Below are 113,834 nucleotides of genomic sequence, written 5' to 3'. Positions count from 1 at the left end.
TGCTGTCGGGCTGCTGGGGCGATCGGCGGACCTGGAGTTCTTCGCGGAGCTGCGTCGGCGGCCGGCGAACGGGGGCGCGGGGACGGCTGTCCTGCTGGAGGGCCCGGCTGGCGTGGGCAAGACCGCGCTGCTGGAGGCCGCCGCGGACGGCGCACGTGCCGCGGGGTTCCAGGTGCTGCGTTTCGCCGGCGTGGAATCCGAGGTCACGCTGGCCTACTCCGGCCTGCACCAGCTGCTCTTCGGCATGCGTGACGGCTTCGACCGGCTGCCGCCGGGGCAACGTGCGGTACTGGAGGGGGTCCTCGGCAGCCCGGTGGCCCAGGCGCCGCCGGAGCGTTTCGCGGCCTCCGTCGCTGTACTCGAAGCCCTGCGGCGCACGGCGGAGGACGGTCCGGTCCTCGTCGTGATCGACGACGTCCAATGGCTCGACCGGACGAGCGGCGACGTCCTGGAGTTCGTGGCGCGCAGACTGTCCGGGCTTCCGGTGGACCTGCTGGTCGCGGGCCGGACGGGCCATGCGCACGCGCTCGACCGGCACGGACTGCTGCGCCGGCGGGTCGAGCCTCTGGAACGGCGGTCCGCCGCCGCCCTGCTGCGGGCGGCCCACCCCGGGCTGGCCCCGCACGCCTGCGAACGGCTGCTCCAGGAGGCCGCGGGCAACCCCTTGGCGCTGCTGGAGCTGCCGGCCCTGCTGACCCGGGAGCAGTTCACCGGTGCCGCCCCGCTGCCGCTCTCCCTGCCCGTGGACGACCGGCTGGAGGCGCTCTTCGCTCCGCGGCTCCGTGAACTTCCCGCGACCACCTTGGAGTTGCTGCTGGTCGCCGCGCTGGAGGGGACCGGCGGGCTACGCACGATCTGGGCGGCGTATCCGGGCGGGATGGAAGAGGCCGACGCCGCGCTCCCGGCCGCCGAGGAGGCGGGCCTGGTGCGGGTGGACGCACGGGCCGGCCGACTGGTGTTCCGGCATCCGCTGGTCCGCTCGGCCGTCGTCCGCACCTGCCGGCCCGGTCGGCGGCGGGCGGCGCACCGAGCTCTGGCCGAGGCACTGGAACGGGACCCGGAACGCCGGATCGGGCACCTGGTCGCCGCCTCCCTGGGGCCCGAGGAGCACCTCGCGGCCGATCTGGAGCAGGCGGGGCACGCGGCCCTGGGGCGCGGCAGCGCCGCTCTCGCGGTGACCGCGCTGCGCCGGGCCGCGGAGCTCAGCCCGGAGCCGGCCGAGCGCAGCCGACGGCTGGCCCACGCGGCGTACGCCGCCGCCCAGTCCGGCGCCCTCGACGTCACCGCGATCCTGGTCGACGACGGCTACTGGGAGCGGGCCTCGCCCCAGGACACCGCGCATGCCACCCTCGCCCGGGTGTACGCGCTGCTGGAGACGGACGGGGACGCGACGGCCGCCCACCGGCTGCTGACCGGCGTGATCGACAAACTGCTCGCCGCCGGGACGGGTGGTGCCCGGACGGGTGGTGCCGAGCAGGAGCCGTCGCCCGCCGCGGTCCGCGAGGTCGTCGGCGAACTGCAGTTCCTGCTCACGCTGGTGGCGTTCTACGCCCAGCGGGCCGATCTGTGGCCGGAGGTGCTGGAACGCTGCCAGGACGCCCCCGACCAGGTGCGGCTCTACTGCCTGGCCTTCGACGCCCCGCAGGAGCGGGCCCCGGAGGTCCGGCAGCGGATCCGGCGGGCGTTCGCCGCCCTCCCGCCCGACGCGGGCCCCCGGCCGGTCACCCAGCTCTCCATGCTCAGCGTCTACTTCGACGAGGCCTCCGAGTACCGCGAGCACTGGATGCGGGCCGCCCGACGCGCCCGGGAGGGCGGCACCTTCGTGCAGTGGTCGTACGGCACCATCCTTCTCGGTCACGAGGCCTTCTTCGCCGGCCGTTTCACCGAGGCCGAGGCGCTGGCCCGGGAGGGCCTGGCGACGGCGGAGGAGCTGGGGCACCGCCTCGCGGGATTCCGACTGGCCTCCCAGCTCGCCCTGGTGGCGGCCGTCCGGGGCGACGCCGAGACCGTCGGCACGCTCACCCGCACCATCCTCGCCTGGAGCGAACCGCGTCGGCTGGGCCTGCTCCAGGTGTCCGCCCGGCAGGCCCGCGCGCTGCTCGCCCTGGGGCAGGGGGACTATGAGACGGCGTACCGCGACTGCGCGCTGGTCAGCCCGCCCGGAACCCTCCCCCCGCTCAACCCGCGCGCGATCTGGTCGGTGTACGACCTGGTGGAGGCGTCCGTGTACACGGGCAGGACCGCCGAGGCACGCGCCCACGTCACGATGGCGCGGAGCGCAGGCCTCGGTGAACTCTCGCCCCGGCTGGCGCTGTTGACACACGCGGCGGCGGCCCTCGCCGGTCCGGTGGAGACGGCTGAGGCCGGGTTCCGGCGGGCGCTGGCGGTCGCCGACGTCCACGCCCCCTTCGACCGGGCCCGGGTCCAGCTCGCCTTCGGCCGCTGGCTGCGCGCCCACGGCCGCGACCCGGAGGCCGCCCGCGAGCACCTGACGGCCGCACTGCACACGCTGGAGGAGCTGGGCGCCGCGCCCTGGGCCGCCGCGGCCGGTACGGAGCTCGCCGCCCTGACACCGCCGGCGGAGCCGGGACCGCTCGATACGGAAGGCCTGCTGACGCCCCAGGAACTCCAGATCGCCGACCTGGCGGCCACCGGGCTCAGCAACAAGGAGATAGGCGCCCGGCTGTACATCTCCCCGCGCACGGTCAGCACCCACCTGTACAACATCTTCCCCAAGCTGGGCATCCGCTCCCGTGCGGCGCTGCGCGACGCCCTCGGGGCACAGGCCCGGGCGGAGTACGGCGGAGAGTACGTCGAATACGTCGACAGACCCGTCATCTGACGGTCGCGACCCGCGTCCCGCGCTTCCTAGCCTGCCGCCATGTCCGCACACGATGAACAGCAGATCCAGGCCGCCAACGACTCCGGCAGGACACCCGTGGTCTTCGTCCACGGGCTGTGGCTGCTGCCCAGCAGCTGGGACCGCTGGGTGAGCCACTTCGACCAGGCGGGATACGCCGCCGTCTCGCTCTCCTGGCCCGACGACCCGGACACCGTGGCGGAGGCCAACAGCCACCCCGAGGTGTTCGCCGGCAAGACCGTCGGGCAGGTCGCCGACCACCTCGGGGGCCTGATCGGCCGTCTCGACCGGAAGCCGGCCGTCATCGGCCACTCCTTCGGCGGACTGCTGGCCCAGATCCTCGCCGGCCGCGGCCTGTCCGTCGCGTCGGTCGCCATCGACCCGGCCCCCTTCCGCGGCGTCCTGCCCCTGCCCGTCTCCGCGCTCCGCTCGTCCGCGCCGGTGCTGAGCAACCCGGCCAACCGGCACCGCGCGGTCCCGCTCACCTTCGAACAGTTCCGCTACGCCTTCGCCAACGCGGTCAGCGAGGAGGAGGCGAAGGAACTCTTCGAGACGTTCGCCGTCCCGGCACCCGGCGCCCCGATCTTCCAGGCCGCCACCGCCAACCTCAACCCCTGGACGGAGGCCCGGGTCGACACCGAGAACCCCGACCGCGGCCCGCTCCTGATCATCTCCGGCGAGAAGGACCACACCGTCCCGTGGGCCATCGCCAACGCGTCCTACAAGCAGCAGCTGCGCAACCCCGGCGTCACCGAGATCACCGAGATACCGAACCGGGGCCACGCCCTCACCATCGACAGCGGCTGGCAGGAAGTCGCCGAAAGGGCCCTGACGTTCGTCCGCCGCTTCGCCTGAACAGATCCGGGCCGCCGCAACCGCCCCGGAGGGTGTGAGCGGCGGCCCGGCCCCACAGCCTCCAGAGACAGGAACGCCACACCACCGTGTCCAAGTCCAACGTCCCGGCCCCGACGCCGATGCCGGCCTGGCTGCCCAGAGCGATCGTCGTCGCTCTCGTCCTCACGGCGGTGTTCGAGATGACGGTCTGGGCCGCCCGGCAGCTCCTCGGTCTGGGAGTGCTGCTGCTGGTCTCCTTCTTCCTGTCGATGGTGATGGAGCCGGCTGTGTCCCGTCTCCAGGCCCGCGGTATGGGCCGGGCCGCCGCGACCCTGCTCGTGTTCGCGGTGACCGTCGCCTCGCTCGCCGGTTTCGCCGCCGCCGTGCTCACCCTGCTGGTCGACCAGACGGCCGAGGTCTCGCACCGGCTGCCGACGCTGCTCACCACCTTGGTCGAACGGATCAACGACGCCTTCGGGACGACCCTCACCACGAGCCGCCTGACCGACGGCACGGGCACCGTCGAGACGTACGCCCGGCAGGCCGCCGACCACCTCTGGGGGCTGTCCACCACCGTCGTCGGCGGCGTCTTCGACCTGCTCACCGTCGCGCTCTTCGCGTACTACTTCACGGCCGACGGCCCCCGTCTGCGCCGCGCCGTCCTGTCGCTGCTGCCTCCGCAACGCCGGCCCGCGGTACACCGCGCCTGGACGGTCGCCCTGGCCAAGACCGGCGGCTACATGTACTCAAGGGCTCTGCTCGCCCTGTTCTCCACGCTCGCCCACACGGTGGCCTTCCTGGTCCTCGGCGTCCCGTACCCGGTGGCCCTGGGGATATGGGTGGGCGTCGTCTCGCAGTTCGTGCCCACGGTCGGAACGTACGTGGCCGCGGCCCTGCCGACCCTGGTGGCGCTGACGGTCGAGCCCATGGACGCCCTGTGGGTGATCGTCTTCGCGACGGCGTACCAGCAGGTGGAGAACTACGCCCTGCAGCCTCGCATCACCGCTCGCACGGTCGACGTCCATCCCGCCGTGGCCTTCGGCTCCGTACTCGCCGGAGCGGCCCTGCTCGGCGCAGTCGGTGCGATCATCGCCATCCCCACCGCCGCGACCCTCCAGGCCCTCGCGACGGCGCACCTGCCCCGCTACGCGGTCGCCCCCGCCCTGGATTCGACGGGCAACCGGCCCGAGGACCGCCCGATGTGACGGGGCGCCGACGCCGTTCAGCAGCGGCGGGGAAGACGTCGGTCCCCAGTGTCCCCTCGCACGACGACTCGCGTCGCCACCAGGGGCCGGGGTCGCCCCGTCGCCACGGCGCCGGATCTCGTGGTGCCGGATCCTGGACGCTCCGCGGCCGGGTCCGGCCGACGATGTCGCCGAGGTCCTCGTGGCCCAGGTCCGCCGGATGGTCGAGGACCTCGTCGAAATGGGCCGTCGGCGCACGACCCGGCACTCGACCGGCCGCGCCGCGGAAGGCAGTCCATGCCGCGCGGCCGACAGATGCGACAACGAATCGGCCCGTCGACACCGTCAGCCCGGGCACAGCTGCGCCGCCCCGGCCCCTGTACGGCCCCTGGATCTTGGCATCGGCCCTGGAGTCAGTCGCCAGGACAGCGAGCGAAAACCTCACTCACTGGCTCCACCGCAGGTCAGAGAGGTTCGGACTCGCCCGAGACCCGCCGGGCCCAAACCCCCGCGCAGCGGATTCAGTCCGTTCAGACGAAGTTGACGATCCAACACCCAGAAATGAACGTTTCCGCAGGTCACGGACCTGCACAGGTGGGGCGGGTGGGACTCGAACCCACGGCCGACGGATTATGAGTCCGCTGCTCTAACCGGCTGAGCTACCGCCCCATAGCGGCGTGTCGCGTACATGTGTGCGCGCCGTCTGCCGCAGCATAGCCGCTCATACGATCTCCTGCTTCGGATGGTCGGCGAACCGCGACGTTCACGACCTTCAGGACATCGGTGCAGGCCCGGCGGTTCCCCGGGACATGAAAAAGGACCCCACCAGGGGTCCTCGTTCAGCATGCTCCCCCGACTGGACTCGAACCAGTAACCTGCCGGTTAACAGCCGGCTGCTCTGCCAATTGAGCTACGGAGGACCGAGCTCCCCCGACTGGACTCGAACCAGTAACCTGCCGGTTAACAGCCGGCTGCTCTGCCAATTGAGCTACGGAGGAATGCCTCGTCGCATCGAACGCACCTACCTGGGTATTCGCCAGGGGGCGGGCGCTCGCTGCGACACATACATTAGCGCAAGCAGGGGGGTGCTCCGCCAATCGGTTCCCCCCACGAGACTCCCCCACGAGGGAAGGGCGGTCACCATGCGCTACAAGCTCACGTTCGTCGTCGGGCTCGCTCTCGGTTACGTGCTCGGTACCAGGGCCGGACGCGAGCGCTACGAGCAGCTGAAGAAGTCGGCCCGCCAGGTCGCCCAGAACCCCGCGGTCCGCAACACCGCCGAGACCGCCGCCCAGCAGGGCCGCGTCTACGCGGGCAAGGCCTTCCACTCGGTCAGCGCAAAGGTCGGCGACCACATGCCCGACTCCGTCGCCGCCCGCGTCCGCTCCCTGCGCGAGCGCAGCCAGGCCGACGGCAGCGACGACTGGGGCACCAGCAACACCTAGGTCCGCTTTTCGACACGCCCGGCCGCAACCTCCTGGGGGGCGCGGGGAACCGCGCGACCAGCCCCCACGCACCCGCACCCGAAACACCGCGCCCGCCCGAACGGCGCCCGTCGGCCGAACCACAGCGGAGCGTGCGGCAGAATTTCGGTCATGGGGATAGTCGCCGGGTTGGACAGCTCACCGGATTTCACTCGCATCGTGGTCTGCGACACGGACACGGGTGCGGTGCTCCGCCAGGGATACGCACCGCACCCGGTCGACACGCCGGAAGGCGCGGGCACGGGCGCGGGGCGCGCCAGTGACGTGGACCCGCAGGCCTGGCTGCTCTCGCTGGGGGAGGCCGCCGGCGGCGGTCTCCTCGAGGGCGTGCAGGCCATCGGCGTGTCGGCGCAGCAGAACGCGGTGGTCCCGCTGGACGCCCAGGGCAACACCGTCCGCCCGGCGATGGTCGGCGGCGACAAGCGCGCCCAGGTCGCGGCGGCCGATCTGCTCGACGCGCTCGGCGGGCGCGAGGCCTGGGCGCAGGCCGTGGGGTGCGTCCCCCAGGCGGCCCAGCCGGTGACCAAGCTGCGCTGGCTGGCGAAGACCGAACCGGAGAACGCCCGGCGCACCGCCGTACTGCTGCAGGCGCACGACTGGCTGGTGTGGCAGCTGCTGGGGCGGCCGGTGCGGCGGACCACCGATCGCGGGGGTGCCTCCGGGACCGGGTACTGGTCGGCGGCGACCGGCGGGTACCGGCCCGACCTCGTCGAACTCGCCCTGGGGCACCAGGTGATGCTGCCCGAGGTGATCGGGCCGTCCGACGCGGCCGGTACGACCCCGGAGGGGCTGCTGATCTCCGCGGGGACCGGCGAGACGATGGCCGCCGCGTTCGGGCTGGGGCTCGGGTTCGGGGACGCCGTCGTGTCACTGGGCGCCTCGGGGTCGGTCATGGCCGTGCATCCGGAGGCGCTCGCCGACCCCTCCGGGATGATCACCTCGCTCGCCGACGCCACCGGGATGCATCTGCCGGTCGTCACCACGCTCAACGCCGTACGGACCCTGCGCGGGACCGCTGAGCTGCTGGGCCTGGGTGATCTGGAGAGCCTGTCCGACCTGGCGATGAAGTCGACGCCCGGCTCGCACGGGCTGGTCATGCTGCCGTACCTGGAGGGCGAGCGGACGCCGAACCTGCCGCACACCGCCGGGACGCTGGCCGGGCTGCGCCGGGAGTCGATGAGGGCGGAGCATCTGGCGCGGGCCTCCTTCGAGGGGATGCTGTGCGGGCTCGCCGACGCGCTCGACGTGCTGCGCGGCCGGGGTGTGGAGGTGCGGCGGGTCTTCCTGCTCGGCGGGGCCGCCGAGCTGCCGGCCGTGCAGGCGGCGGCGCCGATGCTGTTCGGCGCGCAGGTCGTCGTACCGCAGCCTGCGGACTACGCGGCGATCGGGGCGGCCCGGCAGGCGGCCTGGGCGCTCGGGGTCTCGCAGGGGACGCTGGACCCGCGCACCCCGCCGGTGTGGCAGGGGGCGGCGGCCCAGGTGCTGGAGCCCGGGGACGAACTGGCCGTGGGGCAGGCCGTGCGGCAGCAGTACGTGTCGGTGCGCGAACAGACCCATCCGGGGGCGTTTCGGGCGTAATCGTGCGCCCCCGGTGCCGCAAGGCATCCGCTCTCGGGTTAATCGGTTGAGGTAACGCGGGTGGAGTGTCGGACGATAGGGGCCTAGGGCAAGCGACCCGCCCACCGCGGCGGGCACGCGAACCCACCCCACCGCCGACTCCGAGAGACGTAGCGTGCTCATACGACTTCTGCGGACCTATCTCAGGCCCTACAGGAAACCCATCTCGATCCTGGTGCTGCTGCAGTTCCTGCAGACCTGCGCCACTCTCTACCTGCCCACGCTCAACGCGCACATCATCGACAACGGCGTCGTGAAGGGTGACACGGATTACATCCTGTCCTTCGGCGCCCTGATGATCGGCATCTCGCTCGCCCAGGTGGTGTGCAACGTCGGTGCCGTCTACTACGGCGCCAGAACCGCGTCGGCGCTCGGCCGGGACGTGCGGGCCGCCGTCTTCGACCGGGTGCAGTCCTTCTCCTCACGTGAGGTGGGTCACTTCGGGGCGCCCTCGCTCATCACCCGTACGACGAACGACGTACAGCAGGTCCAGATGCTGGTCCTGATGGCGTTCACCCTGATGGCGTCGGCGCCCATCATGTGTGTCGGCGGCATCGTGCTCGCCCTCGGCCTGGACGTTCCGCTGTCCGGGGTGCTGGTCGCCGTCGTCCCCGTGCTGGGGATCAGCGTGACCCTGATCGTGCGGCGGCTGCGGCCGCTGTTCCGGGCCATGCAGGTGCGCCTGGACACGGTGAACCGGGTGCTGCGCGAGCAGATCACCGGCAACCGGGTGATCCGCGCGTTCGTCCGCGACGAGTACGAGCAGGGGCGGTTCGGGAAGTCCAACCGCGATCTCACCGAGATGCAGCTGGCCACCGGCAACATGCTCGCGCTGATGTTCCCGATCGTCATGACCACGGTGAACGTGTCGTCGATCGCGGTGGTGTGGTTCGGCGCGCACCGGATCGACAGCGGCCAGATGGCGATCGGCGATCTGACCGCGTTCCTCGCCTACCTCATGCAGATCGTGATGTCCGTGATGATGGCCACCTTCATGTTCATGATGGTGCCGCGCGCGGAGGTCTGCGCCGAGCGCATCGAGGAGGTCCTGGACACCGAGTCCAGCGTCGTCCCGCCGAGCGCGCCGGTGATCGAGCTGCGGCGCCACGGGCACCTGGAGATCCGGGGCGCGGGCTTCTGCTATCCGGGTGCCGAGGAGCCGGTGCTCAAGGCCGTCGACCTGGTGGCCCGGCCCGGCGAGGTGACCGCCGTGATCGGTTCCACCGGCAGCGGCAAGTCCACCCTGCTCGGCCTGGTGGCCCGCCTCTTCGACGCCACGGACGGCTCCGTCCTCGTGGACGGCGAGGACGTCTCGGGGCTGGAGCCGAAGCTGCTCGCCAGGACGGTGGGCCTGGTGCCGCAGAAGCCGTACCTGTTCGCGGGGACCGTGGCGACCAACCTGCGCTACGGCAACCCGGACGCCTCCGACGAGGAGCTGTGGCACGCGCTGGAGGTGGCGCAGGCCAAGGGCTTCGTGGAGAAGCTGGAGGGCGGCCTGAACGCGCCCATCGCCCAGGGCGGCACCAACGTCTCGGGCGGCCAGCGGCAGCGGCTCGCCATCGCCCGCACCCTCGTGCAGCGCCCGGAGATCTACCTCTTCGACGACTCCTTCTCCGCCCTCGACTACGCGACCGACGCGGCCCTGCGCGCCGCGCTCGGCCGGGAGACCGCCGAGGCGACCGTCGTCATCGTCGCCCAGCGGGTGGCGACCATCAGGGACGCCGACCGGATCGTCGTCCTGGACGAGGGACGGGTCGTCGGCACCGGCCGGCACCACGACCTCATGGCCGACAACGAGACCTACCGGGAGATCGTGCTCTCCCAGCTGACGGAAGCGGAGGCCGCCTGATGGCCGGGCCCATGGGACGCATGATGGCCGGGGGCGGCCCCGACACGCGCTCGATGGACTTCAAGAACTCGGGCAAACGGCTGATCGCCCGGTTCAAACCCGAACAGCTCACGATCTACGTGCTGCTGTTCTGCGTGGTCGCGAGCGTCGCCCTCAACGTGATCGGCCCCAAGATCCTCGGCCGCGCCACCGACCTGGTGTTCGCCGGTGTCATCGGCAAGCAGATGCCGGCCGGCACCACCAAGGACCAGGTCCTGCGGTCCATGCACGAGCGCGGCCAGGACACGGTCGCCGACATGCTCAGGTCCACCGACTTCACCCCGGGCAAGGGCATCGACTTCGGCCAGGTCGGCAACGTCCTGCTCTTCGCGCTCTGTACGTACCTCGTCGCCGGCCTCCTGATGGCGGTGGCGACGCGCCTGGTCAACCGGGCGGTCAACCGCACGATGTACCGGATGCGCGAGGACGTGCAGGGGAAGCTGGCGCGCCTGCCGCTGTCGTACTTCGACAAGCGGCAGCGCGGCGAGGTCCTCTCCCGCGCCACCAACGACATCGACAACATCGGCCAGACCCTGCAGCAGTCGATGGGCCAGCTCATCAACTCGCTGCTCACCATCATCGGCGTGCTCGCGGTGATGTTCTGGGTGTCCTGGATCCTCGCCCTGGTCGCCCTGGTCACCGTGCCGCTGTCCTTCCTGGTCGCGACCCGCATCGGCAAGCGCTCGCAGCCGCACTTCGTGCAGCAGTGGCGCTCCACCGGCAAGCTGAACGCCCACGTCGAGGAGATGTACACCGGGCACACCCTGGTGAAGGTGTTCGGCCGCCAGGAGGAGTCGGCGAAGCAGTTCGCCGAGCAGAACGACGCGCTGTACGAGGCCGGGTTCAAGGCGCAGTTCAACAGCGGTGTCATGCAGCCGCTGATGATGTTCGTGTCGAACCTGAACTACGTGCTGGTGGCCGTGGTCGGCGGCCTCAGGGTCGCGTCGGGCGCGCTCTCCATCGGTGACGTGCAGGCCTTCATCCAGTACTCCCGGCAGTTCTCGATGCCGCTGACCCAGGTCGCCTCCATGGCCAACCTGGTGCAGTCCGGTGTCGCCTCCGCCGAGCGGATCTTCGAACTCCTCGACGCGGAGGAGCAGCAGGCCGACCCGGTGCCGGGCGAGCGCCCCGCCGAGCTGCGCGGGCGGGTCGCGCTGGAGCACGTCTCCTTCCGCTACGACCCGGAGAAGCCGCTCATCGAGGACCTCTCCCTGACGGTCGAGCCCGGTCACACGGTCGCGATCGTCGGCCCGACCGGCGCCGGCAAGACCACGCTCGTGAACCTGCTCATGCGGTTCTACGACGTCTCCGGCGGCCGCATCACCCTCGACGGCGTCGACGTCACCCGGATGTCCCGGGACGACCTCCGCGCCGGGATCGGCATGGTGCTCCAGGACACCTGGCTGTTCGGCGGCACCATCGCGGAGAACATCGCGTACGGCGCCTCCCGCGAGGTCACCCGCGGCGAGATCGAGGAGGCGGCCCGGGCGGCCCACGCCGACCGGTTCGTGCGGACCCTCCCCGACGGCTACGACACGGTCATCGACGACGAGGGCACGGGCGTCAGCGCCGGTGAGAAGCAGCTCATCACCATCGCGCGGGCGTTCCTGTCCGACCCGACGATCCTCGTCCTCGACGAGGCGACCTCCTCGGTCGACACCCGCACCGAGGTCCTCATCCAGAAGGCGATGGCCAAACTGGCGCACGGGCGGACCTCGTTCGTCATCGCCCACCGGCTGTCGACCATCCGCGACGCCGACACCATCCTCGTGATGGAGAACGGCTCCATCGTGGAACAGGGCGCACACGCGGAACTCCTGGCCGCGGACGGCGCCTACGCACGGCTGTACAAGGCACAGTTCGCACAGGCGGTGGCCGAGGTGGACTGAGGTGGCTGGGCGCGGGTGGGTGAGCTTCTCACTCACCCGCACCCGGCGTCAGTCCAGATAACCCCTCAGCTGGTCCGCGAAGGCGTGGTCGCGGAGCTTGTTGAGCGTCTTCGACTCGATCTGCCGGATCCGCTCCCGTGTCACGCCGAAGATCCGCCCTATCTCCTCCAGCGTCCGAGGACGGCCGTCGGCCAAGCCGTACCGCAGCTGGACCACCTTCCGCTCCCGCTCCCCCAGCGTCGACAGCACCGCCTCCAGGTGCTCCCGCAGCAGCAGGAACGCCGCCGACTCGACCGGGCTCGTCGCGTCGCCGTCCTCGATCAGGTCGCCGAGGGCCACGTCGTCCTCCTCGCCCACGGGGGCGTGCAGGGACACCGGCTCCTGCGCCAGCCGCAGCACCTCGCCCACCCGCTCCGGTGCGAGGTCGAGATGCGCGGCGACCTCCTCGGGCGTCGGCTCGTAGCCCCGCTCCTGCAGCATCCGGCGCTGGACGCGGACCACCCGGTTGATGAGTTCCACGACGTGCACCGGGACGCGGATGGTGCGGGCCTGGTCGGCCAGGGCGCGGGACATGGCCTGGCGGATCCACCAGGTCGCGTACGTCGAGAACTTGTAGCCGCGGGCGTAGTCGAACTTCTCGACGGCGCGGATCAGCCCGAGGTTGCCCTCCTGGACCAGGTCGAGCATGGTCAGGCCGCGGCCGACGTACCGCTTCGCCACCGAGACCACCAGCCGCAGGTTCGCCTCGATCAGCCGGCGCTTGGCCATCCGGCCCATCACGACCAGCCGGTCCAGGTCCAGCGCCAGCTCGCTGTCGAGGTCGGACGCGCCGCTCAGCCTCTCCTCGGCGAACAGGCCGGCCTCGACCCGGCGGGCGAGTTCGACCTCCTCGGCGGCGGTGAGCAGCGGGATACGGCCGATCTCGCGGAGGTACTGGCGGAACAGGTCCGAGGAGGGGCTGCCGGTGTCGGCACGGGCGGCGGCGGGCCGTTCGGCGGGCTCGGGTTCCGTCTCGGGCGCGTCGGCCGTGAGCTCCTCCGGCGGCGGGCCCTCCGGCTCGGCCCCGGCGTCCGCCTCCGGCTCCGTCTCGGGATGCACCGCCACCCTGCTCTGCGGCGGCACACCGGCATAGACGTCGGTGTCGGCTTCCGGCTCGTCCGTGAGCGTGCTGCTGTCTGTCTGGGTCAGGGTCTGGGTCTGCACGGGGGCGACCTCCAGGATGATCGCTGCCAGGGGGTACGGCAGCGGTACTTCGGGAGCGGAGACGACGGCCTCGCCGCTGTCCGTCCCGTACGCGATGAGTGGAACGGCGGGGGTGTGGGACCCGTCGGTGACGGGCCGGCCGCGCTCCGAGGACTCAGGCACCGCACCCCAGTGTGGGGTAAGACACATCGCCGCCACGAGGGGCGTGCGGTGACTTTTTGCGTCCGGTCCGTGACCGCGCGGTTACCCTGCCCGGCCGCACCTTCCTCAGAGCGCGGCGGCGCCCTGCTCGCGCAACGCCTGACCGTACTGCTGGAGCACCCACAACTCGTTCTGCACGGCCGCGAGTTGGGCCGGGTCGCCGCCGCTGCCGAGGCGGGTGAGGGTGATCTGGATCTCGTGGATCCGGCGGTCGACGGCCCGGCGGCGGACGGTCACGAGTTGCTCGCCCGCGTAGTTCTCGTCGACCGTGCGCCGCATGATCGCCTCGACGGCGAGCTCCGTGACCATGGCGCGGACGGTGTCGTCGGGGGCCGTCTCACGGACGCGGACCAGGTACTCCTGGGGGTCCTGGACGCCGTACTCGGCGCCGCCCGCCTCCATGATGGCCAGGCGTACGGCCACGTAGGGCTCGGCGGTGAACTCGTCGAGCCCGTACGCGTCGAACGCCGGGGAGACCAGCTCCGGGCGCTGCAGGGCGAGCTTCAGCAGCTCGCGTTCGGTGGCGAAGACGGCGTTGCGGAGGTTGAGGGCGGGGCCGGAGACGGCGGGGCGCGAGGCGCCGGTGTCGTACGACGACTGCTGCGGACCACGTGCGGGGCCGGGGCCCTTGCCGCCCTTGTCGCGGGCCCAGCGGGCCAGCTGGGCCACCCGCTTGACCACGAACTGGGTGTCGAGGATGCCGAGCATGCCGGCCAGCTGGACGGCGACCTCGTGCTGGGCGCCGCTGTTCTTGATCCGGGCGACGATCGGCGCGGCCTCGTCGAGCGCGGCGGCGCGGCCCGCCGGGGTGTCCAGGTCGTAGCGGGCGACGATCTGGCGGAGCGCGAACTCGAAGAGCGGGGTACGGGGTTCGGTCAGGTCGGCGACCGCCTCGTCGCCCTTGGCGAGGCGCAGCTCGCAGGGGTCCATGCCGTCCGGGGCGATGGCGATGTACGTCTCGGCGGCGAACTTCTGGTCGTCCTCGAAGGCGCGCAGGGCGGCCTTCTGGCCGGCCGCGTCGCCGTCGAAGGTGAAGATGACGCGGGCCGAGCCGTTGTCCATCAGCAGGCGGCGGAGGATCTTGATGTGGTCGCCGCCGAAGGCCGTGCCGCAGGTGGCGATGGCGGTGGTCACCCCGGCGAGGTGGCAGGCCATGACGTCGGTGTAGCCCTCGACCACGACCGCGCGGCTGGACTTGGCGATGTGCTGCTTGGCGAGGTCGATGCCGTACAGGACCTGGGACTTCTTGTAGATCGCGGTCTCGGGCGTGTTGAGGTACTTGGGCCCGTTGTCGGCCTCGTACAGCTTGCGGGCGCCGAAGCCGACGACCTCGCCGCCGATGTCCCGGATCGGCCACATCAGGCGGCCGCGGAAGCGGTCGATCGGGCCGCGCCGCCCCTCCTGCGACAGCCCGGACAGCAGCAGCTCCTTGTCCGTGAACCCCTGCCCCCGCAGGTAGCGGGTGAGGTGGTCCCAGCCCTGGGGGCTGTAGCCGACGCCGAAGTGGACGGCGGCGGCCTGGTCGAAGCCGCGCTCGGCGAGGAAGAGGCGGCCGGTCTCGGCCTCGGGGCTGGTGGCGAGCTGCTCCGCGTACCAGCCGGCGGCGATCTTGTGCGCCTCGACCAGCCGGATCCGCTCGCCGCGCTGGTGGGCCGGGTTGTACCCGCCCTCCTCGTAGCGCAGGGTGATGCCGGCCTGGGCGGCCAGCCGCTCCACCGCCTCCGAGAAGGAGAGGTGGTCCACCTTCATCACGAAGGTGAGGGTGTCGCCGCCCTCCTGGCAGCCGAAGCAGTGGAAGAGTCCCTTGCTGGGGCTGACCTGGAAGGACGGCGACTTCTCGTCGTGGAACGGGCAGAGTCCCTTGAGGTTCCCGCCGCCCGCGTTGCGCAGCTGGAGGTACTCGGACACGACGGCGTCGATCGGGACCGCGTCCCGTACCGCCTTCACGTCCTCGTCATTGATCCGTCCTGCCACGCGTGAATTCTACGGGGGCGGACCGACAGTCCCGTCGCCCGGAGAGACCACGGAGGGGTCAGGGCAGGAGGCTGCCGAGGGGGGTCTTGGGGTCGGCGAGGGCCTCGGTGTCCACCGGTTCCCCGCTGCGGACGAGCTTCTGGATGTCCTCTGTGACATCCCACACGTTCACGTTCATCCCGGCGAGCACCCGGCCCTCCTTCACCCAGAAGGCGATGAACTCCCGCTTGCCCGCGTCCCCGCGGATCACCACCTGGTCGTACGACCCGGCCGGCGCCCATCCGCTGTACTCCATGCCCAGGTCGTACTGGTCGGTGAAGAAGTACGGCACCCGGTCGTACGGCGCCTCCTGCCCGAGCATCGAGCGGGCCGCCGCCGGGCCGCCGTTGAGGGCGTTGGCCCAGTGCTCCACGCGGAGCCTCGTGCCGAACAGGGTGTGCGGGAAGGACGCCACGTCACCGGCGGCGTAGATGTCCGGGTCGGAGGTCCGCAGCCGTTCGTCGACGACGATGCCGCCGCCGTGCTCCCGGTCGGCGATCTCCAGCCCGGCCGCCTCGGCGAGACCGACGCGCGGTGCCGCGCCGATGGCGGCGAGGACGTCGTGCGCCGGGTGCTCCTCGCCGTCGTCGGTGCGGGCGGCCAGGACCATGCCGTCCTGACCGACGATCTCGGTGAGCCGCACCCCGAAGCGGAAGCGGACCCCGTGCTCCTGGTGGAGCTGGGCGAAGACGTTGCCCAGTTCGGGCCCGAGCACACCGTGCAGCGGGGTCGGTCCGTGCTCGACGACGGTGACCTCGGCGCCGTACGTCCGCGCCGCCGCCGCGACCTCCAGGCCGATCCAGCCGCCGCCCGCGATGACGAGGTGCCCGTTGTCCCGGCCGAGGGCGGCGAGGACGCCCTTGAGGCGTTCGGCGTGCGCGAGGCGGCGCAGGTGGTGGACGCCGGCCAGGTCGGTGCCGGGGATGTCGAGGCGGCGGGGCTCGGCACCGGTGACCAGGAGCAGCTTGTCGTAACGGACGATCGTGCCGTCGTCGCCGAAGCGGACGGTCCGGGCGGCGCGGTCGATGCGGTCGACGGTCTGGCCGAGGTGCAGTTCGATGTCGTGCTGCGCGTACCAGGCGGGCTCGTGCACGAAGACGCTGTCGCGTTCCGCCTTGCCGAGCAGGAAGCCCTTGGAGAGCGGCGGCCGCTCGTAGGGGTGGTCGCGTTCGTCGCAGATCAGTATCACCCGGCCGCTGAAGCCCTCGGCTCGGAGCGTCTCGGCCGCCTTCGCGCCGGCGAGTCCGCCTCCGACGATGACGAATGTCTGGTCCGCGTCGACCACTTGATGCCTCCTCGTAAGGGTGCCGCCACATATGCCGCCCACATGCGCCGCACTGTGAGCCTCCCGCACGCAGCGTGATGCGGGAAGAGGGAGTGCCCCCCGCTGACGCGATCATGACCTGATCGGGTCAGACAAGGTCACAGATCGTTCACATACGCCCCGTCAGTCTCGCGTGCAACGAGCGCGCGGAGGCGTCGGTGAGCGAGGCGATCTGATCGACGATCACCCGCTTACGGGCGAGGTCGTCACCCGCCGTGTCGAACAGCGCCCGGAACTGCGGATCCAGGCCGTCGGGGGCGCGGGCGGTGAGCGCCTCGGCGAGTTCGGCCACCACGACCCGCTGATCGGCGCGGATCCGCTCCTGTTCGGCGCGCTGCATGACATACCGGTGGGCGATCGCCTTCAGCACCGCGCACTCCATCCGCGCCTCGCGCGGTACGACGAGTTCGGCGCCGTAGCGGGTCAGCCGTCCCCCGCCGTACGTCTCGCGCGTCGCGCCCTCCGCGGCCAGGCAGAACCGGCCGATGAGCTGGCTGGTGGCGTCCTTGAGACGGGCCTGGGCGACCGCGGTGCCGTCGTAGCCGTGCGGCCACCACTCCTCGTCCTGGAGCCGGTCCAGGGCGGCGGCGAGCTCGGCCGGGTCGGTGCCGGCGGGCACGTACCGGCCGACGGCGACGGCGTACACCTCCTGCCGTTCGGCTTCCGCGTGCAGGCAGTTGGGGTCGATGTGGCCCGCGTGCAGGCCGTCCTCCACGTCGTGCACGGAGTAGGCGACGTCGTCGGACCAGTCCATCACCTGCGCCTCGAAGCAGGTGCGGGTGCCGGGGGCCTCTTTTCGGACCCAGTCGAAGACCGGCCGGTCGTCCTCGTACACCCCGAACTTCGGGGACGCCGGGTCGGTGGGGTGCGCGCCGCGCGGCCACGGGTACTTGGTGGCCGCGTCCAGGGCGGCGCGGGTGAGGTTGAGGCCGACGGAGCCCTCCGGGGTGAACCGCTTGGGCTCGATCCGGGTGAGGAGCCTGAGCGACTGGGCGTTGCCCTCGAAGCCGCCGCAGTCGTCGGCGAACTCGTTCAGCGCCTGTTCGCCGTTGTGGCCGAACGGGGGGTGACCGAGGTCGTGGGAGAGGCACGCGGCCTCCACCAGGTCCGGGTCGCAGCCGAGGGCGGCGCCCAGTTCGCGGCCGACCTGGGCGCATTCGAGGGAGTGGGTCAGGCGGGTACGGGGACTGGCGTCCCAGACCTGGGTGGCGGTGCCCGGAGTGACGACCTGGGTCTTGCCGGCGAGCCTTCTGAGGGCGGCGGAGTGCAGGATGCGGGCGCGGTCGCGCTGGAAGGCGGTGCGGCCGGGGCGTTTGTCGGGTTCGGGGGCCCAGCGGTCGGCTGACGCCGGGTCGTAGGCCGAAGGTGCGGGTGCGGGGACTGCCATGGTTCGACAGTAAGCGGCGGGGGTGACAAATGGGGGTTTGGTGCGCCTACTGATCCGCCAAGTTGCGTTGTCGGGCGGGTGCGGGTGCGCCTTCTCGGGGGCGCGGGGAACTGAACTGCGCGACAAGCCCCCACGCACCCGCGGCGATCCACGCGCCCCTAGGCGGCCGCGGTCACCGGCGTTCCCAGGGCCCGCTGGTACCGGTGGAGGATCAGCTCGGCCATCGCGTCGTGGACTCCGAGGGGGGCCGAGGCGATCCAGGGAGCGTGTGCCGCGCACTCGGTGGCGAAGCGGCCCGGGGCCGTGAAGTAGGAGGCGAGGGCGATGTGGCGGCGCCCCCTCGCCCGCAGGGCGGTGATCGCTTCCGGGACGGTCGGGGTCGCCGCCGAGGCGTAGGCCGGGAGGACCGGGACGCCCAGGCGGGCCGCGAGGAGGTCGGCCGTGCGGGCGGTGTCGACCCTGGCGTCGGGGTCGCGGGAGCCCGCCGCCGCCAGGATCACGGCGCTCGCGGGCCGGGGGCGCCAGCCGGCCTCCCGCAGCCGGTCGTGCAGGGCGTCGACCAGGAGGGGGTGCGGGCCCAGCGGCTCCGCGACGCGCGTCCGGGCCGCCGAGGCCGCCGCCATCGCCGGGATGTCCTGCTTGACGTGGTAGCCGCGGCTGAGCAGGAGCGGGACGAGGACGGCCCGCGCGTCGCCGAGGGCGGCGAGGGTGTCCGGGAGCAGCGGCTCGTTCAGCTCTATGTGACCGAGGTGCACGGGCAGGCCGGGGCGCAGTTCGCGCACCCGCTCCATGAGCGCCCGCACGGTGGCCAGCGCCCGGGGGTCGCGGCTGCCGTGGGCCACCAGGACCAGGGCGGGCGGGCCGGGGCGCGGGGAAAGGTCGGTCACGGTCATGCGAGGATCCTCGCCGGGCGAGGTTGCACCGCCGTTGCCTGACCATCACGAGTGTTTTCCGGCACTTCACGCCACGCGTCCGCACGGTGTGAGCGAACCGGAACGTCCCGCGCTGCGTCCTCCAAGGTCGAAGCCGACTGGGGGGAACGACCGTATGAAGATCCGCCGACCGCGGCTGCCGCGCACCCGTACCGGCCGACGGCGGCTGGTGCAGGGCGTGATGGCCGGATGCGTGCTGGCGCTGCTGCCCTCCACCTGGCTGTACGTGTCGACGGCCGGCCGGCTGCACTCGGTGGCGGACGTGCCGCGCACCGATGTCGCCGTCGTCTTCGGCGCGGGCCTGTGGGACGGCGAACCGTCGCCGTACCTCGCGAACCGCCTGACCGCGGCGGCGGAGCTGTACAAGGAGGGCCGGATCAAGGTCGTCCTCGTCACCGGCGACAACAGCCGCAAGGACTACGACGAGCCCGACGCCATGCGCACCTACCTCACCCGGCACGGCGTCCCCGCCCAGCGCATCGTCAGCGACTACGCCGGCTTCGACACCTGGGACTCCTGCGTCCGCGCCAAGAAGATCTTCGGCGTGAACCGCGCGGTCCTGATCAGCCAGGGCTTCCACATCCGGCGCGCGGTGGCGCTCTGCGAGGCCGCGGGCGTGACGTCGTACGGCATCGGCGTCGACGCCAAGCACGACGTCACCTGGTACTACGGAGGGACGCGCGAGGTCTTCGCGGCGGCCAAGGCGGCCCTGGACGTCGTCTTCGAGCCGAACCCCCAGTTCCTGGGAAAGAAGGAACCAGGGGTCGCCAACGCCCTGGCTGCAGCGCGCCCCTAGGGGCGCGGCTCTGTATCAATGCGCGGCTCCGCCTCCCGCTCCTCCGGAAACGCCCCCATCCCCTGGACAGGTGGACGTCCCGGCGATACGGCGTGCGCCCCGTGAGGGGGAGCGTGTGTTCGTCCGTCGAATGCGTGCCCTTTGCGCGCGGGGGTCGTTGTACGTGCTGGAAGGATCTGCGGGCCGGCCCCTTGAGGACTCGACGGTGCGTGACCGGCCGACGGCGGTACGGAATGAGCCACAGGGGGTGCCGTCCGTCACAGGGTCATCGGCAGCCCCGGCCGTATCGGTGCTCACGTGGGCCGGGGCCCGGCGGGGAGGCCGTCGTCCCGGTCGCGTAACACGCGACTGTCACGTGCCGTAACACGCCGGAAGCACGCTGGCCGCATGGAGACCGCCTCGACGCCCACCCACTGCCCGTACTGCGCCCTGCAGTGCGGCATGGCCCTGTCGCCCCTGCCCACGGGGGGCGTCGAGGTCTCCGAGCGCGCGGACTTCCCCGTCAACCGGGGCGCGCTGTGCGGCAAGGGGCGTACGGCACCCGAGGTGCTGTCGCCCGCGGTGCGGCTGAACTCGCCGTTGGTGCGGAAGGACGGCGCGCTGGTGCCGGCCTCCTGGGAGGAGGCGCTGGACCGGGTCGCCGCCGGGCTGACGGCGGTGCGCACGGCGCACGGCCCGGACGCGGTCGGGGTGTTCGGGGGCGGCGGGCTGACGAACGAGAAGGCGTACGCGCTCGGCAAGTTCGCCCGGGTGGTGCTGGGCACCTCGCAGATCGACTACAACGGCCGCTTCTGCATGTCGTCCGCGGCGGCCGCCGGCACGAAGGCCTTCGGCCTGGACCGGGGTCTGCCCTTCCCGCTGGAGGACATCCCGAGGACCGGGTGCGTGATCCTGGTCGGCTCCAACCTCGCCGAGACCATGCCGCCGGCGCTCCGCTACCTCACCGAACTGCGCGAGAACGGCGGCAAGCTGATCGTCGTCGACCCGCGCCGGACGAAGACCGCCGAGCAGGCCGATCTGCATCTCGCCCCGCGCCCCGGCACCGATCTCGCCCTCGCGCTCGGCCTGTTGCACCTGGTGGTGGCCGAGGGGCGGACCGACGAGGCGTACATCGCCGGGCGCACGACCGGCTGGGAGGAGGCGCGGGCGGCGGCGATGGCGCACTGGCCGGAGTACGTGGAACGGATCACGGGGGTGTCCGTTCCGCGACTCCGGGAGGCGGTAGGGCTGTTCTGCGCGCCCGAGGCCGCGATGGTGCTCACCGCGCGCGGGCCCGAGCAGCAGTCCAAGGGCACCGACACGGTCGGCGCGTGGATCAACCTGTGCCTGGCGACCGGCCGGGCGGGCCGTCCGCTGTCCGGCTACGGCTGCCTCACCGGGCAGGGCAACGGGCAGGGCGGCCGCGAACACGGCCAGAAGGCCGACCAGTTGCCCGGCTACCGCAAGCTGGCCGATCCCGAGGCGCGCCGCCATGTGGCCGGGGTGTGGGGCGTGGACCCGGACAGCCTGCCGGGGCCGGGGCGCAGCGCGTACGAACTGCTCGACGCGCTGGGGACCGAGGTGCGGGCGCTGCTGCTGATGGGGTCGAACCCGGTGGTGTCGGCGCCGCGGGCGGGGCATGTGGAGGAGCGGCTGGGGGCGCTGGACCTGCTGGTGGTATGTGACGTAGTACTGTCCGAGACCGCGGCCCTCGCCGACATCGTCCTCCCGGTCACCCAGTGGGCCGAGGAGACCGGCACCACCACCAACCTCGAAGGCCGCGTGCTGCTGCGCCGCCGGGCCGTCACCCCGCCCGCCGGGGTCCGCAGCGACCTGGAGGTGCTGCACGGCCTCGCCGCCCGCCTCGGCGTGGAGAAGGGCTTCCCGGCCGACCCCGAGGAGGTCTTCGAGGAACTCCGCCGGGCCAGCGCGGGCGGCCCCGCCGACTACGCGGGCATCAGCTACCGCCGACTCGCCGAGGAACAGGGCGTGTTCTGGCCCTGCCCCGCCGAAGGACCCGCGTCCGCCGGCACCCCCCGCCTCTTCCTCGACCGCTTCGCCACCGACGACGGCCGGGCCCGCTTCGCCCCCGTCACCCACCGCCCGCTCGCCGAGGAACCGGACGACGAGTACCCGCTGCTCCTGACCACCGGCCGGGTGGTCTCCCAGTACCAGTCCGGCGCCCAGACCCGCCGCGTCGCGGAACTCAACGCGGCCGCGCCCGGCCCCTTCGTCGAACTGCACCCGCGCCTCGCGGCACGCCTGGGCGCGGCCGACGGCGACCCGCTGGCCGTGGTCTCCCGCCGCGGCCGGGCCGTGGCCCCCGCCCGGATCACCGCCACGATCCGCCCGGACACCGTCTTCATGCCCTTCCACTGGCCGGGCGAGGGCCGCGCCAACACCCTCACCAACCCGGCCCTCGACCCGACGTCGCGCATGCCGGAGTTCAAGGCGTGCGCGGTGCGGGTGGAGACGGTGCGGGTGGAGACGGTGCGGCCTTAAGGCCTGTCGCGGCTCCCGGCCCGTTCCGGTTCAGCGCGCCAGCCAGTCGCCCCCGCCGATCCGCCGCCCCTCGACACGCAGCTTCTCGGCCACGGCGGGCCCGGCGACGTACACCCAGGCCCGGACGGCGGCCCCGTCCCGCAGCCGTACGACATCCCGCTCCACACGCATGTAGAGGCTCGCCGGGTCGCCCGGCACGCACTCCTCCAACTCGTCGAGTTCCAGCAGCAGTCGGCCGTACGACTCCGGGCGCGCGGCGACGAGTTCGCCGCGCACCTCTCCCTCCGGTTCCTCGACCGCGTAGGGATAGCCGGGCCCGTCGTAGAGCACCGCGCCCGCCAGCCGGCCGGGTTCCTCCGTTTCCGTGCGCCCGCGCAGCAACGCGTCGTGGTTGATCTCGCCGGGGCGGAGCGTGCCGTAGACGAAGAACGGGAGGTGGCGAGGGGTGCGAGTGGTCACAGAACGGATTCTCCACCCACCCCACCTCCACACACATCTCCATGGAGGCGCTATGGACATGACATGTCGGGGGCCCTTAAATCTCTCTCACATCAGCGCCACCCCCACGCCTTCGAGGCGCATCTCCAAGGAGACCGATGAGCCGGACCCGGAACACCCGAGCCTCCCGTCTCGCCACGGCGGGCGTCGCCGTCACCAGCGCGACCCTGCTGGCCGCCGCGCTGTCCCCCGCCGCCCACGCCGACACCAGACCGACCAGGGCCGCCGCGATCGAGAACGCGGCGCAGGCGCTCGTGCAGTACGCGGGCACCCTGGGACTCACGTCCACCGAGGGCACCTCGGTCCGGGACGTGGTCGTGGACAAGAACGGCACCCAGCACGTGCGTTACGACCGTACGTACCGGCAACTCCCCGTCCTGGGCGGCGACTTCGTCGTCCACCTCAAGCCGAACGGCAGCTACCGCGGCGCCGACCGCGCGACCCGGGGCAAGATATCCCTCGCCTCGGTCGTGCCGAACATATCCGCGCCGAAGGCCGCCGACCTCGCGGTGAACGCGCTGCGGGCGGCGAACCTCGGCGACGCGCTGAAGCAGGTGCAGGCCAAGCCGCAGCTGGTCGTCGACGCCCTGCACGGCACCCCGAAGCTGGCCTGGCGCACCAACGCGGTCGGCAAGGACTCGCTCGGCAACCCGGTCGCCCGCACGGTGCTGACGGACGCCCGCACCGGCGCCCAGATCGACGCCTGGGACAGCATCGAGACGGCGACCGGCGACGGCCAGTCGCTGTACAGCGGCACGGTCCCGCTGCAGACCACGCAGTCCGGATCGTCGTACAACCTCACGGACCCCACCCGCGGCAACACGTTCACCGGGGACGCGGCGAACAAGACCGACCTGTGCATCTTCGGCATCTGCATCAGCCGGGCACCCAACACGGTGTTCACCGACGCCGACAACCACTGGGGCACGGGGGCCACTTCGGACCGCGCCTCGGCGGCCGTGGACGCCCAGTACGGCACCAACGAGACCTGGGACTACTACAAGAACGTCCACGGCCGCAACGGCATCGCCGGGGACGGCAAGGGCTCGTACAACCGCGTCCACTACGGCAACAGCTACAACAACGCCTTCTGGGACGACAGTTGCTTCTGCATGACGTACGGCGACGGTGACGGGACCACCTTCGGCCCGCTGGTGGCGCTCGACGTGGCCGGCCACGAGATGACCCACGGGGTCACCTCCAAGACGGCGGCGCTGACGTACTCGGGCGAGTCCGGCGGCCTGAACGAGGCCACCTCCGACATCCTCGGCACGCTGGTGGAGTGGTACGCCAACAACTCCTCCGACCCGGGCGACTACCTGATCGGCGAGAAGATCGTCCGCTCCGGCTTCGGCAAGACGGCGCTGCGCTACATGGACCAGCCCTCGAAGGACGGCAGCTCGGCGGACTACTGGAGCTCCTCGGTCGGGAACCTGGACGTCCACTACTCCTCCGGCGTCGCGAACCACTTCGCGTACCTCCTCGCGGAGGGCAGCGGCGCGAAGACCATCAACGGCGTGAGCTACAACTCGCCGACCTACAACGGCTCGACGGTCACCGGCATCGGCCGCGACAAGCTGGGCGCGATCTGGTACCGCGCGCTGACGGTCTACATGACGTCCTCGACGAACTACGCGGGCGCCCGGACGGCGACGCTCAACGCGGCCAGGGACCTGTACGGGGCGGGGAGCGCGGAGTACAACGCCGTGGCGGCCGCCTGGAGTGCGGTGAACGTGAACTGAGTCATGGCGGCGGCCGTCCCGGTGAGCGAACCGGGGCGGCCGCCGCATACACCCCGGACCGCACCGAATAGCACAATTCAAGGAATGGAACCCGCGAAGTTGAGGAATTCCGGAATACCTCCTGAGCGGAACCCATGGTGAAGATGTGCGGTTTCCGTGACGGCCCGCCGAATTCCCCAACGACCATGTCCGTACATGTACTTGCGGCAATTCCCCACGTGCACTAACTAGATAAAACATGAACTTGTTCAGCCGCCCCCACACCGCGCGCCGCACCCCCACGGCCCCGCCGCGCGCCACCAAGGCACCGGCCTCCCCCACTTCCGCGCCCGTCCTGCTCGACCCCGCCCTCGCCGCCCTCACCGGCGAATGGATCGTCGACCCGGCCCACAGCAGAATCGGTTTCTCGGTCCGGCACGCGATGGTGACGACGGTCCGCGGCGCGTTCACCGAATACAAGAGCCGCCTCTACTTCGACGGCCGCGACCCGTCCCGTTCCCAGGCGGAAATCATCCTCTCCACGGGCAGCGTCGACACGGGTGTGGAGCAGCGCGACGCCCACCTGGTCGGCCGCGACTTCCTCGACGCCGCCACCTTCCCCCGCATGCGCTTCCAGAGCACGGCCGTCCGCCTCAAATCCCCCGACGTGTACGTCATGACCGGCGACCTGACCATCAAGAACACGACGCGTCCGGTGGACCTGGAGCTGACCTACATCGGCCATGTCACCGACCCCTTCGGCTACCAGCGCGTCGGCTTCGACGGCACCACCACCATCAACCGCATGGACTGGGGCCTGGCCTACAACTCCCGGCTGGCGGAGGGCGGCGCGATGGTGAGCGAAACGGTCCGGCTGCAGTTCGACATCGCGGCGATCCGGACGGTGCCGGAGGGCGCGGGGTAGCGGGATCCCACGGCGAAGGCGTGGGCGCCGCCCGTCCTCGCGAAACCCGGACGACCGGCGGCTCGGAACGCCCCAGCCGCCTCCGGAGCGCTCGTGATCGCGGTCGGCTCTCGTCCGTCAGGCTGTGCGCACCGCCATCAGCAGTCCGCTCGCCCATGCCAGGCGGACGCATCGGAAGTCCTCGCGTTCGTCCAACTCGGCCAACAGGCGTCCGACGGAGGCCTCGTGGCCCTCCGGCAAGCCGGGCTGGGGAATGAGGTCGTCGATGAGGTAGGTCCCGCCGGGAGCCACCAGGTCCAGGGCACGGTCGAGGTGGGTGAACTTGCCCGGCCAGGTGTCCGCGAAGACGAGGTCGAAGGGGGCGCCGTCGAACTCCTCCAGCCATGCGCCGCCGTCCCCGGAGACGAAGGTGACCCGCCGGTCGGTGCCCAGTTGCTCCCGGGCGATGGCCTGGATGTCGGGGTCGAGTTCGACGGTGGTCAGGCTGGAGGCGGGGTCCATGCCGCTGAGGAGCCAGGCGGTACCTTCCCCGGCTCCGGTGCCGAGTTCGAGGATCCGGCCCGCGGGCCGGGCGGCGGCGAGTGCTGCCAGGAGGCTTCCCGTGCGGTCCTCGCTGGACATGACGAACCCCGCGTCGCGCGCCTTGGAGCGCAACGCGGGCAGTGCGGCGGGGAGACGGCTCGGCATATCGTCCATCCGCAGATGATGCGAGGACCACGTCCTCGCGGACAAGGTCGCAGGCTTCCGGAAGAGCGGTGCCGCCCTCCGGCTCCCGTCCGGGCGTACACAGTCCTTCCGCAGATTCAACCAGCTGGCCCATGGTGCTCGTTGGGCTATCACCGAAGGGAAGGTGTGACCGGGCTCGGGTGTCCATCATGAAGTCATGGCGGGGATGCAGAGGGTAGTCGTGATGGTTTCCGGGCTGGCGTTGGGCGTACTTGCGGGAGTCATCTGTTTTCTGAGCTGGGACCGCGCCAATCAGGTCGCCGGAACGGTGTCCGCGTTCGTCGGCATCGCCTCGCTCGGGGTTGCCCTCTGGGCCACGGTGTCCGCCACCCCACCCGCCTCTGGAATCAGCGTCGTCGTCTCCGATACCGGCAAGGCCTCCGCTCGTGACGGCGGGAGCGCGAACACGGGTGCGGTCATCCCCTCCAGCCTCGACGGTCCGACAAGGCTGGAGGTCAGAGATACAGCGGAGGCGGACGCCGAGGGCGGCCAGTCCAATACGGGGATCGCCCCTCAATAGAGGGCGGTGCCAGGAATGTTTGGGCGGGATGCGTATGGTCTGGAAAGGACGCGGGGCCGGCGCCGTGGGCGGACTGGCACAGGCACTCTGGCGGATCGTGGTCACGAAGACCGGCTCCGCGACGGCGACGGGCGGTGGATTCGCCTCCACCGGATACACAAAGCTGACGTTCAATACCACCGTCAATACCACCGTCGTCCGCGATGGTGCCGAGCCTCGGGGGCCTGCCGACCGGCCGTGCGTCGTGGGAACCGTGCCGACACCCGCCGGCAGGCTCCAAGCCCGGTCAGAGGCCGCCCGGTTGCGTTCCCACCTGGACGGCGGAAGTGACACCGGGGCGACCGGGCTGGTGTTGAGCGGGTTGGGCGGGGTGGGGAAGACGCACCTGGCGGCGGACTACGCCCGCACAGCATTGACCAAAGGAAAGATCGACGTCCTGGTGTGGGTGGACGCCACCGACCGCGCCGCGGTTCTGGAAGCCTACGCCAAGGCGGGTGAGGTGCTGTGCGGGGCTGACAGGCGGGAGCGCGACCGCGCCGCGGAGATGTTCCTCGGGCGGCTGGAGGCGGCTCCGGGACGCCCCCGGTGCCGCTGGCTGGTGGTGCTGGACGACGTGGCTGATCCCGGCGACCTGGACCGGCTGTGGCCACCGCCCCACCCGCACGGGCGGACGCTGGTGACCACGCGCCGCCGTGACGCCGCACTGATCGGTGCGGGGCGCCCCCGCATCGACGTGGGCACGTTCACCCACGACGAGGCGACCGCGTACCTGGTCGCCGTTCTGGGCGACTCCGGCGCTCCCGCAGAACCGGCACGGTGCGCCGCGCTCGCCCGTGACCTGGGGTGCCTGCCGCTCGCCCTGTCCCAGGCCGCTGCCTACCTCGTCGACGCGGGGCAGGGCATCGACGATTACCGGGCGCTGCTCGCGGACCGCACGCGGACCCTGGTCGACGCCGCCCCCGACAGCCTGCCCGACGGGCAGAAGGCAGTGGCCGCCGCCTGGTCCCTGTCGCTCGAACGTGCCGACCGCCTGCGCCCGGTCGGTCTCGCGCGCCCCATGCTGTGCGTGGCCGGCATGCTCGACCCCAACGGGATCCCTCAGAAGGTTCTCACCAGTGGCCCGGCCCTGGAGTACCTGGCGCGGACGCGGGCGCGCACCCAGCCCGACGGTGCGCCCGACACGCACGCGCCCGCCGGTGGTTTCGCGGCTCCGACAGCACGGGACGCCGCACTGGCCCTGCGTGCCGCGCACCGTCTCAGCCTGCTCGACCACATGCCGGACGACCACGTCAAGACCGTACGGGTGCACCAGCTCGTGCAGCGTACGACGCGGGACAGCCTCCCCGCCGAGGCCCGCGGACACCTGGCCCGCGTGGCCGCCGACGCGCTGATGGACGCTTGGCCCGAGTCGGAACTCGACACCCCCTTCGCGCAGGCACTGCGCGCCAACACCGCCGTTCTGTCGAGCGTGGCCGACGGTGCGGATCTGTACACCGACGGCGTTCACCGCGTGCTCTACCGCGCGGGCAGAAGCCTGGGCGAGTCCGGGCAGTTCGTGGCTGCCGCCGACCACTTCCGCGCCCTGCACGAGAAGGCCGTCCGGCATCTTGGCGTCGACCACCCCGACACCTTGGCCGCCCGGAACAATCTCGCGTCGTGGCAGGGGGAGGCGGGGGACGCGGCCGGGGCCGCCGAAGCCTTCGCGGCTCTGGTGTCCGACCGACGGCGTGTACAGGGCCCCGACCACCCCGACACCCTGGCCGCCCGCCACAACCTGGCCCACTGCAAAGGAGAGGCGGGAGATGCCGCGGGGGCCGCGGACGCCTTCGCGGCCCTGGTCTCCGACCGACGGCGTGTACAGGGCCCCGACCACCCCGACACCCTGGCCGCCCGCCACAACCTGGCACGGTGGCGGGGAGAAGCCGGCCACACCGCCCGGGCCGCTGCCGCGCTCGCCGAGCTCGTGCAGGTTCAGTTGCGTGTGCAGGGCGCCGATCACCCGAACACGCTGGCCGTTCGGCACAGCCTGGCCCGCTGGCGGGGGGAACTGGGCAATCCGGTGGGGGCGGCCGAGGCCTTGGCGACCTTGCGGGTGGATCAGTTGCGCGTGCAGGGTGCCGATCATCCGAACACCTTGTCCGTTCGGCACAGTCTGGCCCGCTGGCGAGGGGAGGCCGGTGATGCGGCGGGGGCGGCCGAGGCCCTGACGGAGTTGCTGGCGGATCAGTTGCGCGTGCAGAGCCTCACTCACCCGAACACCTTGTCCGTTCGCCACAGTCTGGCCCGCTGGCAGGGGCAGGCCGGTGATGCGGCGGGGGCCGCGGAGTCGTTCGCGGCCCTGGTGCCCGATCGGCGGCGTGCGCAGGGCCCCGACCACCCCGACACCCTGGCCGCCCGCCACAACCTCGCCTACTGGCAAGGGGAGGCGGGTGATGCCGCGGGGGCCGCTGACGCCTTCGCGGCCCTGGTCTCCGACCGACGGCGCGTACAGGGCGCCGACCACCCCGACACGGCCTTGACCCACTGGGAGGCCCAGTCCTGGGCCGCACGGGCAACAGGCGCCGGTAAGCCGGGAGTTGCGGACCGTTCACGGCTCCGCCGATGGGCGGCAACCCGACCGTGGAGGAAGAAGGCGGCACGGTCTTGAGGGCCGGCCCCGGGCAGGGCCGGGTGTTCCTCCGGGCAGGGCCGTGAGTTCCGCGCGCAGTCGGCCGCACCGCTGCCTGCCTCGCCGCCCCGGACGTCCACCGGCTCGACGCCGTCCGGCCTGCGCGTTCCGTGCCTCGCCGTCGCCCCTGGCCCTGCCCTTAGTCGCTGTCGCTGTCGCTGTCATGGATGCCGAGACTGGTGGAGTGACGTGGGATGCGAGGACGGGGGCGTGGGAGAGGTGTCGTTCCAGAGCGGGTGCCGCGAGTCGTCGAGCCACGCCTGGAACGACTCCCACCAGATCGTCGCCGGCGCTTTCCGCGCATGCGCATCAGGTTTGTCGGCACGGTCCAGCGCCGGCGCGTTGGAGAGGGCGATCCATACCAGAACCAGCGCGCAGGCGGTCCTCGTGGAGACAGCGCCAAGGCCTCGGATGCGGCTGCCCAGCGCGCGGCCGGAAGCCGTCGTCCAACGCGTGACGCTCTCGGCCCAATCACCGTACAGACGCAGCGCCAGGGGAATGCCCGCTCCCTTGTCGATAAGCCGCATCGTGTACGCGTACTCCGGAGCGAACAACACGGTCCCGACGAGCCAGGCCACCTTCGGGCTCGTCCAGGCGATGACCGCGCCCAGCGGGGACAGGACCCAGCGGACGGTCAGCTGAATCAGCACGACCCAGGCGACGACCAGCAGCGGCATGCGAATCGGGTAGACGAACCACGAGAAGGCGTCCTGCCACGCCTCCCACAGGCCCTTCAGGGGTTGGATCACCGCTGGCCGGTCCTTCTACTCTTCCCCGTCGGGGGCGCGGTTCTTCTGGCCACCGTTGTCGGGGTCCGCGCCGCCGTTCGTACCGTCGATTTGGCGGGGATCGTCGGCGGAGCGCGGCAGCAGCGATTCATCGGCACCGCCAGGCAGAACCCTGCCGAGCTGGGCGAGCAACTCGTGCACAGCGTGAGCCTGCTGGCGCTCATCACCGCTTTCCGCAGAATGCATGGCTTTGATGATCTCCAATTGGGCACGCAGCGCCGTACGCTTGTCGTCGCGCATGTTGCGAAAAATCTCCACGGCAATTTCTCGATTCTGCGCGATGGCCTGAGAGGCGATGCCGATCTCACCCTGCTCCAGAACCTTCGTGGCTTCATCGCGCAGCATCTGATCCAATGCTCCGGTACGAAAAATCTTGATTGCTCCTGGATCCGGACGCAGATCGAAGGTGATATCCACGATCTCGAACAGACCGTCACCACTCTCACCCGTGAACTGCTCTCGTCCGAGGCGCTCTTCGAGCTCTGCCACGGCGTCAAACGCGCAGCCCTTGGCCGCGCCGCTGAGCCGAGGCATGACCAGACGCCTGAGCTGCCGCTCCACATCGAGACTCTTCCGCTCCACCGCCTGCTTGGCATCGGCGATGCGCCAGTCGACGTCGACGGTGCCGTGGAAGCGCAAGCCCTTGTCGGCGCTGTCGAGTTCCACGTCGAGCGAGGTGCTCTCCTGGGCGATATTGACGACCCAGTACCTGCTCGCGGGCCGGAACCACCGCTGTCCGGATGTCGGCAACTCGCCCTTGGGCAGGCAGTGGAGTGTGGTGCCGAGGAGAAGCACCACGCATTCACCGGCTCCGGGGCGGGCTTCTCCCATGATGGAACGGGGCGAGACCATGGGAAATGGCCCGCGCACGGGTCCGTTCGGGACGCCCAAGTCAACTCCTCGGTCGCTGTTGTCACTCGGTGCGGAGAGCTGCCGCAGAAGGCCGGCGAAGCAGGAATTCCGACGGTCGGTCAATCACGCTAGCGTCGAGCGGGTGACGACCACCCGTGGCGTTCGCGTACTCCCGTTCCTGTCCCGGACGGGTTCCCCTCGTGACCGGTTCCGTCCAGTCCGAGCCCCTTCTTGCACGGCGGCCGCCTCGAAGAGCGACCGCCCCGGGAGATGCCTCGGCCGTAGCCCCGATCGGCGAAGAGTGCGCGGGGTCACCCGTTTCACTCCCCCCGGCACCCCCATTCGTGTGTTCTTCACACTATTCGCTGCGCAGCCCCTTTGACCTGCCCGAATTCCCCCGCAACCCGCGTCGTGAACCGCCTCTGTGACACCCGTTCATCCCACAGCTGACGGAATCTCGGGGAGCGGGGCCGGGCTGCCTGCTTTTACCTCGGTAGAGCAAGGGAGTGGACGAGCTCGACGGAGGAGCACCATGCGACGCACCGCCCGTCTGCTGGCCGGGACCGCGCTCGCCGTGGCCGCGGCCGGTGTGGCCGCCGCGCCGGCGTACGGCGGCGGCACCGGCACCCTGGACGTGTACCCGTCGACCGCGGCGCCGGGCGGCCAGGTCAGCGTGAACACCGCGGCCTGCGGGGAGAAGGGCTCGGCGGTCGGCGACGCCAGCTCCGTCGGCGCCGGCACGTTCACGCTGGCGCCGAGCGCGCACGAGGGCGAGGCGATCGGGCAGTTCCGGGTGCCGCCGAGCGCGCAGCCGGGGACGTACGAGATCGTCGCGAAGTGCGCCGACGGGACCCGGCAGGTGACCGGGGACCTGACGGTGGCGCTGACGCCTGCCGCCGCCGGGCAGCTGCAGCCCCACGGCAGTGTGAAGACGGGGGTCGGTGGTGCCCTGGGCACCGACCCCGTGCAGACCGCGGCGGGTGTGACGGCTCTGGCCGTCGCCGCCGCGGGCGGTACCTGGCTCCTGCATCGCCGGGCGAGAGGCGATGTGATCTGACGGACACCCTCCGCTGTCCGTCCGCCGGTACCGCACATCCCACCCCCTCCGGGTCCGACGCCCCTCGCGGCCCGGAGGGGGTAGGGGGTCACGTTCGCCAGAGGTTCTCACCACCGCCGGCGGCCGGTCCCCCTGTGAGACGTTCCCACCTCTGAAAGAGGGGTTCGCATGCGCAAGATCGGGGACACCGCGATAGCCGCCGTCACCGTCGTAGCCCTCGGCTCGGGCATCTGGCTCCTCGCACCCGGCGCCGGAGCGCACACCCCGCCGCAGCCGTCCGCCGCCGAGGGCCGCCCCGACCCGGTCGAGGAACGGCTGCGGGCCCCCGCGCTGCCGCACTCCCCGCCCACCCGGATCCGTATCCCCGCCATCCATGTGAGCGCCCCTCTCATGGGCCTCTCCCTCACCCCCGCCGGCAGCCTCGACGTCCCGCCCGCCGGCGAGAAGAACCTCGCCGGCTGGTACGAGGCCGGCACCGCCCCCGGCGAGACCGGCACCGCGATCGTCGCCGGGCACGTCGACAACACCGAGGGCCCCGCCGTCTTCTACGACCTCGGCGGCCTCAAGCGCGGCGCGACCATCGAGGTGGACCGGCAGGACAAGGCCGTCGCCGTGTTCACCGTGGACGCGGTGGAGGTCTACCAGGCCCGCGACTTCCCGGACGAGAAGGTGTACGGCGCCGCTCGGCGCCCCGAACTCAGAGTGATCACCTGCGGCGGCGGCTACTCACGCACCACCGGCTACCAGGGCAACGTGGTCGTCTTCGCCCACCTGACCGGCAGCCGCTGAGCCGTACACAACCGGGGCCCGCCCCCTCCGGCCCGCGCCGCAGCCCGGCCGCGCCCCCGCGTTTCCCCCACCTCACAGCCCCCGCCGGCCCGCCCCCGGACCCCTCACACCCATCCCCCGTCTCCGAAGAGGGCAGCGTTCCTCGTGGGAAACAGTGGTGATGCGGCCGGGTAACGTCGGCCGCGCACGCTCCTGGCATGACCTCGAATACGCGTGTGGTGGTGATCGGCGCCGGCCTCGCGGGCGTCCGTCTCGCCCGGCGGCTCGGTGAGCTCAAGAGGGCTGACGTCTCCGTGACACTCGTCGGCGACGAGGAGCACCGCCCGTACAACCGGGTGCTGCTCGCCGAGGTGCTGGCCGGCCGCTACGCCCCCGAGGTGATCGCCCTCCCGGCGCCCGCCGGCCTCGTCCGCGCCCGGGTGACCGGCATCGACCGCGCCGCCCGGACCGTCGGCTGCGCGGACGGCACGGAGATCGCATACGACACGCTGGTCCTGGCGACCGGCTCCAACCCGGTACTCCCGCCGCTGCGCGGGCTGTTCAGGGACACGTACCTCGGCCCGGCACGCCGGGCCGAGGAGCCGACCCGCTCCTGGGGCCGGGGGTCCGGGGGCGGTCCCCCGGGCGGGCACAGCACGCCGGACCACGTCCTCCCCGAGGGCGTGCACGCGTTCCGGACCATGGACGACTGCCTGGGACTGTCCAAGGCGGTACGGCCCGGGGCGCGGGCGGTGGTCGTCGGCGGCGGGCTGCTCGGCGTCTCCGCGGCCCGCGCGCTCGCCGTGCGCGGCGCGAAGGTGGTCCTCGCCCAGCAGGCGGAACGGCTCATGGAGCGCCAGCTCGACCTGGCCGCCTCCAAGCTCGTGCTGCGCCACCTGAAGGACCTGGGCGTCGAGGTGCACACCGAGTGCCGGGTGCGGGACGTGCGCTGCGCCGGCGGCGCGGTCCGCTCGGTGGAACTCGCCGACGGATACGTCCTCGACGCCGACCTGGTCGTCGTGGCGTGCGGGGTCCGGCCCCGGACCGGCCTGGCCCAGGACGCCGGACTCGCCGTCCACCAGGGCATCCTCGTCGACGACGAACTGCGCACCTCCGACCCGCGCATCCACGCGATCGGCGACTGCGCCCAGCACGAGGGGACGGTGTACGGCCTGGCGGCACCCGCCCTCGAACAGGCCGAAGCGCTCGCCGAGTCGCTCGCCGGGAACGGCGGCTCCCGCTACACCGGCACCCGTTCCCTCACCCGGCTCACCCTCGCCGGCACCGACTCCCCGCACACGACGTTCGACCTCGCCGCGTTCGGCGAGACCGAGGCCCGCCCCGGCGACGACGTCGTACAGCTCGCCGACGCCACCCGGGGCACGTACCGCAAGGTCGTCGTCCGTGACGACCGGCTGGTCGGCGGGGTCCTGGTCGGCGAACTCGGCACCGTCGGCGCGCTCGCCCGCGCCTGGGAGGGAGCAGAGCCGCTGCCCTCCGACGGCGGGCCGCTGCTCCACCTGCTCACCAACGATGGAGGCTCCTGATGACCACCGCCGCCCCGGGGGCCACCCCCACGATCGTGCTCGTCGGCCACGGCATGGTCGGCCAGCGCTTCCTGGAGGCGCTCGCCGAGCGCGGCCTGACCGCCACGCACCGCGTGGTCGTGCTGTGCGAGGAGCCGCGTCCGGCGTACGACCGGGTCGCCCTCACCTCGTACTTCTCGGGCCGGACCGCCGAGGAACTCTCCCTGACCGACCAGGAGTTCATCGAGACGCACGGCATCGAGCTGTACGTCGGCGACCCGGCGGTGACGGTCGACCGCGAGGCGCGGAAGGTGACGGCCAGGTCGGGCGCGGTGTTCGCGTACGACACCCTCGTCCTCGCCACCGGCTCCTTCCCGTTCGTGCCGCCCGTCCCGAACAAGGACGCCACCGGCTGCTTCGTCTACCGCACGATCGAGGACCTGCTCGCGATCGAGGAGTACGCGAGGACGGCCACGACGGGTGCCGTGGTCGGCGGCGGCCTGCTCGGCCTGGAGGCGGCCGGCGCGCTCAAGGGCCTCGGACTCACCTCGCACATCGTGGAGTTCGCGCCCCGGCTGATGCCCGTCCAGGTGGACGAGGGCGGCGGCGCGGCCCTGCTGCGCACCATCGAGGAGATGGGGCTGAGCGTGCACACGGGGGTGGGCACGCAGGAGATCGTCGTCGACGAGACCGGCGCCGTGACCGGCATGAAGCTGTCCGACGGTTCCGAACTCGCCACCGATCTCGTGGTGTTCAGCGCCGGTGTCCGGCCGCGCGACCAACTCGCCCGGGACTGCGGGCTGTCCGTCGGCGAGCGCGGCGGCATCACGGTCGACGAGCAGTGCCGTACCGTCTCCGACCCTCAGGTGTTCGCGATCGGCGAGTGCGCGCTGGCGGCGGACGGCCGGGTCTACGGCCTGGTGGCGCCGGGTTACGAGCAGGCCGAGACGGCCGCGGCCACCATCGCCGCCGACGAGGCCGCCTTCACCGGCGCGGACCTGTCCACCAAGCTGAAGCTGCTCGGCGTGGACGTGGCCTCCTTCGGCGACGCGCACGGCACGGCCGAGGACTGCCTGGACGTCGTCTACTCCGACTCCCGTTCCGGCCTGTACAAGAAGCTGGTCATCGGCCGGGACGGCACGCTGCTCGGCGGCATCCTGGTCGGGGACGCGGAGGCGTACGGCACGCTGAAGGCCTTCACCGGCTCCGTCCCGCCGGTCTCCCCCGAGTCCCTCGTCCTGCCCGCCGGCGCCGGGGAGTCCGTGCAGCTCGGCCCGACCGCGCTGCCGGACGACGCGATCATCTGCTCCTGCAACAACGTCCGCAAGGGCACGATCCGCGGCGCGGTCACCGAGCACAGCTGCACCACCGTGCCCGAGGTGAAGAAGTGCACCAAGGCCGGTACGACGTGCGGCAGTTGCGTCAAGGTGCTCGGCCAGCTGGTCACGGCGGAGCTGGAGGCGTCCGGCGTCGAGGTCGACAAGGGGCTGTGCGGCTGCTTCGCGCAGACCCGCGAGGAGCTGTACGAGATCGTCCTCGCGCTGCGCCTCAACACCTACCAGGACCTGCTGGACCGCTACGGCCGGGAGGGCGCCCGGGGCGGCGACGGCTGCGAGGTCTGCAAGCCGGCCGTGGCGTCGATCATCGCCTCCCTCGCCCCGACGATCGGCGCGAGCGGCTACGTCCTGGACGGCGAGCAGGCCGCGCTCCAGGACAGCAACGACCACTTCCTCGCCAACCTCCAGAAGAACGGCTCGTACTCGGTCGTCCCGCGGATCCCCGGCGGCGAGATCACCCCCGAGGGGCTGATCGTGATCGGCGAGATCGCCCGCGACTTCGGCCTCTACACGAAGATCACCGGCGGTCAGCGGATCGACATGTTCGGGGCGCGGGTGGAACAACTCCCGCTGATCTGGACGCGGTTGGTGGACGCGGGCTTCGAGTCCGGGCACGCGTACGGCAAGTCCCTGCGGACGGTGAAGTCCTGCGTGGGCTCGACGTGGTGCCGGTACGGCGTCCAGGACTCGGTGCGGATGGCGATCGACCTGGAGCTGCGCTACCGCGGCCTGCGCTCGCCCCACAAGCTCAAGTCGGCGGTCTCCGGCTGTGCCCGGGAGTGCGCGGAGGCCCAGTCGAAGGACTTCGGCGTGATCGCCACCGCGGGTGGCTGGAACCTGTACGTCGGCGGCAACGGCGGCGCCACCCCGCGCCACGCGGACCTGCTCGCGCAGGACCTGTCCGACGCCGAACTGGTCCGGCTGATCGACCGTTTCCTGATGTTCTACATCCGTACGGCGGACCGCCTGGAGCGCACCTCGACCTGGCTGGAGCGGATCCCTGGCGGCCTCGACCACGTCCGTGACGTCGTCGTCGAGGACTCCCTGGGCATCTGCGAGGAGCTGGAGTCGCTGATGGCGGCGCATGTCGCCCACTACGCCGACGAGTGGGCGTCGACCGTCAACGACCCGGAGAAGCTCGCCCGGTTCGTGTCCTTCGTCAACGCCCCCGACACCCCCGACCCGGTCGTCGGCTTCGTGCCCGAGCGGGACCAGATGAAGCCCGACCTGCCGCTGCTGTCCATCGGCATGCGCCCCACCGAAGAGGTCCTGGAAGGAAGCGCCCAGCGATGACCCTGGCACCCGAGACCACCGACCTGAAGGTCCAACTGCGGCTGGAGGACAGCTGGTTCACGGTCTGCGACCTGGACCGGCTGACCCCCGGCCGGGGCGTGGCCGCGCTGCTGCCGGACGGCCGCCAGGTCGCCCTCTTCCGCGACCGCGCGGACCGGCTGTACGCCATCGACAACCGCGACCCGTTCGGCGGCGCGGCCGTCCTCTCCCGCGGCCTGACCGGCACCCACCAGGGCCGCCCGTTCGTCGCCTCGCCCCTGCTGAAGCAGCGCTTCGACCTGGCGACCGGGCAGTGCCTGGACGACGAGACGGTGCGGGTGGCCGCGTACGAGGTACGGACAGCCTGAACTCCCCACCCTGCCATCCAGGATTACTTGACTGATCGTTCTGGAAATATCTAGGCTCTGGCACATGGCCAGGACCAAGGAGTTCGACCCGGACGCCGCGCTGCTGTCAGCCCTGGAGCTGTTCTGGCGGCGCGGCTACGAGGCGACGTCCATGGCCGATCTGGTCGAGCACCTGGGCATCGGCCGGGCCAGCCTCTACGCGACCTTCGGCAGCAAGCACGACCTGTACCTGAAGGCGCTGGACCGCTACCAGCAGGACCGCCTCCCGCCCCTGCTGCGGGCCCTGTCCCAGCCGGGCCCGGTACTGCCGGCCGTACGCGCGCTGGTACGGCAGTACGCCGACGAGTCGGCCACCGACGGCCTGCGGCTGCGCGGCTGCATGGTCACCAACGCGGCGGCCGAGCTCGCCCCGCACGATCCGGCCGCCGCGCGCAGCGTCGAACACGACTGGGACCGCGTCGAGACGGCCCTGCACGCGGCGCTCGTCCGGGCCCAGGCCCAGGCCGAACTCCCCGCCGACCGCGCCCCGCTGGCCCTCGCCCGCACCCTGCTGGTCCTGCTGCAGGGCCTGCGGGTGGTGGGCAAGGCCTCGACGGACCCGGCACGGGTCCGGGACGCGGCGGACCAGGCGCTGCGCCTGCTGGACTGACCGACGCTCCCCGCCGACGCGGGGATTTTTCTCGCCTCGATACTGAACCGATCGTTCAAGAAAAGGGAATGGGAGAGATCGCACTGATGGCTACCACTGGGGATCGATTCTCGGGTCGTACGGCGCTGGTCACCGGCGGCGGCAGTGGCATCGGGCGGGCCGTCGCCCTGGCGTTCGCGGCGGAGGGCGCGCGCGTGGTCGTAGCGGGCCGCCGTCCTGAGCCGCTGAAGGAGACGGTCGCGCTGATCGAGGAGCGGGGCGGCGAGGCGCTGGCGGTGCCGGCCGACGTCTCGCGGTCCGGGGACGCGGAGGCGCTGGTGGCGACCGCCGTGGACCACTTCGGTTCGCTGGACGTGGCGGTGAACAACGCGGGGGTCTTCCGGGGCGGGGTGCCGCTGGCCGACCTCCCGGAGGCCGACTGGCACGAGCAGCTGGCGGTCAACGTCACCGGCGTGCACCTGGCGCTGCGGGCCGAGATCCGGCGGATGCGGACCCAGCCGACGGGCGGCGCGATCGTCACCGTCTCCTCGAACTTCGGCGTCCACACCACGGCCCCCGGCGCCGCCGCCTACTCGGCGACGAAGGCCGCGGTGTCCGCGCTGAGCCGGGGCGCGGCGCTGGACCACATCCGCGACGGCGTCCGCATCAACGTGGTGAGCCCCGGCGCGACCGCCACCTCGATGTCACTGCGCGCGGGCGAGACGGACACGGACCGGGCGGAGCGGGCCCGGACCACCCTTCCCCTGGGCCGCGTCTCGGCCACGGAGGAGATCGCGGCGGCCGTGCTCTACCTGGCCTCGGACGCCGCGGCGTCGATGGTCGGCACGGACCTGCTGGTGGACAGCGGCGCCTCGCTGTAGCCGCGGGCCTACGAGGGCGGGGCGCCGGGGCCGCCGGAATTGACCGTCGGCCGTGGCCGTCGGACGTGGCCTGCCCTCGGCAGCGTACCCCGCGCTGCCCCGCACCGCCCGCGCACTGCCCCCGCACTGCCCGCGCACGGTCCGGCCGGCGCGTAGGGTGCCGGGGTGGTCGGCATTCCGGAGGCACTGGTGCGGGGCACGATCGACCGTGAGGGTGATCGTGGGGCGGCCTGGATCGCCGAACTCCCCGCGATCGTGTCCGACTTGCTGGAGCGGTGGGAGTGCGCGCCCGACGGTGAGGTGACGCACGGGGGTGTCGGTCTGATCGTCCCCGTACGACAACGGCCCACCGGCACACGCGCCGTCCTGAAGGTGTCCTTCCCGCACCCCGGAAACGTCCACGAGCCGGACGCGTTCGAGGTGTGGGCCGGCCGGGGCGCGGTGCTGCTCCACCGACGTGACGACGCCCGTTTCGCCCTCCTCCTCGAACGGGCCCACCCCACCACGCTGGCGGCACTGGAGTCCGACGACGAGACCGTGGTGACCATCGCGGGCCGCCTCAACCGCCGCCTGGCCGTCCCGGCGCCCCCGGCCCTGCCCCGCCTCCGGGACCGGGCGGAGCTCTGGGCGGCGGAGCTGCACCGGAACGCGGCGGAACTGTCCCACGTGCTCCCGCCCCGCGTGACGGGGGCGGCCGTCGCCACGGCCCGTGAACTGGGGCTCGCCCAGCCGGACACCCTCGTCCACGGCGACCTGCACGCACGGAACATCCTGCGGGCGGACCGGGAGCCGTGGCTCGCCGTCGACCCGAAGGGCTGTGCCGGCGACCCGGCGTACGACGGCGGCACCCTGCTGAAGTCCCGCGCGCTCTCGCTCATGCGGGCCGACCACCTCGCCAAGGCCGTCCACCGTCTCCTCGACGTCTTCGCGGACGCGGCGGAACTGGACCGCGAACGTGTCGGACGCTGGGCCCAGTTCCACGCCGTACAGGCGGCGTTCTGGGGCCGTCGGCACGGGTTCCGTATCGCCCGGAGCGGCCCCGGGCGGGACCGCGTCACCGAATTCGCCGACACACTGGCGGAGTTGCTGGTCGCGTGACGTAGCCCGGCCGTACAGGATGCGCCCATGGCCCACCTCCACGACCTCGTCTTCGACGCCGCCCACCCCGCCTCGGCGGCCCGCTTCTGGGCCGCCGCCCTCGACGACTACGCCATCGCCCCCTACGACGACGCCGAACTGGCCCGCCTGCGCTCCCTGGGCATCGACAGCCCCGAGGACGACCCGACGGTCCTCCTGGAACCGGCGTCGGGTGGCCCACGCCTGTGGTTCCAGCTCGTCCCGGAACGGAAACAGGTGAAGAACCGCGTCCACCTGGACGTCCGGGCCGCCGACCCGGAGGCGGAGACGCTACGCCTGACGGCCCTCGGGGCATCGGTGCGCGCCCGCCACACCGATCACACCGTCCTGGCGGATCCGGAGGGCAACGAGTTCTGCCTCTTCCCCCTCACCTCCTGACGACCGCCCACCCTTCCCCCTTCACCGCCGCCCGCCGAACTCCCACTCGTGCACCTCGACATCCGCGTACCGCACCGGCGCCAGAACAGCCCGCGCCGCCTCCGGCCCCTCCGCCCGGACCAGCGCCGCCGTACCGACCCACACACTGCCGTCATCGGACAGCAACGGCCCGAACGCGATCAGCCCGTCACGCTCGCCCCCGCCCGGCAGCCCACCCCCACCACCCCCACCGTCCTGCACCGGCCCGAGCCCCACCACCAGGTACCGCCTGCCGCCGGTCCGCCCACCCGGGAACTCCCACATCGTGCGCCCCAGCAGATTCCGCCACCGCCGCAGCAGCACGTCCCGGTACACACCCGCCTGGTAGTTCGGCTCGTCGAAGGCGAACGCCCGGGCAGCCGCCGGATCCGGCAACTCGACAATGTGCACACTCCCGCTGACCGTCTCCCCGTCCGACCCGAACGTCGGCCCACGAGCGATCAGCTCGTCGTCGTACCGGTCCATGTACGACCAGTGCTCCTCCACCAACGCCCCACGCAGCACCCCGGAGCCGACCCGGTCCCGGTGATAACAGAAGAACTCCATGACCCCGAAGCCTTCCGCAGGTCACCCGCCGACTCAACCGCACATACCCACACCACAACGCCCGGAGGGACGACCCCCGATACCGAGTGCCGCCCCCTCCCGTCCCCCTCCCTCCGCTCCCTCCGCCTCAGTCCCGTCGAATCAGTTCCGGATCGATCCGCCGCCCGACCAACGGCAGCGCACCGAGGGCGGCGACCGCCATGACCGCGAGCGCGCAGACGAGCAGAACGGGGAGCCCGGCTCCGTCCCAGTAGACCGGGCTGCCTCCGGTGATCAGGTAGGTGGACTCGGCCATCTTCCCGGCGACCAGGGCCAGCGCCAGTCCCACGGCCAGCGGGAGCACGACCTGGGCGACCTGCACAGCGCGCAGGGTGCGGCGGCCGGCGCCGAGCAGGGAGAGCGCGGTGACCTGAGGGCGCCACTCGACGGCCCGGTCAGTGGCGGCGACAAGGTAGGCCGCTACGCCGATGACGAGACCCAGAACCATACCGACGGTCATGAAGGTCCTGATCACAGCGACCTGGAGGAGGTCGGTGAGGTTCACCCCCGGAGTGATGGGTTCGACCGTCGGGGCGACATGCGCGATGCCGTCCAGCACCGTGCGGACAGTGCGCGGGTCAGCGGCGCTGATCAAGGTGTAGGTCGGGGCCAGAGGCCTCGCCCCCGGAGGCAGCAGGGAGGGCGGCAGGACGACGGTTCCGCTTTCGAACGCACCGATAGAGGAATGGTCCTGATATCGGATGGTTTGCCTTGGCGCCGTGAAGGTCACACCGCGGTGCCCGTCGGCCAGTGGGAACCGGAGCTTCGCCCCTGGGGTGGCGCCGCGCCCCTGCACCTGCGACGGGTCCCACAGCCGTAGCGGGCGTCCGTCATGGCATGCACCGACCCTGGGGACCATCGTCCGAAGCTGCGCGCAGGTGGCCAGGAGCACGTCGAACCTCGTATTCGAGTCGGTGCTTCCGACACGCTCCGCAGAGGCCGTCACCGCGTGTGCGCGAATGCCCGGCAACTGTTGCACGGATCGCCACTGGCCGGCGGTGAACCGGGGCTCGTGCAGTTCGTAGAGCTGGACGGACGAGGTGTTCTTGGTGGACTGGTCGAAGTCGAGCAGCACCCCTTGGGCGAGCGACGCGGCGAACACCAGCAGGACCAGACCTGTTGCCACGCGGAGCGCTGCCCCGGGCTCCGTCTCGTGCCGGCGCATGGCCAGCCCGAGCGCGAGAGAGCTTGTGGACCGGGCGATCCGCTGGGCCACGAATCTGCACAGGGGCGGCAGGGTCGTCACGAGGCCGACCCCGAGGAGGACGACTGCCGACGGCATGAGCAAGGTGGTCAGCCGCGTGCTGGGGAGCACGTGCCCGGTGGCCCCGGCGGCACAGAACACCGTGGCGATACCCGCTCCGCCGACCAGGGGGAGGACACCCCAGACAGAGGGAGGTTTCCCCGCGGCCGTCCTACGGACAGCGAGAGGGTTCGCCGCGGCCTTGCGCGCACTGGCCCTGCCCACGAACCAGGCGAGCGCCGGACACCCGACGAGGCACGCCACCAGTGTCGGGCCGGTCAGTGCGCCGTCGTCCGGGTACCACCTGAATCCGGGAAGCCCGATCCTGGAGACGAATTGGTTCAGAGCCCAGAACTCGCCCACGCCCAGGACGGCCCCGAGCCCGGCCGCCGCGACCGTCTCGGCGGCGTTCACCCGCTGCACTTCGCTGATACTCATCCCCAGCAGCCGCAACGCGGCCAGTCTGCGGGCTCGTTCCGCCGCGGAAAGACGGGCGCACACCGAGAGGAACACGACGAGCGGCAGAAGGACGACGCAGGCCAGCGTGAAACGCAAGTTGTCCAGCATCGAGGGATCCATGGTGGTGAGCGGCACGTCGGCGTCGGGCCCGCCGAACCCGGTCAGGGCGGAGCCGTCGGGGAGTTCGGCGCGGCTCATGCCCACATAGGCGACGAGTTCGTCGGGGCGAGCCAGCCCCTGGCGCCCGATGACCCCCTTCTCCCTGCCCGGCAGGCGTTGGCCCAATTCCGGCTGCTCAAGCAGCAGATCGCGAAGGCGGGGCGAGACGAAGACCTCACCCCGTTCCGGAAAGGTCTTCAGCCCCGGCGGTGGCTCCACGGCCTTGGCTCCCCTGGCCAGGAAGATGCGGCTGAGGGCCTGCGAGCCGAAGGGATCGGCCCGCTCCAGCAACAGGGGAAAGGAGTCGCCCGCACCGGATGGTGCGTCGACCGGCTGCCGGGCCGCGACACGCGCGTCCTGTGCCCCCAGGATGCCGGGAATGGTGAGCACGATGGCCAGGCAGCACACTCCGACAGAACTGCCGAGTGCCATGAGCGCGAATCGCACTCGGTTCTTGCGCCCGCTCCCGAACAGCAGCCGCAGCCCGAACAAGAGCTCCTTCACCGGGCCGACACTCCCAGTGGTGTGAGCACACCGTCGACCATGGAGTATCTGCTGTCGGCCCGCGCCGCGATGTCCGCGTCATGCGTGACGAGTACGACGGCAGCGCCCTGCGAACGCGCCAGTGTGAGGAATTCTTCCAGTACCGCCTGCGCGTTGACGCTGTCCAGCGATCCCGTCGGCTCGTCGGCGAAAACCACCGTCGGACGGTGCACGAGCGCACGGGCAACCGCGATTCGCTGACCCTGACCGCCGGACACCTGCGACGGGCGCCGGTCCCGCAGGTCGCTTAGGCCCAGCCGCCCCAGTACTTCGCCGGCCGCCGCGAGGGCCTGCCCCTTGCGCTGCCCGGCCAGCCGGAGCGGCAGCGCGGCATTCTCCTCCACGGTCAGCTCCGGCAGGAGCTCGCCGTACTGGAAGACGAATCCGAACCTGTCACGCCGCAGCGCGCTCAGTTCCGCATCATCGAGTTCGCCCAATGGACGTCCCTGGAAGCGGACTTCTCCGCGTGTCGCGGGGAGGACGCCTGCGAGGCAGTACAGGAGCGAGGACTTTCCCGAGCCGCTCGGGCCGGTGATGGCCGCGATCTCGCCCCGATGTAGGGCGATGTCCGCTCCCTTCACGGCCCGCGACGATCCGTAGGAGAGATCGATTCCCTGAGCTGCGAGCACTTGAGACATGGTGACCCGCTCAGCGCTGACCCGCGTGGAAGTGCACAACACCGGTACAGGTATCAGGATGGAACGACCTGTCGAGGCAGACGCGCATGTCCGCGTCGTCCGTGTACCGCTGCGCACCGTCCCAGTTGGAGCGGTGCAGGTGAACCTTCGCACGGTCCTTTCCGTCGTACCGCACCCATGTGTGGCCCTCGACCCGGACTTCCGCATATCCGTTGTTGCCGTCGGCGGGCAGAGTGTCGCGCAGGTCTCCCTCCCACTCGAAGGAACCGTGGTTCCGTTCCGCCGAGTTGAACCGGTAGTGGCCGTTCTCCAGCGCCACCCCCGGCGTCTGCAGTTTCGGCAGGTCTCGCCATGGCGCCGCCAACGCCGTCCCCGCCCCTGCGAGAAACGCCCCCGCCACGACAACACCCATCAGCGCCTTCTTCATACGCCACCTCTCCCAGAGCCCCGGTCACCCCAACGACAACCGGAGTTACAGAGAGTAGCGAACCAACTACGTGGCGAATCCTTCAGCCTCTTGATCACCATCAGATCAGGTGATCCAGAACAGGACACCGGCCGAAATCCGACGCGCCCTCGCTGCTCCTGGCGGTGGCCACCGGCTGACGGCCCGGGTGATCGTCGTGGTCAGAACAGCCCGTCGGCTCACGCGACGCGGCGGAGCGTCTCGGGTGTGAGGTCGGCGAGGGTGGGGCAGCCGTCGACGGCCATGATCAGGTCGACCTCGGCGAGCAGGGACCGCAGGACATGGACGAGGCCTTCCTCGCCGCCGTACGCGAGACCGTATGTGTAAGGACGGCCGATGCCGACGGCGGTGGCGCCCCGGGCAAGGGCCTTGACGATGTCGGCTCCGGTGCGGACCCCGGAGTCGAAGAGGACGGGCAGGCCGTCGGCGGCCTCGACCCTGCAGGCCAGCCTGCACTCGGTCAGCGACATCCTCCGGCTGGAGACCCAGCTGGCCCGGGCCCACCCGACCCTTCTGTGGGCGGAGCCGTCGGTGTGAAGGGGAGGGCGGGTCGCGCGTGCCGGGCTGCGGGGGCGGAGAAATTACCGGGAACTCCGGCGAACATTTCCGGCGTGGCGCGCATCGAACCTGGTGTAGGGCACAAGAAGACGGCGCCGGACGCTGACGCGGCTCACGGCGCGGAGTACGAGTGGAGCACCGTCACCGTGAACGAACACCGGAACACCACCGACCAGACCCTCGTCACCCGTTCCACGGCGAGGCGCCGCTCCGGCCGCAGGCTCGGCCGTGCGGTGCTCGCCGTGGCCGCCGTCGCCGGCCTGGGCCTCGCCTGGGCGGGCACCGCCTCGGCCGCGGGCACCAGCGGCGCGAGGACCACGCCGACCTGCTCGGCCGCCGCGCTGAAGGCCACGTTCGGCGAGCAGCTCGGCGGTGGCATGAACCACGAAGGGGTCGTGATCAGGCTGCGCAACCTCAGCGGCAAGACCTGTGCGCTGCGCGGCTACCCCGGTCTGGGCCTGGAGAACTCCCGGCACAAGGCCCTCACGTCCCACACGCACTGGGGTGACACCTGGTACGCCAAGGACCCGGGCCGCAAGACCCTCACCCTCAAGGACGGCGAGAGCGCCGAGGCCGTCGTCGCCTGGACGCACGCCAACACCGGTACCTCGGGCGCCGTGCACGCCTCCTACCTGGAGATCACCCCGCCCGCCTCCACCCAGCACAAGACACTCGCCTTCCCCGAATGGGTCGACCACGGCGACCTCTCCGTCACCGCGCTCGCCAAGCACATCACCGTCAACCACTGACGCCGGCGAGCAGGCAGGGAGGGGCGGCACCCCCGCACAGGGTGCCGCCCCTCTTCTTGCGTGCCGGGGCCGCCGTCCATCGGTCTTGAGGGTCGGGGACGGACGGCGGACCCGGGGTTCGGCGGAGGCCGGAGAGTGGTCAGGGCCTCGGCGTCAGGCCTCAGCGGTGGTCGCTGCCCTGTGACTCGGTCGCGGCGCGGCCGGCCTCCAGGCGGGCCACCGGGATCCGGAAGGGGCTGCAGGAGACGTAGTCGAGGCCCACCTGGTGGAAGAAGTGGACGGACTCGGGGTCGCCGCCGTGCTCGCCGCAGACGCCCAGCTTGAGGTCGGGGCGGGTGGCCCGGCCGGCCTTGGCGGCCGCGGCGACCAGGGAGCCGACGCCGTCGCGGTCGATGGTCTCGAAGGGGGAGACCCCGAAGATGCCCTTCTCCAGGTAGGCGGTGAAGAAGGAGGCCTCCACGTCGTCGCGGCTGAAGCCCCAGACGGTCTGCGTCAGGTCGTTGGTGCCGAAGGAGAAGAACTCCGCGGCCTCGGCGATCTGGCCCGCCGTCAGGGCGGCCCGCGGGAGCTCGATCATCGTGCCGATGGAGAGCTTCAGGTTCGTGCCGGTGGCCGCCTCGACCTCGGCGATGACCTGGTCGGCCTCCTCGCGGACGATCTCCAGCTCCTGGACCGTGCCGACCAGGGGGATCATGATCTCGGCGCGCGGGTCGCCCTTGGCGTTCTTGCGTTCGGCGGCCGCCTCCGCGATCGCGCGGACCTGCATCGTGAACAGGCCGGGGATGACCAGGCCGAGGCGTACGCCGCGCAGGCCCAGCATCGGGTTCTGCTCGTGCAGCCGGTGGACGGCCTGGAGGAGGCGGAGTTCGTTCTCGTGCGGCTCCTGGCGGGACTCGGCGAGGGCCACGCGGACCGAGAGTTCGGTGATGTCGGGAAGGAACTCGTGCAGCGGGGGGTCCAGGAGGCGGACCGTCACCGGGAGGCCGTCCATCGCCGAGAAGAGTTCGACGAAGTCCTTCTTCTGGAGGGGGAGCAGGGCGCGCAGGGACTCCTCGCGGTCCTCCTGGGTGTCCGCCAGGATCAGGCGTTCCACCAGTTCGCGACGGTCGCCGAGGAACATGTGCTCGGTACGGCACAGGCCGATGCCCTGGGCGCCGAAGCGGCGGGCGCGCAGGGCGTCCTCGGCGTTGTCGGCGTTGGCGCGCACGCGCAGCCGGCGCTTGCGGTCGGCGAAGGCCATGATGCGGTGGACGGCCTCGACCAGCTCGTCGGCGTCCTGGGCGCCCGCGTGCATCCGGCCCTCGAAGTACTCGACGACCGGGGACGGAACGACCGGGACCTCGCCCAGGTAGACCTTGCCGGAGGAGCCGTCGATGGAGATGACGTCGCCCTCCTCGACCACGTGGCCGCCGGGAACCGTCATGCGGCGGCGCTTGGTGTCGACCTCCAGGTCCTCCGCGCCGCACACACACGTCTTGCCCATGCCGCGGGCGACGACGGCCGCGTGGGAGGTCTTGCCGCCGCGGGAGGTGAGGATGCCCTCGGCGGCGATCATGCCGTCCAGGTCGTCGGGGTTCGTCTCGCGGCGGACCAGGATGACCTTCTCGCCGGAGCGGGACCACTTCACCGCGGTGTACGAGTCGAAGACCGCCTTGCCGACCGCCGCGCCCGGCGAGGCCGCGATGCCGCGCCCCACGGGCTGGGCCTTGGCCTGCTCGTCGAAGCGCGGGAACATCAGCTGGGCGAGCTGGGCGCCGGTGACGCGCTGGAGGGCCTCGGTCTCGTCGATCAGGCCCTGGTCGACCAGCTGGGTCGCGATCCGGAAGGCGGCGCCCGCCGTGCGCTTGCCGACGCGGGTCTGGAGCATCCACAGCTGGCCGCGCTCGATCGTGAACTCGATGTCGCAGAGGTCCTTGTAGTGGTTCTCCAGCGTCTCCATGATCTGCATCAGCTGGTCGTACGACTTCTTGTCGATCTGCTCCAGCTCGGCGAGCGGGACGGTGTTGCGGATGCCCGCGACGACGTCCTCGCCCTGGGCGTTCTGGAGGTAGTCGCCGTAGACGCCCTGGTGGCCGGAGGCGGGGTCGCGGGTGAAGGCGACGCCGGTGCCGGAGTCGGGGCCCAGGTTGCCGAAGACCATCGAGCAGACGTTGACCGCGGTGCCGAGGTCGCCGGGGATGCGCTCCTGGCGGCGGTAGAGCTTGGCGCGGTCGGTGTTCCAGGAGTCGAAGACCGCGCGGATCGCGAGGTCCATCTGCTCGCGCGGGTCCTGCGGGAAGTCCCGGCCGGCCTCGGTCTTGACGATCCTCTTGAACTTGGTGACGAGCTTCTTGAGGTCGGCGGCCTCCAGGTCCGTGTCGACGGTGACCTTCTTGGCCTCCTTCGCCGCGTCCAGGGCCTCCTCGAAGAGCTCGCCGTCGACGCCGAGGACGGTCTTGCCGAACATCTGGACGAGGCGGCGGTAGGAGTCCCACGCGAAGCGGTCGTCGCCGGCCTGCTTGGCCAGGCCCTGCACGGACTTGTCGGAGAGGCCGATGTTCAGGACCGTGTCCATCATGCCCGGCATGGAGAACTTGGCTCCGGAGCGGACCGACACCAGGAGGGGGTTGTCGGCCTGGCCGAGCTTCTTGCCCATCCGCTGTTCCAGCGCGTCGAGGTGCGCACTCACCTCGTCACGCAGTGCCGCCGGTTCCTCGCCGCTGTCGAGGTAGACCTTGCACGCGTCGGTCGTGATGGTGAAGCCGGGGGGAACGGGGAGCCCCAGGTTGGTCATCTCGGCGAGGTTCGCGCCCTTGCCACCCAGGAGGTCCTTGAGGTCCTTGTTTCCCTCGGTGAAGTCGTAGACGAGCTTCGCTACGTGGGGTTCTTTGTTTTCCGACACGGGTCTCGACTCCCTCGAGGACGCGGTGGCTGCCCTGACGGCGAGGAACATACCCAGATCGAAGGCGCCTGGGTACGTCTACTTGCGTGTCATGCGCTCGTAACCAGTCGTCCGCCACCGGATCGAAAGTCAAAGCTTGGCAAGCGGTGACGCGGTTGTGTTTTCACTTCTTGAACACAAGAACGCTCAGCACGGCACTTTACCGCTCATGTGAGCGGTCATACCGCACACCTGATTTCGATCGATGAACGATCAAGGGGTGGCACCCAGTGCCACCCCTTGGAGAAGTGCAGTCGCCCATGATCCGCTCATCTGAGCGCAACCCTTATCAAGGGTGGCGAGAATCACGCTCCCACAGACGGGCGGATTTCACCATGCGGACGTGGATCCGGACGCCGCGACCAGCCGGAAACCGGCCCGTCACACACCCAGCGACAGCAGCCGCTCCTCCGCCCGCTCCGGCGCGTACAGATGCTCCACGACCAGCGCCCCGGCGCCGATCAGCCCCGCCCGCTCCCCCAGCCGCGAGGTGACGACGTCCAGGTGAGCGGTGGAGCGGGGCAGCGCCCGCTGGTAGAGCAGTTCGCGTACGCCGGTGAGGAACGGGGTGCCCGCCAGGTCCCCGGCGATCATCAGCACGCCGGGGTTGAGGAGGGTGACGACCGTCGCCAGCACGTCCCCGACGCTGCGGCCGGCGTCCCGCGCCAGGGCGGCCGCCTCCGGATGCCCCGAGGCGAGCAGATCGCGCACATCTGAGCCGGACGCCGCCGGAACCCCGGCCTCCGCCAGCCTCCGGGCCACGGCGCCGCCGCTCGCGACGGCGGCGAGGCAGCCGTAGGAACCGCAGCGGCACTGCACCTCCGCGCCCACCCGGATATGACCGATGTCCCCGGCGCCGCCGTCGATGCCCCGGTAGATCGTGCCGTCGACCACGACCCCGGCGCCGATACCGGTCGAGACCTTCACCAGGACGAACGCCGAGCAGTCCGGGTATCCGGTGCGCTGTTCGCCGTACGCCATCAGGTTCGCGTCGTTGTCCACCAGGACCGGGACGGCCGGCGCGCCCGTGTGCTCCGTGAAGGCCCGGGCCGTGCGGCCCCTTATGTCGTAGCCGTCCCAGCCCGGCATGATCGGCGGCTGGACGACCCGGCCGGTGTCCATGTCGACCGGACCCGGTACCGCGAGGCCGATCCCGCACACCTCCGTGGCCCGGTGGCCGGCCTTCTCCAGCAACTCGGCGAACCAGCGGCCGAGTTCGGCGAGCACGGCCTCCGGGCCGTCCTGGATGACCGCCGTACCGGAGTGCTCGGCGAGGATCTCCCCGGTCAGGGACAGTACGGCGGCCCGGGCATGGCGGGTCTCCAGGTCGGCGGCGAGGACCACCGCGTGGGAGTCGTCGAACTCCAGGGTGATGGAGGGGCGGCCGCCCAGCGGGGAGTCGACCGGGCCGCCCGCGCCCTCGCGCAGCCAGCCCGCGCGGAACAGCCGGTCCAGACGGAGGCCGACGGTCGCCCGGGAGAGTCCGGTGGCCTGCTGGAGGGCGCCGCGCGTCACGGCCCGGCCGCTGCGGACCAGTTCGAGCAGGTCGCCGGCGCTGGCCGGCCCGCCGCCCTTCCCTGTCCCACCGGCCCTGCCGGTCCTGCCGGGACGTCCGGTCATGCGCACCCCCTTGTGTTTCTCAAGCTTGCATTACATATTGAGTTTTGCGTGTTAAATAGACGTAACCCTACGGTAGCCACTGCCAAACCCGGCCGGCCGAACGTCTTCGGGGAGTCCCGAGTGGATCGCACTGCCCAGCTCACCAGCCCTGCACTCGCTCGCGGGATTGCATACGATCCGCCGCCCCTGTCCCCGACCGGGCCGGGGTCCCTGCACGTCAGGGCCGCACGGGTGCTCGACGGCAACTGGACCGGCGGTTCGACCGTGCCCTCCCGGAACCTGTATCCGCACCAGTGGTCGTGGGACTCGGCGTTCATCGCGATCGGGCTGCGGCACCTCTCGCCGCTGCGCGCACAGACGGAGCTGGAGACGCTGCTCGCCGCCCAGTGGGCCGACGGGCGGATCCCGCACATCGTGTTCAACCCCTCCGTGCCCCTCGACGCGTACTTCCCGAGCCCCGACTTCTGGCGCTCCTCGACCGCGGGGCGCGCTGCGGGCGCCCCGCGCACCGTACAGACCTCCGGGATCGTGCAGCCACCGGTGCACGCGCTGGCCGCCTGGCTGGTGCACCTCGCCGACCCGGGCCTGTCCCGGGCGCGCGGCTTCCTGGCCGGCGTCTACCCGCGCCTGGCCGCCTGGCACCGCTATCTGCTGCACCGGCGGGACCTGGGCGGCGGCGGGCTGGCGTCCGTCGTCCACCCCTGGGAACAGGGTATGGACAACAGCCCCTGCTGGGACGCCCCGCTGGCCCGGGTCGCCCCCGCCCCGGCCCGCTCCTTCCGCCGCGCCGACCTGGAGCACGGCGCCGCCGAGGACCGGCCGACGGATCTGGACTACGGGCGGTACGTGCGGCTGGCCGCCGACTACCGGGACGCCGAGTACGCCGACCGCAAGCGGGAGTTCGCCGTCGAGGACCCCGCGTTCAACGCGCTGCTCATCGCCTCCGAGCACGCCCTGGCCCGTATCGCACGGGAGTTGGGGGCGACCGGCACGGCCCGGCACGCGCGGGCGCAGCGGCTGACGGCGGCGCTGGTGGACCGGCTCTGGGACCCGGAGAGGGAGATCTTCCTCTGCCGGGACCTGCGGGCCGGCGGGAGCGGCGCGGGCGGCACAGGCGGCACAGGCGGCGCCAACGGCGCGGACGGCGGGCTGATTCCCGAGCGTGGGGTGTCCGGGCTGGTCCCGCTGCTCCTCCCGGAGCTGCCGCGCGAGATCGCCGCCGCGCTCGTCCGCACGCTGAGCGGCCCGCACTTCGGCACCGGCACCCTCCTGGTCCCCAGCTACGACCTGCTCGGCGAGGCCTTCGACCCGCACCGCTACTGGCGCGGCCCGGCCTGGTTCAACACCGGCTGGCTGCTGGAGCGGGGGCTGCGCGAGCACGGCGAGCGGGAGCGGGCGGACGCGCTCGCCGAGGCGGTCCTGCGGACGGCCGACGCGAGCGGGTTCGCCGAGTACGTCGACCCGTACACCGGCGAGGCGTGCGGCGCGACCGGGTTCAGCTGGACGGCCGCCCTGGCGCTCGATCTGCACCACCGGCAGCGGGCGCCGCATGACGAGCGTCAAAATCTGGACAAGAGCTGACAAAACGAGGTGTCTTCGATGGACACCGCACGTTCGACCTGAAGGACGAAGGAGGGGACCGGGGATGACGGACCGGCATCATCTGCTCGTGCACGGCGCGACGTTCGCCGCCGTGGACGACCGCGGCGACATCAGCGGCGTGCGGGGCGGGGGCTCCCCGGACGGCTTATTCGTACGGGACGCCCGCCACCTCAGCCGCTGGCAGCTGACCGTCGACGGGGCACTGCCCGAGGTGCTCACACCGGTCGGCGACGGGGACGGCACCCGCTGCGTCCTGGTCCCGCGCGGCGGCCGCCAGGAACCGCCCGCGCACACGCTCTTCCGTGAACAGGCCGTCGGTGACGGCTCGTTCGTCGAATCCCTGCGGGTCACCAGCAACCGCCCGGTGCCCACCACGATCCGCCTCGCGATCACCGCCGACGCGGACTTCACCGACCAGTTCGAACTCCGCGCCGACCACCGCACCTACACCAAGTCCGGTGCCGTCCGCTCCCGCCAGGTCCTCGACGACGGACTGGAGTTCACCTACCGCAGGGGCGAATGGCGGTCCGTCACGACGATCACCGCCGAGCCCGCGCCGGACGGCGTGGAGGAGACCGGCACCGGGGCCCGGCGGATGGTCTGGACGCTGGAACTCGCCCCGCACGGCACGACCGAGCTGGTCGTCCGGGTGATCGGCCGCCCGCACGGCGACCGGCGGGCGCTGCGCGTACCGCGCGACCCGGCCGCGCTCAACGAGCAACTCCTGGCTCTGGAAGGCGAGTTCGTGGAAGGCGTGGCCTTCCCGACCGGCTGGCCGGAGCTGGCGGCGGCCTGCGCCCGCGGCCTCGCCGACCTCGCCACCCTCCAGGTGCCGGCCACCGGCCCGGACGGCGAGGAGCTCAAGGTGCCGGCGGCGGGCGCCCCCTGGTTCCTCACCCTGCTCGGCCGCGACGCCCTCCTCACCTCCCTCTTCGCCCTCCCCTACCGCCCCCGGCTGGCCGCCGCCACCCTCCCCGCGCTCGCCGCCACCCAGGCGACCGAGGCCGGCGCGCACTCCGTGGCCCAGCCCGGGAAGATCGTCCACGAGGTACGGCACGGCGAGCTGGCCCACTTCGGGCAGGTGCCGTACGGCCGTTACTACGGATCCGTCGACGCCACCCCGCTGTTCCTGATCCTGCTGGGCACGTACGTGGAGCAGACCGGGGACGTGGAGCTGGCCCGGCGGCTGGAGCGCAATGCCCGGGCGGCCGTCGGCTGGATGCTGGACCACGGCGGACTGACCTCGCGCGGCTATCTCGTCTACCGCGCGGACAAGGGCGGCCTCGCCAACCAGAACTGGAAGGACTCCCCCGGCGCGATCTGCTCCGCCGACGGCAGCCGGCCGATGGGCACCGTGATGGCCGCGGGGGCACAGGGGTACGCGTACGACGCGTTGCGCCGGACGGCGTGGGTGGCGCGGACGGTGTGGGCCGACGAGACGTATGCCGCGCTCCTGGAGCAGGCCGCCGCCGATCTGCGGGACCGGTTCCAGCGGGACTTCTGGATGCACGAGTCCTCCTTCCCGGCGCTGGCCCTCGACGGGGAGGGCCAGCCGGTCGACGCGCTCGCCTCGGACGCGGGGCACCTGCTGTGGTCCGGGCTGCTGGACAAGGAGTACGGGGAGGTGGTGGGCCGGCGGTTGCTGGAGCCGGACTTCTTCTCCGGCTGGGGGGTGCGGACGCTGGCCGCGGGGCAGGCGGCGTACCACCCGCTGTCGTACCACCGGGGATCGGTGTGGCCGCACGACAACGCGCTGATCGCGCTGGGGCTGGCGCGGTACGGGCTGCACGACGAGGCGCGGGCGGTGGCGCACGGGCTGGTGGACGCGGCCACGGCGGGCGGGCACCGGTTGCCGGAGGTGCTGGCCGGGTACGGGAGGGACACGCATCCGGAGCCGGTGCCGTATCCGCACGCGTGTGTGCGGGAATCGCGGTCGGCGGCGGCGCCGTTGGCGTTGCTGACCGCGGTGGGTGGGGCGTAGGGGGCCGTGGAGGGTCGTGTGTAGGCTGCGGGCCGGTGGGGGCTGGTCGCGCCCCGCGGCGGAGCCGCATATCGGCACAGCCCCGCGCCCCTGCGGGGCGCTTGTTTGGGGCGCGAGTTGATATGCGTTTGCCCGGTGTTTGCCGTTGGCCCTGAACAGGGGTCATGCGCAAGACGTACGGAAAGTTGGCGGGCCCAGGCCTCCCCAGCGTTGGTCCGCCGCCTCCGTTTTACGGGTCTCGCACGGAAGGACCTCCGGGTTGTCTCAGCACACGAGCATTCGCCAGCCATCGGACACACCGTCCGGGCCGTCCGAGCGCGAAGCCACGCCGGAGGAGTCCGAGGTGCTGAGGTCCGAGCGGGAAGCGGCTTCCGGTGTGCCCGGGACTCCTGCGGCCGGGGACGAGTCGAGCGACACCGCGTCCGAGGCCGAGGCCGCTCCTGAGGCCGAACCCGAGTCCATAGCCGCCGACGAGACCGAAGCCGCATCCGAGACCGACGCCACCGGCGCCGCTTCCGAGGCCGACGCCACCGGCGCCGCTTCCGAGACCGACGCCGGATCCAAGGCCGAAGCGGAAGCCGCCTCCGAGGCGGACCCCGAGACCCAGGCCGAGGCCGACTCGGGATCCGAGGCCGACGCCGGATCCGAGGCCGACGCCGAAGCCGCCTCCGAGGCGGACACCGAGGCCCAGGCCGGGAGCGACCCTGAGGCCGTCGCTGAAGTCGGGTCGGAACCGGAGGCTGCCGACGCCCCGGCAAGCTCCGCCGAAGCGGCCCCCGTGCCCGACATCTCCCGCCCCCGTCGCCGGGGTTGGGCCGCCTGGAGTGGGCGGGTTCGGGAGCGGCGGGAGAAGTGGCGGGAGGCGCATCCCGGGGCTGCCACGGCGCTGTCGGTCGGTGTCGACGTGCTCTGCGCGGCGCTCGTGATCGGGGCGCTGGTGATGCCGAACACCGTGGTCGAGCTGGGGCCCGCGAAGTTCGTGCGGCTGCCGTCCGAGGGGATCATCGCGGCGGCCGTCGCGCTGGCGCTGCCCCGGCGGCCCCGGATCGTGCTGGCCGCGGTGTTCGGTGTGGTGCTGGGCGCGCTGACCCTGGTCAACGCGCTCGACATGGGGTTCAAGCAGTACCTGGGCCGGAGCTTCAACGCCATCCTGGACTGGAGCCTGCTCGGCGACGCGGAGTCGTACCTGGAGGACACGCTGGGCCGGACGGCCACCCTCGCGGTCAGCGTCGGCGCCGTCGTCCTCGTGCTGCTGATCTTCGTGCTGCTCGCGCTGGCGACGATCCGGCTGAGCAACCTGCTCGCCCGGCACCCCGGTCGGGCCACCCGCGGCACGCTGATCGCCGGTGTCGTCTGGATCACCTGCTCCTCCTTCGGCGTCCAGCTCGCCGGCGGTGTGCCGCTCGCCGCCGACAGCACCGCGACCACGCTGGAGATCAAGGCACGCCAGGTGAAGGACACCCTGCACGACGAGGCGGAGTTCCGGAAGGTCGCCAAGGTCGACGCCTTCGGGAACACCCCGCCCGACCAGCTGCTGACCAGCCTGCGCGGCAAGGACGTGGTCTTCACGTTCATCGAGAGCTACGGCCGCAGCGCCATCGAGGACCCGATCGAGGCACCCGGCGTCGACAGCACCCTCGCCGTCCGGACCCAGGCCCTCGCGAAGGCCGGCTTCCACGCGAAGAGCGGCTGGCTGACGTCGGCGACGTACGGCGGCAGCAGCTGGCTCGGCCACTCCACGACCATGTCGGGGCTGTGGGTCAGCAACCAGCAGCGCTACCGGACCGTCATGGCGAGCAACCACCTCTCCATCACCAAGGCGTTCCAGAAGACCGGCGACTTCGACACCGTCGGCGTGATGCCGGGTATCCAGAAGGGCTGGCCGGAGCAGAGCTACTACGGCCTCGACAAGGTCTACAACGCCTTCCAGCTCGGCTACAAGGGACCGAAGTTCAGCTGGTCGACGATGCCCGACCAGTACGCGCTGCAGCAGTTCCAGGACCGGGTGCACAGCAAGAAGCCGGCCGACGGCAAGTCCCGGATGTCGTTCGTGATCCTGACCTCCAGCCACCAGCCGTGGGCGCCGATCCCGAAGATGGTGCCGTGGGACCAGCTGGGCGACGGCTCGATCTTCGACGCCATCCAGAAGGCCGGCAACAAGGCGTCCGACGTCATCGCCGACACCACCAAGTCCCGCCAGGAGTACGGGAAGTCGGTCCAGTACTCGGTGACCGCGCTCACCGAGTGGCTGGAGCGCTACGGCAACGACAACACGGTGCTCGTCTTCCTCGGCGACCACCAGCCGATCGCCCGGGTCAGCGGCAACCACGCCAGCCGGGACGTGCCGATCTCGATCGTCGCCAAGGACCCGAAGGTGCTTGACGCGATCGACTCCTGGAACTGGACCGACGGGCTGCGCCCGGCGCACAACGCCCCGGTGTGGAAGATGAGCGCCTTCCGCGACAAGTTCCTGACGGCGTACGGGTCCACTCCGCACCCGAAGACGAACTAGGGCTCCGGCGGAAGCGCCGCGATCAGCCCGGCCGCGGCGCCGTCGTGGCCGGTCGCGCAGTTCCTCGCCCAGCCTTCGGCCGGGGGGACCCCCAGCGCCCCTTACGGGGCGCTCAGCCGCCGGAAGTGTCCAGTTCCGCGTCTTCGCCGATGCCCGCGCAGTCGTAGGGGTCCTTCAGCCAGCCGTCCGGCAGGACCACGCGGTTGTTGCCGGAGGTGCGGCCGCGGGGGCCGTCGGCGCCGGTGGGCCAGGGCTGGTCGAGGTCGAGTTCGTCGAGGCCGGCGCGGAGTTCGGCCAGGGACGAGGTGATGGCGAGACGCTTGCGCATCTCGCTGCCGACCGCGAAGCCCTTCAGGTACCAGGCGACGTGCTTGCGGAAGTCGACGACGCCCTTGGACTCGTCGCCGATCCACTCGCCGAGCAGGGTGGCGTGCCGGACCATGATGTCGGCGACCTCACGGAGGGCCGGCTTCAGGACGTCCTCGGGGCGGCCCTCGAAGGCGGCGACCAGGTCCGCGAACAGCCACGGGCGGCCCAGGCAGCCGCGGCCGACCACCACACCGTCGCAGCCGGTCTCGCGGACCATGCGGAGCGCGTCCTCGGCCGACCAGATGTCGCCGTTGCCGAGGACGGGGATCTCCGGGACGTGCTCCTTGAGGCGGGCGATGGCCTCCCAGTCGGCGGTGCCGCCGTAGTGCTGGGCGGCGGTGCGGCCGTGCAGGGCGATCGCCGTGACGCCCTCCTCGACGGCGATCCGGCCGGCGTCGAGGTAGGTGATGTGGTCGTCGTCGATGCCCTTGCGCATCTTCATGGTGACGGGCAGGTCGCCGGCGCCGGCGACGGCCTCGCGGAGGATCGCGCGCAGGAGGTTGCGCTTGTAGGGAAGGGCGGAGCCGCCGCCCTTCCGCGTCACCTTGGGGACCGGGCAGCCGAAGTTCAGGTCGATGTGGTCGGCCAGGTCCTCGTCCGCGATCATGCGGACGGCCTTGCCGACGGTGGCCGGGTCGACGCCGTACAGCTGGATCGAGCGTGGCTTCTCGCTGGCGTCGAAGTGGACCAGCTGCATGGTCTTCTCGTTGCGTTCGACCAGTGCCCGGGTCGTGATCATCTCGCTGACGAACAGCCCCTTGCCGCCGCTGAACTCCCGGCACAGGGTCCGGAAGGGCGCGTTGGTGATCCCCGCCATGGGGGCGAGGACGACCGGCGGCAGGACGGTGTGCGGGCCGATCTGGAGGGGCGACTCGGGCGTGGGCATTGCCCCATTGTCGCGCATGCGCGGGAGGCGCCGGTCCGGGGCGCCCAATGATCATGTATCGGTCATTAGTTAGCGGCACTATTAGTTAGACACACTATCGAAGCGGGCGTACGATGGCTGACATGCCCGAGCTCAGCCCCCGCCGCCGGATGCTCGTCCTCGCGATCTGCTGCATGAGTCTGCTGATCGTGAGCCTCGACACCACCGCGCTCAACGTCGGCCTGCCGTCCATGCAGCGCGAACTGCACGCCTCGACGGCGGGTCTGCAGTGGACCATCGACGCCTACACCCTGGTCCTGGCCTCGCTGCTGATGCTCGCGGGCTCGACGGGCGACCGGGTCGGCCGCAAGAAGGTCTTCATGACCGGGCTGGTCGTCTTCTCGATCGGCTCGCTGCTGTGCTCCCTCGCGCCGAACCTGGAATCGCTGATCGCGTTCCGGATGGTGCAGGCGGTGGGCGGCTCGATGCTCAACCCCGTCGCCATGTCCATCATCACCAACACCTTCACCGAGCCGCGCGAGCGGGCCCGGGCGATCGGCGTGTGGGGTGCGGTGGTCGGCATATCCATGGCCGCCGGCCCGCTGGTCGGCGGCCTGCTGGTGGAGTCGGTCGGCTGGCGCGCGATCTTCTGGGTCAACATCCCGGTGGGCCTGGCGGCGGTCCTGCTGACGCTGCGCTTCGTGCCGGAGTCCCGGGCGCCGAAGGCCCGCCGGCCCGACCCGGTCGGCCAGGTGCTGGTCATCGCCCTGTTCGGCTCGCTGACGTACGCGATCATCGAGGCACCGACCGCCGGGGCGGCCACCGTGCTGCCGTTCGCCGCGGTGGCCCTCGCCGCCCTGGCCGGACTGCTCTGGTACGAACCCCGGCGCGACGAACCCCTCATCGACCTGCGTTTCTTCCGCTCGGCGCCGTTCAGCGGGGCCACCGTGATCGCGATCAGCGCGTTCGCGTCCCTGGGCGGCTTCCTCTTCCTGTCGACGCTCTACCTGCAGAACGTGCGCGGCCTGGACGCCCTGCACGCGGGCCTGTGGATGCTGCCGATGGCCGTCCCGATGTTCCTCTGCGCCCCGCTCGCCGGCCGCCTGGTCGCGAGCCGTGGTCCGCGGCTGCCGCTGGTGGTGGCCGGTGTCGCGATGACCGCGAGCGCCGTGCTGTTCGCGGCCTTCGAGGCGGAGACCTCCGACACCACCCTGTTCCTCGGGTATGTCGTGTTCGGCATCGGCTTCGGCTTCGTGAACGCCCCGATCACCAACACGGCGGTCTCCGGCATGCCGAGGTCCCAGGCGGGCGTCGCGGCCGCGGTCGCCTCCACCAGCAGGCAGCTGGGCCAGACCCTGGGCGTGGCGGTCATCGGCGCGGTGCTGGCCTCGGGCATCACCGGGTCCGCGTACCGCACGACCTTCGTGACCGCCGCCCGCCCCGGCTGGTGGATCCTCGCGGGCTGCGGCCTCGCCGTCCTCACCCTCGGCGCCCTGACGAACGGCCGCTGGGCCCGCACCACGGCCGAACGCGCGGCCCAGCGCCTGGAGTCGGCGGAGATCCGCCAGGTGGTGGGCGCCGGAGAGCCGGTCTAGGGCCTCGGGTCCGGGACGACCCCCGTCGGTCAGCAGGACCTGATCATGCGCTGGTGGCGGGTCCGCACCGCCCGGCGCAGCGCGCCCAGGGCCAGGGACTGCAGCAGGGCCGACACGACGATCATGGTGACGAAGAACCAGTTCGGCATGATCGCCGGGTCCCAGACCGTGCGGCCCAGCGCCGCGACGGGCAGGAACGTGGGGAAGGTGACCAGCGGCGGCCAGAGCCAGGCGAAGTCGGGGTCCGGGTCCTGGACGAACAGGGAGTCGACGGTCGCCTTGGCGATGACGACGGCCACCAGGGTGAGATAGGCCGCCGACAGACGGTTGCCGACTGTCAGCCGTATCAGCGTGCGGACAAGACCTGGTCCCATCGGTCGCCCCCTGCGGTCGTGGTGTTCCGTCCCCTCCTTGCATGGTGGTTCGAACGGCCGTGCCCTGTCCTGAGTACCCGTACTCAACCGCGCCCGGCGGCCACCATCGCGTACAGCTGGTCCAGCCGCTGCCTCGACTCCTCGTCCGTCGGCACGTAGGTGACCATCCGCGCCCCGGCCTCGGGGGTCAGCCACAGGTCCGTGTGGTCCAGGTTGAGGAGGCCGACGTACGGGTTGAGGAACTGCTTGGTCCTGGTGCGGACGCCCACCACCTCGTACCGCTCCCAGTTGGCGCGGAACTCCGAGGACTCCGCCGTCAGCCGCTTGACCAGCATCTTCCAGGCCGGCTCGCCGAGATGGCCGGCCATGGAGGCGCGGAGCTTCGCGGCCATCAGACGGCGGGTCTCCTCCAGGTGCACGATGGAGCGGTGCCACTCGGGGTGGGTGTACACGAGGATCATGCAGTTGCGGTCCTCGGCCGGGACCGCGTCGAGGTCGCACAGCAGCCGGGCGTAGGTGCGGTTGTAGGCGAGGATGTCGTAGCGGCTGTTCTGCACGCAGGCCGGGATGGGTTCCAGGGCCCGGAGCATCTCCTGGAGCGCCGGAGTGACGCCCGTGCAGCTCGCGGCCGGGGTCGGGTCGATGGCACCGGACAGCTGGAAGAGGTGGGCGCGCTCGCTGCCGTCGAGCATCAGGGTGCGGGCGAGGGCGTCCAGGACCTGGACGGAGACCTGGATGTCCCGGGCCTGTTCGAGCCAGGTGTACCAGGTCACCCCGACCGCGGAGAGCTGGGCGACCTCCTCGCGGCGCAGCCCCGGGGTGCGGCGGCGGGTGCCGCGCGGCAGACCCACCTGCTCCGGGGTGATCCGCTCCCGGCGGCTGCGCAGGAAGGCCGCCAGCTCGCTGCGGCGGATGCAGGCGCTGCGGGCCGCCGGTGCCGCCGCGGAAGCTGCGGAAGCCGAGGAAGCCGCGGAAGCCGCCGCCGGGACCGCCGTCTCATGGGCCGAGGTCGTCATGGTCCCAGCCTGCCGCCTCGCGGATCCTGTTGCCAGGTACTTCTTCTACCAGGATGAACAGACTCTGGTACCAGGCTGAGCGGCACAGCAGGCTCGGTGTCATGACCGAAACCGTCACCCCTGCGACCGTACGGTCCCCGTCCGCGCCACCGGCGCTCGGCGGGCCCGGGCTCTTCACCGTCCTGCTGGCCGCGGCCCTGCCCCTCATCGACTTCTTCATCGTCAACATCGCCCTGCCCACCATCGGGACGGACCTGCACGCGGGCGAGGCCGTCCTGGAACTCGTCGTCGCCGGGTACGGCGTCGCCTACGCCGTGCTGCTGGTGCTCGGCGGCCGGCTCGGCGACCTGTTCGGGCGCCGCCGGCTCTTCCTCGGCGGTATGGCCGCCTTCGGACTGACCTCGCTGGCCTGCGGACTGGCGCCCGGCGCCTGGTCGCTGGTGGCCGCCCGGGTCGCCCAGGGCGCCTCGGCCGCCGCGATGCTGCCGCAGGTCCTCGCCACCATCCAGGCCGCCACCAGCGGCGGCCGCCGCGCGAAGGCCATGAGCCTGTACGGCGCCACCGCCGGCCTCTCCATGGTGGCCGGGCAGATACTCGGCGGGGTGCTGGTCGCCGCCGACATCGCGGGCACCGGCTGGCGCTCCGTGTTCCTCGTCAACGTGCCGGTCGTGCTCGTCGGGCTGCTGCTCGGCGCCCGGTTCGTGCCCGAGACGAGGTCGCAGCGGCCCGAACCCGTCGACGGGCCCGGCACCGTGCTGCTCGCCCTCTCCCTGCTCACCCTGCTCGCCCCGCTCACCGAGGGCCGGGCCGCGGGCTGGCCGCTGTGGACCTGGCTGTCGCTGGCCGCGTTCCCGGGCGTGGCCGTCGCCTTCTACGCCGTGGAGCGCCGCGCCGACCGGGCCGGACGCACCCCGCTGGTCCCGCCGAGCCTGTTCGAACTCACCTCGCTGCGCCGGGGCCTGGTGCTGATGCTGCCGTTCTCCGTCGGCTTCAGCGGGTTCATGTTCGTGATCGCCGTGGCCCTGCAGAGCGGGGAGCACATGGACCCGGTCCCGGCCGGGCTGGCGCTCGCCCCGATGGCCGTCGTCTTCCTGTTCGTCTCGCTCGCCGGACCGCGGCTGATCGCCCGGTACGGCAGCCGGGTGGTGTCCGCCGGGTCGGTGCTCCAGGCGGTCGGCCTGGTCCTGGTCGTCCTCGCCGCCCGGCGGGACTGGCCGCACCTGGACTTCACCGCGCTGCTCCCCGGGGTCGCGATCGCCGGCGCCGGCCAGGCCCTCCAACTCCCCAACGTGCTGCGGCTGGTGATGTCGGAGGTCCCGCCCGCGCGGGCCGGCGTCGGCAGCGGCGTCATGGTCACCACCCAGCAGTCCGCCCTCGCCCTCGGCGTCGCCACCCTGGGCACCCTGTTCCTCTCCCTCGCCCCCCACCAGGGCATGCGGGACGCCCTCGTCACCACCCTCCTGGTCCAACTGGGCCTGGTGGTACTGACCGGCCTCCTCAGCCTCCGCCTGCCCCGCACGGTCGGCTGAACCAGCCCCGGTTCGGCAGCGCCCCGCAGGGGCGCGAGGAACTGCGCGACCAGCCGCAACGGCGCCGCAGCCGAACAACAACCCGTCCGTCCCGGCGCCACCAGCGGAGGCGGAGCTACCCGCCCAGCTCGAACCAGACGATCTTGCCGGTGCCCAGCCGGGTCGTGCCCCAGCGCCGCGCCAGCCGGTTCACCAGGTACAGCCCGCGCCCGTGCTCCTCGTCGGGCGAGGCCCGCCGCAGCCGCGGCAGTTGCGGCACGTCGTCGCCGACCTCGCAGCGCAGCACGTCCGTGCGCAGCAGCCGCAGGCTGATCGGGCGGGAGGCGTGCCGTACGGCATTGGTGACGATCTCGCTGACCAGCAGCTCCGCGGTGTCGGTGAGGTCCTCCAGGCCCCAGCCGGCCAGGGCCTGCCGGGTGAACCGGCGGGCCCGGCCGGGCGCGGTGTCCTCCGGGTCCAGCGTCCGGTACGCCACATCGCTCGGCGCGATCCCGTCGAAGCGGGCGGCGAGCAGCGCGATGTCGTCGTCCCGGTCGCCCGGGCCGAGCATGTCGAGGACCTCGTCGCAGAGGGCTTCGAGCGGCGGCGGCCGGTCGGGGCCGGTCAGCTGGGCGGTGACGGCGAGCTTCTCGCGCAGCTGCTCGATGCCGGTCCACACGTCGCGCAGCCGGGACTCCACCAGGCCGTCGGTGTAGAGGAGCAGGGTCGCCCCGGCGGGCGCCTCCAGCTCCACCGCCTCGAAGTCGATGCCGCCGACGCCGATCGGGGCGCCCGGCGGCACCGACAGGACCTCCGTCTTGCCGCCCGGGTGCAGCAGGATGGGCGGCGGATGACCGGCGTTGGCGACGGTGATGCGGTGCGAGACCGGGTCGTAGACGACGTACAGACAGGTCGCCATGCGGTCGGTGCCGAGTCGCTGGGCCTGTTCGTCGAGGTGGTGCAGGACCTCCTGCGGGGGCAGGTCGAGGCCCGCCAGGGTCACCGCGGTGGTGCGCAGCTGGCCCATGACGGCGGCCGAGGTCATGGAGTGCCCCATGACGTCGCCGACGACGAGGGCGACCCGGCTGCCGGGCAGCGGGATGGCGTCGTACCAGTCGCCGCCGACCCGGGCGGTCTCGGCCGCCGGGAGGTAGCGGAAGGCCAGCCGGGCGCCGGTGGGGCGGGGCAGGGCCTGCGGCAGCATCGCGCGCTGCAGCCGGTCGGCGATGAAGGCCTCGCGGCTGTACAGCACGGCCTTGTCGACGCCGAGCGCGGTGTGGGTGGCGAGCTGGGCGGCGACCAGCAGGTCGGCGGGCTCGAACGCGGGACGCTCCGGGCGGCGCAGGAAGACCACGGCGCCGGTGACCCGGCGGCGGCCGCGCAGCGGGGCGAGGATGGCGTGCGAACCGGCCCAGCCGTTCAACGCGCTGTCCTCGCCGACGAGTTCGCTGAGCGCGGCGCGGGTCGCCCGGTCGTCGGCGAACACCGGCCGGACCCCGCGCAGGACCTCGGCGAGCGCGCCGCCGGGCACCACCTCGCTCCAGTCGCCCGCGTCGAGGTCGTCCTGCTCGTCGTCGACCGTCTCGGCCGGCCAGACCAGGTCCTCGGCGCCGGGGCCCTTCATCCGGTCGGTGCGGCGCAGCCGCAGCACGGCGGGTCCGGTGGGGCGTTCGTCGCCGACCGGCAGCGGGTCGCGCAGGTAGACGAGGGCCGCGTCGGAGTACGTCGGTACGGCGGCCCGGCACAGGCCGAGGACGATCTCGTCGGTGTCGAAGCCGCGGGCGATCCGCCGGGTGGCGGCGCCGACGTACCGCAGCCGGTCCTCGTCCGGGGCCTTCGGCACGGCGGAGGCGACGGGATCCGCGGCGGTGTCCTCGCTCACGCCGAGCGCGGCCTGCGCGCACAGTGCGTCGGCGAGGGCGATGTCGTCCGCCACGAAGTCCTCCCGGTCCGGTCGCCGCAGGAGCACCGCGAGGCCCACGACCGCGTCGGTCGCGCGCAGCGGCGCGAGCAGCACCCGGTCCCCCTGCGGCAGCCGGGGACCCTTCCCCAGCAGCTCACGGAGTGCCTTGTCGACGTCGTCGTCCGCTCCCCTGCCCCGCGTTCTGCCGCAGCGCAGGAACCCGGCCAGCACACCGTCGGACGGCACCTGTGCCGTGGCCGGGGGAATCCCGCCCATGACAGCGCCGAGGTCGGCCGGTGTCCCGTCCAGCAGCAGGGTCAGCGGCGCGCCCCGGTCGGCCCGGCGGTCCGCGAGGTAGACGAACGCGCCGTCCGCGAGGTCCGGTACGGTCGACAGGCAGAGTTCCCTGACGACCTGGGCCGCGCCCTCGGCGCGCGCGATCCGGCGGCCGGAGACGGCCAGGAAACGTTGAGGATCCGGCAGCATCGCCTCTCCGTGCCGGTGGCCGCTTCACAAGGTCGCTCTCATCTTGAGCCAGGGTCAATTTTCTGTCCAGGGTTTCCGCCGGTACACCAAGTCCGCTTCCCGGTCCGACGGTTGGGTCGCGAAGGTCCAAATGCCTGCACAGCGGCCGCGATCGGACCCCCGGACACGGCTTGGCCAACTCGGTGTGAAGAAATCCCCGTTGATGTTGGTCTTGCTGCACACTCCTCCCGTCGACACGTGCCGAACGGCAGAACGGGCACATATTCCGGAGGCGTTATGTCACAGATCGACTCGAGCAAGGTGAGCCGGTGGGACCAGCACGGGCGGGAGCACACGGTTCGGGTGCAGCGCACCGGTATCCAGCGGACGATCAGGTGTGACACCTGCGGCTGGAAGCAGAGCGCGCAGTTCCTGCCGTGGCTGAAGGCGGAGGAGCACCTGGCCGAGGCGCACCAGGCCACCGTGGACCCCGCGGGGGCGCAGCCCTCGCGATGACTTTCCGCCGGAGTGGGAGTCGTACAGACGACCGCATCCGAGGGAAGGACGACCGATGACCGTGACCGCGCTCCGGGCGACTCTGCGCCGCCATGTCGAGGAGGGGACCGTTCCGGGGGCCGTCGGGCTCGTCGCCCGTGGTGCGGACGTCGAGGTGGTGGCCGTCGGGGACGTGGATGCCGAGGGGTCGGCGCCGATGGCCCGGGACTCGGTGTTCCGGATCGCGTCGATCACCAAGCCGATCACCGCGGCGGCGGTGCTGATGCTGGTGGACGAGGGCCGGATCGGGCTCGGCGATCCGGTGGAGAAGTGGCTGCCGGAGCTCGCGGAGCCGATGGTGGTGCGGACTCCCACGGGCCCCGTCGAGGACGTCGTGCCGGCGGACCGCCCGGTCACCGTCGAGGACCTGCTCAGCTTCCGCGCCGGCTGGGGCCTGGCCGCCGACTTCTCGCTGCCCGCCGTGCGGGCGCTGATCGCGGTGCAGCGGCACGACGTCCCGTTCCGGGACTGGCCGGACCCGGACACCTGGCTGGGTCTGCTCGCCCGGGTGCCGATGCTGCACCAGCCGGGCGAGGCCTGGCTGTACGGCACCTCGTCCGCCCTACAGGGCATCCTGGTCGCGCGCGCGTCGGGCCGTACGTTCCCCGACTTCCTCGCGGAACGGGTCTTCGAGCCGCTGGGCATGCGGGACACCGCGTTCGAGGTGCCGGCGTCGAAGCGGCACCGCTTCACCTCGTCCTACCACCCGGCCGAGGACGGCACCCTGCGGCTGTCGGACACCCCGGACGGGGGCTGGAGCGGGCCGCCGCGCTTCCCGTCGGGCGGCGGGGGCCTGGTCTCCACGGCCGACGACTGGCTGGCGTTCGCCCGGCTGCTCCTGAACGCCGGGGCCGCCCCGGACGGCCGCCGGCTGCTGACCCCCACCTCGGTCAGCCGGATGACCACCAACCACCTCACGGCGGCCCAGCGCGACGCCGCCGCGCTCTTCCTGGAGGGCCAGGGCTGGGGGTACGGCGGCCAGGTCGACGTGACCCCGGCCGACCCCTGGAACGTCCCGGGCCGGTACGGCTGGGTCGGCGGCACCGGCACCACCGCGCATCTGGTCCCCGCCACCGGCACGGTCACGGTCCTGATGACCCAGGCGGCGATGACCGGCCCGACGCCGACCCCGCTGATGCGGGACTTCTGGCGGGTCACGGCCTAGCCCGCCCCGCTACGCCGTTCGGGTGACATGGGACGGGGCGAATCGCGAGGTCAGCGCACATATCGCGACCTGCGGACTTTACGGATTCAAAGGGCGTCCCGCGCCCCTCGCGGAACCGCCCGGACGGCCGTTCGGGTCGCCGCCCGGCGCGACCCGGCCAAGCCTGGATGAGTCCTCGTCCCCTTCGACAGGAGCTCTGCCATGCACCGCACCCCCCGCCACCCGGCGTCCCGCGCCCTCGCCGCCGGTGCCCTCTCGCTGGCCCTGCTGTCGGCCGGCAGCGCCGGCGCCTTCGCCACGGAGGCCAAGCCGAAGCCGAGCCCGTCCCCGTCCGCCACGGCCTCGATCACGATCAAGCCGAGCGCGACCTCGGTCAACGCCGGTGGCTCGGTGACCTTCACCGGCCGCACCCAGGGACTGAAGGTCGGCTGGCCGCTGGTGCTCCAGCACCAGAAGGGCGGCAAGTGGATCCCGCTCAAGGCGACCACGAAGACCAAGAACGGCAGCTCCTACTCGCTGACCGCCAAGCTCAACACCGTGGGCACCGAGCATCTGCGGGTCTCGGCGGTCGGCAAGAAGGTCTACTCCCCTGCCGTGACGGTCAACGTGACCTGAGACCGCGTACCAGCAGCTCCACCAGCGAGGCGAAGTCCGCCTCGGCCTCCGGCCGCTCCCACTCGCGCGCGTAGCCCGGGTCGTGGAAGCGGCCGGTCGCGTGGAAGACGGCACGGGCCGCGGCGGCGGGGTCGGAGACGGTGAACGCGCCCGTGCCGACCCCGTCCCGGACGATCTCGGTGAGCTGTCCGGTCAGGTCGGCGATATGGCCGCCCACCGCGGGGCCGTTCTCGTCGACCAGCACCATGTAGGTGGCGAACAGCTCCGGGTCGGCGCCCGCCTTGCGGCGCTTCGCCTCGAACAGGGCCCGCAGCCAGTCGCGCAGCCGGGTCTCGGCGTCCCGGTCCTCGGCGGCGATGCCGGACAGCGCGGCGGAGGTGCGGTCCAGCCACCGCTTGGTCACCGCCTCGCGCAGCGCCGCCTTGGTCCGGAAGTGCCGGTAGACACTGCCGTGGCTGACGCCGAGCGCGCGGGCCACGTCCACCACGGTGGCCTTCGCCGGGCCGTGCCGGCGCAGCACTTCCTCGGTCGCCTCGAGGATGCGCTCGGCGGTCAGGACCGGGGTCGGGGTCGGGGACGTCGCTGCCATGGCCTAGACGGTACCTGGCAGCGTGGTCAGTGCTCGGTGCCGAGGTGGCTCATCTGCGCGGCCGGGTAGCGGGTGCCCGCCGCCGCGTCCGCCGGTACGGCCTCCTCGATCGCCGCCAGGTCGGCCGCGTCCAGGGTGACGTCCAGCGCGCCCAGCGACTCGGCGAGCCGCTCGCGGGTGCGGGCGCCGACGAGCGGCACGATGTCGTCGCCCCGGGAGAGCACCCAGGCGATGGCGATCTGCGCGACGGTGACACCCTTCTCGTCGGCGATCTTGCGCAGCGCCTCGACGAGGTCGAGGTTGTGCTGCAGGTTGTCGCCCTGGAAGCGCGGCGAGAAGGCCCGGAAGTCGCCCGCGCCGAGCTGCCGGTCGCGGGTGAAGTGGCCGGAGATCAGGCCCCGGGAGAGCACACCGTACGCGGTGATGCCGATGCCCAGTTCACGGGTGGTCGGCAGGATCTCCCGCTCGATGTCACGGGTGATGATCGCGTACTCGATCTGCAGGTCGGAGATGGGCGCGGTGGCGGCGGCCCGCCGGATGTTCGCCACGCTCGCCTCGCTGAGGCCGATGTGCCGGACGTGTCCCTTCTCCACCAGTTCGGCGATGGCACCGACCGTCTCCTCGATCGGCACGTCCGGGTCGACGCGGGCGATCCGGTAGACGTCGATGTGGTCGACGCCGAGCCGTTGCAGGGAGTAGGCGGCGAAGTTCTTCACGGCGGCCGGGCGGCCGTCGTAGGCGTTCCAGCCGCCGTCCGGGTCGCGCAGGGCGCCGAACTTGACGCTGGTCAGCGCCTTCTCGCGGAGTTCGGCGGGGGCGGTGCGCAGGGCTTCGCCGATCAGCATCTCGTTGTGGCCCATGGCGTAGAAGTCGCCGGTGTCGAGCAGGGTCACGCCGGCGTCGAGGGCGGCATGGACGGTGGCGATCGACTCGGCGCGGTCGGCCTCGCCGTACAGCGCGGACATGCCCATGCAGCCGAGGCCGAGGGCGGAGACCTGGGGGCCGGTGGATCCGAGGGAACGGGTGTGCGTCGTCATGGCTCCACCTTGGCATGACAGCTGACAGATTTCAATATCTGTCATTCCATAGTCGTCACACCCCTCCCGAAATGGTCCAGACCTATTGACGGAAGGTCTGGACCACGAGCACTGTCATGTCTACGACACCTCACCGCACCCCCACCGGGAGGACCGCTCATGCTCCGCCGTACGCTGCGCCTGCTCGCCGCCGGTCTCACCACGGCCGTACTGGCCCCGCTCGCGATCGCCACCGCGCCCACCGCCTCGGCCGCCGACACCTGCGCGGTCAAGTCCCGTCCCGCCGGCAAGGTCCTGCAGGGCTACTGGGAGAACTGGGACGGCTCGGCCAACGGCGTCCATCCGCCCTTCGGCTGGACCCCGATCACCGACTCCCGGATCGCCGCCCACGGCTACAACGTGATCAACGCGGCCTTCCCGGTCATCCGCTCCGACGGCACCGCGCTGTGGGAGGACGGCATGGACGCGGGCGTGAAGGTGGCGACGCCCGCCGAGATGTGCGCGGCGAAGGCGGCCGGCCAGACGATCCTGCTGTCGATCGGCGGCGCGACGGCCGGCATCGACCTCAGCTCGGCCACCGTGGCGGACCGGTTCGTCGCGACGATCGTGCCGATCCTGCAGAAGTACAACTTCGACGGCATCGACATCGACATCGAGACCGGCCTGGTGGGCAGCGGGTCGATCTCCCAGCTCTCCGCCTCCCAGGCCAACCTGGTCCGCATCATCGACGGGATCCTGGCCCGGATGCCGTCCAACTTCGGCCTCACGATGGCCCCGGAGACGGCGTACGTCACCGGGGGCAGCATCGCCTACGGCTCGATCTGGGGCGCCTACCTGCCGATCGTCAAGAAGTACGCCGACAACGGCCGCCTGTGGTGGCTCAACATGCAGTACTACAACGGCAGCATGTACGGCTGCGCCGGCGACTCCTACGCGGCGGGCACGGTCGCCGGCTTCACCGCGCAGACCGACTGCCTCAACAAGGGCCTGGTCGTGCAGGGTACGACGATCAAGGTGCCGTACGACAAGCAGGTCCCGGGCCTGCCCGCCCAGTCCGGAGCGGGCGGCGGCTACATGTCGCCGTCCCTGGTCAGCCAGGCCTGGAACCACTACGGCACCTCCCTCAAGGGCCTGATGACCTGGTCGGTCAACTGGGACGGCTCGAAGAACTGGACCTTCGGCGACAACGTGAAGGCGCTGCAGCGCCGTTGAGCCCGGACCGCCGGGGCGGGGTACGCCGGACGGGGACCGTCCCCGCCCTCCGTTCGACAGACCCCGCCCCGGCTCCGAGAATGGAGATGTCGGCGAGCAGTCTCCCCGGCGGCGCCTGCCGCCGGCCGGCCGTGCGCACTCCGCGCCGCCCGAGGAGACGGCCATGACGCTCCGTATCGCCACGTTCAACGCCGAGAACCTGTTCCGCCGGGCCACGGTCTTCGACCTGGCGGACGCCGCTCTGCGCAAGCAAGTCCTCGACGAGTTCGCCGAGTTGGTCTCCCTTCTCGACCATCCCGCCTACTCCGACGGAGACAAGCACCGGATCGCCGAGCTGATCGAGAAGTACAAGGCCTACGACCTGGACCCGGAGAACCCTCCGCCGATCTACATCAACCAGACCCGGGGCGGCACCGCCCAGCTCTTCAGGAAGAGCGGGCCCGACGCCGACCCGGTCATCACCGTCACCGCCAAGGGCCGCCCGCACTGGGCCGGTTGGGCCGAGCTGGTGCAGGACGACGTCGACCTGGACGTCGTGAAGAACACCGGCCGGGTGGTCACCGAGATCAACGCCGACGTGCTGCTGATGGTCGAGGTGGAGGACCGGCTCTCGCTGGACCGCTTCAACACCCAGATCCTGGGCGGGCTGCTGCACAAGCGCCCCTACCCGTTCAACCTGCTGATCGACGGCAACGACAGCCGCGGCATCGACGTCGGGATCCTCAGCCGGCTGCCGATCAGGTCGGTACGGTCGCACATCGCCGACAAGGACGCACACGGGCAGCCGGTGTTCAGCCGGGACTGCCCGGAGTACGAGATCGATCTCGACGGGTCCCCGCTGTGGATCCTCGGCAACCACTTCAAGAGCAAGCGCGGCGGCGGACTCGCCCGGCGCAAGGCCCAGGCGGAGCGGGTCACGGAGATCTACGAGGCCGCGCTGGAGCGTTCCCCGCACGTCCTGGTCGCCGGCGACCTCAACGACTCCCCCGACAGCGAGCCGGTGCGGCTGCTGCTGGACACCGGGCTGCGGGACGTGATGAGCCACCCCGGCTACGCGGGCGACCCCGGCACGTACGGCACCGGGCACACGCTCAGCCAGAAGATCGACTATCTGCTGCTGTCGCCGGAGCTGTGGGGGCTGGTGCGGCACGTGGACGTGGAGCGGCGCGGGGTGTGGGCGCCGAGGACGTTCAAGTCGTTCGACACGGTGACGTCGAAGGCGAACGAGGCGTCCGACCACGGGGCGCTCTTCGCCGACCTGGACCTGTGAACACGGGCCTGCGAACACGACGGTGCCGGGCCCCGCGCGGGGACCCGGCACCGGTACTGCTCACTGGCTTCAGCTGCCGATCAGGCGGCCCGCGAGGTAGCCCTCGATCTGGTCCAGCGACACCCGCTCCTGCTTCATCGAGTCACGCTCACGCACCGTGACGGCGTTGTCCTCAAGCGTGTCGAAGTCGACGGTGACGCAGTACGGCGTGCCGATCTCGTCCTGGCGGCGGTAGCGGCGGCCGATGGCGCCGGCGTCGTCGAACTCGATGTTCCAGTTCTGCCGCAGCGCCTGGGCGAGGCCCTTGGCCTTCGGGGACAGCTCGGGGTTGCGGGACAGCGGCAGGACCGCGACCTTCACCGGGGCGAGGCGGTGGTCCAGGCGGAGCACGGTGCGCTTCTCCAGCTTGCCCTTGGCGTTCGGCGCCTCGTCCTCGACGTAGGCGTCGAGCAGGAACGCCAGCATCGCGCGGCCGACACCGGCCGCCGGCTCGATGACGTACGGCGTCCAGCGCTCCCCGGCCTCCTGGTCGAAGTAGGAGAGGTCCTGGCCGGAGGCCTTCGAGTGCGCACCGAGGTCGTAGTCGGTCCGGTTGGCGACGCCCTCCAGCTCGCCCCACTCGTTGCCGCCGAACTGGAAGCGGTACTCGATGTCAGCGGTGCGCTTGGAGTAGTGGGAGAGCTTCTCCTTCGGGTGGTCGTACCACCGCATGTTCTCCTCGCGCAGGCCCAGGCCGGTGTACCAGTTCCAGCGCTGCTCCATCCAGTACTCCTGCCACTTCTCGTCCTCGCCCGGCTTGACGAAGAACTCCATCTCCATCTGCTCGAACTCGCGGGTGCGGAAGATGAAGTTGCCGGGCGTGATCTCGTTGCGGAAGGACTTGCCCATCTGCGCGATGCCGAACGGCGGCTTGCGGCGCGAGGTGGTCTGCACCTGGGCGAAGTTGGTGAAGATGCCCTGGGCGGTCTCCGGGCGCAGGTAGGCGACGGAGCCGCTGTCCTGGGTGGGGCCGAGGTGGGTGGAGAGCAGACCCGAGAACTGCTTGGGCTCGGTGAACTGGCCCTTGTTGCCGCAGTTCGGGCAGTTCACGTCCGCCAGGCCGTTCTCCGGGAGGCGGTTGTGCTTGGCCTCGTAGGCCTCCTCCAGGTGGTCCGCGCGGAACCGCTTGTGGCAGGCGGTGCACTCGGTCAGCGGGTCCGTGAAAGTGGCGACGTGACCGGAGGCCACCCAGACCTCGGGGGCCAGGATGACGGACGAGTCGATGCCGACCACGTCCTCGCGCGACGTCACCATGTAGCGCCACCACTGGCGCTTCAGGTTCTCCTTGAGCTCGACACCCAGCGGCCCGTAGTCCCAGGCGGCGCGCTGACCACCGTAGATCTCACTGCACGGGAATACGAAGCCTCGGCGCTTGCTCAGGCTGACGATGGTGTCGATCTTGTCGGCGGCCACGGTGCTCTCTTCATTACGACGACGGGCGACGAAGCGAGACGCTTCAGAGCGAATGCTTCAGCGTACCGGCGGGGCCTCCCCCTCAACCAAATCGGATCCCCTTACCGGCCTCTCACCGAGGCTTGTTGACAACGGTTTCCATGTTTGTTGAAAATGACTCTCATGAACGTACGACGAGGCCTGATACCCGCGGCCGCCGCGACCACCGTCACCGCACTCGGCATAGCCACCCTCACGGCCTGCGGCGGCGACGCCACGGCGGCCCAGACCGGCAAGTTCGACGTCGTCGCGTCGTTCTACCCGATGGCCTTCCTCGCCGATCGGATCGGCGGCAGCCACGTCCACGTCACCAGTCTCACCTCGCCCGGCCAGGAACCGCACGACCTGGAGATCAGCCCCAAGCAGATCGTCCAGGTCGAGAAGTCCGACGCGGTCCTCTACCTGAAGAACCTCCAGCCCTCCGTCGACGACGCGGTCGCCCAGTCGTCGGTGCAGACGAAGATCGACGCGGCCTCGCTGACCACGCTGGAGAAGCACGGCAACGAGGTCGGCGGCCACGCGGCCTCCCACGACACCTCCGAGAACAAGGAGCTGTCCGGCCTCGACCCCCACATCTGGCTGGACCCGGTGCGCTACGCCCAGGTCGCCGAGGGTGTCGGCAAGGCCTTCGAGAAGGCCGACCCGGACCACGCGGCCGACTACAAGAAGAACACCGCGGCCCTGGTGAAGAAGCTGGACGCCCTGAACACCCAGTTCAAGACCGGCCTCGCGAACACGAAGTCCAAGGTCTTCATCACCACCCACGCGGCCTTCGGCTACCTCGCCGAGCGCTACGGCCTGACCGAGGAGGCCATCAACGGCCTCGACCCCGAGTCCGAGCCGAGCGCGGCCCGCGTCAAGGACCTGGAGACCATGGCCAAGGCCGACGGCGTCACCACCGTGTTCTACGAGACGCTCGTCAGCGACAAGACCGCCAAGACCATCGCCGCCGACGCCGGCCTCAAGACGGACGTCCTCGACCCGATCGAGGGCATCACCGCCAAGTCCCGCGGCAAGGACTACTTCGCGGTCCAGGAGGCCAACCTCAAGGCGCTCCAGCAGGCGCTGGGCGCCAAGTGACACGCCACGTGACAGGAGGAGACGACGAGATGAGCGGCGAGCCCGTCATATCCCTGCGCGGCGTCACCGCCGAGCTGGGCTCGCGCCCCGTCCTGCGCGGCATCGACCTCACCGTGCGCCGCGGTGAGGTCGTCGCGCTGCTCGGCGCGAACGGCTCCGGCAAGTCGACCGCGATCCGCACGGTCATCGGCCAGGTGCCCGTGAGCGGCGGCGAGATATCCCTGTTCGGCACCCCGCGCCGTACCTTCCGCGACTGGTCCCGGATCGGCTACGTCCCGCAGCGCACCACCGCCGCCGGCGGCGTCCCCGCCACCGTCACCGAGGTCGTCTCCGCGGGCCGCCTCTCCCGCACCCGCTTCGGCCTCTTCCGCAAGGCCGACCACGCGGCCGTACGGCACGCCCTCGGCCTGGTCGGCATGGCGGACCGGGCCAGGGACAACGTCGAGGCGCTCTCCGGCGGCCAGCACCAGCGGGTGCTGATCGCCCGCGCGCTGGTCGCCGAACCCGAGCTGCTGATCATGGACGAGCCGATGGCGGGCGTCGACCTGGCCAGCCAGGAGATCCTCGCCGAGACCCTGCGCGAGCAGGTCGCCCAGGGCACCACGGTCCTCCTCGTCCTGCACGAACTGGGCCCGCTGGAGCCCCTGATCGACCGCGCGGTCGTGCTCCGCGACGGCTGCGTGCTCCACGACGGCCCGCCACCGCGCGCGGTCGGCCAGCACGCCCTGCCCGGCCACGACCACGTCCACCCCCACGACGAGCACACACCACTGCGCACGGGACTGCTGAGCTGATGGACTTCCTGAACTACGCCTTCATGCAGCGGGCCCTGCTCGCCGCCGTCCTGGTCGGCATCACCGCCCCCGCCGTCGGCATCTACCTGGTCCAGCGCCGCCAGGCCCTGATGGGCGACGGCATCGGCCATGTCGCCATGACCGGCGTCGGCCTCGGCTTCCTGCTCTCGGCGTCCCCCGTCTGGATGGCCACGGCGGTCTCCGTCCTCGGCGCGATCGCGATGGAACTGATCCGCTGGTACGGCCGCACCCGCGGCGACATCGCCCTCGCGATGCTCTTCTACGGCGGCATGGCCGGCGGCGTGATGCTGATCAACCTCGCGCCGGGCGGCTCCAACGCCAACCTGATGTCGTACCTGTTCGGCTCGCTGTCGACGGTCTCGGAGTCCGACGTCACCGCGATCTGCCTGCTGGCCGCCTTCGTCCTGCTGGTCACCCTCGGCCTGCGCCGGCAGCTGTTCGCGGTCAGCCAGGACGAGGAGTTCGCGCGGGTGACGGGCCTGCCGGTACGGGCACTGAACCTGCTCACGGCGGTCACCGCGGCGGTCACCGTGACGGTCGCGATGCGCGTGGTGGGCCTGCTCCTGGTCTCCGCGCTCATGGTCGTCCCGGTCGCCGCCGCCCAGCAGCTGAGCCGCAGCTTCGCCGCCACCTTCGCGATCGCCGTCGCGATCGGTGTGACGGTGACGATCGGGGGCACGATCACGTCGTACTACCAGTACGTCCCGCCGGGTGCGACGATCGTGCTGCTGACCATCGCCGCGTTCATCGCGCTGAGCGTGCTGGCCACCCCGCTGGCCCGCCGACGCGCCCGCGCGGCCGCCGCCCGGCGCCCTGCGGGAGATCCGGCGGAGTGCGCGATTCCGGCCGGCCGGGGGGCCGCCGACGAGGTCGGCGTCTGAACGCCCTCGGCCCGGGCTGGCACAATGGCCCGGCAGAGGCGAAGAGGCGAGGAGGCAACCGGTGACGACCGCTGGACAGCCCGTGAAGGGCCGCTCGACCCGTCAGCGGGCAGCCGTGGCGGCGGCCCTGGACGAGGTCGAGGAGTTCCGCAGCGCGCAGGAACTGCACGACATGCTCAAGCACAAGGGCGACTCGGTCGGCCTCACCACGGTGTACCGCACGCTCCAGTCCCTCGCCGACGCCGGCGAGGTGGACGTCCTGCGCACCTCCGAGGGCGAGTCGGTGTACCGGCGGTGCTCCACGGGGGAGCACCACCACCACCTGGTCTGCAGAGTGTGCGGCAAGGCCGTCGAGGTCGAGGGCCCCGCCGTCGAGAAGTGGGCGGAGGCCATCGCCGCCGAGCACGGGTACGTCAATGTGGCCCACACTGTCGAAATCTTCGGGACGTGCGCGGACTGCGCCGCGGGGTGCGCCGCAGGTTGAGCCGACGCGTTCGGGTGCGGGTGCGTGGGGGCTGAGCGCGCCCACGCGGCGGTAGCCGCATATCGGACACAGCCCCGCGCCCCTGAAGGGGCGCTTCAGTCCCGGCCGAAGCAGCGCTCCAGTTCGTTCAGGTTGTAGAACTTGCTGTTCTTCGCGATGGGCTTGCAGCCTGCCTTGAAGGCGATCTCCTTCTCGTTGTAGAGCATGCGCACCAGGTAGTCGTCGCCCTTCTTGAAGACGTCCCACTGGATGTTGGAGGCGAGGGAGGCGACGTCGGCGCCGCGCCAGGGGTTGTTGGCGTAGGTGTAGTCGGTGCCCGGGGTGGCGGGCTGCTCGCTGCCGGGGAGCCGCATGAGGGCGGCCAGCGGGATGATCTCCTCGGCGTGGGTGAAGCGGAGTTCGGCGCCGAGGGTGCTGGTGCCGTCGCGCTTGGCCTCGACCTGCTTGAAGAGGTCGTCGAGGAGGGGCTGGGCCATCTTGTAGGTGATGTCGCTGTCCGAGAAGCTCGGGCCCTTCTCGTAGAAGTCCTCGGCGTCGCCGAGGTAGCCGAACCAGGCCGCGTCGCGCGGGGCGAGGTAGCGGTCGAAGTCCCAGCCCTTTCCGTCCGGGCTCTCCTCGCTCATGGCGGGCGCGATGGCGTAGAGGTTGTAGACGGCGGTGGCGGCGGTGATGTCGTCGGCGGTGGCGGCGAACTCGCCGTTCACGACGCGCTGCACGAACGCCGGCTTGAAGATCTTGCCCAGGACCCGGGCGGCCGCCCGGTGCGAGGCCGGCTGGTCGGTGACCGACTTGAGGGTGGCGGCGAGACGCTCGTCGCTCGCCAGCCACTTCTGGTAGTCGGCGCCGCCGGACGACTTGTGGAAGTAGAGCAGGTTCTTGTCGACGCGCGCGGTGCCGAGGGAGGCCTTCAGCGCGGGGTCGGCGTCGGTGAGGGCGGTGGAGAAGACCGTACCGCTGTCGACCGCGCGGCCCTGGCCGGAGCTGACGACGTCGATCTTCTCGCCGTTCGCGGCGATCGAGGAGAAGAGGGACGGCAGGCGCTTCTCCAGGCGGACGGCGGTGGCGCGGAGCTCGTCCTTGCCGCGCCCGCTGAGGTTGCCGTAGCCGACGGCGCTCATGGCCGCTTCGAGGGCCTGCACGTCCGGGCCGAACTTCTCGCCGAGCCGGGTGAGCTGGCCGTCGGTCTTCGCCTGGTTCCACAGGGCGAGGATCGTGTCGCCGTCCTCGCCGTCGGTGGCGGAGCGGGAGCCGTGCCGGGAGACGTTCTCGGTGAAGACGGCGGTGTAGCCGGCGGGCGGCTGCTGGTAGGTCCGCGGGTTCTGTCCGGGGGAGTAGACGGCCTTGGTGCCGTAGCTGTCGCGGTGGGTGAGCCCGGTGTCCGTGGCGTGCGCGGGCAGCGCGGTCAGGAGCAGGGCGCCGAGGGAGAGAACAGGGATGACGCGCTTCATGAGGACCGTTCCAGAGGCGGGGGACCGGGGGGTGGCCGTGGATCTTCCGCATCCTCGACGGCCCTCATGAACGGCGGATGGCGGTCAGTTGCCCTCCTGGTTGCCCTCCATGGCAAGTAGCTCCTCGTTGGGGATGGCACCGCCGAACCGCCGGTCCCGGGAGGCGAATTCGAGGCACGCCCGCCACAGGTCACGGCGGTCGAAGTCGGGCCAGAGCACGTCCTGGAAGACCATCTCGGCGTAGGCGCTCTGCCAGATCAGGTAGTTGGAGGTGCGCTGCTCGCCGCTGGGCCGCAGGAACATGTCCACGTCCGGCATGTCGCCGTAGTACATGTGCTTCTGCAGGGTCTTCTCGCTGATCTTCGACGGGTCGAGGCGGCCCGCCTTCACCTCCTCGGCGATCGCCTGCACCGCGTCGGTGATCTCGGCCCGGCCGCCGTAGTTCATGCAGAAGTACAGGGTGAGCCGGTCGTTGTCCTTGGTCTGCTCCTGGGCGACCTGCAACTCCTTGGCGACCGACTTCCACAGCCGGGGCATCCGGCCCGCCCAGCGCACCCGGACACCGAGTCCGTCGAGCTGGTCGCGGGACTTGCGGATGAAGTCGCGGTTGAAGTTCATCAGGAAGCGGACCTCTTCGGGCGAGCGCTTCCAGTTCTCGGTGGAGAAGGCGTACAGCGAGATGTTGCGGACGCCGATCTCGATCGCGCCCTGCAGCACGTCCAGCACCTGCTCGGCGCCGACCTTGTGGCCCTCGGTGCGGGGCAGCCCGCGCTCCTTCGCCCAGCGGCCGTTGCCGTCCATGACGATGGCCACATGGCCCGGTACCAGCTCGCCCGGGAGCTTCGGCGGGCGGGCGCCGGACGGGTGCGGCTCCGGCGCCTGGTACTCGCGGCGCTGACGCCCCAGGATCCCGCGTACGACCATGTGCTTCTCGTCTCCCTCTAGCTCTTCTCTACATACCTGAGCGAGCGCAGCCCGCGCTCCAGATGCCAGTGCAGATAGGCGGACACCAGCCCGCTGCCCTCCCGCACGTACCGCGCCTCGGCCGTGTCCGCCGTCTCCCAGTCTCCCGTAAGCAGCGCGCCGAGGAGGACCAGGGTCTGCGGCGAGGGTACGACGCTGCCGGGCACCCGGCAGTCGACGCAGACCGTGCCCCCGGAGCCGACGGAGAAGAAGCGGTTCGGGCCGGGCATGCCGCACTTGGCGCAGGCGTCGAAGCTGGGCGCGTAGCCGTTGACGGCGAGGGAGCGCAGGAGGAAGGCGTCGAGGACGAGGTGCGGGGCGTGCTCGCCCCGGGCGAGCGTCCTGAGCGCGCCCACCAGCAGCAGGTACTGCTGCACGGCCGGCTCGCCCTCGTGGTCGGTGAACCGCTCGGCGGTCTCCAGCATGGCCGTCCCGGCGGTGTACCGGGCGTAGTCGGCGACGATCCCGCCGCCGTACGGCGCGATGGTCTCGCTCTGCGTGCACAGCGGCAGCCCGCGCCCGATCAGCTCACTGCCCCGCGCGAAGAACTGCACGTCGACATGGGAGAACGGTTCCAGCCGCGCCCCGAACTTCGACTTGGTCCGCCGCACCCCCCGCGCGACGGCCCGCACCCGCCCGTGTCCCCGCGTGAGCAGGGTGATGATCCGGTCCGCCTCGCCGAGCTTCTGGGTACGGAGGACAATGCCGTCGTCCCGGAAGAGACTCATGGCGCACCGACCCTTGGCTGAGGGCGCGGGGGCCGACCCCCGCATGGCCGCGGCATGATCCGGTCCGCCTCACCCGGCTTCTGGGTGCGCAGCACGATGCCGTCGTCGCGGAACAGGCTCATGGGCCCATTCTGCCCTGCCGCGGCGGGGGGCCGTTCCGGAACGGAACCTTCAAGGGACCTCGCCGCGACTGCGGGCGTTGGCGTGGGCGGTGGCCGCGCTGAGCCGTTCGGCCTGGGTCGCGACGCGGACGGCGTCCGGGTGGGCGTCCCACTCCCGTCCTCCCCCGTACGGCCGCAGCTGCACGTAGGGGCCTTCGTGCCCCATGACGATGCCCAGCCGCCCATTGCCGGTGTCGACGGCACACGAGCCGATGGGGAGGTTCTTCGCGTTCACCTCACCTGGCTCCCCCGCCCCTGGGAATTTCACGCTTCGCATCACCGGGGTGGCGCTGCGTGCCTAGACTCGGCCGGAGTCTGTCCCGGTCACCACCGCTCCGGCGGCCCCTGCATCAGGCCCGCCCCCGCGAGGTACTTGCCCACGCACTCGGTCTCCGCCTCCGACAGGGCGACCTGGGGCTCGGCGGTCGCCGGGCAGGCGATGATCCCGCGCAGGTGCAGCGCCGCCTTGAACGCTCCGAGCGCCGCCGAACTGCCGCCCATCCGGGCCGGGTCACCGATGCCGACCATGCGGAAGAGGGAGCACAGCCGCTCCTGTTCGGCCCGGGCCCGGTCCCAGTCGCCGGCCCGGCAGAGGCGGTACAGGCGGACGTAGCCGTCCGGGTCGACGTTGGCGAGACCCGGGACGACCCCGTCGGCGCCCAGCGCGAGGGCCGAGTCGACGGTCAGCTCGGAGCCGGTCAGCACGCTGAAGCCGGTGAGCCGACGGCTGCCCATGACGACCTCGCGGAAGCCCGCCAGGTCACCGCTGGAGTCCTTCAGCCCGGCCAGCACCCCGTCGGCGGCCAGCTCCAGGACCAGGTCGGCGGGGAGCTTGGTGTGGACGGCGACCGGGATGTCGTAGGCGATCACCGGGACCGGCGACCGGTCGGCGACCAGGCGGAAGTGGCGGGCGATCTCGGCGGGGTGGGTGCGGGTGTAGTAGGGGGCGGTGACGACGATCCCGTCCGCGCCGGCGGCCGTGACGGACGCGACGTGGTCCAGGACCCGGGGCGTCGTCATGTCGATCACCCCCGCGAGGACCGGGAGCCGGCCGGCGGTGTGCGCCACCACCGTCTCCGTGACCAGCCGGCGCTGCCGGTCCGTCAGATACGCCACCTCCGACGTCGAGCCGAGCACGAACAGGCCGTCCACCCCGGCCTCCGTCAGATGGTCGACGAGCCTCTTCAGGGAGGGGACGTCCACCTCGCGGTCCGGTGTCAGGGGGGTGCAGACGGGCGGTACGACACCGGTCAGCGGGGTGGGCAGCGTCATCAGGGCTCCTGGGGCAGGCTGTGGCTCGGCTGGTCCTCCTCCAACGGATGGTGACAGCGGTAGCGGTGACCCTGGCGTGACGCGGCCGTGAAGTCAGGCATGCGGACGGCACAGGCGTCGTCCGCCCGCCAGCAGCGGGTACGGAACGGGCACCCGGACGGGGGGCGGGTGGCCGAGGGCACCGGGCCGGTCAGCGGGATGGGGTCGACGGGATTCAGCAGGCCGGGGGTGGCCGAGAACAGGGCGCGGGTGTACGGGTGCCGGGCGGCGGCCGTGACCTCGGCGGCCGGGGTCTCCTCGACGATCCGGCCCAGGTACATGGTGATCACCCGGTCGCTCATCCGCCGGACCGTCTGGATGTCGTGGGAGACGAAGACCATCGCGAGACCGAGGCGTTCGCGCAGGTCGAGCAGGAGGTTCAGGATCTGGGCGCGGACCGAGACGTCCAGGGCGCTGGTCGGTTCGTCCGCCACCACCAGGCCGGGGTCCAGGGCGAGCGCGCGGGCGATCGCGACGCGCTGGCGCTGGCCGCCGGAGAGCTGCCCGGGGAGGGCCTCGGCGAGCGCCCCGGGCAGCCCGACCAGGGCCATCAACTCCCGTACCCTCTCCTCCCGTTCGGGCCGGGTGCCGCGTTCGTGGACGTCCAGCGGGTCGCGCAGGATACGGCGGACGGGCAGCCGGCGGTTCAGGGCCGTCGACGGGTCCTGGAAGACCATGCCGGTGCTCGCGCCGACGGTCGCCCTGCGGTCGGCCGCCGGCATCGACCACAGGTCGCGGCCGTGGAAGGTGACCGTGCCGGCGGTCGGCCGCTGGATGCCCACCAGCACCTTGGCCAGCGTGGACTTCCCGCACCCCGACTCGCCGACCACGCCGACCGTCTCGCCGGGCGCCACGGTGAGGTCGGCGCCGGTCAGCGCGTACACCCGGTCGCGGCCGAGCAGGCCTCCGCCGCGGGCCTTGTGGACCACGTGGACGCCGGTCAACTCCACCGCGCTCATGTCACCGCCTCGGTGCTCGCCAGGTCGGCGGCCGGGTGGTGGCAGGCCGCGGTGTGGGTGGGGGTGCCGAGCAGGGCCGGCGGGGTCGTCCGGCAGACGTCGGTCGCCGCGGGGCAGCGGTCGCTGAACCGGCAGCCCGCCGGGAAGTCGGCGGGGGACGGGACGACGCCCCTGATCTGGGTCAGGCGCTCGGCCCCGGACTCCAGTGACAGGACGCTGCCGAGGAGGCCGCGGGTGTAGTGGTGGGTCGGGGCGCCGACCAGTTCGGCGGTGACGCCGGTCTCGACGATCTGGCCGCCGTACATCACCACCACCCGGTCGGTGACGTCGGCGACCAGGGCGAGGTCGTGGGAGACCAGGATCAGTGCGAAGCCGAGTTCCTCGCGGAGGCGGAGGAGGAGGTCCATCACCTGGGCCTGGACGGTGACGTCCAGGGCGGTGGTCGGTTCGTCGGCGATGATCAGGCGGGGGTCGCGGGAGAGGGCCATCGCGATGAGGACGCGTTGGCGCTGGCCGCCGGAGAGTTCGTGCGGGTAGCTGTGGAGGGTGCGGGTGGGGTCGAGGCCGACGAGGGCGAGGAGTTCGGCGGGGGTGTGGTGGCCGCCTCGTCGTGTGAGTTGCTTGAGTTGGGCGTTGATGGTCATGGAGGGGTTCAGGGAGGACAGGGCGTCCTGGTAGACCATCGCGATCTCGTGGCCGAGGAGGCGGCGGTGGGGGGTGGTGAGGTCCACCGGCGGCTGCGGGTGCGTTGTGGCTGGTCGCGCCCACGCGGCGGTAGCCGCAGATTCAATACAGCCCCGCGCCCCTGAAGGGGCGAACCAGATCTGTCCGCTGACCCGTGCTGTCTTCGGTTGCAGGCCCATGATGGTCAGAGCCGTCAGGGATTTGCCGCAGCCCGACTCGCCCACCAGGCCGAGGACTTCGCCGGGATACACCTCGAAGCCGATGCCGTCGACGATGTTCACGCCTTTGTGGCGGTCGGCGAAGCCGATGGTGAGGTTCTCCACCGACAGCACGGGCCCGTCCTCTCTGGGCGGAAGGGGACGGGCCCGAGCGCGGAGCCGCTCCCCCGCCGCCGTCAGGCCCAGCAGCTCCGGAACCTCCCCCGGCTCGCGTACCTCCACGGGCTCCGTCGGTTCCGTCTCTCTCGGGGCCGGGGACGCCCACGCGTCCGAGACGCCCTCGGAGAGGATGTTGAGGGAGAGGACGGTGAGGAGGATCAGGAGGCCGGGGAAGACCGTGGCCCACCAGCCGCCGGTGAGGACCATGTTCTTGCCGTCGGCGATGACGCTGCCCCAGGAGGGGTCCGGGGGGCGGACGCCCGCGCCGATGAAGGAGAGGGAGGCCTCGAAGACGATGGCCTCGGCGACCTGGACGGTGCAGAAGACGAGGATGGGGGCGGCGCAGTTGACGGCCACGTGGCGGAGCACGATGTGCGGGGTTCGGGCGCCGATCACGCGTTCCGCGGTGACGTAGTCCTCGCCGTACTGGTCGAGGACGTTCGCGCGGACCACCCGGGCCACCGGCGGGGTGAAGAGGAAGGCGATCGCGCAGATCAGGACGGTGAGGCCGCCGCCGAAGACGGAGACGAGGACGGCGGCCAGCGCGATGCCGGGGAACGCCATCACCACGTCCAGGCAGCGCATCAGGGTCTCGTCGACGGCTCGTCGGGAGGTGGCCGCGAGGGCCCCGAGCAGCGCGCCGGCGACGAGGGCCAGGGCGGTGGCGCCGAGGCCGATGGCCAGGGACCAGCGGGCGCCGTACATCAGCCGGCTGAGGATGTCCCGGCCGAGGCTGTCCTGGCCCATCCAGTGGCCGGCGGAGGGGTGCCCGGTGCCGTCGGCGGGGGCCTGCTGGGCGAGCGGGTCGTCGGGGGCGAGGAGGGGTGCGAGGAGCGCCACCAGGACGACGACGGCCAGGAAGGCGAGGGCTGTCCCGGACAGCGGGGTGAGCCTGCGCAGCCGTACGCCGGGACGGGCGAGGGCGGCGGTGAGGCCGGCGCGGGTGAAGGTCGTCATGTCGCCTCCCTCAGACGCGGGTTGACCAGCAGGTAGAGGATGTCGATGACGAGGTTGACGACGACGAAGCCGGTGGCGGTGGTGAGGACGACGCCCTGGACGACGGCCGGGTCGCCGTTCTGGACGGCGTCGATCATCAGCTTGCCCATGCCGGGCAGGGCGAAGACGGTCTCGATGACGACGGCGCCGCCGAGCAGGTAGCCGACGCGCAGGCCGAGCACGGTCAGGGGGTTGACCAGGGCGTTGCGCAGGACGTTGCGGCCTACGACGACGTGGGGTGGCAGGCCGCTGCCGATCGCGGTGCGGACGTAGTCCTTGTCCAGTTCCTCGACGACCGAGGTGCGGACGATTCTGGTGAGCTGGGCGGCGACCGGCAGGGAGAGCGCGAGGGCGGGCAGGGCCATGGTCTTCAGCCAGCCGGTGACGGAGTCCTCGGGGTTGATGTAGCCGCCGGCCGGGAACCAGCCGCGGTCGACCGCGAGGTACTGGATCATCAGCAGCGCGAGCCAGAAGGCGGGGGCGGCGACGCCGATCAGGGAGAGCACCCGGATGGCCTGGTCCGGCCAGCGGTCGCGGTGGATGGCCGCGGTGACACCGCCGGCGAGGGCCAGGACGACGGCGATACCGAGGCCCAGGAAGGTCAGCTGGAGGGTGAGCGGCAGGGCGGTGACGACCTGGTCGAGGACCGGGGTGCGGGTGAGGGCGCTGGTGCCGAGGTCGCCGTGGAGCAGGTCGCCGACGAAGTGGAAGTAGCGAACGGGCAGGGGGTCGAGGAGGCCGTTGTGGGCGCGGAAGGCGTGCAGCTGCGCCGGGGTGGGGTTGGCGCCCTGGAAGAACGCGGACGCCGGGTCGACGTCGGAGAAGCCCATCACCAGGAACACGAACAGGGCGATGCCGAGGAGCAGGGGCACCAGCAGGGCGACGCGGCGCAGCAGGATGCGCAGGACGGCGGTCATGCCGTCAGGCCCACTTGGCGGTGAGGACGTTGATGCCGGGGTAGGGCTGGGCCCTTATGCCGGTGAGTCTGCGCGGGTCCCAGGCGGTGATCAGCTCGTTGTGGACGACCGGGTAGAGGACGGCCTGTTCGGCGACGACGTCGATGTAGTCCTGGATCATCGTCCTCTTCTTCCCGGGGTCCGGTTCGCGGGTGGCCGCGTCCATGGCCTTGAAGAGCTGCCTGGCGACAGCGTTGTCGGCCCAGCGGGCGTAGCCCGTCCAGAGGTTCTCGGGGCCGTAGTTGTAGTGCATGATCAGGTCGGCGTCGAGGCCGAACTGGTTGGGGTTCGAGACGGCGGCGACGACCTGGTAGTCCTGCTTCTGGTCCATCTTGGTGAAGACGGCCGTGGTCTCCTGCGGGGACAGGGTGGTGCGGACCCCGATCGCGTCCCAGGACGACTTGATGGTGGGCAGGCAGTCGACGAGCCAGCTCACGTTGACGGCGAGGATGTTCACCCGGAGTCCGCCGACCCCGGCGGCCTTCAGCAGGGCCCGTGCCCGGTCCGGGTCGTAGTCGTAGACCGTCTTCGCCCGCCGGTAGGCGGGGTTGGTCTCGTTCAGGAACGAACTCGCGGGTTTCCCGTGGCCCTTGAGGGCGACCTCGACGATCTTCGCCTTGTCGATGGCGTAGTGCAGGGCCTGGCGGACCCGGACGTCGTCGAAGGGTTGGTGCCGCGTGTTGAACATCAGGAACGCGTTGTTCATCCCGGCGCCGCCGCCGACCGAGAGTCCGCCCTGTTCGAGGCGGGGGATGTTGGCGTACGGGATGTTGTCGGAGATCTGCGCGCCCGCGTCGGCCCCGGAGATCCGCGCCACGCGTGAGGCGGCGTCGACGATCGTCAGCCAGTTCATGCGCTGGAAGGCGGGGGCGCGGGGGCCGTTGTAGCGGTCGTACGCGGCGAAGGTGGTGTTCGACTTCGGGTGGTGCCCGGTCTGCCGGTACGGCCCCGAGCCGACCGCCAGTCCCCGGATCGCGTCGTCCCAGGCGCCGGGCCGGGAGAACACGTGCTTCGGCATGATCTTGGCGAGGGTGAGGCGGGCGATCCCGTCCGGGAAGGGGAAGCGGAGCACCAGGTCGACGGTCCGGCTGTCGACCTTGCGGGCCTCCTTCAGCCAGCTCGCGAAGAAGCCGTGGGCGAGGGTGGGGGTGCCCGGGTCGAGGATCCGGTCGAAGACGAAGACCACGTCGTCGGCGGTGACCGGTTTCCCGTCGTGGAAGGTGGCGCCGGGGCGCAGGGTGAACCGCCAGGTCGTGGCGTTCGCGTCGGAGGGCAGCCGGGTGGCCAGCGCCGGGTAGGGGGCGCGGGTGATCGGGTCGGTGTCGGCCAGGCCCTCGTAGAGGTGGTTGTTGGCGGCCATCGCGAACGCGGACGCGGTCTGGGTCGGGTCCCAGCTGCCGTCGTTGCCGTAGCCGATCACGGCGGTGAGGGTGCGGTCGGAGCCGCCGCCGAGGTCGATGGTCGACTTGGGGCCGCAGGCCGTCAGCGTCGGCAGGGTGGTCAGCGAGGCGGCCGCGCCCAGGGCCCCGGCGTGTTTCAGGAACGTCCTGCGGCCGTGGGTCGCCTCGTCGCGCACGGAGCCTCCAGTGTGGGGGAACGGAGACGTCGGACGTCCTGTGTAAGCGCGACCATAAGAGGGGCTTAGGGGGCGGTCAAGGCAAGGCGCGCGAATGGCGTAAACCGTCAGAGGTGGGACCAATGGCGCTCCGACGGCACCCTGATGGCACCCCGGAACGGCGGGAGTCGGCACCGGCCGCCGGGTGGGCGGCCGGCGCCGGGGTGCTACGCGGGAGCGGTCAGCTGGGCCGCCACCGCGGCGCCGTCCAGCCAGACGTTCTCCCGGGAGATGCGGCCGTCGCGGAACTCGAAGACGTGCAGGATCCGGAAGGTGATCCGGCGGCCGCCGCCCGGGATGCCGAGCATGGCGCCCGGGACCGTGCCCGTCATCACGTTCTCCATGGTCACGGCGGAGTCGGAGTAGTAGGTGCGGGTGCGCTCCTCGCTCTCGGCGCGGAAGTCCTTGCACAGCTGGCGGTAGAAGTCGAGCGCCGCCGGGATGCCGTGCTTCGGGCCGTTCGGGTCGCCGACGACGTCGTGCTCGATGTCGTCGGTGTAGACGGCGACCGACCCCTCCGGATCACCGCGTTCCTCGGCGCTCATGTGCGCCTCGATCAGCTCTTCCATTTCGGCGGGTGTCATGGAGCCCATGGTCAGGAGCCCCCTCTCTCGTCGCGCCGCGTGCTCTCGCACGGAGCCGCGGCCCCCGTAGTGAGACACTGCTACCATAATGAGAAACGATTCTCACGACAAGAGGGGTTCTCGTCATGGAGGGGAGCGAAAGAAGCGCGGAGGGCGTGCGGGACGGCCGGCGCAACCAGAAGCTGCGCACCCGCCGGGCTCTCCTCGACGCGGCCGCCGAGCTGCTGCGCGAGGGGCACCCGGTCACCATCGCGGACGCGGCCGAGACGGCCCGGGTCTCGACGGCCACCGCCTACCGGTACTTCTCCAGCCCCCAGGAGCTGCTCCGGGAGACCCGCACGCTGATGCGCGCCCCGGACCTCACCGCGGACCTGCCCGCCGACCCGGCCGGGCGGGTGGACGCGATCGTCGCCCGGGTCGCCGACATGCAGCTGGCGAACGAGCCGGCCTGGCGGGCGATGCTGAACGCGAGCCTGGAGCGGTCCCTCAAGCAGGGCGACGACGGCCCGGAGGACGAGTTCCCCGTCCGCAGCCGCAACCGCCTCGACCTGACCCGCACCGCCCTGGCCCCCCTCACCGACACCCTCCCGCCCGCCGCACTCCGCCGGCTGACCATGGCGCTCACCCTGGTCTACGGCGTGGAGTCCCTGGTCTCGACCCGCGACGTCTGCGAACTGGAGGCCACGGAGGCGAAGGAGGTCATGCGCTGGGCGGCCCGCTCCCTGCTCGACTCGGCGCTCCGCGAGGAGACCGAGGACTAGGGGCGGCCCGCAGCGGCGCGGGACCGCATCCACGGGCGGCTCCGCCGCGCGGGCGCGCGACCGGCCACGACCAGCCGCGACGGCGCCCGCAGTCGCCCGCGGGCACCTCGCGGCACGCCAGCGCCTCGCGGCACACCGTCAGGCGATCCCGCCGTTCGCGTACAGCACCTGGCCGTTGACCCAGCGGCCCGGGCCGGCCAGGAAGGCGACGGTCTCGGCGATGTCGGCGGGGGTGCCGAGCCGCTCCAGCGGGGCCTGTGCCGCGAGCCGTCGTACCGTCTCCTCGTCCTTGCCGTCGAGGAAGAGCGGGGTGGCCGTGGGGCCGGGGGCGACCGCGTTGACCGTGATGTCGCGGCCGCGCAGCTCGCGGGCGAGGACGAGGGTCATCGCCTCGACGGCGCCCTTGCTGGCCGCGTAGGCGGCGTAGCCGGGGGCGGCGAGCCGGGTGACGGAGGTCGAGAAGGTGATGACCGCACCGCCGGCCCGGACCCGGCGCGCGGCCTGCTGGGCGACGACGAAGGTGCCGCGGATGTTGGTGCGGTGCATACGGTCGAGGTCGTCCAGGCCGAACTCCGCGACCGGCCCGAGGGTCATCACCCCGGCGGTGTGGACGACCACGTCGATCCCGCCGAACTCCTTCTCCACCACGTCGAACGCCTCGGCCATGGCGGTCTCGTCGGCGACGTCGCCCCGGACGGCGACCGCGCGCCCGCCGGCCCGCTCGACCGCGGCGACGACCTCCTGCGCGGCCTCGGCGTTGCCCGCGTAGTGGACGCCGATCGCCACGCCTTCCGCGGCCAGCCGCTCGGCGACGGCGCGGCCGATGCCACCGGACGCTCCGGTGACCAGTGCGACACGTGTGACCTCAGACATCGTGATTCCACCTCTCCGGGGAGGACTACTAATGAACGCTGAGTCCATATAAGCAGATGGTGGACGCCCCGTCCATATGTCACAGTGAGTGGTCGACGGCAGACGGTCGACGGACACGGGCAGGAGGCATCAGGTGCAGCAGGTCGAAGGGACTCCCGGTACGCCGGTGCGGCGCGGGCGGGGACGGCGGCCCGCGGACGAGGTGCGGGCCGACATCCTCACCGCCGCCGGGGCCCTGCTCCTGCGGGAGGGGATGGCGGCCTTCACCATCGAGCGGGTCGCCCAGGAGGCCGGGGTCAGCAAGACGACGATCCACAAGTGGTGGCCCTCACGCGGCACGCTCGCGCTCGACGGCTACTTCCACGCCGTCGAGTCCACCCTCGCCTTCCCCGACACCGGCGACATCGCGGCCGACCTGACGACCCAGGTCCGCGCCTTCGTGCGGCTGCTCACCGGAACGCCGGCCGGCCCGGTCATCGGCGGGCTCATCGGCCGGGCCCAGACCGACCCCGACCTCCTGGCGGCCCTGCTGGAGCGCTACTCCGGGCCCCGGCGCGAGCTCGCGGTCACGGCGATGCGGCGCGCCCAGGACCGCGGCCAGCTGCGCGCCGACGCCGACCCCGAGATCCTGGTCGACCAGCTCTGGGGCGCCTGCTACCACCGCCTGCTCCTCCCCGACCAGCCCCTCACCGACGCGTTCGCGAGCCGGCTGGTCGCCAACCTGCTGCACGGCGTCGGGACCGGCTGACCCGGACCGGCCGGAGCGGGCCCTAGGGCAGCGTCTTCTCGTAGGAGGCGTCCTGGTCGGAGTCGTAGACGAGCTTGCCCGTCTTGTCGTACCCCTTGAGGTGCGGGGCCTCGGTGACCTGCCGGTGCAGGGTGCCGGTGGCGACGAACCAGCCGTGGTCGAGGAGCGCCTGGCCCGTGCTGCCGCCGTAGGAGAAGGTCATCCTGGCCACCGCGCCACGGTAGTTGCCGATGATCCCCCAGCGGAACGGCAGTTTCCAGTTGCCCTTGTCGATGACCGACTGCTGGTACAGCTTGCCGCTGTTGATGTCCGGGACCACGGGCAGCTTCCCGTCGCCGAAGGGGTCCCCGGAGCTGATGTTCAGCCCGGCCTGGCCGTCGCTGATGTTGCAGATGATCCGGGTCGCCGTCGGCTTCTCGCGCACCGCGACCACGAAGTAGCCGTCGCCGGGGGCGTTCGAGTCGCCGGTGCTCCGCATCGCGAGGATGATCCGGTAGTCGGCGGGGCGGCCCAGGTCGATGTAGGTGGGGTCCTTGGTCGAGTGGTTCGCCTTGTTGGTGTCGAGACACTGGCCGAGCCCCTGCTTGGCCAGCCCGAAGGTGATCCCGTCGAGGAGCTGGCCCGCGGACGCGGGCGGCGCGGGCTCGGCCGACGCGGACCCGCTCGGGGTGGCGGAGGGGGTCGGACGCGCGCTGCTGTGCGCGGTGGGGCCGGGCCCGGCCGGGCTCGTCACCGTGCTGCCGCCGCCCAGCGCGTACGCGCCGACCGGCACCGCCGCCAGCGCCGCCAGCGCGGCCCCGCCCACGGCGAGTCGCCGGCGCCGCTCCAGCACGCCCCGGCGGCGGATCTCCGGATACGGCACCGGTGACGGCCGGACCGCCGATGCCTCCCCCGCCAGCAGTGCCCGGACCTGTGCCTCGAAGTCCGGCCCGACTCCGCCGTCCCGCTGTTCCGCGCTCACCTGCCGCCTCCCTGCCCGGACCCCGCGTGGCTCATGGTCTGCGCGAGCCCCGGGAACGTACGCAACTTCGCCAGGCCCTTGGACGCCTGGCTCTTGACCGTGCCCGTGGAGCAGCCGAGCACCTCGGCCACCTCCCCCTCGGACAGGTCCTCCCAGTACCGCAGCACCACCACCGCGCGCTGCCTGGGCGGCAGCTGGGCCAGGGCCGCGAGCAGCGTGCCGCGCTCGTCGGCCCGGGTCACGGCGTCGTCGTACCCCGGGTGCTCCGGCGGCGCGGCGGTCAGCGACTCCGCGACCCGCCGCTTGCGGAAGCGGTCGCTGTTGCAGCTGACCAGCATGCGGCGGACGTACGCCTCCGGATGGTCGGCGCGGGAGACCCGGCGCCAGGACCGGTACGCCTTGGCGAGCGCGGTCTGGGTGAGGTCCTCCGCGTGGTGCGGGTCGCCGGTGAGCAGAACGGCGGTCCGTACGAGATGGGACCACCGCGCTCTGACGAATTCCTGGAACTGGGCCTCGAGTTCGGCCTGCATCAGCCACCCCCTCGCCCTCCAGACCACCGGGCGCCCGGATTCGGTTGCCCGGTGGTGCGAAAGGTTTCCTCAGGGGGCCGGGAGGCGCCGGAACTCGATCGTCTCGTACGCCGTGCGCGTCCCCGTCTCGTACAGCACCCCCACCGTGCGCTTGTCCACCTGGACCAGGTCCGAGTAGGCCGCCTTCCGGTCGGACAGGGTGCGGAGCCGGTCGAAGGTGACGCCCTGGTCCGTGCTGCTCCACAGGGCCATGGACCTGCGGGCGGTCGGGACCGAGGGCGCCGAGAAGAGCAGCGGGGCGTCCGTGCCCCGGAGTTGGAGGACCGAGCCCTCGACCACCGGCACCTCGTCGAGGGTCGGCTGGACGGTGTAGACGGCGTCCAGGGTCTCGCCGCCGTCGCTCGACCAGGCGTCCAGCCGGTTGCCGGGGCTGGAGCCGTTCTGGTCGCGGGCGTTGAAGTAGAGGCGTCCGCCGGGGAGTTGGGCGGCGGTCGTCTCGTTGGCGTTGTCGTGGCCGGTGTAGGAGTCGTCGACGAAGCCGAGATGCCAGGTGCGGCCGTGGTCGTCGCTGTAGAGGGCGTGCCCGCCGTAGTACTTGGCCTCGCTGCCGGTGTCGGCGGAGCCGGCGCGCGGGGCGGCGGAGTGGTCGGCGGCGACGACCAGGCGGCCGCGGTGCGGGCCCTCGGTGAGGGCGACGGCATGGCCGGGTCCGGTGGCGTACCAGCGCCAGCCGGAAGGTTTCACCTGGGCCGTGATCTCCCGCGGGGCGGTGAAGGACCGCCCGTCGGTGTGGCTGCGCTGCACGAACACCCGGCGGCTCTGCGCCTTGGTGACCTGGCCGCGCATGATCTGCGCCTCGCTCACCGAGCCGTCGTTGTACGAGGTCACCAGGACGATGTCGCCGGTGCGCGGGTCGACGACCGGAGCCGGGTTGCCGCGGGTGTCGCCCTTCCCGTCGGCCACCACCTGGAGCGGACTCCAGGTGCAGCCGCCGTCGGAGGAACGTCTCAGCACGACGTCGATGTCACCGCTGTCCCCGGCGGTGGTGTGCCGGCCCTCCGCGAAGGCCAGCAGGGTGCCGCGCCAGGTGCGGACCACGGCCGGGATGCGGTACTGGGCGTAGCCGCCCTCACCGGAGACGTACGGCACGGAGGACTCACAGGTCGCCGCCCAGGCCCTGGGCTCGACCGTGAACGCCCCCAGCAGCAGGGCGGCGGCGACGGAGATCCGGCTCACGCGGGTCACAGGAGACACATGGCTCACTCTTCCATGGTGCTCCGGTTCACCCGTATCGCATCCTCACAACGGCCAAACGGGTCACGGCGGTTGCAAAACCCGACGGAGTGTCAGGACCGGAGGCGGAACGCGGCGCGCAGACCGCGCCAGTGACCGGTCACCAGGCAGAGCGGGCGGTAGTAGCGCAGGAACACGCGGACCTGGACGCTGTCGGCACCGTAACGGCGGACGGTGTCGTCCCGCACGGCGTCGAAGAGGAACGCCGCGCGGCGCGGGTGCAGGGCCCACACTGTGGCGCGGGCCGCGTTGCCGCGGGCCCGGGCGGTCATCGGATGGTCGGGGCCCTGGATCCGGGCGCGGTCGGCGGCGAGCGCGGTGTACCCGGCCAGCGAGGCGCGCACCCGCAGCGTGCGGCGGTCGACGAAGGCGACGAGCCGGCGGGCCTCCAGCGTCCAGGGATGCTCGGGACCGTACAGCTGTTCGTAGGAGGCGAGCCGGGTCCGCGCGGCCTCCCGGGCCCGGCGCCAGCGGCCCGAGACCCGCAGCGCGTGGCTCCACCAGTCCTGCTGCGCCAGGGTCATCGTGTGGTGCGGACCGAAGTGGGCCGTCAGGTCGTCGAGAAGCCGTTTCTGCAGGACGGCGTTGCGGTGCACCAGGCCGACCGAGCTGTAGCCGGAGCCCAGCCTGCGGCAGGCGACGACCGTGCTCGGATTCCAGGGGCCGGACCGGGCCTGCCAGGCCCGCAGCACCCGCCCGCGCAGCCGCAGGGCCTTCAGCCGCCGCTGCGCGGTACGCAGGTCGTCGGCGATGTCGTCGAGCGCGCCGATGGTGAGGGGGTGCTCGTCGCCCAGCGCACCGCGCAGCCACGTGTGCAGCTCCCGGTTGAGTCTGCGGGCCGCGCCGCGCCTCCGGTTGCGCCGCAGAGCCTGGACCAGGTCCTGACGGGTGAACACGGTGAGCAGACTGTCGGCCCCGTAGTACCGCTCGTGGTCGGCGACGCTCCGTTCGGCCAGCGTGAGCTGTTCCCGGTACCGGCCGGCCCAGTCACAGGCCGAGGCCGTCCGGCGGCGGGCCAGCAGGGTGGCCGGATGGTCCTCGCCCCAGCGCCGGGCGATGTCCTCGGCGACCCGGCGCTGGACGGCCAGGGCCGCCTCGTACTGCTGGCCGTGCTGGAGCGTGCCGACCAGGTCGGCGCGGGCCCACACCACGTTGATGTGGTCCTCCCCGTACAGCCGGGCGTTCTCGGCGACGGCCCGCTCCCGAAGCTCCCGCGCCTCCTGGTACCGGCCCGTGGTGAGCAGCAGGCCGGCCAGCCGGCTCCGGGCCGAGAACACCTTCGGGTGACCCGGGGGCAGCGTGCTCTCGGCGTCCCGCAACGTGTCGCGCAGCAGTTCCTCCGCCTCCGCGTGCCGTGCGGCCGCGGTGAGGGCGTCACCGAGGGCCAGCCGGACCTGGACGGTCTGCGGATCGCGCGGTCCGCACAGCCGCTCGTGGTCAGCGAGCAGTGCGCGGGCGCCGTCCACCGCCTCCTCGCGGCGCCCGTGCCGCACGCACAAGGAGACGTGGTAGCTGCGCACGTCCAGGGTGGCCGGGTCCTCCGCGCCGAGGATCCGCTCGTGGTCCGCGAGCAGGGCCTGGCTCTCCTCGTAGGCCTCCCGGTGGCGGACCGACTGGTCGAGGGACCAGACGAGTTGGCGGCGGGCCCGCAGGACGCTGCCGTGCTCGGGGCCGAGCAAGGCGGTCTCCTCGGCCACCAGCCGCCGGAACAGGTCGGTGGCCTCCTGGTCCCGGTCGGCCATCTGGAGGCAGTAGGCGAGGGTGTCGCGGACCACGAGAGTCTCGACGGCCGACGGTCCGAACGCCTCCTCGGCGTCGGCGACGGCCTCCTCGGCCAGGGCGAGGGCCTCGGCGTACAGCTGGGCGTCCGCGCAGCAGCGGGCCAGGCGGTTGCGGGCGAACAACGTCTCCCAGGAGCCGGGGCCGTGGGCGAGCCGGCACTCCTCCACGTACCGGCGCAGCAGGAGGACGCCCTCCTCCGCCTCGTCGACCGCCTGGTAGGCGTCGGCGAGGCCGACGAGCGAGTCCGGGCCCGCCGCCGTCGGCCCGGCCGCGCCGAGCACGTCCGAGCGCAGCCGTGCCACGGCGCTCACCGCCTCCTGGCGCCGCCCCGCCGTCGCGTAGGCGTTCGCGAGTTCGTCCAGCGCCTCGCGCGCCTCGCGGTGATCGGATCCGTGCGTGCGCCGCGCGGCACGCTCCAGTTCCTCGAACATGGGGACGGCGAGCTCGAACCGTCCGCCGTCCAGGTAGGCACCGGCGAGGTCCCGGCGGGCCTGTTCGAGTTCGGGGTCGTCGGGGGCGAGGGCGCGCCCGGCGAGTTCCAGCCGCCGGACGTAGGCCGTGACCGCCTGCTCGCTGCGCCGGGCGGTGCTGTACAGGTCGCCCTCCAGCTCCAGGGCGAGCCGCAGCGCGGGGGCGTCCTCGTCCAGGGCCGCCTCGCAGTCGGCCCGGGTCCGCACGGCCAGGGCCAGCGCCCTCGTGGTCGCGCCGACGTGCCGCAGATGACCGTAGGCCGCCCAGCGCCGCAGCAGTACCAGATCGGTCCACAGGTCCGGGCCCGGTTCGACGGGGGCATGGCTCGCGACCGACCAGAGCGCGTCGATCTGGTCGACGAGCTGGCCGGCGAACTCCCTCCGCTCCCAGGCCTCGTGGACGGGCACCCGGACCTCGCCCAGGTACCGGGCGACATCGGCCACGACGGACCCGAGGGCCGCGCCCGCGCGTTCGCGCACCACCCGCTGGACCAGCCGGTGCACGCTCGGGGCGTCCGTGCCGGTGTTCGTGGCGAGCGAGGCCTGGAAGAGGGCGCCGAGGGCGTCCGTGACGGCGGTGGGGTCGTCGACGCCCGCCTCGCGGGCCGCCCCGTGCAGCAGTTCCCGGGGCACGCCGGCCGGGGACAGCACCGAGAGGATCTCCAGCACCGTCCGTACGACGCCGGCCGGGCCCGCCTGCTCGGCCTGTTCGAGCGAGATCAGCACCGCCTCGGCCAGCCGGTGCGCGTAGCGCTCCCCCGGCACCTTCTCCAGCGCCGAGTCCAGCGGATAGGCGCGCAGCCGGTCCAGGTAGGGCCGGTAGCCCGTGTCCCGGGACCGGATGACGTGCGCGGCCTGGGCGAGCGCCAGCGGCAGCCGGCCCAGCTCCGCGGCGAGTTCGGCCGCCCCGTCCTCGTCCACGCCGACCCGTTCCCGCAGGAAGGCCAGCGCTTCCTCCTCGCTGAAGACGGTGACGTCGACCCGGGCGGCGGCCAGGTACTCGAAGGCCCGGGAGGTGGCCGTGACCACCACCTGGGCGTGCCCGGAGGTGGGCAGCCAGCGCAGCACCTCGTCGGGGTCGGTGGCGTTGTCCAGCACCAGCAGGCACCGGTGGCCGGGATGGCGGCCGATCCAGTCGAGGGCCGCCCGGGCCGCGGGCACCGCGTCGTCCCCCGCCTCCCGCACCCCGAGCTGGTCGGCGAGGTCGGCGAGGCCCGAGGCCAGCTGCCCGCTGTTCTCCGCGGTGATCCAGGCGACCACGGGCCACCCGTCCTCGATACGACGCCGGGCGTAGGCCGCCGCGAGCTGGGTCTTGCCGACGCCCCGGGCACCGGTCACCGCGTGGACCACGGCGAGTTCGTGCCGTTCGGCGGCACCGGCGAGTTCGGCGAGCAGATCGCGGCGCGGCTGGAAGCCGACCGGTTCCCGGGGCAGGTCCCCCATCCGGATGAGGAGGGGAGCCGGTTCGGGCGGCGGTGCGGAGCCGGACACGGTGACGGTGGCATGCGGCAGTTCCAGGCGTACGGCGTCCGGCGGCGGGCCCGCCCCGGGCCGGGCGGCACGCGGGGCCCACCACGCGCCCCAGGTGCCGCCGACCGTCGCGGCGACGGTCGCCGCGGCCACCCCCACGGCGACCCGGCCGTCGTCGGACCGCGGCAGCAGCGGCACGTCCGCCGCGTAGAACAACAGGAAGACGGCCGTGAACGCGATCACGTTCAGAGCCACCACCAGCATCCAGCGCATGCCCGGTCTCATGCGCTCCCCCTCGTCCCCCGACGCCCGTCGAGGACGTTCGCACGCGTTCCCCGGGTCCCCTGCGGGTCCGGCGAAGTCCTCCGGTACGCAAGGAAGTTCCCCGCCCGGCCGGACGGGACACCCGGCCGCGCCGGAAATCCACCGCGGCCCGGAGGACGGAAGACGCGCCCGCGGAGAACGCCGGAGCCTCACGGGGAGAACGCCGGGCCCAGGGAGCCGAGAGCCGATCGCGCGGAGCGCCGGAGACGGGGCGGGTGACGCTCAGGACGGTGTGCGGGCCGCTGCCAGGAGGCGGGTGACGTCGTGGGCGCAGATGGTGAGGGCCGCGCCGACCGTGCCGAGGACCTCGCGTTCGGCGGTGGTGTAGGGGCCGTCGGCGAGGGCGATGCGGGCGGCCTGGAGGAGGAGGGACTCGCGGCCGCCGGGGGCGAGATGCGGGGCGAGGGGGTCGAGGGCCTCGTGCAGTTCTATCGCGAGGCTCGCGCCGCCGGGCTGCTCGAACACCCGGCCGGTGTCCGCGGCGAGGGCGTCGACCAGCGCGCCCAGCCGGTCCTCGGTGGCGTCCTCGAAACCGGCCGCTCGGACCGTGGCCGCGGCCGCCTCCAGGGCCGTACGGGAACAGGTGCCGCCGGCGGCGAGGACGGCGAGGGCGACGGTGTGCACGGCGTCGCGGAGCATCGCCGAGAAGCGGGTGGTGGTGGGGTGGTCGAGGACGTCGGTGCCGTAGTGGTGGCGGCAGGCGGCGCACTCCACGACCGGTCCGGTGGTGCCGCGCGGCAGCACGGGCACGCCGAGCAGGGTGAACCGGCGGCGGCCGGTGAGGCGCTGGTAGTTGCGGTCGCCTCCGCAGCCGGGGCAGAAGAACTGGCCGTCGCCGACGGGTGTCCACGCGGTGCGGGTGCCCAGAATGCGGGCAGGCCTGACGGTTCGGCCGTCTCGTCCCCGTACTGGCAGCACGTCGCACCTCCGTAACGCCGTGGCAACATCGCCACCGCTGGCGTGATGTTAGCCACATGGAGGAGGTGGAGTCAGTACCCCGTACGAGACCTTTCCGTGACCTCCACGGCCGGATGGCCGAGAAGCAGCGGGGCCCTGATCGCCGTAACAGGTGATCAGGGCCCCGAAACCGCCGGTCAGAGGGGTTATCGCGTCGCGCGGTTGACGGCGGAGACGACCGCCTTCAGCGACGCACGCGTCGTGTTCGCGTCGATGCCGATACCCCAGAGGATCTTGCCGTCGATCGCGCATTCGATGTAGGAGGCGGCCTGCGCGGAGGCGCCCTCGCTCATCGTGTGCTCCTGGTAGTCCAGGAGACGTACGTCGATGCCCAGGCCCTGCAGCGCGTCGAAGAACGCGGAGATCGGGCCGTTGCCGGAGCCGGTCAGGACGGTGTCCTCGCCGTCGACGGTCGCCTCGACGGTGAGGGTGTCGGTGCCGTCGGTGTCGGTGGTCGACTGGCCGGTGCGGACCTGGATACGGCCCCAGGGGTTCTCCGGGTTCGGCAGGTACTCGTCCTGGAAGACCGCCCAGATGTCGGCGCCGGTGACCTCGCCGCCCTCGGCGTCCGTCTTGGCCTGGATCAGCTTCGAGAACTCGATCTGCATCCGGCGCGGCAGGTCCAGCTTGTGGTCGTTCTTCAGGACGTAGGCGATACCGCCCTTGCCGGACTGCGAGTTGACCCGGATGACCGCCTCGTAGGAGCGGCCGACGTCCTTGGGGTCGATCGGCAGGTACGGGACCGCCCACTCGATGTCGTCGACGGTGACGCCCTTCGCGGCCGCGTCGGCCTCCATGGCGTCGAAGCCCTTCTTGATGGCGTCCTGGTGGGAGCCGGAGAAGGACGTGTAGACCAGGTCGCCCACGTACGGGTGGCGCGGGTGGACCTCCATCTGGTTGCAGTACTCCCACGTACGACGGATCTCGTCGATGTCGGAGAAGTCGATCTGCGGGTCGACGCCCTGCGAGAACAGGTTCATGCCCAGGGTGACCAGGTCGACGTTGCCGGTGCGCTCGCCCTGCCCGAACAGGCAGCCCTCGACGCGGTCGGCGCCGGCCATCAGCGCCAGCTCGGCGGCGGCCACGGCGGTGCCGCGGTCGTTGTGCGGGTGGACGGAGATGACGACGTGCTCGCGGCGGGAGATGTTGCGGCTCATCCACTCGAAGCGGTCCGCGTGCGTGGACGGGGTCGAACGCTCCACCGTGGCGGGCAGGTTGAGGATGATCTCGCGGCCCGGGCCGGGCTGGTAGACGTCCATCACCGCCTCGCAGACCTCCAGCGCGAAGTCCAGCTCGGTGTCGGTGAAGATCTCCGGGCTGTACTGGTAGCCGAACTCGGTCTCGGGGCCCAGCAGTTTCTCGGCGTACTCCATCACCAGGCGGGTGCCGTCGACGGCGATCTGCTTGATGTCGTCCTTGGAGCCGCGGAAGACGACCCGGCGGAAGACCGGGGCGGTGGCGTTGTACAGGTGGACGGTGGCCCGCCTGGCACCCTTCAGCGACTCCACGGTCCGCTCGATCAGGTCCTCGCGGGCCTGGGTCAGTACGGAGATCGTGACGTCGTCGGGGATCGCGCCCTCTTCCTCGATGATCGAGCGCACGAAGTCGAAGTCGGTCTGGCCGGAGGCCGGGAAGCCGACCTCGATCTCCTTGTAGCCCATCTTGACCAGCTGGTCGAACATCCGGCGCTTGCGCTCGGGCGACATCGGGTCGATCAGGGCCTGGTTGCCGTCGCGCAGGTCGGTGGAGAGCCAGCGGGGGGCGACGGTGATCCGGTTGTCCGGCCAGGTGCGGTCCGGGATGTCGACCTGGTCGTAGCGGCCGTACTTGTGGATCGGCATGCTGCTGGGCTGCTGGCGGTTCGCCATGATTGCGGGGCTCCTAGTGGGTGTCCGGAAGGACGGCCGACGACGCAACGCGAAGCTCCGCGGGGAGGGAGTCGACCTGGACTACAGGCCCTCGCCGCGGCAGCTAAGAAGAAGCAGCCCGAAACGCATGATGCTCCGCATGCTAGCCGAGCCCCTTCGGACGCGGGGCGCCGTATCAGTATGCGGGACCAGGGGGAGGAACAGGACAAAACGTGCGCCATACCACTCCCCCTCACGGAGCGTGGTCAATTGTCACGGTATTTCACCAATCATGGTTGCGGGTAGTGACAGCCACGTGACGCAGTGCGAGGGTGCCGTGCATGACGACCCACGGGGGCTCCGAGCCCGTCATCCGCCGCACGCCCGTCTTCTGCGGGATCGTGCCGCCGCACATCCTCGACCAGCTCGCCCAGCACGAGGACGGCACGCTCGCCGACTCCGCGCTGCGCACCCTGCAGCACGACTCCGCGGCCCGTACCCGGCGCCGCGTGACCGCCGTGCGCACCCTCGGCGCGATCGCCGCCCCGGCGGGCCCCGACGCCACCCCGCGCCGCACGATCTACGACGCGCAGCACGGCACCGACCTGCCCGGCACCAAGGTCCGCGAGGAGAGCTCCGAGCCCGGCCAGGACGCCACCGTCAACCGCGCCTACGCCGGCCTCGGCGCCACCTTCGAGCTGTACCTGAAGGCGTACGAACGCGACTCCATCGACGGCAACGGGCTCGCGCTCGACGCGACCGTGCACTACGACCGCGACTACGACAACGCCTTCTGGAACGGCGAGCAGATGGTGTTCGGCGACGGCGACGGCGTGATCTTCACCGACTTCACCAGCTCCGTCGACGTCATCGGCCACGAGCTCACCCACGGCGTCACCCAGTACACCGCCAACCTGGAGTACTACGGCCAGTCCGGCGCCCTCAACGAGTCGGTCTCCGACGTCTTCGGCTCCCTCATCAAGCAGTACTCCCTCGGCCAGAGCACCGACCAGGCCGACTGGCTGATCGGCGAGGGCCTGCTCGCCCCCGGCGTGCACGGCGTGGCGCTGCGCTCCATGAAGGCCCCGGGCACCGCGTACGACGACCCCCGCCTCGGCAAGGACCCGCAGCCCGCGACCATGGCGGAGTACGTGAGGACCAGCCGGGACAACGGCGGGGTGCACATCAACTCCGGCATCCCCAACCACGCCTTCTACCTGCTCGCCACCGCCCTCGGCGGCAACGCCTGGGAGCGGGCCGGGCAGATCTGGTACGACGTCCTCACCGGCGGCGAGCTGGCCTCGGACGCCCGGTTCACGGACTTCGCCAAGCTCACGGTGACCGCCGCCAAGGCCCGCTACAAGGAGGGCGAGGAGACCGAGGCGGTCCTCAAGGCCTGGGCCCAGGTGGGGGTGCAGACCGGCTGAGTACGTACTACACAGGGACCCATGCGTATTCAGGTGAGGCGTACGGGCGGGTTCGCGGGCATCGAGCGCCGGGCCGAGGTGGACACCTCGGGCCGGCCCGACGCCCACGAGTGGCAGACCCTGGCCGAGCGCGCGCTCGCGGCCGGCCGGGGCGCTCCGCCGCCCGGGGTGCCGGACGGGTTCGCCTACGAGATCACGGTGGACGGACGGACGGTGTACGCGGCCGATCCCCGGCTGACCGACGAGCAACGCGAACTGATCTCCCGGGTGTTGAAAGAGGGCGCGTAACGGGTAGTTCCCGTCCGGGCGTTGACTTACGTAACCGGGGGTAAGGATGATCCCGGCCATGCTGAGTGACTCGGTCAATCCGATGCCCCCCTTCCCGCGGTTCCCGGACGGCTTCCTCTGGGGTGTCTCGACCTCGGCCCATCAGATCGAGGGCGCGGCCGACGAGCGCGAGCCGTCCGTCTGGGACGCGTTCGAGGCGGAACCGGGCCGGATCAAGGACGGTTCCACGGCGGCGGTGGCCTGCGACCACGTCCACCGCCACCGCGAGGACACGGCCCTGCTGGCCGGCCTCGGCGTGGACGCGTACCGCTTCTCGATCTCCTGGCCGAGGGTCCGCTCGACGGGCGGCCTGGACTTCTACGACCGTCTCGTGGACGACCTGTGCGCGGCGGGCGTACGCCCGGTCCCCACCCTCTTCCACTGGGACCTGCCGTCGGCCCTCCAGGAGGCGGGGGGCTGGCTGGAGCGGGACACCGCGAACCGCTTCGCCGAGCACGTCGCCACGGTCGTGGACCGGCTCGGCGACCGCGTCAAGAAGTGGATCACCCTCAACGAGCCCGCCGAACACACCCTGTTCGGCCACGCCCTGGGCGCCCACGCCCCCGGCAAGCAGCTGATGTTCGACGCGCTCCCGGTCGCCCACCACCAGCTCCTCGCCCACGGCCTGGCCGTTCAGGCGCTGCGCGCAGCCGGCGCCGGCGACATCGGCATCGCCAACTCCCACGGCCCGACCTGGCCGGCCTCCCAGGAGCCGGCGGACCTGGAGGCGGCCGCCTTCTACGACCTCCTCCTCAACCGCCTGTTCGCCGAGCCGGTCCTGCTCGGCGCGTACCCGGACGGCATGGGCGACCTGATGCCGGGCGACGTCGCCGCCGACCTGAAGGTGATCTCCGAACCGCTCGACTGGTACGGGATCAACTACTACGCCCCGACCAGGGTGGGCGCCCCGCAGGGCACCGAGATCGAGTTCGGCGGGCTCACCCTCCCCGCCGAACTCCCCTTCTCCGTCCAGGACATCGAGGACGTCCCGGTGACGGACTTCGGCTGGCCGGTGGTCCCGGAGGGCCTCACCGAACTCCTCACCGGCTTCCGCGACCGCTACGGCGACCGGCTGCCGCCCGTCGTCATCACCGAGAACGGCTGCTCCTACGAGGGCCTCGACGACCAGGCCCGCATCGCCTACCTGGACGGCCACATCCGGGCGCTGCACCAGGCGGCCGAGGCCGGCGTGGACGTGCGCGGGTACTTCGTCTGGTCCCTCCTCGACAACTTCGAGTGGGCGGAGGGCTACGAGCGCCGCTTCGGCCTGGTGCACGTCGACTACGCCACCCAGACGCGGACACCGAAGGCGTCGTACCACTGGTTCCGGGACGTGCTGAGGGCGCAGAGATGACGACGACACGTGAGCCGGCCGGGGAGCCGGCCGCCCTGGCGGAACCGGCCGAGAAGGTCGGCCGGGGCTGGACGTCGGCCCTCTCCCTCGCCAACGGGGCGATCTGGGTGGGCTGGTACGGCCCGCTGCAGATCCTGCTGGCCTCCCAGGCCAAGGACTTCGCGCCCGGCTCCGGGATGTCGAAGGAGACGATGCTGGCGTGGGTGACCGGGGTCGGCGCGGTGGTGTCGCTGGCGGCGAACCCGGTCTTCGGCGCGCTGTCGGACCGTACGACGTCCCGCTGGGGCCGCCGCACCCCGTGGATCGTCGCCGGCACGGCGGGCGGGGCCCTGTCCCTGCTGCTGCTCGCGGGCGCCGGCGGGATGTGGACGATGATGCTGGGCTGGGCCCTGGTCCAGCTGACGCTGAACGCGGCCTTCGCGGCGGTGACGGCGGCGGTGCCGGACCGGGTGCCGAGGCTCCAGCGGGGTGCGGTGGGCGGCTGGCTGGGGGCCGCGCAGATCCTCGGCGTGGTCGGCGGCACGGGCCTGGCGACGGCCGCCGGGGGCGTCGGGGCGGGCTATGTGGCCTGCGCGGTGTTCACGGCGCTGGGCGTGCTGCCGTACGTACTCCGCCACCCGGACCTGCGGCTGGCGCCCGCGGACCGGCCCGCGTGGTCCTGGCGGGGTTTCCTGGCCGGTTTCTGGCTGAGCCCGCGCCGCCATCCGGACCTGGGCTGGGCGTGGCTGACCCGCTTCCTGATCAACCTCAGCAACGCGCTGGTCCTGCTGTACCTCCTCTACTACCTCCGCGACCGCCTGCACCACCACGACCCCGAGCAGGGCGTGCTGATCCTGACCGCCGTAAACGGGCTGACGCTGATGGCGACGGTCGTGGTCGGCGGGGTCTGGTCGGACCGGCTGGGCCGCCGCAAGCCCTTCGTGGTCTGGTCGGGGATGCTGATGGCGGCGGCGACGGCGCTGCTCGCGGCCTGGCAGACCTGGCCCGGGGCGATCGTCGCGGCGGCCTTCCTCGGCATCGGCTTCGGGGTGTTCACCTCGGTCGACTTCGCGCTGATGACGGACGTCCTGCCGAAGGCCCTGGACCGGGGCAAGGACCTCGGCGTCATCAACGTCGCCAACGCCCTGCCGCAGGTCGCGGCCCCCGCCCTCGCCGCGCCGATCGTCACGTATCTCGGCGGCTACCGGGTCCTCTACCTGGTGGCGGCGGTGATCGGGCTGGCGGGGGCGGGGCTCGTGGGCCGGATACGGGGGGTCGACTAGGGCCCGCTCTAGAGGGCGCCGGCGTCCCGGGCGGTCCAGACGCTGGGGTGGATCGGCCGGAAGCCGAGGTCCCGGCGGATCTTCCGGTTCGACATGATCCCGAACCAGGGGTCGCGGTCGCCGCGCTCGCTCAGGCCGGCCGGCACCTCGACACCGTTGAGCTGGTACAGCTCGACCGTCGTGACGGGGGCGTCGTCGGCGATGTTGTAGACCGGGCCGTTCACGGCCGGGGCGTACAGCAGCCGCAGCAGCCCCTGTCCGACGTCCGCGTGGTGGGCCATCTGGAGGCGCTGGGCGGGGGCCCAGTTCACGGCCCAGCGCAGGGAGTCGGCGAGGTGGGGGTCCCCCTCGCCGTAGACGAAGGGCAGCCGCCCGATCCGGACCTCCATGCCGTCCGCCAGCGCGAGCAGCTCCCGCTCGGCGGCCGCCTTGGACTCCGCGTAGGCGCCCCACATCTCGCCGCCGGGCCGGCTCTCGTCGTCCTCGACGAGCGGGCGGCCGCGTCCGGTGCCGTACACGTTCCCGGTGCTGACCTGCACGAACCGTCGTACGCCGGCACCGAGCGCGGCCCGGCCGAGCGCGACGGCCGCGTCCCGGTTGACGGCCCAGGCCTCCTCGTCGGGCACCCCGCGGAAGGAGGCGGCGACGTTCACCACGGCGTCCGTCCCGGCGACGGCCTTGCCGAGCGCCTCCTCGTCCCGCAGGTCCCCGACGACGACCTCGGCGCCCAGCTCCGCGAACGGCTCCCCCCGGGCCGCGTCCCGCACCAGCACGCGTACCCTCCCCCGCGCTCGGCTTCGCTCGCGCGGGGGGACCCCCATCCCCGCCTGGGCCCCCATCCGGGCCTCGGCCAGCAGCCGGGGCACGAAGCGCCGCCCGACCTGGCCGGTGGCACCGGTGACAAGAGTGATCATGACCGTCTCCTTCGCTCTGGTGCCCCCACCCTCGCCGTCCCGCGGCGGCACCGGGAGAGACCTTCCGATCAGGGGATCGACGGTCCCTGGATAAGGCGGGCGGGCGGCGCCACCCTGGAGACATGGACCGCCCCGAACTCGCCGACTTCCTGCGCCGCGCCCGTACCCGCCTGGACCCCTCCGACGTGGGCCTGGCACCCGGCGTCCGGCGGCGCACACCGGGGCTGCGGCGCGAGGAGGTGGCGTCGCTGGCCGGCATGTCGGCCGACTACTACACGCGCCTCGAACAGTCCCGGGGCCCGCGCCCGTCCCGCCAGATGCTGACGGCGCTGGCCCGCGCCCTGCGCCTGACCGAGGACGAACGGGACCACCTGTTCCACCTGACCGGCGAGGAGCCCCCGCGCCGGGAGACCGCGAGCACCCACGTCCGCCCCGGCCTTCTCCTGGTCCTGGACCGGCTGCACGACACCCCGGCGCTGGTGTCCACGGACTGCGGCGAGATCCTGGCCCAGAACGCGCTGTCCCGGGCGCTCAGCGGCGATGTGCTGGCCCGCCCGCCGCGCGAGCGCAACCTGCTGCGCCGCTACTTCCTGGACCCGTCAGCCCGCGACCTGTTCCCGCCGGAGGACCGCCCGGCGCGGGCCCGCGAACACGTGGCGAACCTCCGCGCGGTGGCCGCGTCCCGCCCCGCCGACCCGGCCCCCGCCGCCCTGGTCGCCGAACTCCTGGCCGGCAGCGAGGAGTTCGCCCGCCTCTGGGCCGACCACGAGGTGGCCGTACGCCGAGCCGCCACCAAACGCTTCCGCCACCCCACCGTCGGCCTCCTCGAACTCGACTGCGAGGTCCTCCTCAACGCCGACACCCACCAGCAACTCGTCGTCCACACGGCCCGCCCGGGCACGGAGTCCTACGAACGCCTGCAACTGCTGCGCGTGGTGGGCCTCCAGGACATGGCACCGACCCGGACCTGACCCCGGGGCCGGCCTCAGAACCCCAGTCGGCGCAGCTGCTTCGGGTCCCGCTGCCAGTCCTTGGCGACCTTCACGTGCAGGTCGAGGAAGACCGGGGTTCCCAGCAGTGCCTCGATCTGCTTGCGGCTCTTGATGCCGACCTCCTTCAGGCGCGTGCCCTTGGGGCCGATGACGATGCCCTTCTGGCTGGGGCGCTCGATGTACAGGTTGGCGTGGATGTCCAGGAGGGGCTTGTCGGCGGGGCGGTCCTCGCGGGGGAGCATCTCCTCGACGACGACGGCGATGGAGTGCGGGAGCTCGTCGCGGACGCCTTCGAGGGCCGCCTCGCGGATCAGTTCCGCGATCATGACCTGCTCGGGCTCGTCGGTGAGGTCGCCCTCGGGGTAGAGGGCGGGGCCCTCGGGGAGGAGCGGGACGAGCAGGTCGGCGAGCAGGCTCACCTGCTTGTCGCCGACCGCCGACACCGGCACGATCTCCGCCCACTCGAAGCCCAGCTCCTTGCCGAGCTGGTCGATCGCGATCAGCTGCTCGGCGAGGGTCTTGGAGTCGACGAGGTCGGTCTTGGTGACGACGGCGACCTTGGGGGTCTTCCTGATCCCCGCGAGTTCCTTGGCGATGAACCGGTCGCCGGGACCGATCCTCTCGTTCGCCGGCAGGCAGAAGCCGATCACGTCGACCTCGGCCCAGGTGGTGCGGACCACGTCGTTGAGGCGCTCGCCGAGGAGCGTGCGCGGTTTATGCAGGCCGGGGGTGTCCACGAGGATCAGCTGGGCGTCCTCCCGGTGCACGATGCCGCGCACGGTGTGCCGCGTGGTCTGCGGCTGGTTCGCGGTGATCGCCACCTTCTGCCCGACCAGAGCGTTCGTGAGGGTGGACTTGCCCGCGTTGGGACGCCCGACGAAACAGGCGAAGCCCGCCCGGTGGACGGCCTCCGACGATTCCGACGGCTCGGTTGACTGGCTGCGAACGCTCATGGCCCCCATTCTCCCTGATCCACGACACCCCGCCGCACCGTGAGATTTCGGTAACCCCACGGCAACGAAACGTCACGGAAACACAGCCGTACGCGACCGGAAACGGGAACCGGTGACCCTCTGACGAGCCCCCGCCCAGGTTGGAGACGCCCCGTGTACCTCGCCGCCGCGCACGCCGACACCGGTGACACCGCCTGGCTGCTCGCCGCCACCGCCCTGGTCCTGCTGATGACACCGGGCCTGGCCCTGTTCTACGGCGGCATGGTCCGCACGAAGAGCGTCCTCAACATGCTGATGATGAGCTTCGTGTCGATCGCGCTGGTCACGGTGGTGTGGCTGGCGGGCGGCTACTCGCTGGCGTTCGGACCGGACGCGGCGGCCGGGCTGATCGGCGGCCTCGAACACGCCGGGATGAGCGGGCTCGGTCCGGACAGCGTCCAGGGCACCGTGCCCACCCTGCTCTTCGCCACCTTCCAGCTCACCTTCGCGATCGTCACGGCCGCGCTGATCAGCGGCGCGATCGCGGACCGGGCGAAATTCGGGGCCTGGCTGGTGTTCGTCCCGGTCTGGGCGCTGCTCGTATACGTTCCGGTGGCGCACTGGGTGTGGGGCCCCGGTGGCTGGATCGCGCACCACCTCGGGGCGCTGGACTTCGCGGGCGGTCTGCCGGTCGAGATCACCTCGGGGGCGTCCGGTCTTGCGCTGTGCCTGGTCCTCGGCCCCCGGCTCGGCTTCAAGAAGGACGCGATGCGCCCGCACAACCTCCCCATGGTCGTCCTGGGCGCCGGTCTGCTCTGGTTCGGCTGGTTCGGCTTCAACGCGGGCAGCGCGCTCGGCGCGAACGGCCTCGCGGCCGCCGCCTTCCTCAACACCCTGGCCGCCGGCTGCACCGGCCTGCTCGGTTGGCTCTTCGTCGAGCAGAAGCGCGACGGCCACCCGACGACCCTGGGCGCCGCGTCGGGCGCGGTCGCGGGCCTGGTGGCCATCACCCCGTCCTGCGGCTCGGTCTCACTCCTCGGCTCCCTCGTCGTCGGCCTCGCGGCGGGCGTGGTCTGCTCGTACGCCGTGAGCTGGAAGTTCCGGTTCGACTACGACGACTCGCTGGACGTCGTCGGCGTCCACCTGGTCGGCGGAGTCATCGGCACCCTGCTCATCGGCCTGTTCGCGGAGAAGGCGATGACCGGGGGCGCCGAGGGCCTCTTCTACGGCGGCGGGCTCGCCCAGCTCGGCAAGCAGGCGGTGGCGGTCGTGGTCGTGGCCGCGTACGCCTTCACCGTGACGTACGGCATCGGCAGGCTGCTCGACAAGGTCATGGGCTTCCGGGCGGACGAGGACCAGGAGCACACCGGGCTGGACCTTACGGTGCACGCCGAGACGGCTTACGATCACGGGGTCCTGGGCCACGGCGCCCCGGTCGGCCACTCCGTCCTCCCCACCGCCCAGAAGGTCACCACCCAGCCATGAAGCTCGTCACCGCGATCGTCAAGCCCTACCGCCTCGACGCGGTGAAGACCGCCCTCCAGGAACTCGGCGTGCACGGCCTGACCGTGACCGAGGCCAGCGGGTACGGCCGGCAGCGCGGCCACACCGAGGTGTACCGGGGCGCCGAGTACCAGGTCGACCTGGTCCCCAAGGTCCGGATCGAGGTCGTCGTCGACGACGCCGACTCCGAGCCGGTGATCGAGGCGATCGTCAGGGCCGCGCAGACGGGGAAGATCGGGGACGGGAAGGTGTGGGCACTGCCGGTGGAGACGGTCGTACGGGTGCGGACGGGCGAGCGCGGCCCCGACGCCCTCTGAGACGCTTCAGCAGAGGCGTCCCCGAGCCCCGGCGGGTCCTGGCGATCAGCACGCCGCCCGCCACCCCGGCGACGAAGGCCAGCGCCACCACCAGCCACGGCAGCGCGAGGAACGAGGCGCTCGCCGACTCCTTGGTGCCGGTCGCGCTGGCCGTCAGCGTCACGTTCCCCCAGTCGAACTGGGGCGCGTCCCGCCAGGGCGCGGTGAGCCGGACCCGCTCCCCCGGCAGCAGCTCGGAGGGGACGCCGGTGAGGTCGCGGCTGAGCAGCGTCCGGCCGAACAGGCCCTGCGCGCGCAGCCGTACCTTCGGGTCCAGGGTGACGTTCCCGGTGTTGTGCAGGGTGTAGGAGATCGTCGCCGTGCTGTCGCCGAGGCCGGGGACGAGCGGCTGGTGATGGGTGAGGTGCACGTTCTCGACGGCGAGGGCCGGCAGTGTCGGCCCGCTCACCCGCAGATAGACCCGGGCGCCGACGGCCCGCTGCACCCCGAGCGCCAGGGAGCCCGACCCGGGGTCGACGCGCTCGTCCAGCGCCACGATCGCGCCGGGATGGTCACCGGGCTCGGCCCCCTGGGGCACCCGCAGGGTGAAGGGCACCGTCACCGTCTTGTGCGGCGCCACCGTGACCCGCGCCTTCGTGAGCTTCGCCCAGGCCCCCACGCCCCGCATCCGCTCCTTCACGGTCCGGACGGCGAAGCCACCGTCGCGCGCGGTGTTGTAGGCGTCGGCCGCGTACAGCCGGAAGGTCAGCGGTTTCCCGGTCTTGTTGGCGACGGCCACCTTGTCGGTGATCGTCTGCCCGGGGTCGAGGGAGAGGTAGAAGTACGGCCGCGCCGCGATCTTGGAGGCGACCGGGTACACGGACCAGCTGCCGTTGTCGGCGGCGCGCGCGGGGCCCGCCGTGAGGAAGACGCCCGGGAGCAGGGTCAGGAACAGACTCAGGAGGAGGACGTACGGCTTGGCGCGACGCATGGGTGCGGACCCCCGGTCGGAAGCGGTCGGGTGACGGCCGGGCCCCCGTCTCCGGGAGCCCGGCCGCCACGCGGGGAGTTGGCTCAGGTGAGCGTCAGGGTCAGGACTCCGGAGTACGACCCCGGAGGCGTGAACGCCGGTACGTCCAGGGAGAGTCCGGCGTCGACCGTGAACTGACCGCCGGTGAGCGTGGAGTCCGGCGTCGACGCGAGGGTCGCTCCGGAACCGCCGACGGCGCCCGCCGAACCGGCCGCACAGGTGCTGGGGCTGCCGGTCTTGGTCGCGCAGGCGGGGGTCCAGCTGAGCTTGCCCGCGTCGATCTTGGCGCCCGGACCGGTGAAGTCGGTGACCTTGCCGGTGAGCGACCAGCCGGCCGGCCCGCCGCGGAAGTCCTTGACGGTCACGGTCTGCAACGCGCCCGTCGAGGCCCCGCCCTGACCGAAGTCGACCGCCGACAGCGCGACGGAGTCCCCGGCCTGGGACATGGACAGGGTGCCCGCCTTGACCGTGGTCGTCAGCTTCTGACTCCCGTCCGGCACAGGCGTCGTGTCGTTCACGACGTAGGCGGCAGGACCGGCCCCCGCGGTGTCGCTCCACGCGCTCCCCTCGTACGCCACGATCCCGGTCGTCGTCTTGTCGTTGACGACGATCGGCGCGCTGAAGGAACCGTCGGAGCCCGCGGTCGCCGTGGCCGTGTCCGCGGTCTGGCTGCTGCCCGACCGTCCGGCCAGCGTCACGGTCGCGCCCGGCGTGAAGTTCTGCCCGCTGACGGTCACGCTGTCACCGGGGTTGCCGGAGGCCTTGTCCAGGCTGATGGCCCGGTTGTTGACCGGGGTGGTCGAGGTCGCCGTGACGGTCTCCGACACCGGGGCGGGCGGGTTGGTGACCGTGCACGGGGTGTCCAGCTCCAGGATGTAGCTGGTGTGGATGTTGTAGTCACTGGGCGAGAGCGTGATGGCGCCCGCCGAGGTGACGGTGAACGTCCCGGTCATGGAGAACGACGGGAAGGTCCCGTACCCCGGCACCGGATCGTTCTTCTTCGGCCCGGTCACCGTCACGTCACCGGTCTGCGCGCCGCCCAACGTCACCTTCCCGGTCGGCGTCATGATGTCGGCCGGCAGGGCGAGTGCGGTGGGGTTGTTGGCGGCGGGCGTGACCACGGTGTAGGTCACGGTGACCGTGTCGCCGACCTTCGGGCTGGTGTTGTCCACCGAGATGTTGGCGGTGGTGGTGCCGTCGATCGGCGGGAGGCCCGCGACGGCGGGCGGGATGCAGTGCGTGGCGAAGTCGACGTTCGTGCCGGTGGCACCGGCCGGACAGGCCAGCGCACCGCCCGCCGTGACCGCGAGCGCGGTCGCCCCGAACAGTGAGATCCAGCGCCACCGTCGGGATCTTCGTGATCCTGGGGGTGAACCCATCTTGGCCCCCTCCTGAGGGTTGCGGGCGCAGCGGCTCCTCTGCGCCGACAGGGGGCCATTGATGTGGAGGCCGCGTGAGAAGTCAATGGAGATGCCGCAGAAACCTGACGGTTCATCAGCTTCTGCGGCATCCGGAACGAACCCGTCAGCCGGCCCGGTCAGAAGACGAAGGGTCCGGGCGACTGGGCGGCGCTGGACGTACAGGTGACGGTGATGCCGAAGATGACCATCTTCAGCGAGCCGCCGTAGAAGTCGAGACTGTCGCCGGAGGCCACGGTGCCGGGGAGCGGGCCGACGGTGACGGCGCTGCCGGCGGCCATGGCCGGGTTCACGGTGCCGCTGAAGGTCCGGGTGGCACCGGTGGAGTTGGCCATGGTCAGCGTGGAGGCGATGGAGTTCGCCGACAGGGCGAGCGGGGTGGTGATCGCGGTGGAGGTGAGCGTGAGGGTCGCGCTCGTGCCGCTCTGGGTCGCGGTGAGCGTGGCCGCGCCGCCGCCGAAGATGCCGCAGCTGGCGGTGACGGTCGCGGTGGTCGGAGTGACGGCGGCTGCCGTGGGCGCGAAGGCCAGCGCCGTGGCGGCGAGGGCCCCCGCCGCGAGTGCCGCACCGGTGGCGATTCGTTTCATGGGGATCGGTCTCCCTTCCCGTTACGTGGGAATGCCATGTGGGGATGACGGCCCCGGTCCGGGTGGATGCGGGCACACCGCGGGGCACTGGAACCGACGCACCATCAGAATCTGACGGCCCGTCGGATTGCACGTTCCCATTGATGCGTCAGAGACACAGACCGACAAGGTTGAATTCCGGCCTACCTTCCTCCGGGGGTTGGCCGAAGGGCGCGCGTCGGACCGGTGGGGTGGTTGCGGTATCGGCGCGAGTGCAGGCGCGCGGGGGTTGCTCGCGCAGTTCCCCGCGCCCCTTAGGTGGGCTCAGTCAGCGCCCCTTCAGGGGCGCGGGGAACTGCGCGAGCAACCACGACGAGGCCGCACCCGCCTACGCACCCCCACCACCCCAGTCAACCAACCCCACCCCTCCCCCGACGGAGTCAACAAGTCCTCGCTTCTCGGCGGACCGAGTCGGGTGGGTGGGTGGGCCGGTGGGCCGGTGGGCAGAAAGGTCACGCGGAGACGGTGAGCCGAACCTCCCCGTCCGGCCCCGCCAGCAGCACCGGCGTCCCCGGCCCCCCAAGATCCCGCACGGCGGCCAAGTCGTCGGCGTCGACCTCCTCCGCCCCGCTCACGACCGCCGCCGCCTCCAGCGACTCCGCCCCCGACGCCACCGCCATCGCCACCGCCGTCCGCAGCGCGCTCAGCGCCAGCGAGGGCAGCTCCACGCTCCCCGCGACATACGTACGGCCGGTGGAGTCCCGTACGGCCGCCCCCTCGGGCACCCCGTTGCGGGCCCGGGCCGAACGGGCCAGGGTGACGATCTTGCGGTCCTCGGGATCAAGCGCGCTGCTGTCGGTCATGCCCCGAGCATACGAACAACCCGGCCCGCCCCCTCGTTCACCCCGCCACCGGGTACATCGCCCCGCGCCGCCCCTCCGGCGAGGCCAGCCACTCCAGCTTCGCCGCGGTCCCGGCCTCCTCCAGCGGCGTGTGCAGCACGATCGTCAGGTCCGGCCGGGCCGGCACCCTCATCGCCGTGGACTCCAGGCACAGCAGCCCCACCAGCGGATGCTCCAGCTCCTTGCGGATGAGCCCGGCGTCCTCGATGTCCCGCTCCGCCCACAGCTCCGCGAACTCCGCACTGGACTCCGTCAGTTGCGCCAGCAACGCCTGGAACCCCTCGTCGTCCGGCCGCGCCGCGCTCGCCGCCCGGAACTGCGCCACCACCGTCCGCGCGTTGCGGTCCCAGCTCGCCGACCGGGACCGGTACAGCGGGTCGGTGAAGAAGTCGACGAGACAGTTCTGTGTGATGTCCGGCCGCATGCCGAGCACGAACGCCGCCGCGTCGTTGTACATCACGCAGTTGTAGTAGATGTCCATGATGTGCGCCGGATACGGCATCCAGGTGTCGATCAGCCGCCGCAGCCCCGCGCCCATGTCCTGCCGCTCGGGCGCCGGCCGGGGCGCCGGAGGGTTCAGCCCGGCCAGCAGATACAGGTGCCGCCGCTCGGCGTCGCCCATCCGCAGCACCCGCGCCACCGCGTCCAGCACCTGCGGCGACACGGAGATGTCCCGCCCCTGCTCCAGCCACTGGTACCAGGAGGCACCCACCCCGGCGAGCACGGCGACCTCCTCCCGGCGCAGTCCCGGCGTGCGCCGCCGCGCCCCGCCGTCCGGGAGTCCGGCCTCGGCAGGCGAGACCCTGGCCCGCCGGCTCCTCAGGAACTCCCTCAGTTCGCGCCGCTGCTGGGCCCTCAGCGCATCCGCGACAGCCACGTACCGATCCCCCTCGTCGCCGTGTCTGGTGGTGCCACCACCACCATAAGTTCCGACTCCCCACGGCTATTCCGTCCGCCGGATGCTCGTTGCCATGGCGACCGACACGATCACCGAACCCACCACCCCTCTCACCCCGCCCGGCACCCCGCGGCTGTCGAGGCGCGACAAGCTCGTCCTCTTCGTCCTGTGCGCGGCCCAGTTCATGGTCGCCCTGGACTTCTCCGTCCTGAACGTGGCCCTGCCCGCCCTCGGCACCGACCTCGGCATGAGCCGCTCCGCCCTGCAGTGGGCGGTGACCGCGTTCGCGCTGCCGTCCGGCGGCTTCCTGCTGCTCTTCGGCCGGATCGGCGACCTCTACGGTCGCCGGAAGCTGTTCCTGAGCGGACTCGCCCTGTTCGGCGCGGCCTCGCTGCTGGCGACCCTGGCCTGGGACCCGGCGTCCTTCCTGACCGGCCGGGCGTTGCAGGGGCTCGGCGCGGCGGCGATCGTCCCGACCGGCATGTCCCTGCTGACCACCACCTTCCCGGAGGGCCCGGCCCGGGACCGCGCCCTCGGTATCTCGGGCACGCTGCTGTCGCTGGGCTTCACCGTCGGCATGGTGGCCGGCGGCCTCCTCACCGACGTCCTCGGCTGGCGCTCGACGATGGCCCTGCTGACGGCCTTCGCCCTGATCGTGCTGCCCCTCGCGCCCGGTCTGCTGCCCGAGTCCCGCACCCCCGACCGCCCGCGCCTGGACGTCCCCGGCGCGATCACGGTCACCACCGCCCTGCTCTCCCTGATCTACGCCCTCTCCACGGCCGCCGGGAACGGCTTCGCCCGCGCGGACGTCGTCGCCGCCCTCGTCGCGGGGGTGGTCCTGCTGGCCGCGTTCGTCGCGGTCGAGTCCCGTGCCGCCGCCCCGCTGGTCTCACTGCCGATGCTGCGCCGCTCGACCGTGGCCTGGGGCAATGTGGGCGGGCTGGTCACGTTCTCGATGATGTCGACGGTCGTCTTCGCGCTGACCCTGTACCTCCAGGAGGTCCTGCGGCTGTCGGCGTTCGAGACGGGCCTGGTCTTCGGTGTGCAGGGCGTGCTGTCGGCGGTCGCCGGCACCCTCGCCCCGAAGGTCATCGGCCGCTACGGCGCCCACCGCACCCTCGTCGGCTCACTGGCCGGCCAGGGCGCCCTGGTCGCGGCGCTGCTCCTGCTGAACGCCCACACCTGGTCGGTGTGGGTCGCCACGGCCGCCGTGTCCCTGGCCAGCATGTGCCACCTGGGCGCGATCATCTCGTACGGCCTGACGGTCACCGCGGGCGTCCCGGACGAGCAGCAGGGCCTGGCCACCGGTCTGGTGACCTCGACCCAGCAGGTGGGGCTCACGATCGGCATCCCGCTGCTGGGCGTCCTGGCCACCACCTCGCCCAGCCTGCTCACCGGCGTCCACACGGTCCTCGCCCTGGACGCGGCGATCGTGCTGGCGGCGGCCGTCCTGGTCGCGCTCGGCCTGCGCCGCGCCCGGCCCGGCGAGCGGGTCTAGGGCCGGTCCAGCCGCAGCCGCTCCGCCCTCGGCAGCCCGGCGACGACAAGGTCGTAGGAGTCCTCGACCAGCTCTCTCACGAGCCGGTCGGGGAGTTCGCCGTCCACGGTGACGGTGTTCCAGTGGCGCTTGTTCATGTGGTAGCCGGGGGTGATCAGGCCCTCGTGGTCGGCGCGGAGCCGGATCGCGTCCTCGGGATCGCACTTGAGGT

General features: G+C 71.9%; 94 protein-coding genes, 3 tRNA genes and 1 pseudogene (2 of these 98 cut by a window edge). 47 read left to right on the top strand and 51 right to left on the bottom strand.

What is annotated here, in order from left to right; all coding sequences use genetic code 11:
* The 3 genes from ACIPSJ_RS03890 to ACIPSJ_RS03880 form a co-directional block, all read left to right on the top strand.
* Positions 1 to 2,842, top strand: the 3' portion of a protein-coding gene (locus ACIPSJ_RS03890; RefSeq protein WP_401343149.1) for an AAA family ATPase. The gene continues 44 nt to the left of window position 1, outside the view; the window shows 2,842 of its 2,886 coding nt (coding positions 45–2,886); the start codon falls outside the window, past its left edge; it ends in the stop codon at positions 2,840 to 2,842.
* Positions 2,843 to 2,881: 39 nt separating this feature from the next.
* Entirely contained in the window at positions 2,882 to 3,715 is an 834-nt protein-coding gene (locus ACIPSJ_RS03885) for an alpha/beta hydrolase (RefSeq protein WP_401343147.1), read from the top strand.
* Positions 3,716 to 3,801: 86 nt separating this feature from the next.
* Positions 3,802 to 4,899 (top strand): AI-2E family transporter, encoded by a 1,098-nt coding sequence (locus tag ACIPSJ_RS03880; protein WP_401343145.1) that lies wholly within the window; start codon positions 3,802 to 3,804, stop codon positions 4,897 to 4,899.
* Between the two features lie 574 nt (positions 4,900 to 5,473).
* Here ACIPSJ_RS03880 and ACIPSJ_RS03875 read toward each other — a convergent pair.
* The 3 genes from ACIPSJ_RS03875 to ACIPSJ_RS03865 form a co-directional block, all read right to left on the bottom strand.
* Positions 5,474 to 5,547: transfer RNA gene (locus ACIPSJ_RS03875), tRNA-Ile, on the bottom strand.
* A gap of 178 nt (positions 5,548 to 5,725) precedes the next feature.
* A tRNA-Asn gene (locus ACIPSJ_RS03870) sits at positions 5,726 to 5,798 on the bottom strand.
* A gap of 5 nt (positions 5,799 to 5,803) precedes the next feature.
* Positions 5,804 to 5,876, bottom strand: a tRNA-Asn gene (locus tag ACIPSJ_RS03865).
* Between the two features lie 144 nt (positions 5,877 to 6,020).
* Here ACIPSJ_RS03865 and ACIPSJ_RS03860 point away from each other — a divergent pair.
* The 4 genes from ACIPSJ_RS03860 (at position 6,021) to ACIPSJ_RS03845 (ending at position 11,756) form a co-directional block, all read left to right on the top strand.
* The gene (locus ACIPSJ_RS03860; RefSeq protein WP_359218328.1) at positions 6,021 to 6,323 is read left to right on the top strand and encodes a YtxH domain-containing protein; all 303 of its coding nucleotides are present in this window, start codon (positions 6,021 to 6,023) and stop codon (positions 6,321 to 6,323) included.
* A gap of 150 nt (positions 6,324 to 6,473) precedes the next feature.
* A complete protein-coding gene (locus ACIPSJ_RS03855; RefSeq protein WP_359218326.1) occupies positions 6,474 to 7,940 on the top strand; it encodes an FGGY family carbohydrate kinase in 1,467 nt (488 codons plus the stop codon).
* Between the two features lie 154 nt (positions 7,941 to 8,094).
* Entirely contained in the window at positions 8,095 to 9,828 is a 1,734-nt protein-coding gene (locus ACIPSJ_RS03850; RefSeq protein WP_359218324.1) for an ABC transporter ATP-binding protein, read from the top strand.
* Complete coding sequence (locus tag ACIPSJ_RS03845; protein ID WP_401343144.1) at positions 9,828 to 11,756, top strand: ABC transporter ATP-binding protein; 1,929 nt, start codon at positions 9,828 to 9,830, stop codon at positions 11,754 to 11,756. The genes ACIPSJ_RS03850 and ACIPSJ_RS03845 overlap by 1 nt, the downstream gene beginning before the upstream one ends.
* Before the next feature lie 48 nt (positions 11,757 to 11,804).
* On the opposite strand, the gene ACIPSJ_RS03840 is transcribed toward ACIPSJ_RS03845, so the two are convergent.
* The 5 genes from ACIPSJ_RS03840 to ACIPSJ_RS03820 form a co-directional block, all read right to left on the bottom strand.
* Positions 11,805 to 13,121, bottom strand: coding sequence for an RNA polymerase sigma factor (locus ACIPSJ_RS03840; RefSeq protein WP_359218320.1), 1,317 nt, complete (start codon positions 13,119 to 13,121; stop codon positions 11,805 to 11,807).
* Positions 13,122 to 13,226: 105 nt separating this feature from the next.
* Positions 13,227 to 15,134 (bottom strand): DNA primase, encoded by a 1,908-nt coding sequence (dnaG, locus tag ACIPSJ_RS03835; RefSeq protein WP_401343143.1) that lies wholly within the window; start codon positions 15,132 to 15,134, stop codon positions 13,227 to 13,229.
* 58 nt (positions 15,135 to 15,192) lie between these two features.
* On the bottom strand, positions 15,193 to 16,458 hold the full coding sequence (locus tag ACIPSJ_RS03830) for an FAD-dependent oxidoreductase (RefSeq protein WP_359218316.1): 1,266 nt from the start codon (positions 16,456 to 16,458) through the stop codon (positions 15,193 to 15,195).
* A gap of 148 nt (positions 16,459 to 16,606) precedes the next feature.
* Positions 16,607 to 17,884: a deoxyguanosinetriphosphate triphosphohydrolase gene (locus tag ACIPSJ_RS03825; protein ID WP_359218314.1), complete on the bottom strand. Its 1,278-nt coding sequence runs from the start codon at positions 17,882 to 17,884 to the stop codon at positions 16,607 to 16,609.
* Positions 17,885 to 18,042: 158 nt separating this feature from the next.
* A complete protein-coding gene (locus tag ACIPSJ_RS03820; RefSeq protein ID WP_401343141.1) occupies positions 18,043 to 18,777 on the bottom strand; it encodes a sirohydrochlorin chelatase in 735 nt (244 codons plus the stop codon).
* Positions 18,778 to 18,931: 154 nt separating this feature from the next.
* Between ACIPSJ_RS03820 and ACIPSJ_RS03815 the strand changes: the two genes are divergently transcribed.
* Together ACIPSJ_RS03815 and ACIPSJ_RS03810 are read left to right on the top strand one after the other, a co-directional pair.
* Positions 18,932 to 19,612 (top strand): vancomycin high temperature exclusion protein, encoded by a 681-nt coding sequence (locus ACIPSJ_RS03815; protein WP_401343139.1) that lies wholly within the window; start codon positions 18,932 to 18,934, stop codon positions 19,610 to 19,612.
* Between the two features lie 387 nt (positions 19,613 to 19,999).
* Entirely contained in the window at positions 20,000 to 22,093 is a 2,094-nt protein-coding gene (locus ACIPSJ_RS03810; protein ID WP_401343137.1) for a molybdopterin oxidoreductase family protein, read from the top strand.
* A 30-nt stretch (positions 22,094 to 22,123) separates the two neighbouring features.
* On the opposite strand, the gene ACIPSJ_RS03805 is transcribed toward ACIPSJ_RS03810, so the two are convergent.
* On the bottom strand, positions 22,124 to 22,552 hold the full coding sequence (locus ACIPSJ_RS03805) for a gamma-glutamylcyclotransferase family protein (RefSeq protein ID WP_401343135.1): 429 nt from the start codon (positions 22,550 to 22,552) through the stop codon (positions 22,124 to 22,126).
* A gap of 137 nt (positions 22,553 to 22,689) precedes the next feature.
* Between ACIPSJ_RS03805 and ACIPSJ_RS03800 the strand changes: the two genes are divergently transcribed.
* Positions 22,690 to 24,333, top strand: a complete 1,644-nt coding sequence (locus ACIPSJ_RS03800) for a M4 family metallopeptidase (RefSeq protein WP_359218304.1) — start codon at positions 22,690 to 22,692, stop codon at positions 24,331 to 24,333.
* A gap of 238 nt (positions 24,334 to 24,571) precedes the next feature.
* Positions 24,572 to 25,237, top strand: a complete 666-nt coding sequence (locus tag ACIPSJ_RS03795) for a YceI family protein (RefSeq protein ID WP_401343133.1) — start codon at positions 24,572 to 24,574, stop codon at positions 25,235 to 25,237.
* A 117-nt stretch (positions 25,238 to 25,354) separates the two neighbouring features.
* On the opposite strand, the gene ACIPSJ_RS03790 is transcribed toward ACIPSJ_RS03795, so the two are convergent.
* Entirely contained in the window at positions 25,355 to 25,933 is a 579-nt protein-coding gene (locus ACIPSJ_RS03790; protein WP_401343131.1) for an O-methyltransferase, read from the bottom strand.
* Between the two features lie 187 nt (positions 25,934 to 26,120).
* On the opposite strand from ACIPSJ_RS03790, the gene ACIPSJ_RS03785 reads away from it, so the two are divergent.
* Positions 26,121 to 26,483: a hypothetical protein gene (locus tag ACIPSJ_RS03785; protein ID WP_401343129.1), complete on the top strand. Its 363-nt coding sequence runs from the start codon at positions 26,121 to 26,123 to the stop codon at positions 26,481 to 26,483.
* 244 nt (positions 26,484 to 26,727) lie between these two features.
* Entirely contained in the window at positions 26,728 to 29,130 is a 2,403-nt protein-coding gene (locus ACIPSJ_RS03780) for a tetratricopeptide repeat protein (protein WP_401344557.1), read from the top strand.
* A gap of 182 nt (positions 29,131 to 29,312) precedes the next feature.
* On the opposite strand, the gene ACIPSJ_RS03775 is transcribed toward ACIPSJ_RS03780, so the two are convergent.
* Both ACIPSJ_RS03775 and ACIPSJ_RS03770 read right to left on the bottom strand, forming a co-directional pair.
* Positions 29,313 to 29,900, bottom strand: coding sequence for a hypothetical protein (locus tag ACIPSJ_RS03775; RefSeq protein ID WP_401343128.1), 588 nt, complete (start codon positions 29,898 to 29,900; stop codon positions 29,313 to 29,315).
* Positions 29,901 to 29,915: 15 nt separating this feature from the next.
* Positions 29,916 to 30,770 carry a hypothetical protein gene (locus tag ACIPSJ_RS03770; RefSeq protein ID WP_401343127.1) on the bottom strand — a complete coding sequence of 285 codons (855 nt, stop codon included), beginning with the start codon at positions 30,768 to 30,770 and terminating at the stop codon, positions 29,916 to 29,918.
* A gap of 553 nt (positions 30,771 to 31,323) precedes the next feature.
* Between ACIPSJ_RS03770 and ACIPSJ_RS03765 the strand changes: the two genes are divergently transcribed.
* The 9 genes from ACIPSJ_RS03765 (at position 31,324) to ACIPSJ_RS03725 (ending at position 40,143) form a co-directional block, all read left to right on the top strand.
* The gene (locus ACIPSJ_RS03765) at positions 31,324 to 31,848 is read left to right on the top strand and encodes a hypothetical protein (RefSeq protein ID WP_401343125.1); all 525 of its coding nucleotides are present in this window, start codon (positions 31,324 to 31,326) and stop codon (positions 31,846 to 31,848) included.
* 168 nt (positions 31,849 to 32,016) lie between these two features.
* A complete protein-coding gene (locus ACIPSJ_RS03760; protein ID WP_359218298.1) occupies positions 32,017 to 32,637 on the top strand; it encodes a class F sortase in 621 nt (206 codons plus the stop codon).
* Positions 32,638 to 32,834: 197 nt separating this feature from the next.
* Complete coding sequence (locus ACIPSJ_RS03755; RefSeq protein WP_401343123.1) at positions 32,835 to 34,163, top strand: NAD(P)/FAD-dependent oxidoreductase; 1,329 nt, start codon at positions 32,835 to 32,837, stop codon at positions 34,161 to 34,163.
* Complete coding sequence (gene nirB, locus ACIPSJ_RS03750; RefSeq protein WP_359218294.1) at positions 34,163 to 36,772, top strand: nitrite reductase large subunit NirB; 2,610 nt, start codon at positions 34,163 to 34,165, stop codon at positions 36,770 to 36,772. The genes ACIPSJ_RS03755 and nirB overlap by 1 nt, the downstream gene beginning before the upstream one ends.
* Entirely contained in the window at positions 36,769 to 37,119 is a 351-nt protein-coding gene (nirD, locus tag ACIPSJ_RS03745) for a nitrite reductase small subunit NirD (protein WP_393793408.1), read from the top strand. Before nirB ends, nirD begins: the two co-directional genes overlap by 4 nt.
* A gap of 64 nt (positions 37,120 to 37,183) precedes the next feature.
* Positions 37,184 to 37,768: a helix-turn-helix domain-containing protein gene (locus ACIPSJ_RS03740; RefSeq protein ID WP_365682882.1), complete on the top strand. Its 585-nt coding sequence runs from the start codon at positions 37,184 to 37,186 to the stop codon at positions 37,766 to 37,768.
* A gap of 86 nt (positions 37,769 to 37,854) precedes the next feature.
* On the top strand, positions 37,855 to 38,628 hold the full coding sequence (locus ACIPSJ_RS03735) for an SDR family NAD(P)-dependent oxidoreductase (RefSeq protein ID WP_401343121.1): 774 nt from the start codon (positions 37,855 to 37,857) through the stop codon (positions 38,626 to 38,628).
* Between the two features lie 165 nt (positions 38,629 to 38,793).
* Positions 38,794 to 39,726, top strand: a complete 933-nt coding sequence (locus ACIPSJ_RS03730; protein ID WP_401343119.1) for an aminoglycoside phosphotransferase family protein — start codon at positions 38,794 to 38,796, stop codon at positions 39,724 to 39,726.
* 27 nt (positions 39,727 to 39,753) lie between these two features.
* Positions 39,754 to 40,143, top strand: a complete 390-nt coding sequence (locus tag ACIPSJ_RS03725; RefSeq protein ID WP_401343117.1) for a VOC family protein — start codon at positions 39,754 to 39,756, stop codon at positions 40,141 to 40,143.
* Between the two features lie 21 nt (positions 40,144 to 40,164).
* Here ACIPSJ_RS03725 and ACIPSJ_RS03720 read toward each other — a convergent pair whose 3' ends face one another.
* The 5 genes and pseudogenes from ACIPSJ_RS03720 to ACIPSJ_RS03700 all read right to left on the bottom strand — a co-directional run.
* Complete coding sequence (locus ACIPSJ_RS03720; RefSeq protein WP_401343115.1) at positions 40,165 to 40,728, bottom strand: YciI family protein; 564 nt, start codon at positions 40,726 to 40,728, stop codon at positions 40,165 to 40,167.
* Between the two features lie 127 nt (positions 40,729 to 40,855).
* Positions 40,856 to 43,132 carry an FtsX-like permease family protein gene (locus tag ACIPSJ_RS03715; RefSeq protein ID WP_401343113.1) on the bottom strand — a complete coding sequence of 759 codons (2,277 nt, stop codon included), beginning with the start codon at positions 43,130 to 43,132 and terminating at the stop codon, positions 40,856 to 40,858.
* Positions 43,129 to 43,809, bottom strand: a complete 681-nt coding sequence (locus ACIPSJ_RS03710) for an ABC transporter ATP-binding protein (protein ID WP_401343111.1) — start codon at positions 43,807 to 43,809, stop codon at positions 43,129 to 43,131. Before ACIPSJ_RS03710 ends, ACIPSJ_RS03715 begins: the two co-directional genes overlap by 4 nt.
* 10 nt (positions 43,810 to 43,819) lie before the next feature.
* A complete protein-coding gene (locus ACIPSJ_RS03705) occupies positions 43,820 to 44,236 on the bottom strand; it encodes a hypothetical protein (RefSeq protein WP_401343109.1) in 417 nt (138 codons plus the stop codon).
* A 218-nt stretch (positions 44,237 to 44,454) separates the two neighbouring features.
* Positions 44,455 to 44,712, bottom strand: a pseudogene (locus ACIPSJ_RS03700) (alpha-hydroxy-acid oxidizing protein); the annotation flags it as partial.
* A 174-nt stretch (positions 44,713 to 44,886) separates the two neighbouring features.
* Here ACIPSJ_RS03700 and ACIPSJ_RS03695 point away from each other — a divergent pair.
* Positions 44,887 to 45,582 (top strand): DUF4232 domain-containing protein, encoded by a 696-nt coding sequence (locus ACIPSJ_RS03695; RefSeq protein ID WP_401343107.1) that lies wholly within the window; start codon positions 44,887 to 44,889, stop codon positions 45,580 to 45,582.
* Between the two features lie 160 nt (positions 45,583 to 45,742).
* Here the strand turns inward: ACIPSJ_RS03695 and ppdK are convergent, their stop codons facing one another.
* Both ppdK and ACIPSJ_RS03685 read right to left on the bottom strand, forming a co-directional pair.
* Positions 45,743 to 48,463 (bottom strand): pyruvate, phosphate dikinase, encoded by a 2,721-nt coding sequence (gene ppdK, locus ACIPSJ_RS03690; RefSeq protein WP_359218272.1) that lies wholly within the window; start codon positions 48,461 to 48,463, stop codon positions 45,743 to 45,745.
* Between the two features lie 420 nt (positions 48,464 to 48,883).
* A complete protein-coding gene (locus ACIPSJ_RS03685; protein ID WP_359218270.1) occupies positions 48,884 to 50,122 on the bottom strand; it encodes an ROK family protein in 1,239 nt (412 codons plus the stop codon).
* A 120-nt stretch (positions 50,123 to 50,242) separates the two neighbouring features.
* On the opposite strand from ACIPSJ_RS03685, the gene ACIPSJ_RS03680 reads away from it, so the two are divergent.
* The 3 genes from ACIPSJ_RS03680 (at position 50,243) to ACIPSJ_RS03670 (ending at position 56,217) form a co-directional block, all read left to right on the top strand.
* Entirely contained in the window at positions 50,243 to 51,703 is a 1,461-nt protein-coding gene (locus tag ACIPSJ_RS03680; RefSeq protein ID WP_401343104.1) for an MGH1-like glycoside hydrolase domain-containing protein, read from the top strand.
* 64 nt (positions 51,704 to 51,767) lie between these two features.
* On the top strand, positions 51,768 to 53,705 hold the full coding sequence (locus tag ACIPSJ_RS03675; protein ID WP_401343102.1) for a glycogen debranching N-terminal domain-containing protein: 1,938 nt from the start codon (positions 51,768 to 51,770) through the stop codon (positions 53,703 to 53,705).
* Between the two features lie 343 nt (positions 53,706 to 54,048).
* Positions 54,049 to 56,217, top strand: coding sequence for a sulfatase-like hydrolase/transferase (locus ACIPSJ_RS03670; protein ID WP_401343100.1), 2,169 nt, complete (start codon positions 54,049 to 54,051; stop codon positions 56,215 to 56,217).
* Positions 56,218 to 56,329: 112 nt separating this feature from the next.
* Here the strand turns inward: ACIPSJ_RS03670 and dusB are convergent, their stop codons facing one another.
* Positions 56,330 to 57,472, bottom strand: coding sequence for a tRNA dihydrouridine synthase DusB (gene dusB / locus ACIPSJ_RS03665; RefSeq protein WP_401343098.1), 1,143 nt, complete (start codon positions 57,470 to 57,472; stop codon positions 56,330 to 56,332).
* Positions 57,473 to 57,594: 122 nt separating this feature from the next.
* Between dusB and ACIPSJ_RS03660 the strand changes: the two genes are divergently transcribed.
* Entirely contained in the window at positions 57,595 to 59,046 is a 1,452-nt protein-coding gene (locus ACIPSJ_RS03660; protein WP_359218261.1) for an MFS transporter, read from the top strand.
* Positions 59,047 to 59,075: 29 nt separating this feature from the next.
* Here ACIPSJ_RS03660 and ACIPSJ_RS03655 read toward each other — a convergent pair whose 3' ends face one another.
* Both ACIPSJ_RS03655 and ACIPSJ_RS03650 read right to left on the bottom strand, forming a co-directional pair.
* A complete protein-coding gene (locus ACIPSJ_RS03655) occupies positions 59,076 to 59,420 on the bottom strand; it encodes an SCO4225 family membrane protein (protein ID WP_359218259.1) in 345 nt (114 codons plus the stop codon).
* Positions 59,421 to 59,503: 83 nt separating this feature from the next.
* Positions 59,504 to 60,436, bottom strand: coding sequence for a helix-turn-helix transcriptional regulator (locus ACIPSJ_RS03650; protein ID WP_401343095.1), 933 nt, complete (start codon positions 60,434 to 60,436; stop codon positions 59,504 to 59,506).
* Between the two features lie 101 nt (positions 60,437 to 60,537).
* On the opposite strand from ACIPSJ_RS03650, the gene ACIPSJ_RS03645 reads away from it, so the two are divergent.
* Positions 60,538 to 61,965 carry an MFS transporter gene (locus tag ACIPSJ_RS03645; RefSeq protein ID WP_359218255.1) on the top strand — a complete coding sequence of 476 codons (1,428 nt, stop codon included), beginning with the start codon at positions 60,538 to 60,540 and terminating at the stop codon, positions 61,963 to 61,965.
* A 115-nt stretch (positions 61,966 to 62,080) separates the two neighbouring features.
* Here ACIPSJ_RS03645 and ACIPSJ_RS03640 read toward each other — a convergent pair whose 3' ends face one another.
* Positions 62,081 to 64,333: a SpoIIE family protein phosphatase gene (locus ACIPSJ_RS03640; RefSeq protein ID WP_401343092.1), complete on the bottom strand. Its 2,253-nt coding sequence runs from the start codon at positions 64,331 to 64,333 to the stop codon at positions 62,081 to 62,083.
* A 276-nt stretch (positions 64,334 to 64,609) separates the two neighbouring features.
* Here ACIPSJ_RS03640 and ACIPSJ_RS03635 point away from each other — a divergent pair, with 276 nt between their 5' ends.
* The 3 genes from ACIPSJ_RS03635 (at position 64,610) to ACIPSJ_RS03625 (ending at position 66,647) form a co-directional block, all read left to right on the top strand.
* On the top strand, positions 64,610 to 64,828 hold the full coding sequence (locus ACIPSJ_RS03635) for a hypothetical protein (protein ID WP_355710723.1): 219 nt from the start codon (positions 64,610 to 64,612) through the stop codon (positions 64,826 to 64,828).
* 55 nt (positions 64,829 to 64,883) lie between these two features.
* On the top strand, positions 64,884 to 66,032 hold the full coding sequence (locus ACIPSJ_RS03630) for a serine hydrolase domain-containing protein (RefSeq protein WP_401343090.1): 1,149 nt from the start codon (positions 64,884 to 64,886) through the stop codon (positions 66,030 to 66,032).
* A gap of 201 nt (positions 66,033 to 66,233) precedes the next feature.
* Positions 66,234 to 66,647 (top strand): hypothetical protein, encoded by a 414-nt coding sequence (locus ACIPSJ_RS03625; RefSeq protein WP_359218250.1) that lies wholly within the window; start codon positions 66,234 to 66,236, stop codon positions 66,645 to 66,647.
* Here the strand turns inward: ACIPSJ_RS03625 and ACIPSJ_RS03620 are convergent.
* Together ACIPSJ_RS03620 and ACIPSJ_RS03615 are read right to left on the bottom strand one after the other, a co-directional pair.
* Positions 66,634 to 67,236: a TetR family transcriptional regulator gene (locus ACIPSJ_RS03620; protein ID WP_359218248.1), complete on the bottom strand. Its 603-nt coding sequence runs from the start codon at positions 67,234 to 67,236 to the stop codon at positions 66,634 to 66,636. The genes ACIPSJ_RS03625 and ACIPSJ_RS03620 overlap by 14 nt on opposite strands.
* 26 nt (positions 67,237 to 67,262) lie before the next feature.
* A complete protein-coding gene (locus ACIPSJ_RS03615; protein ID WP_359218246.1) occupies positions 67,263 to 68,273 on the bottom strand; it encodes an aldo/keto reductase in 1,011 nt (336 codons plus the stop codon).
* A 159-nt stretch (positions 68,274 to 68,432) separates the two neighbouring features.
* Between ACIPSJ_RS03615 and ACIPSJ_RS03610 the strand changes: the two genes are divergently transcribed.
* On the top strand, positions 68,433 to 69,485 hold the full coding sequence (locus ACIPSJ_RS03610) for a chitinase (protein ID WP_359218244.1): 1,053 nt from the start codon (positions 68,433 to 68,435) through the stop codon (positions 69,483 to 69,485).
* A gap of 163 nt (positions 69,486 to 69,648) precedes the next feature.
* Positions 69,649 to 70,755 (top strand): endonuclease/exonuclease/phosphatase family protein, encoded by a 1,107-nt coding sequence (locus ACIPSJ_RS03605; RefSeq protein WP_401343086.1) that lies wholly within the window; start codon positions 69,649 to 69,651, stop codon positions 70,753 to 70,755.
* Positions 70,756 to 70,824: 69 nt separating this feature from the next.
* Here the strand turns inward: ACIPSJ_RS03605 and ACIPSJ_RS03600 are convergent, their stop codons facing one another.
* Positions 70,825 to 72,207, bottom strand: coding sequence for a glycine--tRNA ligase (locus ACIPSJ_RS03600; protein ID WP_355710728.1), 1,383 nt, complete (start codon positions 72,205 to 72,207; stop codon positions 70,825 to 70,827).
* Positions 72,208 to 72,369: 162 nt separating this feature from the next.
* Here ACIPSJ_RS03600 and ACIPSJ_RS03595 point away from each other — a divergent pair, with 162 nt between their 5' ends.
* The 4 genes from ACIPSJ_RS03595 (at position 72,370) to ACIPSJ_RS03580 (ending at position 75,506) form a co-directional block, all read left to right on the top strand.
* Positions 72,370 to 73,326 (top strand): metal ABC transporter substrate-binding protein, encoded by a 957-nt coding sequence (locus ACIPSJ_RS03595; protein WP_401343083.1) that lies wholly within the window; start codon positions 72,370 to 72,372, stop codon positions 73,324 to 73,326.
* A gap of 29 nt (positions 73,327 to 73,355) precedes the next feature.
* Entirely contained in the window at positions 73,356 to 74,120 is a 765-nt protein-coding gene (locus ACIPSJ_RS03590; protein WP_359218237.1) for a metal ABC transporter ATP-binding protein, read from the top strand.
* A complete protein-coding gene (locus ACIPSJ_RS03585) occupies positions 74,120 to 75,022 on the top strand; it encodes a metal ABC transporter permease (RefSeq protein ID WP_355710731.1) in 903 nt (300 codons plus the stop codon). Before ACIPSJ_RS03590 ends, ACIPSJ_RS03585 begins: the two co-directional genes overlap by 1 nt.
* A gap of 61 nt (positions 75,023 to 75,083) precedes the next feature.
* The gene (locus ACIPSJ_RS03580) at positions 75,084 to 75,506 is read left to right on the top strand and encodes a transcriptional repressor (protein WP_359218235.1); all 423 of its coding nucleotides are present in this window, start codon (positions 75,084 to 75,086) and stop codon (positions 75,504 to 75,506) included.
* A gap of 95 nt (positions 75,507 to 75,601) precedes the next feature.
* Here ACIPSJ_RS03580 and ACIPSJ_RS03575 read toward each other — a convergent pair whose 3' ends face one another.
* From ACIPSJ_RS03575 to ACIPSJ_RS03530, 10 genes are all read right to left on the bottom strand, one after another.
* Positions 75,602 to 76,954, bottom strand: coding sequence for a histidine-type phosphatase (locus ACIPSJ_RS03575; protein WP_401343080.1), 1,353 nt, complete (start codon positions 76,952 to 76,954; stop codon positions 75,602 to 75,604).
* A gap of 84 nt (positions 76,955 to 77,038) precedes the next feature.
* Positions 77,039 to 77,878, bottom strand: a complete 840-nt coding sequence (locus tag ACIPSJ_RS03570) for an isoprenyl transferase (protein ID WP_359218231.1) — start codon at positions 77,876 to 77,878, stop codon at positions 77,039 to 77,041.
* Between the two features lie 17 nt (positions 77,879 to 77,895).
* Positions 77,896 to 78,645, bottom strand: a complete 750-nt coding sequence (recO, locus tag ACIPSJ_RS03565) for a DNA repair protein RecO (protein WP_359218229.1) — start codon at positions 78,643 to 78,645, stop codon at positions 77,896 to 77,898.
* A gap of 171 nt (positions 78,646 to 78,816) precedes the next feature.
* Positions 78,817 to 79,041, bottom strand: a complete 225-nt coding sequence (locus tag ACIPSJ_RS03560; RefSeq protein WP_365683024.1) for a hypothetical protein — start codon at positions 79,039 to 79,041, stop codon at positions 78,817 to 78,819.
* A gap of 89 nt (positions 79,042 to 79,130) precedes the next feature.
* Positions 79,131 to 80,078 (bottom strand): dihydrodipicolinate synthase family protein, encoded by a 948-nt coding sequence (locus tag ACIPSJ_RS03555; protein WP_401343077.1) that lies wholly within the window; start codon positions 80,076 to 80,078, stop codon positions 79,131 to 79,133.
* Positions 80,078 to 81,076, bottom strand: coding sequence for an oligopeptide/dipeptide ABC transporter ATP-binding protein (locus ACIPSJ_RS03550; protein ID WP_401343076.1), 999 nt, complete (start codon positions 81,074 to 81,076; stop codon positions 80,078 to 80,080). The genes ACIPSJ_RS03555 and ACIPSJ_RS03550 overlap by 1 nt, the downstream gene beginning before the upstream one ends.
* Positions 81,073 to 83,094 (bottom strand): dipeptide/oligopeptide/nickel ABC transporter permease/ATP-binding protein, encoded by a 2,022-nt coding sequence (locus tag ACIPSJ_RS03545; RefSeq protein ID WP_401343074.1) that lies wholly within the window; start codon positions 83,092 to 83,094, stop codon positions 81,073 to 81,075. Before ACIPSJ_RS03545 ends, ACIPSJ_RS03550 begins: the two co-directional genes overlap by 4 nt.
* Positions 83,091 to 84,050: an ABC transporter permease gene (locus ACIPSJ_RS03540; RefSeq protein WP_401343072.1), complete on the bottom strand. Its 960-nt coding sequence runs from the start codon at positions 84,048 to 84,050 to the stop codon at positions 83,091 to 83,093. Before ACIPSJ_RS03540 ends, ACIPSJ_RS03545 begins: the two co-directional genes overlap by 4 nt.
* 4 nt (positions 84,051 to 84,054) lie before the next feature.
* Entirely contained in the window at positions 84,055 to 85,665 is a 1,611-nt protein-coding gene (locus tag ACIPSJ_RS03535; protein ID WP_401343071.1) for an ABC transporter substrate-binding protein, read from the bottom strand.
* A 206-nt stretch (positions 85,666 to 85,871) separates the two neighbouring features.
* Complete coding sequence (locus tag ACIPSJ_RS03530) at positions 85,872 to 86,288, bottom strand: ester cyclase (protein WP_355710741.1); 417 nt, start codon at positions 86,286 to 86,288, stop codon at positions 85,872 to 85,874.
* A 125-nt stretch (positions 86,289 to 86,413) separates the two neighbouring features.
* Here ACIPSJ_RS03530 and ACIPSJ_RS03525 point away from each other — a divergent pair, with 125 nt between their 5' ends.
* Positions 86,414 to 87,049: a TetR family transcriptional regulator gene (locus tag ACIPSJ_RS03525; protein WP_401343069.1), complete on the top strand. Its 636-nt coding sequence runs from the start codon at positions 86,414 to 86,416 to the stop codon at positions 87,047 to 87,049.
* A gap of 138 nt (positions 87,050 to 87,187) precedes the next feature.
* Here ACIPSJ_RS03525 and ACIPSJ_RS03520 read toward each other — a convergent pair whose 3' ends face one another.
* Complete coding sequence (locus tag ACIPSJ_RS03520; protein WP_401343067.1) at positions 87,188 to 87,922, bottom strand: SDR family oxidoreductase; 735 nt, start codon at positions 87,920 to 87,922, stop codon at positions 87,188 to 87,190.
* A gap of 133 nt (positions 87,923 to 88,055) precedes the next feature.
* Here ACIPSJ_RS03520 and ACIPSJ_RS03515 point away from each other — a divergent pair, with 133 nt between their 5' ends.
* Positions 88,056 to 88,670: a TetR/AcrR family transcriptional regulator C-terminal ligand-binding domain-containing protein gene (locus tag ACIPSJ_RS03515; RefSeq protein ID WP_359218213.1), complete on the top strand. Its 615-nt coding sequence runs from the start codon at positions 88,056 to 88,058 to the stop codon at positions 88,668 to 88,670.
* Between the two features lie 22 nt (positions 88,671 to 88,692).
* On the opposite strand, the gene ACIPSJ_RS03510 is transcribed toward ACIPSJ_RS03515, so the two are convergent.
* The 6 genes from ACIPSJ_RS03510 to leuA all read right to left on the bottom strand — a co-directional run bounded on the left by ACIPSJ_RS03510 (position 88,693) and on the right by leuA (position 98,325).
* Positions 88,693 to 89,631 carry a hypothetical protein gene (locus ACIPSJ_RS03510; protein ID WP_359218211.1) on the bottom strand — a complete coding sequence of 313 codons (939 nt, stop codon included), beginning with the start codon at positions 89,629 to 89,631 and terminating at the stop codon, positions 88,693 to 88,695.
* Positions 89,628 to 90,161, bottom strand: coding sequence for a SigE family RNA polymerase sigma factor (locus tag ACIPSJ_RS03505; protein WP_359218210.1), 534 nt, complete (start codon positions 90,159 to 90,161; stop codon positions 89,628 to 89,630). Before ACIPSJ_RS03505 ends, ACIPSJ_RS03510 begins: the two co-directional genes overlap by 4 nt.
* A gap of 69 nt (positions 90,162 to 90,230) precedes the next feature.
* Positions 90,231 to 91,406, bottom strand: coding sequence for a sialidase family protein (locus tag ACIPSJ_RS03500; RefSeq protein ID WP_359218398.1), 1,176 nt, complete (start codon positions 91,404 to 91,406; stop codon positions 90,231 to 90,233).
* Positions 91,407 to 91,507: 101 nt separating this feature from the next.
* Positions 91,508 to 95,461 (bottom strand): tetratricopeptide repeat protein, encoded by a 3,954-nt coding sequence (locus ACIPSJ_RS03495; RefSeq protein WP_401343066.1) that lies wholly within the window; start codon positions 95,459 to 95,461, stop codon positions 91,508 to 91,510.
* 261 nt (positions 95,462 to 95,722) lie between these two features.
* Positions 95,723 to 96,418 carry a TerB family tellurite resistance protein gene (locus ACIPSJ_RS03490; RefSeq protein ID WP_359218208.1) on the bottom strand — a complete coding sequence of 232 codons (696 nt, stop codon included), beginning with the start codon at positions 96,416 to 96,418 and terminating at the stop codon, positions 95,723 to 95,725.
* 185 nt (positions 96,419 to 96,603) lie between these two features.
* On the bottom strand, positions 96,604 to 98,325 hold the full coding sequence (leuA, locus tag ACIPSJ_RS03485) for a 2-isopropylmalate synthase (RefSeq protein WP_359218206.1): 1,722 nt from the start codon (positions 98,323 to 98,325) through the stop codon (positions 96,604 to 96,606).
* Between the two features lie 320 nt (positions 98,326 to 98,645).
* On the opposite strand from leuA, the gene ACIPSJ_RS03480 reads away from it, so the two are divergent.
* From ACIPSJ_RS03480 to ACIPSJ_RS03465, 4 genes are read left to right on the top strand one after another with little or no spacing between them, the layout of a single operon-like run.
* Positions 98,646 to 99,731, top strand: a complete 1,086-nt coding sequence (locus tag ACIPSJ_RS03480; protein ID WP_401343065.1) for a M4 family metallopeptidase — start codon at positions 98,646 to 98,648, stop codon at positions 99,729 to 99,731.
* A 21-nt stretch (positions 99,732 to 99,752) separates the two neighbouring features.
* Complete coding sequence (locus ACIPSJ_RS03475) at positions 99,753 to 100,019, top strand: protealysin inhibitor emfourin (RefSeq protein ID WP_359218201.1); 267 nt, start codon at positions 99,753 to 99,755, stop codon at positions 100,017 to 100,019.
* A 58-nt stretch (positions 100,020 to 100,077) separates the two neighbouring features.
* Positions 100,078 to 101,412 carry a GH1 family beta-glucosidase gene (locus ACIPSJ_RS03470; RefSeq protein WP_359218199.1) on the top strand — a complete coding sequence of 445 codons (1,335 nt, stop codon included), beginning with the start codon at positions 100,078 to 100,080 and terminating at the stop codon, positions 101,410 to 101,412.
* Positions 101,409 to 102,674, top strand: a complete 1,266-nt coding sequence (locus tag ACIPSJ_RS03465; RefSeq protein ID WP_401343063.1) for an MFS transporter — start codon at positions 101,409 to 101,411, stop codon at positions 102,672 to 102,674. Before ACIPSJ_RS03470 ends, ACIPSJ_RS03465 begins: the two co-directional genes overlap by 4 nt.
* An 8-nt stretch (positions 102,675 to 102,682) precedes the next feature.
* On the opposite strand, the gene ACIPSJ_RS03460 is transcribed toward ACIPSJ_RS03465, so the two are convergent.
* Positions 102,683 to 103,588: an NAD-dependent epimerase/dehydratase family protein gene (locus ACIPSJ_RS03460; protein ID WP_401343061.1), complete on the bottom strand. Its 906-nt coding sequence runs from the start codon at positions 103,586 to 103,588 to the stop codon at positions 102,683 to 102,685.
* A gap of 122 nt (positions 103,589 to 103,710) precedes the next feature.
* Here ACIPSJ_RS03460 and ACIPSJ_RS03455 point away from each other — a divergent pair, with 122 nt between their 5' ends.
* Entirely contained in the window at positions 103,711 to 104,559 is an 849-nt protein-coding gene (locus ACIPSJ_RS03455; RefSeq protein WP_401343059.1) for a helix-turn-helix transcriptional regulator, read from the top strand.
* 14 nt (positions 104,560 to 104,573) lie between these two features.
* Here ACIPSJ_RS03455 and era read toward each other — a convergent pair whose 3' ends face one another.
* Positions 104,574 to 105,542 carry a GTPase Era gene (era, locus tag ACIPSJ_RS03450; RefSeq protein WP_359218191.1) on the bottom strand — a complete coding sequence of 323 codons (969 nt, stop codon included), beginning with the start codon at positions 105,540 to 105,542 and terminating at the stop codon, positions 104,574 to 104,576.
* 144 nt (positions 105,543 to 105,686) lie between these two features.
* Here era and ACIPSJ_RS03445 point away from each other — a divergent pair, with 144 nt between their 5' ends.
* On the top strand, positions 105,687 to 106,997 hold the full coding sequence (locus ACIPSJ_RS03445; RefSeq protein WP_365682735.1) for an ammonium transporter: 1,311 nt from the start codon (positions 105,687 to 105,689) through the stop codon (positions 106,995 to 106,997).
* Entirely contained in the window at positions 106,994 to 107,332 is a 339-nt protein-coding gene (locus ACIPSJ_RS03440) for a P-II family nitrogen regulator (protein WP_359218188.1), read from the top strand. The genes ACIPSJ_RS03445 and ACIPSJ_RS03440 overlap by 4 nt, the downstream gene beginning before the upstream one ends.
* Here ACIPSJ_RS03440 and ACIPSJ_RS03435 read toward each other — a convergent pair.
* The 5 genes from ACIPSJ_RS03435 to ACIPSJ_RS03415 all read right to left on the bottom strand — a co-directional run bounded on the left by ACIPSJ_RS03435 (position 107,226) and on the right by ACIPSJ_RS03415 (position 112,104).
* Entirely contained in the window at positions 107,226 to 108,302 is a 1,077-nt protein-coding gene (locus tag ACIPSJ_RS03435; protein WP_401343056.1) for a WxL protein peptidoglycan domain-containing protein, read from the bottom strand. The two genes, ACIPSJ_RS03440 and ACIPSJ_RS03435, sit on opposite strands and share 107 nt — an antisense overlap.
* Before the next feature lie 83 nt (positions 108,303 to 108,385).
* On the bottom strand, positions 108,386 to 109,720 hold the full coding sequence (locus ACIPSJ_RS03430; protein ID WP_401343054.1) for a beta-xylosidase: 1,335 nt from the start codon (positions 109,718 to 109,720) through the stop codon (positions 108,386 to 108,388).
* A 158-nt stretch (positions 109,721 to 109,878) separates the two neighbouring features.
* Positions 109,879 to 110,346: a hypothetical protein gene (locus ACIPSJ_RS03425; protein WP_359218182.1), complete on the bottom strand. Its 468-nt coding sequence runs from the start codon at positions 110,344 to 110,346 to the stop codon at positions 109,879 to 109,881.
* Positions 110,347 to 110,837: 491 nt separating this feature from the next.
* Positions 110,838 to 111,188, bottom strand: coding sequence for a cytidine deaminase (locus tag ACIPSJ_RS03420; RefSeq protein WP_359224519.1), 351 nt, complete (start codon positions 111,186 to 111,188; stop codon positions 110,838 to 110,840).
* A gap of 37 nt (positions 111,189 to 111,225) precedes the next feature.
* Complete coding sequence (locus ACIPSJ_RS03415) at positions 111,226 to 112,104, bottom strand: helix-turn-helix transcriptional regulator (RefSeq protein ID WP_359224517.1); 879 nt, start codon at positions 112,102 to 112,104, stop codon at positions 111,226 to 111,228.
* Positions 112,105 to 112,198: 94 nt separating this feature from the next.
* Here ACIPSJ_RS03415 and ACIPSJ_RS03410 point away from each other — a divergent pair, with 94 nt between their 5' ends.
* A complete protein-coding gene (locus ACIPSJ_RS03410) occupies positions 112,199 to 113,623 on the top strand; it encodes an MFS transporter (protein ID WP_401343053.1) in 1,425 nt (474 codons plus the stop codon).
* Here ACIPSJ_RS03410 and ACIPSJ_RS03405 read toward each other — a convergent pair.
* Positions 113,620 to 113,834: the 3' portion of an MmcQ/YjbR family DNA-binding protein gene (locus tag ACIPSJ_RS03405; protein WP_359224512.1), read on the bottom strand. 145 nt of this gene lie beyond the right edge of the window; the window shows 215 of its 360 coding nt (coding positions 146–360); its start codon lies beyond the right edge, outside the window — the gene reads right to left on this strand; the stop codon is at positions 113,620 to 113,622. The genes ACIPSJ_RS03410 and ACIPSJ_RS03405 overlap by 4 nt on opposite strands.

This window comes from Streptomyces sp. NPDC090088 (genome assembly GCF_044747345.1).
Classification (GTDB): Bacteria; Actinomycetota; Actinomycetes; order Streptomycetales; family Streptomycetaceae; genus Streptomyces.
Note: the sequence above shows the minus strand (reverse complement) of the source record. Positions and strands in the feature narration are given on the sequence as shown.

What these genes read in the sequence shown, in the direction of transcription:
- ACIPSJ_RS03885 (WP_401343147.1), top strand. Translation starts at nt 2,882, where the DNA reads ATGTCCGCACACGATGAACAGCAGATCCAGGCCGCCAACGACTCCGGC.
- ACIPSJ_RS03860 (WP_359218328.1), top strand. Translation starts at nt 6,021, where the DNA reads ATGCGCTACAAGCTCACGTTCGTCGTCGGGCTCGCTCTCGGTTACGTG.
- ACIPSJ_RS03855 (WP_359218326.1), top strand. Translation starts at nt 6,474, where the DNA reads ATGGGGATAGTCGCCGGGTTGGACAGCTCACCGGATTTCACTCGCATC.
- ACIPSJ_RS03845 (WP_401343144.1), top strand. Translation starts at nt 9,828, where the DNA reads ATGGCCGGGCCCATGGGACGCATGATGGCCGGGGGCGGCCCCGACACG.
- ACIPSJ_RS03825 (WP_359218314.1), bottom strand. Translation starts at nt 17,884, where the DNA reads ATGGCAGTCCCCGCACCCGCACCTTCGGCCTACGACCCGGCGTCAGCC.
- ACIPSJ_RS03820 (WP_401343141.1), bottom strand. Translation starts at nt 18,777, where the DNA reads ATGACCGTGACCGACCTTTCCCCGCGCCCCGGCCCGCCCGCCCTGGTC.
- ACIPSJ_RS03815 (WP_401343139.1), top strand. Translation starts at nt 18,932, where the DNA reads ATGAAGATCCGCCGACCGCGGCTGCCGCGCACCCGTACCGGCCGACGG.
- ACIPSJ_RS03810 (WP_401343137.1), top strand. Translation starts at nt 20,000, where the DNA reads ATGGAGACCGCCTCGACGCCCACCCACTGCCCGTACTGCGCCCTGCAG.
- ACIPSJ_RS03800 (WP_359218304.1), top strand. Translation starts at nt 22,690, where the DNA reads ATGAGCCGGACCCGGAACACCCGAGCCTCCCGTCTCGCCACGGCGGGC.
- ACIPSJ_RS03795 (WP_401343133.1), top strand. Translation starts at nt 24,572, where the DNA reads ATGAACTTGTTCAGCCGCCCCCACACCGCGCGCCGCACCCCCACGGCC.
- ACIPSJ_RS03790 (WP_401343131.1), bottom strand. Translation starts at nt 25,933, where the DNA reads ATGGACGATATGCCGAGCCGTCTCCCCGCCGCACTGCCCGCGTTGCGC.
- ACIPSJ_RS03785 (WP_401343129.1), top strand. Translation starts at nt 26,121, where the DNA reads ATGGCGGGGATGCAGAGGGTAGTCGTGATGGTTTCCGGGCTGGCGTTG.
- ACIPSJ_RS03770 (WP_401343127.1), bottom strand. Translation starts at nt 30,770, where the DNA reads ATGGGAGAAGCCCGCCCCGGAGCCGGTGAATGCGTGGTGCTTCTCCTC.
- ACIPSJ_RS03765 (WP_401343125.1), top strand. Translation starts at nt 31,324, where the DNA reads ATGCGACGCACCGCCCGTCTGCTGGCCGGGACCGCGCTCGCCGTGGCC.
- ACIPSJ_RS03760 (WP_359218298.1), top strand. Translation starts at nt 32,017, where the DNA reads ATGCGCAAGATCGGGGACACCGCGATAGCCGCCGTCACCGTCGTAGCC.
- ACIPSJ_RS03755 (WP_401343123.1), top strand. Translation starts at nt 32,835, where the DNA reads ATGACCTCGAATACGCGTGTGGTGGTGATCGGCGCCGGCCTCGCGGGC.
- nirB (WP_359218294.1), top strand. Translation starts at nt 34,163, where the DNA reads ATGACCACCGCCGCCCCGGGGGCCACCCCCACGATCGTGCTCGTCGGC.
- nirD (WP_393793408.1), top strand. Translation starts at nt 36,769, where the DNA reads ATGACCCTGGCACCCGAGACCACCGACCTGAAGGTCCAACTGCGGCTG.
- ACIPSJ_RS03740 (WP_365682882.1), top strand. Translation starts at nt 37,184, where the DNA reads ATGGCCAGGACCAAGGAGTTCGACCCGGACGCCGCGCTGCTGTCAGCC.
- ACIPSJ_RS03735 (WP_401343121.1), top strand. Translation starts at nt 37,855, where the DNA reads ATGGCTACCACTGGGGATCGATTCTCGGGTCGTACGGCGCTGGTCACC.
- ACIPSJ_RS03725 (WP_401343117.1), top strand. Translation starts at nt 39,754, where the DNA reads ATGGCCCACCTCCACGACCTCGTCTTCGACGCCGCCCACCCCGCCTCG.
- ACIPSJ_RS03720 (WP_401343115.1), bottom strand. Translation starts at nt 40,728, where the DNA reads ATGGAGTTCTTCTGTTATCACCGGGACCGGGTCGGCTCCGGGGTGCTG.
- ACIPSJ_RS03710 (WP_401343111.1), bottom strand. Translation starts at nt 43,809, where the DNA reads ATGTCTCAAGTGCTCGCAGCTCAGGGAATCGATCTCTCCTACGGATCG.
- ACIPSJ_RS03705 (WP_401343109.1), bottom strand. Translation starts at nt 44,236, where the DNA reads ATGAAGAAGGCGCTGATGGGTGTTGTCGTGGCGGGGGCGTTTCTCGCA.
- ACIPSJ_RS03685 (WP_359218270.1), bottom strand. Translation starts at nt 50,122, where the DNA reads ATGACCGGACGTCCCGGCAGGACCGGCAGGGCCGGTGGGACAGGGAAG.
- ACIPSJ_RS03675 (WP_401343102.1), top strand. Translation starts at nt 51,768, where the DNA reads ATGACGGACCGGCATCATCTGCTCGTGCACGGCGCGACGTTCGCCGCC.
- dusB (WP_401343098.1), bottom strand. Translation starts at nt 57,472, where the DNA reads ATGCCCACGCCCGAGTCGCCCCTCCAGATCGGCCCGCACACCGTCCTG.
- ACIPSJ_RS03660 (WP_359218261.1), top strand. Translation starts at nt 57,595, where the DNA reads ATGCCCGAGCTCAGCCCCCGCCGCCGGATGCTCGTCCTCGCGATCTGC.
- ACIPSJ_RS03655 (WP_359218259.1), bottom strand. Translation starts at nt 59,420, where the DNA reads ATGGGACCAGGTCTTGTCCGCACGCTGATACGGCTGACAGTCGGCAAC.
- ACIPSJ_RS03650 (WP_401343095.1), bottom strand. Translation starts at nt 60,436, where the DNA reads ATGACGACCTCGGCCCATGAGACGGCGGTCCCGGCGGCGGCTTCCGCG.
- ACIPSJ_RS03645 (WP_359218255.1), top strand. Translation starts at nt 60,538, where the DNA reads ATGACCGAAACCGTCACCCCTGCGACCGTACGGTCCCCGTCCGCGCCA.
- ACIPSJ_RS03640 (WP_401343092.1), bottom strand. Translation starts at nt 64,333, where the DNA reads ATGCTGCCGGATCCTCAACGTTTCCTGGCCGTCTCCGGCCGCCGGATC.
- ACIPSJ_RS03635 (WP_355710723.1), top strand. Translation starts at nt 64,610, where the DNA reads ATGTCACAGATCGACTCGAGCAAGGTGAGCCGGTGGGACCAGCACGGG.
- ACIPSJ_RS03630 (WP_401343090.1), top strand. Translation starts at nt 64,884, where the DNA reads ATGACCGTGACCGCGCTCCGGGCGACTCTGCGCCGCCATGTCGAGGAG.
- ACIPSJ_RS03625 (WP_359218250.1), top strand. Translation starts at nt 66,234, where the DNA reads ATGCACCGCACCCCCCGCCACCCGGCGTCCCGCGCCCTCGCCGCCGGT.
- ACIPSJ_RS03620 (WP_359218248.1), bottom strand. Translation starts at nt 67,236, where the DNA reads ATGGCAGCGACGTCCCCGACCCCGACCCCGGTCCTGACCGCCGAGCGC.
- ACIPSJ_RS03615 (WP_359218246.1), bottom strand. Translation starts at nt 68,273, where the DNA reads ATGACGACGCACACCCGTTCCCTCGGATCCACCGGCCCCCAGGTCTCC.
- ACIPSJ_RS03610 (WP_359218244.1), top strand. Translation starts at nt 68,433, where the DNA reads ATGCTCCGCCGTACGCTGCGCCTGCTCGCCGCCGGTCTCACCACGGCC.
- ACIPSJ_RS03605 (WP_401343086.1), top strand. Translation starts at nt 69,649, where the DNA reads ATGACGCTCCGTATCGCCACGTTCAACGCCGAGAACCTGTTCCGCCGG.
- ACIPSJ_RS03595 (WP_401343083.1), top strand. Translation starts at nt 72,370, where the DNA reads ATGAACGTACGACGAGGCCTGATACCCGCGGCCGCCGCGACCACCGTC.
- ACIPSJ_RS03590 (WP_359218237.1), top strand. Translation starts at nt 73,356, where the DNA reads ATGAGCGGCGAGCCCGTCATATCCCTGCGCGGCGTCACCGCCGAGCTG.
- ACIPSJ_RS03585 (WP_355710731.1), top strand. Translation starts at nt 74,120, where the DNA reads ATGGACTTCCTGAACTACGCCTTCATGCAGCGGGCCCTGCTCGCCGCC.
- ACIPSJ_RS03575 (WP_401343080.1), bottom strand. Translation starts at nt 76,954, where the DNA reads ATGAAGCGCGTCATCCCTGTTCTCTCCCTCGGCGCCCTGCTCCTGACC.
- ACIPSJ_RS03570 (WP_359218231.1), bottom strand. Translation starts at nt 77,878, where the DNA reads ATGGTCGTACGCGGGATCCTGGGGCGTCAGCGCCGCGAGTACCAGGCG.
- recO (WP_359218229.1), bottom strand. Translation starts at nt 78,645, where the DNA reads ATGAGTCTCTTCCGGGACGACGGCATTGTCCTCCGTACCCAGAAGCTC.
- ACIPSJ_RS03555 (WP_401343077.1), bottom strand. Translation starts at nt 80,078, where the DNA reads ATGACGCTGCCCACCCCGCTGACCGGTGTCGTACCGCCCGTCTGCACC.
- ACIPSJ_RS03550 (WP_401343076.1), bottom strand. Translation starts at nt 81,076, where the DNA reads ATGAGCGCGGTGGAGTTGACCGGCGTCCACGTGGTCCACAAGGCCCGC.
- ACIPSJ_RS03545 (WP_401343074.1), bottom strand. Translation starts at nt 83,094, where the DNA reads ATGACGACCTTCACCCGCGCCGGCCTCACCGCCGCCCTCGCCCGTCCC.
- ACIPSJ_RS03540 (WP_401343072.1), bottom strand. Translation starts at nt 84,050, where the DNA reads ATGACCGCCGTCCTGCGCATCCTGCTGCGCCGCGTCGCCCTGCTGGTG.
- ACIPSJ_RS03530 (WP_355710741.1), bottom strand. Translation starts at nt 86,288, where the DNA reads ATGACACCCGCCGAAATGGAAGAGCTGATCGAGGCGCACATGAGCGCC.
- ACIPSJ_RS03525 (WP_401343069.1), top strand. Translation starts at nt 86,414, where the DNA reads ATGGAGGGGAGCGAAAGAAGCGCGGAGGGCGTGCGGGACGGCCGGCGC.
- ACIPSJ_RS03520 (WP_401343067.1), bottom strand. Translation starts at nt 87,922, where the DNA reads ATGTCTGAGGTCACACGTGTCGCACTGGTCACCGGAGCGTCCGGTGGC.
- ACIPSJ_RS03505 (WP_359218210.1), bottom strand. Translation starts at nt 90,161, where the DNA reads ATGCAGGCCGAACTCGAGGCCCAGTTCCAGGAATTCGTCAGAGCGCGG.
- ACIPSJ_RS03495 (WP_401343066.1), bottom strand. Translation starts at nt 95,461, where the DNA reads ATGAGACCGGGCATGCGCTGGATGCTGGTGGTGGCTCTGAACGTGATC.
- leuA (WP_359218206.1), bottom strand. Translation starts at nt 98,325, where the DNA reads ATGGCGAACCGCCAGCAGCCCAGCAGCATGCCGATCCACAAGTACGGC.
- ACIPSJ_RS03480 (WP_401343065.1), top strand. Translation starts at nt 98,646, where the DNA reads ATGACGACCCACGGGGGCTCCGAGCCCGTCATCCGCCGCACGCCCGTC.
- ACIPSJ_RS03475 (WP_359218201.1), top strand. Translation starts at nt 99,753, where the DNA reads ATGCGTATTCAGGTGAGGCGTACGGGCGGGTTCGCGGGCATCGAGCGC.
- ACIPSJ_RS03470 (WP_359218199.1), top strand. Translation starts at nt 100,078, where the DNA reads ATGCTGAGTGACTCGGTCAATCCGATGCCCCCCTTCCCGCGGTTCCCG.
- ACIPSJ_RS03465 (WP_401343063.1), top strand. Translation starts at nt 101,409, where the DNA reads ATGACGACGACACGTGAGCCGGCCGGGGAGCCGGCCGCCCTGGCGGAA.
- ACIPSJ_RS03460 (WP_401343061.1), bottom strand. Translation starts at nt 103,588, where the DNA reads ATGATCACTCTTGTCACCGGTGCCACCGGCCAGGTCGGGCGGCGCTTC.
- ACIPSJ_RS03455 (WP_401343059.1), top strand. Translation starts at nt 103,711, where the DNA reads ATGGACCGCCCCGAACTCGCCGACTTCCTGCGCCGCGCCCGTACCCGC.
- era (WP_359218191.1), bottom strand. Translation starts at nt 105,542, where the DNA reads ATGGGGGCCATGAGCGTTCGCAGCCAGTCAACCGAGCCGTCGGAATCG.
- ACIPSJ_RS03440 (WP_359218188.1), top strand. Translation starts at nt 106,994, where the DNA reads ATGAAGCTCGTCACCGCGATCGTCAAGCCCTACCGCCTCGACGCGGTG.
- ACIPSJ_RS03435 (WP_401343056.1), bottom strand. Translation starts at nt 108,302, where the DNA reads ATGCGTCGCGCCAAGCCGTACGTCCTCCTCCTGAGTCTGTTCCTGACC.
- ACIPSJ_RS03430 (WP_401343054.1), bottom strand. Translation starts at nt 109,720, where the DNA reads ATGGGTTCACCCCCAGGATCACGAAGATCCCGACGGTGGCGCTGGATC.
- ACIPSJ_RS03425 (WP_359218182.1), bottom strand. Translation starts at nt 110,346, where the DNA reads ATGAAACGAATCGCCACCGGTGCGGCACTCGCGGCGGGGGCCCTCGCC.
- ACIPSJ_RS03420 (WP_359224519.1), bottom strand. Translation starts at nt 111,188, where the DNA reads ATGACCGACAGCAGCGCGCTTGATCCCGAGGACCGCAAGATCGTCACC.
- ACIPSJ_RS03410 (WP_401343053.1), top strand. Translation starts at nt 112,199, where the DNA reads ATGGCGACCGACACGATCACCGAACCCACCACCCCTCTCACCCCGCCC.